General features: G+C 68.8%; 100 protein-coding genes, 1 tRNA gene and 1 pseudogene (2 of these 102 running past the window's edge). 67 read left to right on the forward strand and 35 right to left on the reverse strand.

Translation table 11 applies throughout. The features are described from left to right. From ACO073_RS15965 to ACO073_RS16015, 11 genes are all read left to right on the forward strand, one after another. On the forward strand, nt 1–1568 hold the 3' portion of the coding sequence (locus ACO073_RS15965; protein ID WP_421998598.1) for a hydantoinase/oxoprolinase family protein. 538 nt of this gene lie to the left of the window's left edge; 1568 of the gene's 2106 nt are visible here — the last part of the coding sequence; its start codon lies off the left edge, out of view; it ends in the stop codon at nt 1566–1568. Then, entirely contained in the window at nt 1555–3759 is a 2205-nt protein-coding gene (locus tag ACO073_RS15970; RefSeq protein WP_421998600.1) for a hydantoinase B/oxoprolinase family protein, read from the forward strand. The genes ACO073_RS15965 and ACO073_RS15970 overlap by 14 nt, the downstream gene beginning before the upstream one ends. 10 nt (nt 3760–3769) lie before the next feature. Next, nucleotides 3770–4624, forward strand: a complete 855-nt coding sequence (locus ACO073_RS15975) for a fumarylacetoacetate hydrolase family protein (RefSeq protein ID WP_421998602.1) — start codon at nt 3770–3772, stop codon at nt 4622–4624. Between the two features lie 4 nt (nt 4625–4628). After that, a complete protein-coding gene (locus ACO073_RS15980) occupies nt 4629–5387 on the forward strand; it encodes an SDR family NAD(P)-dependent oxidoreductase (protein WP_421998604.1) in 759 nt (252 codons plus the stop codon). Nucleotides 5388–5471: 84 nt separating this feature from the next. Beyond that, complete coding sequence (locus tag ACO073_RS15985; RefSeq protein ID WP_421998606.1) at nt 5472–6731, forward strand: ABC transporter substrate-binding protein; 1260 nt, start codon at nt 5472–5474, stop codon at nt 6729–6731. A 34-nt stretch (nt 6732–6765) separates the two neighbouring features. Continuing rightward, nucleotides 6766–7632: a branched-chain amino acid ABC transporter permease gene (locus ACO073_RS15990; RefSeq protein ID WP_421998608.1), complete on the forward strand. Its 867-nt coding sequence runs from the start codon at nt 6766–6768 to the stop codon at nt 7630–7632. 3 nt (nt 7633–7635) lie between these two features. Next, nucleotides 7636–8628: a branched-chain amino acid ABC transporter permease gene (locus ACO073_RS15995; protein ID WP_421998610.1), complete on the forward strand. Its 993-nt coding sequence runs from the start codon at nt 7636–7638 to the stop codon at nt 8626–8628. Between the two features lie 5 nt (nt 8629–8633). After that, nucleotides 8634–9068, forward strand: coding sequence for a DUF3830 family protein (locus ACO073_RS16000; protein ID WP_421998612.1), 435 nt, complete (start codon nt 8634–8636; stop codon nt 9066–9068). Between the two features lie 2 nt (nt 9069–9070). Next, nucleotides 9071–9802, forward strand: a complete 732-nt coding sequence (locus ACO073_RS16005; RefSeq protein WP_421998614.1) for an ABC transporter ATP-binding protein — start codon at nt 9071–9073, stop codon at nt 9800–9802. Beyond that, nucleotides 9795–10544: an ABC transporter ATP-binding protein gene (locus ACO073_RS16010; protein WP_421998616.1), complete on the forward strand. Its 750-nt coding sequence runs from the start codon at nt 9795–9797 to the stop codon at nt 10542–10544. Before ACO073_RS16005 ends, ACO073_RS16010 begins: the two co-directional genes overlap by 8 nt. Nucleotides 10545–10636: 92 nt before the next feature. Beyond that, nucleotides 10637–11176 carry a helix-turn-helix domain-containing protein gene (locus ACO073_RS16015; RefSeq protein ID WP_421998617.1) on the forward strand — a complete coding sequence of 180 codons (540 nt, stop codon included), beginning with the start codon at nt 10637–10639 and terminating at the stop codon, nt 11174–11176. A 24-nt stretch (nt 11177–11200) separates the two neighbouring features. On the opposite strand, the gene ACO073_RS16020 is transcribed toward ACO073_RS16015, so the two are convergent. Next, nucleotides 11201–12097 carry a LysR family transcriptional regulator gene (locus ACO073_RS16020; RefSeq protein ID WP_421998619.1) on the reverse strand — a complete coding sequence of 299 codons (897 nt, stop codon included), beginning with the start codon at nt 12095–12097 and terminating at the stop codon, nt 11201–11203. Nucleotides 12098–12254: 157 nt separating this feature from the next. On the opposite strand from ACO073_RS16020, the gene cnbZ reads away from it, so the two are divergent. Both cnbZ and ACO073_RS16030 read left to right on the forward strand, forming a co-directional pair. Then, nucleotides 12255–13016, forward strand: a complete 762-nt coding sequence (gene cnbZ / locus ACO073_RS16025) for a 2-amino-5-chloromuconate deaminase CnbZ (protein WP_421998621.1) — start codon at nt 12255–12257, stop codon at nt 13014–13016. 10 nt (nt 13017–13026) lie between these two features. After that, nucleotides 13027–14151: a RidA family protein gene (locus ACO073_RS16030; RefSeq protein ID WP_421998622.1), complete on the forward strand. Its 1125-nt coding sequence runs from the start codon at nt 13027–13029 to the stop codon at nt 14149–14151. A gap of 33 nt (nt 14152–14184) precedes the next feature. Here the strand turns inward: ACO073_RS16030 and ACO073_RS16035 are convergent, their stop codons facing one another. Then, nucleotides 14185–14787 (reverse strand): anthranilate synthase component II, encoded by a 603-nt coding sequence (locus ACO073_RS16035; protein ID WP_421998623.1) that lies wholly within the window; start codon nt 14785–14787, stop codon nt 14185–14187. A gap of 65 nt (nt 14788–14852) precedes the next feature. Here ACO073_RS16035 and ACO073_RS16040 point away from each other — a divergent pair, with 65 nt between their 5' ends. From ACO073_RS16040 to ACO073_RS16085, 10 genes are all read left to right on the forward strand, one after another. Continuing rightward, complete coding sequence (locus ACO073_RS16040; RefSeq protein ID WP_421998625.1) at nt 14853–15737, forward strand: EamA family transporter; 885 nt, start codon at nt 14853–14855, stop codon at nt 15735–15737. A gap of 117 nt (nt 15738–15854) precedes the next feature. After that, nucleotides 15855–18506, forward strand: a complete 2652-nt coding sequence (locus ACO073_RS16045) for a bifunctional acetate--CoA ligase family protein/GNAT family N-acetyltransferase (RefSeq protein ID WP_421998626.1) — start codon at nt 15855–15857, stop codon at nt 18504–18506. Between the two features lie 170 nt (nt 18507–18676). Continuing rightward, a complete protein-coding gene (locus ACO073_RS16050) occupies nt 18677–19738 on the forward strand; it encodes a divergent polysaccharide deacetylase family protein (protein ID WP_421998628.1) in 1062 nt (353 codons plus the stop codon). 52 nt (nt 19739–19790) lie between these two features. Next, nucleotides 19791–21386: a gamma-glutamyltransferase family protein gene (locus tag ACO073_RS16055; protein ID WP_422002159.1), complete on the forward strand. Its 1596-nt coding sequence runs from the start codon at nt 19791–19793 to the stop codon at nt 21384–21386. A gap of 12 nt (nt 21387–21398) precedes the next feature. Continuing rightward, nucleotides 21399–21896 (forward strand): Panacea domain-containing protein, encoded by a 498-nt coding sequence (locus ACO073_RS16060; RefSeq protein WP_421998630.1) that lies wholly within the window; start codon nt 21399–21401, stop codon nt 21894–21896. 97 nt (nt 21897–21993) lie between these two features. Next, entirely contained in the window at nt 21994–22749 is a 756-nt protein-coding gene (locus tag ACO073_RS16065) for a hypothetical protein (RefSeq protein WP_421998631.1), read from the forward strand. Nucleotides 22750–22893: 144 nt separating this feature from the next. Beyond that, nucleotides 22894–23283, forward strand: coding sequence for an endonuclease domain-containing protein (locus tag ACO073_RS16070; protein WP_421998632.1), 390 nt, complete (start codon nt 22894–22896; stop codon nt 23281–23283). Between the two features lie 90 nt (nt 23284–23373). After that, nucleotides 23374–24426 (forward strand): TRAP transporter substrate-binding protein, encoded by a 1053-nt coding sequence (locus ACO073_RS16075; RefSeq protein ID WP_421998634.1) that lies wholly within the window; start codon nt 23374–23376, stop codon nt 24424–24426. Between the two features lie 46 nt (nt 24427–24472). Next, on the forward strand, nt 24473–25084 hold the full coding sequence (locus tag ACO073_RS16080) for a TRAP transporter small permease subunit (RefSeq protein ID WP_421998635.1): 612 nt from the start codon (nt 24473–24475) through the stop codon (nt 25082–25084). Between the two features lie 3 nt (nt 25085–25087). Then, nucleotides 25088–26374 (forward strand): TRAP transporter large permease, encoded by a 1287-nt coding sequence (locus ACO073_RS16085; RefSeq protein WP_421998637.1) that lies wholly within the window; start codon nt 25088–25090, stop codon nt 26372–26374. Between the two features lie 24 nt (nt 26375–26398). Here the strand turns inward: ACO073_RS16085 and ACO073_RS16090 are convergent, their stop codons facing one another. Then, nucleotides 26399–27280 (reverse strand): aldolase/citrate lyase family protein, encoded by an 882-nt coding sequence (locus ACO073_RS16090; protein ID WP_421998638.1) that lies wholly within the window; start codon nt 27278–27280, stop codon nt 26399–26401. Between the two features lie 163 nt (nt 27281–27443). Here ACO073_RS16090 and ACO073_RS16095 point away from each other — a divergent pair, with 163 nt between their 5' ends. Continuing rightward, the gene (locus ACO073_RS16095) at nt 27444–28130 is read left to right on the forward strand and encodes a glutathione S-transferase family protein (protein WP_421998639.1); all 687 of its coding nucleotides are present in this window, start codon (nt 27444–27446) and stop codon (nt 28128–28130) included. 315 nt (nt 28131–28445) lie between these two features. On the opposite strand, the gene ACO073_RS16100 is transcribed toward ACO073_RS16095, so the two are convergent. Beyond that, on the reverse strand, nt 28446–29591 hold the full coding sequence (locus ACO073_RS16100; RefSeq protein ID WP_421998640.1) for a metallophosphoesterase: 1146 nt from the start codon (nt 29589–29591) through the stop codon (nt 28446–28448). A 126-nt stretch (nt 29592–29717) separates the two neighbouring features. Here ACO073_RS16100 and ACO073_RS16105 point away from each other — a divergent pair, with 126 nt between their 5' ends. The 7 genes from ACO073_RS16105 to ACO073_RS16135 all read left to right on the forward strand — a co-directional run bounded on the left by ACO073_RS16105 (nt 29718) and on the right by ACO073_RS16135 (nt 42007). Beyond that, nucleotides 29718–30929, forward strand: coding sequence for an acyl-CoA dehydrogenase family protein (locus ACO073_RS16105; protein WP_421998641.1), 1212 nt, complete (start codon nt 29718–29720; stop codon nt 30927–30929). A gap of 94 nt (nt 30930–31023) precedes the next feature. Further along, nucleotides 31024–32238, forward strand: coding sequence for an acyl-CoA dehydrogenase family protein (locus ACO073_RS16110; protein ID WP_421998643.1), 1215 nt, complete (start codon nt 31024–31026; stop codon nt 32236–32238). A 107-nt stretch (nt 32239–32345) separates the two neighbouring features. Beyond that, on the forward strand, nt 32346–32678 hold the full coding sequence (locus ACO073_RS16115; protein WP_421998644.1) for a hypothetical protein: 333 nt from the start codon (nt 32346–32348) through the stop codon (nt 32676–32678). 57 nt (nt 32679–32735) lie between these two features. After that, on the forward strand, nt 32736–33752 hold the full coding sequence (locus ACO073_RS16120; RefSeq protein WP_421998645.1) for an aldo/keto reductase: 1017 nt from the start codon (nt 32736–32738) through the stop codon (nt 33750–33752). A 40-nt stretch (nt 33753–33792) separates the two neighbouring features. Then, nucleotides 33793–35643 (forward strand): ABC transporter ATP-binding protein, encoded by a 1851-nt coding sequence (locus ACO073_RS16125; protein ID WP_421998646.1) that lies wholly within the window; start codon nt 33793–33795, stop codon nt 35641–35643. Nucleotides 35644–35759: 116 nt separating this feature from the next. Beyond that, the gene (locus tag ACO073_RS16130; protein WP_421998647.1) at nt 35760–37787 is read left to right on the forward strand and encodes an autotransporter assembly complex protein TamA; all 2028 of its coding nucleotides are present in this window, start codon (nt 35760–35762) and stop codon (nt 37785–37787) included. Beyond that, nucleotides 37787–42007 (forward strand): translocation/assembly module TamB domain-containing protein, encoded by a 4221-nt coding sequence (locus ACO073_RS16135; protein WP_421998648.1) that lies wholly within the window; start codon nt 37787–37789, stop codon nt 42005–42007. Before ACO073_RS16130 ends, ACO073_RS16135 begins: the two co-directional genes overlap by 1 nt. Nucleotides 42008–42041: 34 nt before the next feature. On the opposite strand, the gene ACO073_RS16140 is transcribed toward ACO073_RS16135, so the two are convergent. The 6 genes from ACO073_RS16140 to ACO073_RS16165 all read right to left on the reverse strand — a co-directional run bounded on the left by ACO073_RS16140 (nt 42042) and on the right by ACO073_RS16165 (nt 48648). Further along, on the reverse strand, nt 42042–43172 hold the full coding sequence (locus tag ACO073_RS16140; RefSeq protein ID WP_421998649.1) for a glutathionylspermidine synthase family protein: 1131 nt from the start codon (nt 43170–43172) through the stop codon (nt 42042–42044). 2 nt (nt 43173–43174) lie between these two features. After that, on the reverse strand, nt 43175–43480 hold the full coding sequence (locus tag ACO073_RS16145) for a hypothetical protein (RefSeq protein ID WP_421998651.1): 306 nt from the start codon (nt 43478–43480) through the stop codon (nt 43175–43177). Nucleotides 43481–43528: 48 nt separating this feature from the next. Beyond that, complete coding sequence (locus ACO073_RS16150; protein ID WP_421998652.1) at nt 43529–44296, reverse strand: SDR family oxidoreductase; 768 nt, start codon at nt 44294–44296, stop codon at nt 43529–43531. A 9-nt stretch (nt 44297–44305) separates the two neighbouring features. After that, a complete protein-coding gene (locus ACO073_RS16155) occupies nt 44306–45118 on the reverse strand; it encodes an enoyl-CoA hydratase/isomerase family protein (protein ID WP_421998653.1) in 813 nt (270 codons plus the stop codon). A 61-nt stretch (nt 45119–45179) separates the two neighbouring features. Continuing rightward, the gene (gene trpE / locus ACO073_RS16160) at nt 45180–46709 is read right to left on the reverse strand and encodes an anthranilate synthase component I (RefSeq protein ID WP_421998654.1); all 1530 of its coding nucleotides are present in this window, start codon (nt 46707–46709) and stop codon (nt 45180–45182) included. A 4-nt stretch (nt 46710–46713) separates the two neighbouring features. Further along, nucleotides 46714–48648, reverse strand: a complete 1935-nt coding sequence (locus tag ACO073_RS16165; RefSeq protein WP_421998656.1) for a peptidyl-prolyl cis-trans isomerase — start codon at nt 48646–48648, stop codon at nt 46714–46716. A gap of 127 nt (nt 48649–48775) precedes the next feature. On the opposite strand from ACO073_RS16165, the gene tpiA reads away from it, so the two are divergent. The 7 genes from tpiA (at nt 48776) to ACO073_RS16200 (ending at nt 55773) form a co-directional block, all read left to right on the forward strand. Further along, nucleotides 48776–49531, forward strand: coding sequence for a triose-phosphate isomerase (gene tpiA, locus ACO073_RS16170; RefSeq protein ID WP_421998657.1), 756 nt, complete (start codon nt 48776–48778; stop codon nt 49529–49531). 61 nt (nt 49532–49592) lie between these two features. Further along, nucleotides 49593–49979: a preprotein translocase subunit SecG gene (secG, locus tag ACO073_RS16175; RefSeq protein WP_421998658.1), complete on the forward strand. Its 387-nt coding sequence runs from the start codon at nt 49593–49595 to the stop codon at nt 49977–49979. Between the two features lie 98 nt (nt 49980–50077). Beyond that, nucleotides 50078–51709 (forward strand): CTP synthase, encoded by a 1632-nt coding sequence (locus ACO073_RS16180; protein ID WP_421998659.1) that lies wholly within the window; start codon nt 50078–50080, stop codon nt 51707–51709. Nucleotides 51710–51812: 103 nt separating this feature from the next. Continuing rightward, complete coding sequence (locus ACO073_RS16185) at nt 51813–52601, forward strand: hypothetical protein (protein WP_421998661.1); 789 nt, start codon at nt 51813–51815, stop codon at nt 52599–52601. Nucleotide 52602: 1 nt separating this feature from the next. Then, nucleotides 52603–53517 (forward strand): hypothetical protein, encoded by a 915-nt coding sequence (locus ACO073_RS16190; protein ID WP_421998662.1) that lies wholly within the window; start codon nt 52603–52605, stop codon nt 53515–53517. An 84-nt stretch (nt 53518–53601) separates the two neighbouring features. After that, nucleotides 53602–54882: a phosphopyruvate hydratase gene (gene eno, locus ACO073_RS16195; RefSeq protein WP_421998663.1), complete on the forward strand. Its 1281-nt coding sequence runs from the start codon at nt 53602–53604 to the stop codon at nt 54880–54882. Nucleotides 54883–54927: 45 nt separating this feature from the next. Continuing rightward, the gene (locus tag ACO073_RS16200) at nt 54928–55773 is read left to right on the forward strand and encodes an alpha/beta hydrolase family protein (protein ID WP_421998665.1); all 846 of its coding nucleotides are present in this window, start codon (nt 54928–54930) and stop codon (nt 55771–55773) included. Here ACO073_RS16200 and ACO073_RS16205 read toward each other — a convergent pair. Further along, a complete protein-coding gene (locus ACO073_RS16205; RefSeq protein ID WP_421998666.1) occupies nt 55770–56144 on the reverse strand; it encodes an antibiotic biosynthesis monooxygenase in 375 nt (124 codons plus the stop codon). The two genes, ACO073_RS16200 and ACO073_RS16205, sit on opposite strands and share 4 nt — an antisense overlap. Here ACO073_RS16205 and ACO073_RS16210 point away from each other — a divergent pair. The 9 genes from ACO073_RS16210 to ACO073_RS16250 all read left to right on the forward strand — a co-directional run bounded on the left by ACO073_RS16210 (nt 56143) and on the right by ACO073_RS16250 (nt 65086). After that, nucleotides 56143–56979 carry an AraC family transcriptional regulator gene (locus ACO073_RS16210; protein WP_421998667.1) on the forward strand — a complete coding sequence of 279 codons (837 nt, stop codon included), beginning with the start codon at nt 56143–56145 and terminating at the stop codon, nt 56977–56979. The genes ACO073_RS16205 and ACO073_RS16210 overlap by 2 nt on opposite strands. Nucleotides 56980–57037: 58 nt before the next feature. Further along, complete coding sequence (locus ACO073_RS16215; RefSeq protein WP_421998669.1) at nt 57038–57760, forward strand: alanyl-tRNA editing protein; 723 nt, start codon at nt 57038–57040, stop codon at nt 57758–57760. Between the two features lie 87 nt (nt 57761–57847). After that, nucleotides 57848–58147 (forward strand): FtsB family cell division protein, encoded by a 300-nt coding sequence (locus ACO073_RS16220; RefSeq protein ID WP_421998670.1) that lies wholly within the window; start codon nt 57848–57850, stop codon nt 58145–58147. Between the two features lie 172 nt (nt 58148–58319). After that, on the forward strand, nt 58320–59372 hold the full coding sequence (gene pdhA, locus ACO073_RS16225; RefSeq protein ID WP_421998671.1) for a pyruvate dehydrogenase (acetyl-transferring) E1 component subunit alpha: 1053 nt from the start codon (nt 58320–58322) through the stop codon (nt 59370–59372). A gap of 4 nt (nt 59373–59376) precedes the next feature. Continuing rightward, the gene (locus ACO073_RS16230) at nt 59377–60774 is read left to right on the forward strand and encodes a pyruvate dehydrogenase complex E1 component subunit beta (protein WP_421998672.1); all 1398 of its coding nucleotides are present in this window, start codon (nt 59377–59379) and stop codon (nt 60772–60774) included. Nucleotides 60775–60789: 15 nt separating this feature from the next. Then, the gene (locus ACO073_RS16235) at nt 60790–62115 is read left to right on the forward strand and encodes a pyruvate dehydrogenase complex dihydrolipoamide acetyltransferase (RefSeq protein WP_421998673.1); all 1326 of its coding nucleotides are present in this window, start codon (nt 60790–60792) and stop codon (nt 62113–62115) included. A gap of 107 nt (nt 62116–62222) precedes the next feature. Continuing rightward, entirely contained in the window at nt 62223–63635 is a 1413-nt protein-coding gene (gene lpdA, locus ACO073_RS16240; protein ID WP_421998675.1) for a dihydrolipoyl dehydrogenase, read from the forward strand. A 6-nt stretch (nt 63636–63641) separates the two neighbouring features. After that, nucleotides 63642–64598 (forward strand): lipoyl synthase, encoded by a 957-nt coding sequence (lipA, locus tag ACO073_RS16245; protein WP_421998676.1) that lies wholly within the window; start codon nt 63642–63644, stop codon nt 64596–64598. Next, complete coding sequence (locus tag ACO073_RS16250) at nt 64595–65086, forward strand: type II toxin-antitoxin system RatA family toxin (protein ID WP_421998678.1); 492 nt, start codon at nt 64595–64597, stop codon at nt 65084–65086. Before lipA ends, ACO073_RS16250 begins: the two co-directional genes overlap by 4 nt. Here ACO073_RS16250 and ACO073_RS16255 read toward each other — a convergent pair. Both ACO073_RS16255 and ACO073_RS16260 read right to left on the reverse strand, forming a co-directional pair. Next, a complete protein-coding gene (locus ACO073_RS16255) occupies nt 65046–65537 on the reverse strand; it encodes a CinA family protein (protein ID WP_421998679.1) in 492 nt (163 codons plus the stop codon). The genes ACO073_RS16250 and ACO073_RS16255 overlap by 41 nt on opposite strands. Before the next feature lie 37 nt (nt 65538–65574). Next, the gene (locus ACO073_RS16260; protein ID WP_421998680.1) at nt 65575–66777 is read right to left on the reverse strand and encodes a bifunctional 2-C-methyl-D-erythritol 4-phosphate cytidylyltransferase/2-C-methyl-D-erythritol 2,4-cyclodiphosphate synthase; all 1203 of its coding nucleotides are present in this window, start codon (nt 66775–66777) and stop codon (nt 65575–65577) included. A gap of 181 nt (nt 66778–66958) precedes the next feature. Here ACO073_RS16260 and dusB point away from each other — a divergent pair, with 181 nt between their 5' ends. The 11 genes from dusB to ACO073_RS16315 all read left to right on the forward strand — a co-directional run bounded on the left by dusB (nt 66959) and on the right by ACO073_RS16315 (nt 78605). Continuing rightward, nucleotides 66959–67891 (forward strand): tRNA dihydrouridine synthase DusB, encoded by a 933-nt coding sequence (dusB, locus tag ACO073_RS16265; RefSeq protein WP_421998681.1) that lies wholly within the window; start codon nt 66959–66961, stop codon nt 67889–67891. Between the two features lies 1 nt (nt 67892). Continuing rightward, nucleotides 67893–69005 carry a two-component system sensor histidine kinase NtrB gene (locus ACO073_RS16270; RefSeq protein ID WP_421998682.1) on the forward strand — a complete coding sequence of 371 codons (1113 nt, stop codon included), beginning with the start codon at nt 67893–67895 and terminating at the stop codon, nt 69003–69005. Beyond that, the gene (gene ntrC, locus ACO073_RS16275) at nt 69002–70477 is read left to right on the forward strand and encodes a nitrogen regulation protein NR(I) (RefSeq protein WP_421998683.1); all 1476 of its coding nucleotides are present in this window, start codon (nt 69002–69004) and stop codon (nt 70475–70477) included. Before ACO073_RS16270 ends, ntrC begins: the two co-directional genes overlap by 4 nt. Before the next feature lie 43 nt (nt 70478–70520). Next, entirely contained in the window at nt 70521–72713 is a 2193-nt protein-coding gene (locus tag ACO073_RS16280; RefSeq protein ID WP_421998684.1) for an ATP-binding protein, read from the forward strand. 36 nt (nt 72714–72749) lie between these two features. Then, nucleotides 72750–74159 (forward strand): sigma-54-dependent transcriptional regulator, encoded by a 1410-nt coding sequence (locus ACO073_RS16285; RefSeq protein WP_421998686.1) that lies wholly within the window; start codon nt 72750–72752, stop codon nt 74157–74159. Nucleotides 74160–74175: 16 nt separating this feature from the next. Further along, nucleotides 74176–75039, forward strand: a complete 864-nt coding sequence (locus ACO073_RS16290) for a D-amino-acid transaminase (protein ID WP_421998687.1) — start codon at nt 74176–74178, stop codon at nt 75037–75039. After that, nucleotides 75036–75692 (forward strand): HAD family hydrolase, encoded by a 657-nt coding sequence (locus ACO073_RS16295; protein ID WP_421998688.1) that lies wholly within the window; start codon nt 75036–75038, stop codon nt 75690–75692. Before ACO073_RS16290 ends, ACO073_RS16295 begins: the two co-directional genes overlap by 4 nt. 104 nt (nt 75693–75796) lie before the next feature. Continuing rightward, on the forward strand, nt 75797–76045 hold the full coding sequence (gene hfq / locus ACO073_RS16300; RefSeq protein ID WP_296336111.1) for an RNA chaperone Hfq: 249 nt from the start codon (nt 75797–75799) through the stop codon (nt 76043–76045). 1 nt (nt 76046) lies between these two features. Next, on the forward strand, nt 76047–77399 hold the full coding sequence (gene hflX / locus ACO073_RS16305) for a GTPase HflX (protein WP_421998690.1): 1353 nt from the start codon (nt 76047–76049) through the stop codon (nt 77397–77399). Between the two features lie 74 nt (nt 77400–77473). Next, nucleotides 77474–77761 carry a co-chaperone GroES gene (locus ACO073_RS16310; RefSeq protein ID WP_421998692.1) on the forward strand — a complete coding sequence of 96 codons (288 nt, stop codon included), beginning with the start codon at nt 77474–77476 and terminating at the stop codon, nt 77759–77761. A gap of 4 nt (nt 77762–77765) precedes the next feature. Then, nucleotides 77766–78605 (forward strand): inositol monophosphatase family protein, encoded by an 840-nt coding sequence (locus ACO073_RS16315; RefSeq protein WP_421998693.1) that lies wholly within the window; start codon nt 77766–77768, stop codon nt 78603–78605. Nucleotides 78606–78625: 20 nt separating this feature from the next. On the opposite strand, the gene mazG is transcribed toward ACO073_RS16315, so the two are convergent. The 10 genes from mazG to ACO073_RS16365 form a co-directional block, all read right to left on the reverse strand. Then, nucleotides 78626–79456, reverse strand: coding sequence for a nucleoside triphosphate pyrophosphohydrolase (gene mazG / locus ACO073_RS16320; protein WP_421998695.1), 831 nt, complete (start codon nt 79454–79456; stop codon nt 78626–78628). Between the two features lie 77 nt (nt 79457–79533). Then, the gene (locus ACO073_RS16325) at nt 79534–80214 is read right to left on the reverse strand and encodes a hypothetical protein (RefSeq protein ID WP_421998696.1); all 681 of its coding nucleotides are present in this window, start codon (nt 80212–80214) and stop codon (nt 79534–79536) included. A gap of 48 nt (nt 80215–80262) precedes the next feature. After that, the gene (locus tag ACO073_RS16330; protein WP_421998697.1) at nt 80263–81030 is read right to left on the reverse strand and encodes an MBL fold metallo-hydrolase; all 768 of its coding nucleotides are present in this window, start codon (nt 81028–81030) and stop codon (nt 80263–80265) included. Then, nucleotides 81021–81809, reverse strand: coding sequence for a TatD family hydrolase (locus ACO073_RS16335; protein WP_421998698.1), 789 nt, complete (start codon nt 81807–81809; stop codon nt 81021–81023). Before ACO073_RS16335 ends, ACO073_RS16330 begins: the two co-directional genes overlap by 10 nt. Beyond that, nucleotides 81809–83377: a methionine--tRNA ligase gene (gene metG, locus ACO073_RS16340; RefSeq protein WP_421998699.1), complete on the reverse strand. Its 1569-nt coding sequence runs from the start codon at nt 83375–83377 to the stop codon at nt 81809–81811. The genes ACO073_RS16335 and metG overlap by 1 nt, the downstream gene beginning before the upstream one ends. Before the next feature lie 51 nt (nt 83378–83428). Then, nucleotides 83429–84556, reverse strand: a complete 1128-nt coding sequence (locus tag ACO073_RS16345; protein WP_421998700.1) for a DNA polymerase III subunit delta' — start codon at nt 84554–84556, stop codon at nt 83429–83431. Nucleotides 84557–84560: 4 nt separating this feature from the next. Beyond that, nucleotides 84561–85199, reverse strand: a complete 639-nt coding sequence (gene tmk, locus ACO073_RS16350; protein ID WP_421998702.1) for a dTMP kinase — start codon at nt 85197–85199, stop codon at nt 84561–84563. After that, nucleotides 85196–86473, reverse strand: a complete 1278-nt coding sequence (locus tag ACO073_RS16355) for a D-alanyl-D-alanine carboxypeptidase family protein (protein WP_421998703.1) — start codon at nt 86471–86473, stop codon at nt 85196–85198. Before ACO073_RS16355 ends, tmk begins: the two co-directional genes overlap by 4 nt. Further along, nucleotides 86457–87467, reverse strand: a complete 1011-nt coding sequence (locus ACO073_RS16360) for a septal ring lytic transglycosylase RlpA family protein (RefSeq protein WP_421998705.1) — start codon at nt 87465–87467, stop codon at nt 86457–86459. The genes ACO073_RS16355 and ACO073_RS16360 overlap by 17 nt, the downstream gene beginning before the upstream one ends. A 99-nt stretch (nt 87468–87566) precedes the next feature. Next, complete coding sequence (locus ACO073_RS16365) at nt 87567–88454, reverse strand: lytic murein transglycosylase (protein ID WP_421998707.1); 888 nt, start codon at nt 88452–88454, stop codon at nt 87567–87569. Nucleotides 88455–88579: 125 nt separating this feature from the next. Between ACO073_RS16365 and ACO073_RS16370 the strand changes: the two genes are divergently transcribed. From ACO073_RS16370 to ACO073_RS16380, 3 genes are all read left to right on the forward strand, one after another. Beyond that, nucleotides 88580–88669, forward strand: a tRNA-Ser gene (locus ACO073_RS16370). Between the two features lie 321 nt (nt 88670–88990). Then, nucleotides 88991–89902, forward strand: coding sequence for an FkbM family methyltransferase (locus ACO073_RS16375; protein ID WP_421998709.1), 912 nt, complete (start codon nt 88991–88993; stop codon nt 89900–89902). A gap of 53 nt (nt 89903–89955) precedes the next feature. Next, nucleotides 89956–91224 (forward strand): glycosyltransferase family 4 protein, encoded by a 1269-nt coding sequence (locus ACO073_RS16380; RefSeq protein WP_421998711.1) that lies wholly within the window; start codon nt 89956–89958, stop codon nt 91222–91224. Nucleotides 91225–91255: 31 nt separating this feature from the next. Here ACO073_RS16380 and ACO073_RS16385 read toward each other — a convergent pair whose 3' ends face one another. From ACO073_RS16385 to ACO073_RS16395, 3 genes are all read right to left on the reverse strand, one after another. Further along, complete coding sequence (locus ACO073_RS16385; protein WP_421998713.1) at nt 91256–91471, reverse strand: hypothetical protein; 216 nt, start codon at nt 91469–91471, stop codon at nt 91256–91258. A gap of 140 nt (nt 91472–91611) precedes the next feature. Beyond that, the gene (locus tag ACO073_RS16390) at nt 91612–92616 is read right to left on the reverse strand and encodes an amino acid ABC transporter substrate-binding protein (protein WP_421998715.1); all 1005 of its coding nucleotides are present in this window, start codon (nt 92614–92616) and stop codon (nt 91612–91614) included. 126 nt (nt 92617–92742) lie between these two features. After that, complete coding sequence (locus ACO073_RS16395; RefSeq protein WP_421998717.1) at nt 92743–95232, reverse strand: tetratricopeptide repeat protein; 2490 nt, start codon at nt 95230–95232, stop codon at nt 92743–92745. Between the two features lie 182 nt (nt 95233–95414). Between ACO073_RS16395 and ACO073_RS16400 the strand changes: the two genes are divergently transcribed. Continuing rightward, nucleotides 95415–97052 carry a thiamine pyrophosphate-dependent enzyme gene (locus tag ACO073_RS16400; protein WP_421998719.1) on the forward strand — a complete coding sequence of 546 codons (1638 nt, stop codon included), beginning with the start codon at nt 95415–95417 and terminating at the stop codon, nt 97050–97052. Between the two features lie 23 nt (nt 97053–97075). Here ACO073_RS16400 and ACO073_RS16405 read toward each other — a convergent pair whose 3' ends face one another. Next, nucleotides 97076–98170 carry a mandelate racemase/muconate lactonizing enzyme family protein gene (locus tag ACO073_RS16405; RefSeq protein WP_421998721.1) on the reverse strand — a complete coding sequence of 365 codons (1095 nt, stop codon included), beginning with the start codon at nt 98168–98170 and terminating at the stop codon, nt 97076–97078. Further along, nucleotides 98167–98706 (reverse strand): hypothetical protein, encoded by a 540-nt coding sequence (locus ACO073_RS16410; RefSeq protein ID WP_421998723.1) that lies wholly within the window; start codon nt 98704–98706, stop codon nt 98167–98169. The genes ACO073_RS16405 and ACO073_RS16410 overlap by 4 nt, the downstream gene beginning before the upstream one ends. A 14-nt stretch (nt 98707–98720) precedes the next feature. Here ACO073_RS16410 and ACO073_RS16415 point away from each other — a divergent pair, with 14 nt between their 5' ends. Continuing rightward, nucleotides 98721–99860, forward strand: a complete 1140-nt coding sequence (locus tag ACO073_RS16415; protein WP_421998725.1) for an alanine racemase — start codon at nt 98721–98723, stop codon at nt 99858–99860. A 3-nt stretch (nt 99861–99863) separates the two neighbouring features. On the opposite strand, the gene ACO073_RS16420 is transcribed toward ACO073_RS16415, so the two are convergent. Both ACO073_RS16420 and ACO073_RS16425 read right to left on the reverse strand, forming a co-directional pair. Beyond that, nucleotides 99864–101567 carry a uracil-xanthine permease family protein gene (locus tag ACO073_RS16420; protein ID WP_421998727.1) on the reverse strand — a complete coding sequence of 568 codons (1704 nt, stop codon included), beginning with the start codon at nt 101565–101567 and terminating at the stop codon, nt 99864–99866. A gap of 44 nt (nt 101568–101611) precedes the next feature. Further along, on the reverse strand, nt 101612–102379 hold the full coding sequence (locus tag ACO073_RS16425) for an SDR family NAD(P)-dependent oxidoreductase (RefSeq protein ID WP_421998729.1): 768 nt from the start codon (nt 102377–102379) through the stop codon (nt 101612–101614). Nucleotides 102380–102509: 130 nt separating this feature from the next. Here ACO073_RS16425 and ACO073_RS16430 point away from each other — a divergent pair, with 130 nt between their 5' ends. From ACO073_RS16430 to ACO073_RS16440, 3 genes and pseudogenes are all read left to right on the forward strand, one after another. Next, a complete protein-coding gene (locus tag ACO073_RS16430; RefSeq protein WP_422002160.1) occupies nt 102510–103655 on the forward strand; it encodes a CynX/NimT family MFS transporter in 1146 nt (381 codons plus the stop codon). Continuing rightward, nucleotides 103652–104311, forward strand: a complete 660-nt coding sequence (locus ACO073_RS16435; protein ID WP_421998731.1) for a DsbA family oxidoreductase — start codon at nt 103652–103654, stop codon at nt 104309–104311. The genes ACO073_RS16430 and ACO073_RS16435 overlap by 4 nt, the downstream gene beginning before the upstream one ends. A gap of 138 nt (nt 104312–104449) precedes the next feature. After that, a pseudogene (locus tag ACO073_RS16440) lies at nt 104450–104617 on the forward strand (TetR family transcriptional regulator); the annotation flags it as partial. 364 nt (nt 104618–104981) lie between these two features. Here the strand turns inward: ACO073_RS16440 and mfd are convergent. Continuing rightward, entirely contained in the window at nt 104982–108473 is a 3492-nt protein-coding gene (gene mfd / locus ACO073_RS16445) for a transcription-repair coupling factor (protein ID WP_421998733.1), read from the reverse strand. After that, entirely contained in the window at nt 108473–108742 is a 270-nt protein-coding gene (locus tag ACO073_RS16450; RefSeq protein WP_421998735.1) for a succinate dehydrogenase assembly factor 2, read from the reverse strand. The genes mfd and ACO073_RS16450 overlap by 1 nt, the downstream gene beginning before the upstream one ends. 74 nt (nt 108743–108816) lie before the next feature. On the opposite strand from ACO073_RS16450, the gene recG reads away from it, so the two are divergent. Beyond that, nucleotides 108817–110898 carry an ATP-dependent DNA helicase RecG gene (gene recG, locus ACO073_RS16455; protein ID WP_421998737.1) on the forward strand — a complete coding sequence of 694 codons (2082 nt, stop codon included), beginning with the start codon at nt 108817–108819 and terminating at the stop codon, nt 110896–110898. An 802-nt stretch (nt 110899–111700) separates the two neighbouring features. Here recG and ACO073_RS16460 read toward each other — a convergent pair. From ACO073_RS16460 to ACO073_RS16470, 3 genes are all read right to left on the reverse strand, one after another. Further along, a complete protein-coding gene (locus ACO073_RS16460) occupies nt 111701–113728 on the reverse strand; it encodes a DUF4139 domain-containing protein (RefSeq protein ID WP_421998739.1) in 2028 nt (675 codons plus the stop codon). Between the two features lie 111 nt (nt 113729–113839). Continuing rightward, nucleotides 113840–114247 carry an iron-sulfur cluster assembly scaffold protein gene (locus ACO073_RS16465; RefSeq protein WP_421998741.1) on the reverse strand — a complete coding sequence of 136 codons (408 nt, stop codon included), beginning with the start codon at nt 114245–114247 and terminating at the stop codon, nt 113840–113842. Beyond that, nucleotides 114244–115343 carry the 3' portion of an aminotransferase class V-fold PLP-dependent enzyme gene (locus tag ACO073_RS16470; protein ID WP_421998743.1) on the reverse strand. Its footprint extends 121 nt past the window's final position, so only the last 1100 of its 1221 coding nucleotides appear in the window; its start codon lies off the right edge, out of view; its stop codon occupies nt 114244–114246. The genes ACO073_RS16465 and ACO073_RS16470 overlap by 4 nt, the downstream gene beginning before the upstream one ends.

Consider the following 115343-nt stretch of genomic DNA (forward strand, 5'->3'; position numbering starts at 1 on the left):
CGGCACACGAAAGACGCACTGCCGAGATCATCCGTCGCGAGGCGCCGCACCTTTACGTGTCGGTGTCCGCGGACATCGCGCCCGTGATGGGCGAGTACGAGCGCAGCGCCACGGCGCTGTTCAACGCCTATGTCGGCCCGGTCATCGACAGCTATCTGGCCCGGCTCGAGCGCACCCTGGCCGAGGCAGGCCTCCGGCAGAAGCTCCTGATCGTCCAGGCCAATGGCGGGCTGGCGACCGTGGCCCAGACGGTTCCGATCTACACGATCGAGTCAGGTCCGGCCGCCGGCGTCGTCGGCGCCGCCCACATGGCCGCGCGGCTCGGTCATCCGAAGGTCATCGCGACCGACGTCGGGGGTACGACCTTCAAGGTCGCGGTGATCGAAGGCGGCGCCTGGAGCTACAATACCCAGACCGTCCTCAACCAGTACCAGCTCCGCCTGCCGATGATCGACGTCGCCTCGATCGGAGCGGGCGGCGGCTCGATCGCCTGGGTGGACGGCGGTCGGCTGCGCATAGGGCCGAAAAGCGCCTCGTCCTATCCAGGACCCGCCTGCTACGGGCTCGGCGGCAGCGAGCCGACCGTGACGGACGCGGACGTGGCCCTGGGGTACATCGATCCCGACAATTTCCTCGGCGGCCGCATGAAGCTCTACCGCGATCGCGCGCTCGAAGCGATCCGGGAGAAGGTGGCGGACCCGCTGTTCGGCGGCGACGTGCTGGCGGCGGCGGCCGGCATCCGGCGCGTGGTCGACAGCCAGATGGCCGACCTGATCCGCAAGTGCACGCTGGAGCGCGGCCACGATCCGCGCGACTTCGTCATGATGGCCTATGGCGGGGCGGGCCCCGTCCATGCCGCGTCGTACGGCGCCGAGGCGGGCGCGGCCAAGGTCCTGGTCCCGTACTTCGCGACCGTCCATTCCGCCTACGGCGCGGCCTTGTCGGACATCCGCTTCAGCCTGCAATTCTCCGAGCCGATCGTGTTGCCCAACGATCCTACGAGGATCGAAGCGATCTTTGCCGGGATGGAGAGGCAAGGGGCCGAGGCCCTGGCGCGGGCCGACGTTCCCGAGGGCCGGCGGCGCTACGATCGCTGGGTCGAGGCGCGCTATCGCCGCCAGGTCCATCAGCTGCGGATCCCGGCGCCGGCGGTCGTGGATGCCGCCGCCGTCGGCCAGCTCGCAGCCGCTTTCGAGAAGGAATACGAGCGCCTGTTCGGCCCGGGATCGGGACTGACCGACGCCGGCATCGAGCTGATCAACTATGGCGTCGACGCGGTGGGCGTCGTCGACAAGGCACCGTGGAAGGAGGAGGCGCCGGGCGGCACGGCCGCACCGTCGTCGATGCGCGACGTCTGGTGCCCTCGGCGCAAGGCCATGGTTCGGACGCCGATCTACGACGGACCGTCGCTGCCGCCCGGCACGCATCTGGAGGGGCCGGCAGTGATCGAGCATCCGGGCACGACCATCGTCGTGCTGGCAGGGCAATCGGCCGACATCGACGCGTTCCGCCATACCCACATCCTCATCGGCAGCGACGTCAAGGGAGGCCGCGGTGGCCATAAGTAGCACGCGCATCGACCCGGTGACCTTCGAGGTCCTCAATCACCGCCTGCTGAGCATCACCGAGGAGATGGGCATCCAGTACATGCGGTGCTCGGGCTCCAACGTTCTGATCACCGGAAACGACGCGGCGACCGCGATCATGCAGCCGGACGGCGCGCTGGTGTCGGTCGGCCCCTACATCGTGACCCAGGGCAACGTCCTGCCGCTGATCGTCGACAGCACCAAGCGCCTGAGCGGCGACGTCGGAATCAACGACGGCGACATCTTCATCTGCAACGATCCCTACCTGGGGGCGATCCACCACCCAGATTTCGCGACGGTGGCGCCCATCTACTGGCAGGACGAGCTGATCGGCTGGATCGGCGCCTCGGGCCACCAGCTCGACACCGGCGGCATGGATCCGGGCGGCTTCTCGATCAAGGTCGTCGACGTCCACCAGGAGGGGTTGCGCATGCCTCCGGTGAAGCTGGTCGACCGCGGCACGATGCGCGAGGACGTGCTGCGCTGGATCCTGAACCAGGTGCGTGACCCGCTGGTCGGGCTGGACGTCAAGGGGCAGGTGGCGGCGCTCAACACCGGCCGCCGCCGCATCCTCGAGCTGGTCGAGAGCTGGGGCGTGGAGACGGTGAAGGCCGTGATGGCTCAGTCGATCGACCATGCGCGCGAGAAGCTCAGGAGCCGGCTGCGCGAACTGCCCGACGGCGTCTGGCGCGACGTGCAGTACATCGACCATGACGGCCACGAGACCAAGATCTACCAGATCGTCTGCACGATGACGAAGCAGGGAGAGGCGCTGACCTTCGACTTCAGCGGCACCAGCCCCAACGCCCGCGGGCTCATCAACTCGACCTATTCGGGTCTGCAGGCGGCCGTCCTCTCGGCGGTCTACATCAACCTGTGCTGGGACATTCCCTGGAATCGCGGCGTGCGGGACTGCCTGGAGTTGATCACCACGCCCGGCACCGTCAACAACTGCGCCTATCCCGCCCCTTGCGCCATGGCGACGATCTCGGCGGTGATCGTCACCATCGACGCCTCGTGGCGATGCCTGTCGCAGATGCTTATGGCCGACGAGCGCTACCGCGAGCAGTCCATGGCGGTATGGTCGGGAACCTCGATGGCGCCGATCTTCGCCGGCACCAGCCAGCACGGCTTCCCGTTTGCCGCCACCGAGATGAGCCACTTCGGCGGCGGCGGCGGGGCGCGTACCTACGACGACGGCGTCGACACGGCGGGCATCGTGTTCAACACGACGCCCAACATGCCGAACATCGAGGACCAGGAATCCGAATATCCCGTTCTCTACCTCTTCCGGCGTCACCTGAAGGATTCCGGCGGACCCGGCCAGTTCCGCGGCGGCCGCTCGGCCGAACTCGCCTACACCGTCCACAAGGCGCCGGACGGACGGCTCGACGGGCTGTTCGCCGGCACCGGCGCGGAGATGCCCAATGCGATCGGCATTGGCGGGGGTATGCCCGGCGCCGCCATCCGCATCGCCCGCGTGCTGAACACCGACATCGCGCACCGGATGAAGGCCGGAGAGCCGCTGCCCGGCGCGCTCGAGGACATCCAGGGCACCATCGAGATCCTGCCGCCCAAGCACACCAGGTCGTCCATGGACCTTGGCGACGTCTGGTATCACAGCTGGCAGGCCGGCGGCGGCTACGGCGACCCGCTGCGGCGCGAGGCGGCCAGGGTTGCGCTCGACGTCGCCCGCAAGGCCGTGTCGCCGCGGGCGGCCAACGACATCTACGGCGTCGTCTTCGACGGTCAGGGTGCGGTGGACGAAACCGCCACCCAGGTCCGGCGAGGGGCACTGCGCGCCGCCCGGCTAGAATGCGCCGTCGTGCCGGAACCGACGGATGCCAGCATCTCCTTCGCGGGCCGAGGCCGACGCACGGTCGCCGGGACGCTTGTCATCGACTTCGACCGCGAGGCCGTGACCTGTGGCGAATGCGGCCATGTCCATTGCCGGCCGCAGGACAATCTCCTCGCCCATCTCCGGGAGGTGCGCGCGCCGCTCGACGCCGCCGGGCCGGTGCGCGGCGAGGACTACGACAGCGGCCGCTTCCACCTGCGCCAGCTCTGCTGCAGTCACTGCGGCAGCCTGGTCGACGTCCAGGTCGCCCTCCAGGGGGCACCGCGACCCTATTTCCGCATCGACAACTGGCCCGTGGCGGCGGCCGCCGAATAGCAGGACCGACATGCTCGTACGCTTCTCAGACAATGCCTCCTCGCCGCTGCGCACCGGGCTGCGGCTCGGCGACCGTGTCCTCGACCTCAGCAGCCGCTTCCCGAGCATCGCGTCCTTCGTTGCCGCGCATCCCGACGGCTGGGACGCGGCCGCGATCGAAGCGAAGGGCTTGCCCGCGCACGAACTGGCCGACGTGCATCTCGGCCCGCCTGTCGACGACGGCGCGTCGGTGTATCTGGTCGGAGCCAATTACAAGAAGCACGCGGAGGAGGCCGGCCTGGACGTGCCGGCCGCGCCCGTGATCTTCATGAAGCCCACCACGTCGCTGGTGGGTCCGACGGATCCGATCTGCCTGCCGCCGATCTCCTCGGAAATGGACTACGAGGGCGAACTGGCTGTCATGATCGGACGTCCGGCCCGGCGGGTCAGCGCCGCGCAGGCCCCCGCTCACGTCGCGGGTCTCACGGTCGTCAACGACGTCACCGCGCGCGACCTGCAATGGATGATGCTCGGCAAGAACCGCATCGTCGACTGGCTGTCGAGCAAGGGCCTCGACCGGTCGACCCCGGTGGGACCGGGGATCGCCAGCCGCACGGTGGCGGCGGATCCCCACCGGCTGCACCTCACGACGGACCTCAACGGCCAGCGCATGCAGGACGGCGAGACCTCGCTGATGGTGTTCTCCATCTGGGAGCTGATCGCCTTCCTGTCGGCGCGGGTCACGCTGCGGCCGGGTGACATCCTGTCGACCGGCACCCCGGTCGGCGTCGGCGGCTTCCGCAAGATCTTCCTCAAGCCGGGGGACCGGGTGAGGGTCGAGGTGTCCCACGTCGGCGTCCTCGACAACCCCGTGGTGCAGGACTGAGGCGATGTCGGAACTCGACGGCAAGATCGTCCTCGTCACCGGCGGAACGCGCGGGATCGGCTTCGAACTGGTCCGATCGTTCGCGGCCGAAGGGTCGAGCGTCGCCTTCTCGGGCGCGACCGCCGACTCTGTCGCCCAGGCAGCGGTTCGTCTGAAGGAAGTCGGAGCGCCCTTCGACGCCTGTCGCGGCTTCGTGGCGGATTTCGCGGACGCCGATACGCCGTCCCGGTTGATCGCGGAGGTCGCCAAGGCGTTCGGCGGGATCGACGTCCTCGTCTGCAACGCCGGGGTCAGCGGCCCGTCCGACCCCTGGATCGTGCAGGCGGAGGAGTGGGATCGCATCCTCGCCGTCAACCTGCGCGCCGCCTTCTTCTGCGCCCGGGACGCCGCCGAGGAGATGGGGGCGAAGGGCGGCGGGAGCATCGTGAATATCGCCTCCGTCGCCGGGCAGATTGGCGGCGCCGCGACAGGGCCGGCCTATGTCGCCGCCAAGGCCGGCATGATCGGCCTGACCCGTTCGCTCTCCCGGCACTTCGCGAAGCTCCATGTGCGCGTGAACTGCGTCGCGCCGGCCGACATCGACACCGACATGACCGCCGGATGGCCGGACGACCTGCGGCAGCGCCTCGTCGCGATGACGCCGCTCGGCCGCTTCGGACAGGTCGACGAGGTTTCGGGCGCGGTTCTGTTCCTGGCTGGAGGCGGGGCCTCGTTCGTCACCGGCCAGACCATCAACGTCAACGGTGGGATCTACATGGGATGAGGCCCTGAGCGGCAGCGGTCCGGGCCGCCCCGCGAAGGCACGCACTTGCCGTCAGCAACCCAAGCCAAGAGGAAGGGTGTAGTCATGTCGTTCACTCGTCGTCGGTTCTCCCTGGTCGCAGGGTCCGCCCTGGCACTCGCTGCCAAGCCTTCGTTTGCCGCCGAACCGGTCAAGGTCGGCGCGCTCTACCCGCTGTCTGGACAGGTCGCCAAGTCCGGAGAGGATACGTTGAACGGCATCCGCCTGGCGGTGGACATCGTCAACAAGAAGTATCCGGCGCTGAAGATGCCGCTGGCGGCCGACGAAGGGTTGCCCAGCCTTGGGGGCGCCCCGATCGAGCTGATCGCCGCGGATCATCAGGGATCGCCGGAGACCGGCGCGGCTGAGGCTGAGCGGCTCATCGTGCAGAGCAAGGTGGTGGCGCTGGTCGGTGCCTTCCACAGTTCGGTCGCGGCCACGTCGAGCCAGGTAGCCGAACGCATGGGCGTTCCCTACATCTCGGGCGAATCCGAGGCGACGCCGCTCACCGAGCGCGGCTACAAGTGGTTCTTCCGCACGACGCCGAGTTCGAAGACGCAGGCCAAGGACTTCTTCACCTTCCTGCGCGACATCAACAAGACGCACAACAACTCGGTCAAGACGATTGCCGTCGTGCACGAGAACACGTTGTGGGGCCAGGAGTTCGCCAAGTCGGTCGATGGCTACTTCAAGGAGTACCCCGAGTTCACGAAGTCGCTGTTCATCGGCTACCAGCAGGGAACTGCCGACGTGACCAGCGAGGTCCAGAAGCTTATCGCGGCGAAGCCGGACGTCGTCTTCCATGCGTCGTACGACGCCGAGGCCATCCTGTTCGCCCGAACCTACAAGCAGTACGGGTTCAACCCACAGGGCGTCATGGCGATCGGGGCCTCTTTCGGATCCAACGCCTTTCGCGACGCGCTGGGACCCGACGCAAACTACTTCTTCGTGCGCGAGCATTGGTCGCGCGACCTAGCGGCGCGAAATCCGCTGGTCGGCGAGGTCGCCAAGATGTACCGGGAACGATTCGGCAAGGACATGGACGGCACGCCGGCGCGCGCCTTCACGGCCATGATGGTGCTGGCCGACGCGATCAATCGCGCCAAGTCGCGCGAGCCGGAGAAGATCCGCGAGGCGCTCGCCGCGACCGACATCAAGGGCGACGCTCTGATCATGCCCTGGGAAGGCGTGAAGTTCGACAAGACGGGACAGAATGTCCTCACTCGCGGCATCTTCGTCCAGACCCTCGAGGGAACGCCCAGGATGGTCTGGCCGGCGGACTTTGCCACCGCCAAGCTGGTGTGGCCGCGTCCGGCCTGGCGCTGAGCGCGGGCGGGCGGGGCGAGAGGCGGAGGCAGCCGTGTCGGAGCAACTGATCCTGCAGCTCATCGTGAGCGGGCTCGGCACGGGCTTCATCTTCGCCCTGATCGCCATCGGGCTGACGCTGATCTACGGCGTGATGGACGTCGTGAACTTCGCCCATGGCGAGTTCATCATGCTCGGCATGTACGCCACCTATCTGGCGTACGTGACCTGGGGCGTCGATCCTCTGCTCAGCCTGCCCTTCGTCGCCGCCCTGATGTTCTGCTTCGGCCTTGTCGTCTACTACCTGCTCATCCGCAGGGTGCTGACCGGCAGCATGCAGTCGCAGATCTTCGCCACGTTCGGACTGATGGTGTTTCTGCAGGCCGGCGCGCAGTTCGTCATGGGCGCCGACTACTTCGCGGTCCGCAACAGCTGGCTGTCGGGCGTCGCGCGGATCGGCGGGATCGTCCTGCCGGTGCCGCAGCTCGCAGCCGTCGTCGGCTCGTCGCTGGCAACCGGGCTTCTCTACCTTCTGGTCTTTCGCACCTCGGTGGGCCGCCAGCTTCGGGCAGCGGCACAGGATCCTCAGGCGGCCTCGACGCTCGGCATCAACGTGTCGCTGATGTATGCCCTGGCCTGGGGGATCGGCGCGGCCTGCGTGGGCGTCGCGGCGTCGCTCCTGTCGAATTTCTACTACATCTTCCCGCGCGTCGGAGCCGTGTTCGTGCTGCTGGCCTATGTCGCCGTGGCGCTGGGTGGCTTCGGGTCGATCCACGGCGCCCTCATCGCCGGCGTGGTGATCGGGCTCCTTCAGGTGCTGATCGGCTTCTTCGTCAGTTCCGAGCTGAAGTACGTGCCGGTGTACCTGCTCTATATCGCCGTCGTCCTGGTGCGGCCACGCGGGCTGTTCGGGCGGAGTTGACGGATGAACCGCTCTCTCCTCGTCGCCCTGCTGCTGGTTCTGGCAGGCCTGGCCGCGCTCCTGCTGCTGCCGCTCGCGATCGCCCACCGGCCGTTCGAGCTCCGGATGGCGACGCTCATCTTTCTGTTCGCCACCATGGGGCAGGCGTGGAACGTGCTCGGCGGCTACGGCGGTCAGATCTCGATCGGCCACGGCCTCTACTTCGGGCTGGGCGCCTATACCTCTGCCGTCCTGTCGGTGAAGTTCGGGGTCAATCCGTGGCTCGGACTGCCGCTCGCCGTTGCCGTGCCCACGGTCTGCGCCGTCGTGGTCGGGGTTCCGTGCTTCCGGCTGCGCGGCCACTATTTCGTCATAGCGACCCTCGTGGTGGCCGAATCGGTCTTCCAGCTGTTCACGGTTTGGGAGTGGGTCGGTGGCGCGACCGGCATCGAGATCCCGGTGAAGCCGGAGGGCTGGCTGAACATGCAGTTCCACCGGGACAAGACGCCCTACTATTACCTCGCCCTCGGGCTGCTCGTGCTGGTGACGGCCGGTGTGTGGTGGCTGAGCCGCTCGCGTCTCGGCTTCCTGCTGCGCGCGGTGCGGGACGACGAAGCCGCCGTGAAGAGCCTCGGCTTCTCGCCTGGAACCTACAAGTCGATCGCCATGGCGATCAGCGCGGCCATCATGGGAGCGGCCGGCCTGGTGCACGTCCAGTATGTGCTGTTCATCGACCCGTTCAGCGTGCTGGGCCTGCACATCTCTGTGCTGGTCGCCCTGTTCGCGATTCTCGGCGGCTCGGGCACGCTGTTCGGCCCGCTCCTGGGCGCGGCGGTGCTGGTCCCGCTCTCCGAATACTCGCGCATCACCTTCTCGGGCAGCGGTCGCAACGTCGATCTGCTGATCTACGGTTTCCTGATCATGGTGATTGCCGCCTATCAGCCCGACGGACTCGTCGGGTGGATCCGCCGGCTCGCCGGCTCCGCGCGCCGATCGCGCGCTCCCACACAAGGATGACAGGCATGAAGTTCGAAATCGGCTTCCAGCGCGGCGGCGCCCTCACCATGACCACCCTGGCAGAAGCGCCAAAGACGGCGGCCGCGCTCCGGTCGGAGGTCCCAGTCGCCACGTCGGTGCTGCAGGCCCGCTGGTCGGGCCGCGAATTCGCCTTGCCGGTGGCCTTCAAGGACAAGCCGCCGCGCGAGAACCAGAGCATCCGGGCCAACATCGGCGACGTCATCTACTTCCAGGAGTGGAGCGACGGCTACGACCGTACCGGCTTCGAGAACATCGGCATCTTCTACGGCCCCGAGATCGTGCGCGAATGGCGCGGCGACGCGCCGGTCAACGTGTTCGGACGGATCGACCCGGCGCAATATGACCTGCTGCGGCAGATTGGCGATCGGGTGTGGCGCCAGGGAAGCGAGAGCGTCACGGTCCGGCTGATCGAGGACTGAGGATGGCGGGGGACCTGTCCGTCCGCGCCGTGTCGCGGGCGTTCGGCGGCCTGCAGGCGGTCAGGTCCGTCTCGTTCGACGTCGCACCCGGCGAGATCCTGGGGATCATCGGCCCCAACGGTGCCGGCAAGTCGACGCTGTTCAACATGATCGCCGGCGAGGTGAAGCCCGATTCCGGCTCGGTCTCCTTCGAGGGGCAGGTCATCACCGGCCGGGCCGTCGAGGCGATCGCGCGCCGCGGCCTGGTCAAGACGTTCCAGACCTCGCGTCCGTTCGGCAGCCTGACGTTCCTCGAAAACGTCATGGTGGCGGCGCTGTCTCACGCGCCCAGCATGGCGGCGGCGCGCGCGGCGGCGCGGGAGCAGCTCGAACGGGTGGGGCTGGGGCACCGGGCGGACGTCCCCTCGGCCTGGGCGAGCACAGGCCAGCGCAAGCGTCTCGACATTGCGCGGGCGCTGGCCACGCGCCCGCGCCTGCTGCTGCTCGACGAGCCGTTCGGCGGCGTCGACCTGCCGTCCGTCGACTCGCTGATCGCGCTGCTGCAGGCCTTGCGCAGCACGGGCATCACGCTGGTCGTGATCGAGCACAATCTCGACGCCGTCCAACGCCTGGTCGACCGGCTGATCGCCCTGCATCTCGGCGAGATCGTCACCATGGGAACGCCTGCGCAGGTGACAAGCGACGAGCGCGTGATCCGGGCCTATCTCGGGGCGAGCGAGGCGACGCATGCTTGAGGTGAGGGGCCTCGACGCCGGCTACGGCAGCCACCAGGTCCTGTGGAACGTCTCCATGCAAGTCGGTGACGGCGAGGTCGTGGCGCTGCTCGGGCCGAACGGCTCCGGCAAGAGCACCCTCATGAACGCGATCTCCCGCCTGGTCGACCGCTTGGCGGGAACAATCGTATTCGACGGTGTGGCCCTGCATGCACTGCCACCCCACCGGCTGCCGCGGACCGGCCTGTCGCACGTGCTGGAGCGCCACCGGCTGTTCCCCCAGATGACCGTGCTGGAGAACCTGCAGCTCGGCGCCGGCCCCGGCGCCCCGCGCGACAAGGTGGCCCGCGGCCTCGACAAGGCCTACGCGCTGTTTCCCCGGTTGCGCGAGCGGACGCGCCAGGTCGCCGGTTCGATGTCGGGCGGCGAGCAACAGATGTGCTCCATCGCCCGCGGCCTGATGAGCGAGCCGCGCCTGCTGCTGGTCGATGAGCCCTTCATCGGCCTCTCGCCGCACATGCGCGAGGAGGTCGCCGCCGCGATCCGGCGCATCAACGGCGAAGGCGTGGCGATCCTGATCATCGAGCAGAACGTGGCGGTGTCGCTGGCCATGAGCCATCGCGCCTATATCCTGCGCGAGGGGCGGGTGGTACTGGAGGGACCTTCTTCTGCCCTTGCGGCGGGCGATGCCGTGCAGCAGGCCTTCCTGGGCCGCCTGCCGGCCTCGGGAGGCGACAGAGAAGCAGGCGATCGGGTCGGGTGAGAGAAGGACGCGTGGCAGAGCCAGTCAGCAGGAAGAAGTCGGCGGGCCGGAAGCCCCTGGAACCGGCCGAAGTCGGGGCAGGAAGCCTCGGGATGATCATCCGCAAGGCGCGGCTGGGCAAAAGCATGGTCCTCCAGGAGCTCGCGACCCGGTCGGACCTGTCGATCAGCTTCCTGAGCCAGGTCGAGCGAAACCTGCTGACGCCGTCGATCAGCGCCCTGAAGCGCATCGCCGATGTCCTCGACATCCCTGCCGGATCGCTGATGTTCGGGGCCGAGAGCCGCAAGGGCGGAATCGGGATCGGGCTCGTCCGGCGCGGCAACCGCAAGCGGGTGGTCTTTCCCGATTCGCAGATCGCCTACGAGATGCTGACGCCGGACCTGCGCCGGCGCATGTCGGTGCTCTGGCTGAAGGCGCCGCCCCATGGCGAGAGCGGGCCTGTCTTCTCGCACGATGGCGAGGACGCGGTGATCGTGCTCAAGGGCCGTCTCAAGATCGAGATCGGCGGGGTCTGGTACGAGCTTGCCAGCGGCGACAGCCTGTACTTCAGCAGCGAGCTGCCGCATCGCTGGCGCAACGAGTCGGCCAAGCCGGCCGAGGTCATCTGGATATCGACGCCGCCATCGTTCTGACCGCGGGCCGGCCCGCGGCCTGCCTCAGCGATGGACGGGCAGCGTGGCCTCGAGATGGCGCAGGAAGCCCTGCGCGGCTGCAGGCAGGGTGCGGTTCTTCAGGACACAGACATCGATCGTGGCCTGCTGCAGGTCGCGGTCGGTCATCGGTACCGCGACGACCTGGCCGGCCTCCAGCTCGCGCTTGACGCTGAGCTGGGGCAGGAACGTGATGCCGCAGCCGGAACGGGCGAACCCTCGCAGCGCCTCGATGGAGTTGGTCTCGAGGGTCGGTCGCATCGTGAGCTGCGCGGTGCGGCAGCGCGTGTCGAGAAGGGCGCGGATGCCGAAATGCCTGCGCGGGATGGCGATCGGGTAGGCCAGCGTGTCGACCAGAGCCAGCTTGCGCTGGCGGGCCAGCGGGAAATCGGCCGCCATGATCGCGAACAGCGGGTCGCGCAGCCGGAGCGTGCGGTGCACGTCGGGATCCGGACTGGAGGTAAAGGCGACACCGATGTCGACGTCGCCGTTGCGCACCGCCTCGATCACCGATTCCGTCCCGGTAATGTCGAGGCTGATGCTCACCCCGCCGAATCGCTTGCGGAAGGTCGCCACCGCGTGGGTGAGGCCATTGGCGACGACGCCTTCCACCGAGCAGACCCGGACGTGGCCGCGCCGCAACCCCTTGAGGTCGTCGATCTCGGAGTAGATCCGCTCCTGGTCGAGCAGCGCTTCACGGGCGTAGCGGGCGTAGAGCTCGCCCGCCGAGGTCGGGACGACGCCGCGGGCATGCCGCTCGAACAGGGGCACGCCGAGCTCGATCTCGAGATTGCGCATCTGCCGGCTGATCGCCGACGGCGCGACGTGAAGGCGGTCGGCCGCTTCGCGAATCGAGCCGGTGCGCACGACCTCGTTGAAGTAGCGCAGGGAAACAAGCGACATGGCTGTACCGTTTGTGTACTGATTTCTCGAACGCTATGTTTCAAATTACATTCTTGCAACAACACATGGGGCGCGGCATGTGTGCCCGGTCGACGCGGCACGGGCGGCTCGCGCCCCCGCGTTCGGCCAGATTGATGGCGGGAGAGGTCCGATCGCGATGGCCCAGGTGCTGCAGTTGGAAGACGGCGGATACGACTTCATCAAGGGCGTGTTCCAGTACTCCGGCGGTGTGGCGGCCCGGCCGGGCCTCGAGATCGAGCGCGCGCGTTTCGCGCGGCCGCTGCCGCTCGCCGAGGGATTCGCCGCGGTCGAGGCGCACCTGAAGTCCGTCGGCCGACCCGTCTCCGCCTTCTGTGCCTGCGAGCTGCGCTCGCCGGCACCTTTCACAGAGGACGGCTTCGCGGCCTTCAATCGCGTCTATGCCGGCACGCTCGATCGGTGGGGTGTCCTGCGCGAGGGCGTCAACCCCGTGGCGCGGACCAATGTCTGCCCGGAGCTGGACAAGCCTCCGGTCCCGAGCTTCTACGCGTTCTCCTACACTGTCCCAGCCGCCGCCGGCACGCCGCGCACCTTCGTCGCCTCCGGCAGTGGCGAGGCGCCGGAAGCCAAGGGGACCTACCGGGACAACGCCATCAGGCTGGGTGACACCAGCAGAGACGGGCTGCGCGAGAAGGCCCGCTGGGTGCTGGGGGAGATGGAGCGGCGCATGGCGGCATTGGGCTTTGCCTGGGCGGACGCCACAGGGGCGCATCTCTACACGGTCCACGATGTCCATCCGTTCCTGGCGGAAGAGCTGGCGGCGCGCGGCGCGATGAAGGCCGGGCTGAGCTGGCATTTTGCGCGCCCTCCCGTGGAGGTCCTCGACTACGAGATGGACGTGCGCGGGGTGCTGCGCGAGCGCGTGCTGCCAGTCGGCTGAGGCGCCTGACATGACCAAGCGCGTGATCCATACCGACCGGCTGATGCGGCCGATCGCCCATTTCTCGCACGCCGTCCGGATCGGCAACCTCATCCATGTCGGCGCGACGGCCGGGACGGATGCCCAGCGCCGCCTTGCCGGCGACGCGGCGGGCCTGGTCGATGTGGCGGCGCAGACCCGCCGGATGTTCGACAATGTCGGGGTCGTCCTCGAACTGCTCGGCGCCCGGATCGAGGACACGGTCCGCATCAAGACCTACATCACCGACCTGCGGGACGAGGGCCGCTATCGCGAAATCTACGCGGAGCGGATGGGCGGGTTCGCGCCCAACCATGTCGTGGTGGGGTCGCACGGCTTTCCCTTGCCGCAGGCGGCGATCGAACTCGACCTCGTCGCCATGGTCGACACGCCGATCGCGCGGCTTCCGTCCGGCGACGCGATCGCCGGCGAGCGCTTCTACGGCGCCGCCAGCGCGCCCTTCGACGACGACGCGGCAGCCGCCGCTGCGGCCGCCCTGTCCGACCTCAAGGCGCGGGCCGCATCGTCCGGCTTCGCGCCGACGGACATCATTTATATCCACGCCAGCCTGGCCGATGTCCGCGACACCGCGGCATTCGTACAGGCGTTCGAGGCGGCCTTTCCCGACGAGCCTCCCGCCTGCGCCGTGGTCGTGGCGCCCTTGCCGGGACGCTCGGGAATCCAGATCGAGGCGGTCGCCGCCCGCGGCGGCGGTCAGCGCCTCGCGGCCCCAGGCGGCGTGGGAACGACCGCGCTCGGCGCCCCGGCGGTGCTGGCCGGCGACGACCTCTATATCGGAGGACAGCTTGGGACCGGGGCGCAACAGGGCGTCACGGCCGGCACCGAGTCGCAGACGAGGGCGGCGTGGGATCGGGTCCGCGCACTCCTCGATGCCGCGGGCTTCGAGCGCGACACCATCCTGCGCACCAACAATGTGCTGGTCGACTGGCGCGACTATGCCGCCTTCAATGCCGGCTACGGCGCGAATGTCAGCGAGCCCTATCCGCCGAGAGCTACGGTGCTGGGCGGACTGGCGCGGCGCGATGCCCGCGTGCAGGTCGAGGCCATCGCCCACCGGCAGGGCGGTACCGCCACCATCGTGCAGGTACCAGGATAGGGCGCGGGCCCGCGGCCCGCAGGGCAAGCCGGTCTAGGCGGCCTTCTTGCCCTGCTGGGCGGGATGGTCGCCGGCGATTCTGAGGAAGTTCTCCAGGATCTTGTGGCCGTGCTCCGAGGCGATGCTCTCGGGGTGGAACTGCACGCCGTGGATCGGCAGCGTGCGGTGGCGCAGACCCATGATGATGTCGCCGGTCTCGGCCGTCACCTCGAGCTCCTTCGGGAAGCCGGCGCGATCGACGATCAGCGAGTGGTAGCGCGTCGCCTGGAACGGCGAGGGGACATCCTCGAACACGCTCTGGCCCTTGTGCCCGACGCCCGACAGCTTGCCATGCATGGGAGTCGGCGCCCGCACGACCTTGCCGCCGAACACCTGGCCGATCGCCTGGTGGCCGAGGCAGACGCCGAACAGCGGCACCTGGGCCTTGGCCGAGGCCGCGATGAGATCCATGCAGATGCCTGCCTCGTTGGGCGTGCACGGGCCGGGCGACAGCACGATGCCCGCCGGCTTGCGGGCCAGCGCCTCGTCGACGGTGATCTGGTCGTTGCGATGGACCTCGCAGCGCGCGCCGAGATCGCCCAGGAAGTGGACGAGGTTGTAGGTGAAGCTGTCGTAGTTATCGATGAGCAGGAGCATGCCGCGATCTTAGCGGGCCCCCGGGCTTTGGGGTAGTATTACGGAAATAAGTCAGAAAGCCCCTCTTGGTCGTTCAGCCCCTGATCATCGGCCTGCTGCTCCTCGCGGGCCTGATGCACGCGTCGTGGAACGCGATCCTGAAGTCGGATTCGTCGGACCGCCTCGCCACCTTCGGCGTCATCATGACCACGGGGACGGTGATGGGGCTCTGCGCCGTGCCGTTCCTGCCGCCGATCGAGCCTCAGGCCTGGACGTTCCTCGCCGCATCGGTGGCGATCCACGTCCTCTACTACGTGTTCCTCCTGAAGGCCTATTCGTACGGCGACCTCAGCCACACCTATCCGATCGCGCGCGGGCTCGGGCCGCTCCTGGTGGCGCTGGTGTCCGGCCGCTTCATCGGCGAGCACCTGCGCGGCCAGGACATCGTCGGCGTGCTCCTGCTGAGCGGCGGCCTGGTCGCCCTTGCCCTGCCGCTCAAGGCCGTGGTTCCGCGGCAAGGCGGCCGGTACGGTCTTGCCACGCTGTTTGCCGTGCTGACCGGCGTCACCATCGCGGGCTACATCATCGCCGACGGGCTGGGCGTGCGCGCCGCCGGCCCCGACTTCGCCCATCGCCTGTCGTACATCGCCTGGCTGTGCGTGGTCGAAGGGCCGTGGCTGCTCGTGGTCGCCGTCGCGCTGCGGCCGCAGCGTGTGTGGAGCCACCTGCGCCGCACCTGGTGGCGCGGCGTGATCGGCGGCGTGATCGCCAACGTCGGCTACGGCATCGCCATCTACGCGCTGGTGCTGGGGCCGATGGCCCATGTCGCGGCCCTGCGCGAGACCTCGGTTCTGTTCGGCGTCCTGATCGGGACCCTGCTGCTCGGCGAGCCGTTCGGCCGCCGCCGCCTGATCGCCGCCGTCGTGATCGTCACCGGACTGATGCTGATGAACGGACCGACGCTGGGCTGAGGCGGCACGAGGACAACGGGCAGGGGCAATCGGTCGGCTTGTCCACCTGCCGTTTCGCTGCCATGGCTGGCCCTTCGACGAAAGACCGGAGCGATGTCGACCCGCAACCTTGACAGGATGATGACACCCCGATCGGTCGCCGTGATCGGGGCCAGCGACCGGCCGGGCTCGCTCGGCGAGGCGGTGACCCGCAACATCCTGGCCGGCGGCTTCAAGGGCGACGTCCATCTCGTCAACGTGCGCGGAGGACGAATCGGCGACCGCCCGGTGCGGACGAGCATCGCCGAGCTCGACGAGGCGCCCGACCTCGCCGTCGTCATGACGCCTCCGGCCAGCGTTCCCGGCCTCGTGCACGAGATTGGTGCGCGTGGCACCAGGGTCGCCGTGATCATCACGGCAGGCCCCGGCAACGGCGACGGCGGAGAGGCCAATGCGGCCTGGCGGTCGCGCATCCTGGCGGCGGCCCAGCCGCATCTGCTGCGCGTGGTCGGCCCGAACTGCATCGGCTACGCGGTGCCGCGGCTCGGCCTCAATGCGAGCTTCGGACCCTCTAGCCTGCGTCCCGGCCGCATCGCCGCGGTCGCGCAGTCCGGCGCAGTGCTGGCGGGGCTCGCCGACTGGGGGAGCGCGCAGAACATCGGCTTTTCGCACCTGATTTCCATGGGCGACATGGCCGATGTCGATTTCGGCGACGTGCTCGACATGCTGGCCCGCGACAACGCCACCCGCGCCATCCTGATGTACGTCGAAGGCGTCACGCAGGCCCGGAAGTTCATGTCGGCGGCGCGCGGCGCGGCGCGCGTCAAGCCGGTGATCGTGCTGAAGGCCGGCCGCCATGCCGCGGCGGCCCGGGCGGCGGCCTCGCACACCGGCGCCATGGCGGGCTCGGCCGCGGTCTACGACGCGGCCTTCGCGCGCGCCGGCCTGGTGCGCGTCACGGGGCTCGGCGAGCTGTTCGACGCCGCCGAGACGCTGGGCCACGGCGTCGCTCCCCGCAACGAGCACCTGGCGATCCTCACCAACGGCGGCGGCATCGGCATCATCTCGACCGACCTGCTGCTCGACGAGGGCGGCGAGCTGGCCACCCTCCATGAGGACACGCTGGCCCGGCTCAACGGCGTGATGCCGCGCGCCTGGTCGCACGGCAACCCCGTCGATATCGTGGGCGATGCCGACGGCCCCCGCTATGCCGCCGCCCTCGACGCCCTGGCCGAGGATCGCGGCGTCGGCGCGGTGCTTGCCATGAACGTGCCGACGTCGCTCACCTCGTCGGCCGATGCGGCCCGCGCCATCGTCACGGCAGCGGGTGCCAAGCGCGTGCCGGTGATCGGCTGCTGGATCGGCGGGCCGGAGGCACAGGCCGGGCGGCAGGTGCTGCACGAGGCCGGCATCCCGGCCTACGACACGCCGCTGCGCGCGGTCCGCGGCTTCATGCACATCGTCGAGTACCGGCGCGGCCAGCGCGCGCTGCAGCGCACGCCACCGTCCGTGCCGCAGACGCGATCCGACACGGTGCTGGTCCGCGAGATTGCGGCGGCGGCCCTGGCCGAGAACCGCAGCATCCTGACCGAACCCGAGGCCAAGCGCGTGCTGGCGGCCTACGGCATTCCGGTCGTGCCGACCGAGGTCGTGCGCGACGCGGGTGAAGCCGTAGCGGCCGCGGCGCGCATCGGCTTTCCGGTGGTGGTCAAGATCCTGTCGCGCGACATCACGCACAAGAGCGACGTCGGCGGCGTCGCGCTCGACCTCGCCTCCCCGCAGGCGGTCCAGGACGCCGTGCGCGACATGGGAGCCAAGGCGCTGGCGCTCGCGGGCACGGTCCGCATCGACGGGTTCGTGGTCCAGCCCATGATCCGGCGGCAGGATGCCGTCGAGCTGATCCTGGGAGCGGCTGAGGATCCGGTGTTCGGCCCCATCCTGATGGTCGGCCAGGGCGGCGTGGCCGCCGAGGTCGTCGACGACCGGGCGCTGGCGCTGCCGCCGCTCGATCCGGTGCTGGCGGAAGATGCGCTCAGCCGCACGCGGGTCGACCGGCTGCTGCGCGGCTATCGCGGCCGTCCGCCGGCCGCGCGCGGTGCGGTGGGCGAGGTCATGATCCGGCTGAGCCAGCTCATCGCCGACGTCGACGAGGTCGCCGAGCTCGACGTCAATCCGCTGCTGGTCGACGCCAGCGGCGTGATCGCCCTCGATGCGCGCATCGTCGTGCGTCGGCCGGCCGGGCAGGAGAGGGCGGCGCGCTTCGCGATCCGCCCCTATCCGGTCGAGCTGGAGAGCAGCACGGTCGACCGCGACGGCCGCACGCTCGCCATCCGCCCGATCCGGCCCGACGACGAACCGCTGATCCACGCCTTCACGCGACGGCTCACGCAGGAGGACATGCGCCTGCGATTCTTCGGGCCACTGCGCGAGCTCACGCACGAGATGGCGGCGCGCCTCACGCAGATCGACTACGACCGCGAGATGGCCTTCCTTCTGCTCGACGGGGAGGAGCTGCTCGGGGTCGGCCGGCTGGCCGCGGACCCGGGCTTCGAGCAGGCGGAGTTCGCGCTGGCGGTCGCCTCGGCCGAGCAGGGCCACGGCTACGGCACGCTGCTGCTGGAGCATGTCCTGCAGTACGCGCGGACGCGCGGCATCCGCCGTGTCGTCGGCCACATCCTGCGCGAGAACCACAGGATGCTCGATCTCACCAAGCGGCTGGGCTTCGTCCGTGAAGGCGGCCGCGCCGGCGAACCGGACATCCGGGTCGCGAAGATCACGGCCGAGTCCTGAATTTCGTTTGTCCGCCGACCGAAACTCAGGCAAAAGAAAGGCGACGGTCCAATAGGTTAGGGCTTGTTGCTCATATGCCGTCGAGGAAGAACAGAAGCAGGAAGTCGAACAGAAGGAGTCCGAAGGGCGCTCCTCGCTGGCGTCTGTGCCTGCCGGCCTGGCTCGATGCCGTGCTGGCGCGCATCCAGGCGCGGCGCGGCTACGCCATCGTCGCCGCTCTCGTCGTCATGTTCTTCGGCAGCCTGGTGGGCGGCTACTGGGTGGCGCAGCGCATCGACACGCGCCACGGCGACACGCTGGCGCGCGAGACTCTCGAGGAGATGAAGCGCCGCGGCGCGACTGCGGCCGCGACGGCGCCGGCCGCTCCGCCGCCGGCGCGATACGCTCGCATCGAGGATCTGCCCGGCCTGCCGAAATACACCGAGGTCGAGCCCGGAGGTCCGCGGCCCACGATCGAGGAGAAGCCGCGCGTTCGTCCGCAGCCGCAGCTCGCTGCCGCCTCGGCGACGGCCGAGACCTGGCGTCGCAACGCGGTGCCGTTCCGCGATCTAGGCACACGGCCGCTGATCGCCGTGGTGATCGACGATGTCGGCATCGACCGGCCCCGGTCGCGGCGCGCCTGGGAGCTGCCGGGGCCGCTCACCATGTCCTTCCTGCCTTACGCGAAGGACCTGCGCGAGCAGGCGCGTGCGGCGCGCGCCCAGGGGCACGAGTTGATGCTCCACCTGCCGATGGAGCCGAACGGCCGCAACGATCCCGGCCCCGGGGCGCTCCTGGTGTCGATGACCGACGCGGAAATCCGCCAGCGCGCCGCGGCCGCGCTCGAAAGCTTCGAGGGCTTCGCCGGCGTCAACAACCACATGGGCAGCCGCTTCACCGCCTTCAAACCGGGCATGGAGACCGTGCTGCGCCAGATCAAGGCGCGTGGGCTGATGTTCCTCGATTCCCGTACCACGGCGCAGTCGGTGGGCGACCAGACCGCCCACGAGATGGGCGTGCCCTCGATCGTGCGTCACGTCTTCCTCGACGACGACGAGGCCCTGCCGGCCGTGCGCCGCAAGCTTGCCGAGGCCGAGGTGCTGGCGCGCCGCCAGGGCTTCGTGGTCGTGATCGGCCATCCCCACGAGGCGACGCTGCAGGCGCTGGGCGAATGGCTGCCGACGGTGAAGGACAAGGGGATGGCTCTGGCGCCGGCCACTGCCGTCTTGCGCAAGCGCAACGGGTGGGATTGATATCGTCCCCTGACAGTGGGGAGGATGCATCGTGCGTTACGCCAGGAAGGCGATGATCGTGGCACCGCAGCCGGAGCCGGCGGAGGCCGGCGCCGACGTGCTGCGCGAGGGCGGCAATGCCGTCGATGCAGGCATCGCCTGCGCGCTGGTCCAGGGCGTGGTCGACCCGCTGATGTGCGGCATCGCCGGTTTCGGCTCCTGCGGCATCTACATGCCGGGCAAGAAGTTCCACGGCTACATCGACGCCCACGCGCCGGCGCCGCTCGCGGCGCGGCCGGACATGTGGGCCAACCTGATCGAGAGCGAGGCCCGGGACGGCTACGGCTTCGTGCTGCGCGGCCGTGTCAACGACATCGGCTACCAGTCGATCTGCGCGCCGGCCAATCTGCGCATGTACCACGAGGCGCATCGCGAGCACGGGCGGCTGCCCTGGTCGCGCATCGTCGAGCCCGCGATCGCCTGGGCCGAGGGCGGCTGGACGGTGCGGCCGCACGTCCATTTCTGGTGGTCGGCCGAGGGCGATTTCGGCCGGGCGCCCAACCACGAGCGCACCGGCTTCACCGACGCGGCGCGCGACCTCTACTGCCGCGCGGACGGCACGCCCAAGCGGGTCGGCGATCGCGTCGTGAACCGCGACTACGCCCAGACGCTGCGAACCATCGCGCAGGGCGGTGCCGACGTCTTCTATACGGGCGAGATCGGACGGGCGATCGCCGAGGACATGCGCCGGAACGACGCGCTGCTGTCGAGCGACGACCTCGAAGCGTGGCGGCCGGTGCGCAATCCGCCGCTGTGGGGCGACTATCGCGGCTATGGCGTCTCGACCAACCAGCCGCCGGGCGGCGGCGTCATGCTGCTCGAGATGCTGAACATCCTGGAGAACTTCGATCTCGCCGGGATGGAGCACAACTCGGCGGAATATCTGCGCATCGTCAGCGAGGCGATGAAGCGGGCGACCATCGACAAGGATGCCCATGTCGGCGATCCGAAGTTCGTCGACGTCCCGGTCGAGCGGCTGATCTCCAAGTCCTACGCCAAGACGATGGCCGGCGAGATCATGCGCGGCGTGAAGGCCGAGGTTCCGCGCTTCAATTCGGGCGGCGTGTCGAAGGACACGACCCACATCTCGGTGCTCGATGCCGACGGCAACTGCTTCACCATGACCCATTCGCTCGGCATGCCGTCGGGCGTGGTCACGCCAGGCCTTGGCTTCATGTACAATGGCTGCATGGGCGTGTTCGACCCGCGGCCGGGCCGAGCCGGCTCGATCGCCCCGGGCAAGGCGCGCTTCAGCTCGGTCGTGCCCTCGATCATCTTCAAGGGCGACAGGCCGCACATGATCATCGGCGCGCCGGGCGCCACCCAGATCGCGATGGGGGTCCTGCACGTGGTCCTGAACGCACTCGACTTCGACATGACCATGGTCGAGGCAGTGAGCGCGCCGCGCTTCTCGGCGACGTCGGACACGATCGACATCTCCAACCGCATCCAGTTCCGCGTCGAGCGCGAGCTGCAGGCGCTGGGCTATCCGGTGGCGCGCAGCCCCTACACGTTCGGCTTCGCCGCCGTGCATGGGATCCGCATCCACGAGGACGGGCTCGATGGCGGTGCCGATCCCGGCCACGATGGTGTGGTAATTGCCGTGTAGCGGTTAGACGCGATGTTGCACGATGCCCGCGCCTTAGCGAATTTGGTCCTCGACTACGCGGACTCAAGAGGAATCTCAGTCACACCATTGAAATTGCAGAAGTTGCTCTACTTCATGCACGGGCATTCTTGGCGCCTTCGAGGCGTCGGCCTTGTTTTCAATTCCTTTGAAGCATGGGATCACGGCCCCGTCGTTAAGGTTGTCTACGATGAGTTTAAGGCACTTGGCGATGCTGAAATTGAATGCCGCGCCCAGTGGTTCAACTTCTCCGGCGGAGGTCGAGAGTTAGCACGTGTCAAGCTCGCGGCCGACGAAATGCGCTGCCTTTCCGAGACAGTTGAAATGTACGGCCGGGTTGATGCGTACACACTCTCCAGACTAAGCCACGAGCCTTGCAGCCCATGGGATCTCGTCCGAAGGACTCCTAACAAGTTTCCTAAGAGGATAATTCCAGATCACATGATAGCTCGATGTTTTGTCGAGGGTTTTCCAGGAGTTCGCCGCCAATAATGTTCTAGATATCCACAGCAAGTCGTGATTTGTTCTGATTGGGGAAGAAGGATGGGAAGGAAGTCATAAGGGGCCGCCTGCAGAGGTGGTTTGGGTCATGAAGACTTGCAATTTTTGGACTGGCTTATCGATTGCCCATGATGATGTAGATGTTACGCGGGCACGGGCGCGCACATTCCTCAGCGCCCATGGCGGCCGCTTCAACTACCTGTGGCTTTTTCAGAATCAGCGAGTGGGCATCGAAACCGATGTCAGCTTGAAGGTGATTCGCGCCGCCGCGTTTAGACAACGCAAGGCCGAGGGCCGAGAGCCGAACTGGAACCGAATTCAAGCCTTGCGGCGACTATACGAATCTCGCAAGTCGAAGTGCAGTGAGCCGTACATTCCAAACGTGCAGATCGCTGGGGGCTTTATCCAGTTTCAGCCACTTGTTGTTCGTCACGATCTCGATAGCGATTTCTACTATCTTGTAATGACGCAGGCCCGTCGGACAAGCGTCGACTTAAAGAGCGTACTTCCGATGGCGATCTATTGTGCTCGGACACTTCTATTGACGGACGCGCGCGAGCAACTACTTCCGAAGACTGATGAAGAGTTGATAAAGATAGAAGTGCCAGATCTTGGAAGCGACAACCCAAAGGACCTTCGATTTCTACGTGATGCGCACATCTATTCTGAGGACGACGTTTTGCTGATGGACTCGGCTCTTGCGCGACAGCGGCTGAGGAACTTCGAAGAGGTCTGGCCACAAGAAGTCGAGCGCCATTTGGAACAGGAGGCTGAACACCGCCGCAAGCAACGTAGGCGCAATGATCCATGGCCACCTGGTAGTTTGTTTGATCCGAATAGGTAGATGCGCCGCCGTGCATGGGATCCGCATCCACGAGGACGGGCTCGATGGCGGTGCCGATCCCGGCCACGATGGTGTGGTAATTGCCACATAATCCCTGACCCCTCCGGCTCTAGCTTCCCCCGCGTCTGGCAACGGGAGGCGGTCATGCCGGTCGGAGACGCGGGGGAAGTTGCATCGGTCACGGGGGAGAGCCCGCGCAAGCGCTGGCGTACCCTGCAGAACCGCATCGAGCGGGCGCGCGGCCTGCGCCGCGCCGGCAACAACGTCGAGCAGGCGATCTGGGAGCTCCTGTGCACCCAGCCGCTGGTTGGCGTGCGGTTCCAGCGTCAGGTCCCCATCGGACCCTACCTCGCGCCCTTTGCCTGCATGGCCCGCAAGCTCGTCATCGAGATCGACAGCATCGACGGCGATCGCCCGCGGCACCTGCTGATGGAGCAGCTCGGCTGGCGGGTCGTCCGGCTGGCCTCCGACGACGTCCTCCACGATCCGCGGCGGGCCTGGGCTGCCGTCGACGAGCTGCTGCACGGGCGCTGACCGAAACCGTCCCGGAGGCTGGCCAATACCGTCGCGGATGGGCTAACGTCGACTCAACGACAACAAAGACAGTCCATCAGGGAGGAAAACATGCGTCGTTTGATGGCGGCAGCCGTGGCTGCCGCGACCGTATTTGCGTACGCGGGCGCCAACGCCCAGGCCGTCGATCAGAAGAAATTCAACGTCGTCGGAACGTGGAACTTTCTCACCAACTGGAAGGAACTCGAGGTTCCGTTCTGGGAGAAGGAGCTGCCGGCCGCCTCGGGCGACAAGCTCTCGGGCAACATCAAGTCGATCACCGAGCTCAATCTGAAGGGCACCGAGGTCCTGCGCCTGCTGAAGAGCGGCGTCTTCGACTTCGCGGCGGCCCTTCCGATCTACGTCGACGACGGCGCGGCGATCGTGGAGGCGTCCGACATCGCGGGCGTCGCCCGTACCTTCAAGATGAGCCGCGAGATCATCGACGCCTGGATGCCCGAGATGCAGAAGGTGATGCGCGAGCGTCACGGCGCCATGATCCTCGGCACCTTCACCTGGCCCGAGCAGAACTTCTACTGCAAGGGCGACATCAAGAGCGTCGAGGACCTCAAGGGCAAGAAGGTCCGCGTGCAGGGCGCATCGCAGGCCGACCTCGTCAAGGGCTTCGGCGGCTCGGCGGTCACCATCCCGTTCGGCGAGGTGGTGCCGGCCCTGGAGAAGGGCGTCGTCGACTGCGGCATCACCGGAACCATGCCGGCCTACAAGGCCAAGTGGCACGAGGTCACCGACACGCTGTTCCGTCTCCCGGTGGGCTTCACGGCCTCGATCTGGGTCGTGAACCTGAAGGCCTGGGAGAAGCTCTCGCCGGCGACCCAGGACCTCGTGAAGAAGGAAATGGCCAAGCTCACCGAAAAGTCGTGGAAGGCCGTCGCGGCGGAGAGCGACGAGGGCGCTGCCTGCACCACCGGCACCGGCAAGTGCACGGCCGGACCGCCGGGCAAGCTCAAGCTGGTCACGCCGTCGGAGTCCGACACCAAGGCCCGCGACAAGGTCCTGAACGAGGTCGTGCTGCCGGCCTGGGCGGAGCGCTGCGGCGCCGACTGCGCCAAGAAGTGGACCGACACGATCGGTTCGAAGTACGGCCTCGCGGCCAAGGCCAAGTAGCGGCGATCGGAGGAGGCCCGTCGCGCCGCGACGGGCCGACCCGCCCATGGACAGCGTCTGGAACCTGACGACGCGCGTGTCGCGCGTCTTCGCCTGCCTGGGCGGCATCCTGCTGCTCGTGGCCGCCGTCACGGTCTCGATCGAGGTCGTCTCGCGCAAGCTCTTCACCGTCGTCTACTCGGGGTCCGACGAGATGGCGGCCTATCTGTTCGCGGTCGGCACGACCTGGTCGCTGGCCTGGGTACTGGTGACGCGCGGGCACGTTCGGATCGATGCGCTCTATCGCTACCTGCCGCTTCGCCTGCGCGGCTGGCTCGACGTCCTGGCGCTCCTCATGCTGGGCATCCTGGCCGCCGCCATGCTCGATCGCGGCTTCGACCTGACCCATGCCAACTTCATCGAGTGGAACCGCTCGAACACGCCGTTGCGCACGCCGCTGTCGCTGCCGCAGATGCCCTGGCTGTTCGGCCTCGGCCTGTTCGCCTTCTCGATCCTGGTCGCGCTGGTGCGGACCGTGCTCGCGCTGCTGCGCGGCGACTACCGGGTCGCCAGCGCCACCGCGGGCGTGACGTCGCAGGACGAGGAGATCGAGGCCGAGCTCGCGAGTCTCGGCATTGCGCGGTCCGACGGCCGCGCCGACCGCGAGCGGGGGATCTAGTCGATGCTGGTCAACGCACTCGTCCTGCTGGTCGTCATGCTCGCCATCAGCGTTCCGATCGCCGCCACCATGGGCGTGCTCGGGCTGGCGCTGAACCAGTTCTATTCGGTGATGCCGCTCTACCTCGCCATGGGCGAGATCCTGTGGAACTCGAGCGCCGAGTACATCCTGATCGCCATTCCGCTCTTCATCATGCTGGGCGAGATCCTGCTGCGCTCCGGCATCGCCGAGCGGGTCTACAACGCCATCGCCCAGTGGCTGTCGTGGCTTCCGGGCGGGTTGATGCACGCCAACATCGGCACCTGCGCGATGTTCGCGGCGACGTCGGGCTCGAGCGTGGCGACGGCCGCGACGGTGGGGGTGGTGGCCCTGCCGCAGATCAGCAAGCGCGGCTACGACGAGCGCCTGTTCCTTGGCACCCTGGCCGCCGGCGGCACGCTCGGCATCCTGATCCCGCCGTCGATCAACTTCATCCTGTACGGGCTGCTGACCAACACATCGGTTCCCCGGCTCTACCTTGCCGGCATGGTGCCGGGCGTGCTGCTGGCAGGCCTGTTCATGGCCTATGTCCTGGTCTCCTGCCTGGTCCGGCGGGAGCGGGGCGGCACGCCGATCGAGACGTCCTGGCGCCGCCGGCTCGAGACCCTGCGCGACCTCGTGGCGCCCCTGATGATCTTCCTGGTGGTCGTCGGCTCGATCTACGCCGGCTGGGCCACCCCGACGGAGGCGGCGTCGCTCGGCGTGCTGGCGGCGCTGGCGCTGGCCGGCGTCCAGGGCGCGCTCTCCCTGTCGATGATGCGGGCGGTCCTCGAGGGCACCATGCGGACCACGGCGATGATCATGCTGATCATCATCGCCGCGCAGTTCCTGAACTTCGTGCTGGCCTCGATCGGGTTCACCGACGGCATGGGGCGGCTGATCGAGGGGCTGGGGCTCGGCAAGTACGGGACGATGCTGCTGATCATCGTCTTCTATCTGGTGCTGGGCTGCTTCATGGAGACGATCTCCATGATGATCCTGACGACGCCCTTCATCTTCCCGATCGTCACCGGCCTGGGCTGGGACCCCATCTGGTGGGGGATCGTGCTGACCGTCCTGATCGAGGCGGCGCTCATCACGCCGCCGGTCGGGCTGAACCTCTACGTCGTGCAGGGACTGCGCGAACGGGGGACGATAGGGGACGTGATCCGCGGCGCCTGGCCCTTCGTCGCGGCGATGATGCTCCTGCTCTTCGCCGTCATGCTCTGGCCTGACATCGTGCTGGCCCTGCCGCGGCTGGTGATGGGCTGAGCCTCCGAAGGTCCGGTCCGCCGCTCAGACCGGCAGGACCCGCTTCTGGTGGGCGCGTCCGATCCGGGCAACCTCCGGGTCGTGACCGGCGATCACCCGGACCCCCTCGTCGAGGCGCTCCGTGATCGTGTCGGGCGTTGCGCCTTCCAGGAAGGCGATCTTGTTCCATTTGCAGGCCGCCAGGACGCGGGCGCGGGCCCGCTCCATCTCGGGCGGATAGGGGCGGCGCTGGAGCGAGGTGTAACCGAGGGACAGGCCGAGATCGCCCGGTCCCAGTTCGGCGAACCCCAATCCAGGCACTGCCAGGATTTCCTCGCAATGCTCGACGCCCGGCGGACTCTCGATCTTGACACCGAGCAGAAGCTCGCCCTCCGGATTGAGTGGCCAGGGCTCGCAGCGGGCGAAATAGGCCTGTTGATCGATGCCCCAGACGGGTGTGGCGGTCGGCTCCGAGCCGCGGCCCCGACTGCCGATGCCGATTGCCTCGACGCCCTGCTTGTGATGCGGGAAGCGGCAGGCGCGGACGAACTCGCGGACGGCGTCGGCCGATTCCGCTTGGCAGAGGAGGATGCCGTGGACTCCGCGGCCGAGAATCTGCCGGAACTGCCAGGCGTTGTAGGCGACCGACGGTCCGTCGATGCCGTTGACGGGCGCCTCGACGATGACGGTCGGGGTGCGATGGCCCGATGAGGTGGGCCCGCCATCCACCAGGCCGCGCATGTAATCGGCCAGGCCGGTCATGTCGAAGGCGCCGTGTTCCATGCCGACATTGATGTAGTCGGCCCACGTCCGGGCATCGTTCCGGCCCTGCTCGTAGGTGAGCACGTGCCCGGTATGCGGGCCGTCGTAGTAGATGGCCTGGTCGGCCTCCAGAAGCTCGATCGCGCGATTGATGCGAGTGACCATCCCGGAGTCTCCTTCTGTCCGATCAACCTTAGCCGGGAAGGGGGCTTGCTGGCGATGCCGACCATGCAGGGAGGACACATCTCGTGCCCGGCCGGCGACCCCTGACAGGAACGGCCGTCGTCGCTAGGTTGCGCCCGAACTTCGGAAACCGAGAGGCCGACCCATGCTCAAGTTCTACTACAATCTCGCGCCGAACCCGATGAAGGTGGCGCTCTGCCTGGAGGAGATGGGGCTCAAGTACGAGCTCGTGCCGGTCGACACCCGCAAGGGCGAGCAGCATCAGCCCGAGTATCTCGCCGTCAATCCCAACGCCAAGGTGCCGGCGATCGTCGACGACGGCGTCACCGTCTTCGACAGCAACGCCATCCTGCTCTACCTCGCCGAGAAGACGGGCAAGTTCCTGCCGGGCACCTCACTCGCCGCGCGCGGCGAGATGCTGTCCTGGATGATGTTCGTCGCCTCCGGCATCGGCCCCTATTCGGGCCAGTCGGTGCACTTCCGCAATTTCGCGCCCGAGCCCAAGGACTATGCCGTCAACCGCTACACGTTCGAGGCCGACCGTCACTGGAGCATCCTGGACGCGCGGCTGGGCAAGGGCCGCTACATGTGCGGCGAGACCTACACGGTCGTTGACATGGCGGTGTGGGGCTGGTCCCGGCTGATCCCGTTCGTCCTCGGGCAGGAGGCGCCGAGCCGCTTCCCCAACGTCCAGCGCCACCTCGCCGAGATCAGCGCCCGCCCGGCCGCGGTGAAGGCGCTGGCGCTCAAGGACAAGCACGCCTTCAAGGCCGACATGGACGATGCCGCGCGCGTCGCGATGTTCCCCCATCTCGCCAAGAAGGTGGCCTGAGGGCCGCGGCCCGGCCCGGCCTGGCAGTGGCGCCGCGCCTCAGCGCGCGGCGCCGCAGTAGCAGGACGCGAACGCCGGCCCCGACAGGTGTCCCATCGCGCAGGCGTAGGCGGGCAGCACCGCGCCGGCGAGCTCGCCGCGTCCCACGGTGTAGAGCTTGCGGTACGTGTCCTGTTGCCCGCGATCGCCGGCCAGGGACTTCCAGAGCGTCGCGACACTGGCCGCCGAGTAGGTCGGCAGGCGGTACGCCGACGTGAACGTGTACTCCAGCCGCCAGTCGCTCGTGGCGGCGGCCGTCCCGGGCGTGGCGAACGACTAGGTCGAGAAGTCGATCGGCGCACCGGAGCGTCGGTCGTAGGAGAAGACCTGGAAGGCCCGGTTCTGGCCGAAGATGGGGCTGAGCGCCGGCGAGAGCTTGTCGAGAGCGACAGCGGCGCCGTGCTCGCCGGTCATCACGCGATAGTCGTCGAAATGCGTATGGCCCGAGAAGCTCGCCTGAACCACGTCGCCATACGTCCGGATCAAGTCCGGAAAGGCCGTGGCATAGGGTTCGCGCAGGAAGGGCACGACTTTTTCGCCGCACGTCGCGGCCCGCTTGACGACTGTCGAGAAGGCATCGATCCCCCAGGGGATGTGATGCACCATCCAGATGCGACGCCCGGCGGCGCGCTGGCGGGCGAGCAGGTCGCGCAGCCAGTCCAGCATGGCCGTCCCGGCCGCGTCGCGTCCGCCCGACCCGCAGGCGTCCTCGTAGTGCGTCGACCAGAGCACGTCGTTCAGCACGACGATCAGGAGACCAGGCACGGTCGGATGGCCGACCGCGTAGTATCCGCCGGCCGACCAGGTCGCGTCGAAATCGGGTGCAACGCGCGCGGCGCCGGCGAGGCGGCGCACGAGGTCCTTCGTCGCGGCGAGATAGCCACCATGCGGGTCCAGCCGGTAGTCACCGCAGCCGGCATCGACATTGCCGAGCGCCACGATCGCCGGCTTTCCCGCCAGGGTGCCGGCAAGCGACTCGGCGACGAACAGGGCGGTCCTGGCCGCCATGCGGTGGGCGGCCGGCGACATTGGCGCGACGCCCAGCGACGTCGCCGCCTTCGCGTTGAACTCGTGGGCGATCAGGTCGCCGGGGGTCAGGGCGAAATCCGCGGATGCCATGGCCCGGGCAAAGGCGCCGAGGGCGGAGGCGAAGAGGGGAAAGTTGGTGTCCTCGCCGGTGCGGGACGTGGGCCCGTCCTGGCCGGGCGCAAGCGTCGACCGCCAGGCGGACGGTTCGGTCTCGGCCAGGGTCGCGGCGAGGCGAGGGTCGGCGAAGGGATTGAAATGGATGTCGCTCAGGACGGCGAAGCGTCCGCTCTCCTCGGCGCGGGCCGTCGCGGGCGTCGCGGACGGGCCGAGCCCGGCGAAGATCGCCGCCCAGAGGATCGTCGAAGCGAGGAATGAGCGCGCCCGTCGCCGCATGCTGTCCGTTTCTGCCGTTGCCTTGCGCGGCGGATACTACCCGGAGGCCAGGGACGTGCACCCCGCCTTGTGCTTTGCGCCGGTGAACCCGGCGCGGTACTTTCGCGCCCCTGAGAGGAGTCCCCGATGGACCTGACGTTCGGCAAGGAAGAACTGGCCTTCCAGCAGGAAGTACGCGACTGGCTGAAGGAGAACCTGACGCCCGAGATCAAGGGTGAGCTCAAGGTCGCCCGCAACGCCTACCTGCCGAAGGAGCGCCTGATCGACTGGCAGAAGCGCCTGGCCAGCAAGGGCTGGCTGTGCACGGGCTGGCCCAAGGAGTTCGGCGGACCGGGCTTCACGACGACGCAGAAGTACATCTTCGAGATGGAAATGGCGCGGGCCGGTGCTCCCGGGACCTCGCCGTTCGGCCCCAAGATGTGCGCTCCGGTGATCATGAAGTACGGCTCGGCCGAGCAGAAGGCGCGCCACCTGCCGCCGATGCTGAATTCCGACCTGATCTGGTGCCAGGGCTATTCCGAGCCGGGCTCGGGGTCGGATCTCGCCTCCCTGCGCACCAAGGCCGTGCGCGAAGGCGACTTCTACGTCGTGAACGGCCAGAAGACCTGGACCACGCTGGCGCAGACCGCCGACTGGATCTTCTGCCTGGTGCGGACCTCGAACGAGGGCAAGCCGCAGGAGGGCATCTCCTTCCTGCTGATCGACATGAAGACGTCCGGCATCTCGGTCGAGCCGATCATCACCGCGGACGGCAACCGCGCCGGCACCCAGGAGGTGAACTCCGTCTTCTTCACCGACGTCAAGGTGCCGGTCGAGAACCGCGTCGGCGAGGAGAACAAGGGCTGGACCTATGCCAAGTACCTGCTCGAGTTCGAGCGCGGCGGCAACCCCTACAGCCCGCGCCTGCGCGCGGCCTTCGAGCGGCTGAAGTCGCTCTCGCAGGCGATGCCCGAGGGTGAGGACTCGATCATGGCCGACGTGGCCTGGCGCGAGAAGCTTGCCCGAATGGACATCGAGATCTCCGGCCTCGAGATGTTCGAGCAGGAGTTCTACTCGCGGCTGGCCTCCGGCCAGAATCCCGGCCCGCTGTCGTCGATGATCAAGCTGCGCGGCACCGAGGTCATGCAGCAGGTGCAGGAATCCGCCGTCGAGGCGGCGGGCTACTATTCCCAGCCTTTCCCCGAGCAGCGCGCCTGGAACGCCAATGTCGAGCCGATCGGCCCGGAAGGCGTCGACGTGCTGGCCCCGCGCTACTTCAACGGCCGCAAGATGACGATCTACGGCGGCTCGTCGGAAGTGCAGCGCGGCATCATGTCGAAGGTGATGCTGGGGCTTTAGTTTTTGTCGTCCTGAGCGTAGCGAAGGACCTCATCGCGGCTTGCAACCGGCATGAGATCCTTCGCTGCGCTCAGGATGACAATGGAGCGAAAAAATGGACCTCGCCTTCAACGCCGACGAACTCGCCTTTCAGAAGGAAGTACGCGACTGGATCGCCGCCAACATGCCGCCCGAGGTGGCGGAGGAGAGCCGGCGCAGCCGGTCCAGCCACGTGTCCAAGGAGCGCCTGCTGCAGTGGCAGAAGAAGCTGGCCGGACGCGGGTGGCTCTGCCCGAATTGGCCCAAGGAATACGGCGGGCCGGGCTGGACCTCGACCCAGAAGTTCATCTTCGAGATGGAGATGGCGCGGGCGGATTCGCCCTACCTGTCGTCCTTCAGCATCAAGATGGTGGCGCCGGTCCTGATGAAGTACGGCAGCGAAGCGCAGAAGAAGCGCTTCCTGCCGAAGATCGCCGCCGCCGAGGAACTGTGGTGCCAGGGCTATTCCGAGCCGGGCTCGGGATCGGATCTCGCCAGCCTTCGGACCAAGGCGGAGCGGCAGGGCGACCACTACCTCGTCAACGGCCAGAAGATCTGGACCACCAACGCCCATTTCGCCGACTGGATCTTCTGCCTCGTGCGGACCTCGAACGAGGGCAAGCGGCAGGAGGGCATCTCCTTCCTGCTGATCGACATGAAGACGCCCGGCATCCGCATCGACCCGATCTACCTGGTCGACGGCACCCGCACGCCGATGCGCCATGAGGTGAACCAGGTCTTCTTCACCGACGTCAAGGTGCCGGTCGAGAACCTGGTCGGCGAGGAGAACAAGGGCTGGACCTACGCCAAGTACCTCCTCGAGTTCGAGCGCGGCGGCCAGGCCTTCGGACCGCGCCTGCGCAAGGCGTTCCGTCACCTGCAGACCCTGTCGAAGACGCAGGCGAGCGCGGGCGAGCCGCTGTCGGCCGATCCGCAGTGGCGCGAGAAGATGGCGGCGGTGGAGATGGAGATCGACGCCGTCGAGATGAACGAGCTGATGTTCTATTCGAGCCTCAAGACCGGCGACGCGCCGGGCAACATGGGCTCGGTCGTGAAGATGCGCGGCACCGAAGTCGGCCAGAAGGTGACGGAACTCGCGGTCGAGGCGGTCGGCTGGTACGGCGTACCCTTCACCGAACTGCGCAACTTCGACAGCAACGTCGTCCCGGTGGGCGGCGAGTATGTCGACGACGTGGCGCCGCGCTACTTCAACAACCGCAAGACCACGATCTACGGCGGCTCGTCCGAGGTCCAGCGCAACGTGCTGGCCAAGGCGATGCTCGGGCTGTAGCTGGCGGCCCATTTTGTAACCGGGAGTTGTACGACTCGGACGTTTTCTTCCTGTAGTTTCAGTCTGCCGACAATCCGTGTCGGCAGCCGAGACGTGGAGGATTCGTCATGAAGCCCTTGCTTCTTCCGGCCATCATCCTGCTCGCCGTGGCGGCCGCGCCGGCCGGCCGGGCCGAGACCTGCCGCCAGTGGGGCTCGCTGGTCACCTGCGACAACGGGGTCACCAGCCAGACCTTCGGCGACACGACCTACTACAGCAACGGCGTGGTGAGGCGGGACTTCGGCGCCCTGTCGCACTATTCCAATGGGCTGCACAGCCAGACGTTCGGCAACATCACACACTTCAGCAACGGCGTGACCGTTCACCGGCTGGGCAACATGGAGTATTTCAGCGACGGCCGGGTCTGCGAGAGCTATCTCAATATCCGGACCTGCCGTTGACGGTTGCGTCGTCCGCCGGACCGACCCGCAACGGCGCGCATTCGAGGGAGAAGCCGCGTGGAGTATCGTCGTCTCGGCCGCAGCGGCCTGAAGGTCTCGGAGATCTGCCTCGGGACCATGACCTTCGGCAACGGTGCCGACGAGGGTGAATCGGCCCGCATGGTCCACGCCGCGCTCGACGCCGGCGTGAATTTCTTCGACACCGCCAATTCCTATGTCGGCGGCGTGTCGGAGACCATGCTGGGCAAGGCGCTGAAGGGAAGGCGGGGCGATGCCGTCATTGCCTCGAAGGTGTTCAACCCGATGGGCGGCCGGCCCAATGATTCCGGCATGTCGCGGCTGCACATCAAGCAGCAGGTCGAGGACAGCCTGCGGCGCCTGCAGACCGACTACATCGATGTCTACTACATCCATCATGTCGACGTGCAGACGCCGCTCGAGGAGATGCTGCGGGCGTTCGACGATCTCGTCCGCCAGGGCAAGATCCTCTACACGGCCTGCTCCAACTACGAGGTCTGGCGCCTGATGGAGGCGCTCTGGATCTCCGACAGCAACGGCTGGGCACGCTTCGACGCCTACCAGCCGCAGTACAGCCTGGTGGTGCGTGACATCGACGAGGAGCTGGTCCCCGCCTGCGAGGCCAAGGGCGTCGGGCTCGTCGCCTGGTCGCCGCTGGCCGGCGGCTACCTCGCCGGCAAGTACAGGCCCGGCAACCTGAAGGCCGAAGGCACGAGGTCGGCCGAGGGCTGGGGTTTCAACACGCGCTTCTTTGCGGCCAACCACGCGGAGATCCTGCAGACGCTGATCGACACGGCCCAGGAGATCGACCGCACGCCGGCCCAGACTGCCCTGCGCTGGGTGATGGACCAGCCCTACATGACGAGTGCCATCGTCGGCGCCCGCAACACGCAGCAGCTCGCCGAGACGCTCGCGGCCGGCGGCTGGCGCCTGCCGCCGTCGGCTCTCAAGGCGCTGAACAAGGTCTCCGCGCAGCCCCTGCGGTATCCGCGGGCGTTCGAGGAGACGATGGTCCAGCGGCGGAACAGTGCCGTGACGCCGCCGAAGGCGCGGTAGGGCAGGGCAACGCCACCCGCACCGGCACGTTCTTCCCGCAATGTCGTCCGCGCCCCCTGCCAGTACCCTGCGGGAGCGGTTCAGCGCTCTGCGCACGCTGCGACCCTTCATTGCCATGGTATGGCGGGCCAGTCCCGGGCTCACGGCGACGTCGCTGGCCTTGCGCCTGGTTCGTGCGCTCGTGCCCGTGGCCGCGCTCTACATCGGCAAGCTGATCATCGACGACGTGGTGCGGCTGGTGCAGATGCAAGGCCGGCCGACCGGCCTCGACGGCTGGCTCGCCAGCGGCGAGTTGCAGGGCCTCGGCCTGCTGCTGCTGGCCGAGTTCGGGCTGGCGGTGCTGTCGGACGTGCTGATCCGCGTCGTCTCCCTGGTGGACGGACTCCTGTCCGAGACGGTGACCAACGCCTCCAGCGTCAGCCTGATGAAGCACGCCGCCACGCTAGACCTCGAGGATTTCGAGGATGCCGGCTTCCAGGACCAGCTCGAGCGGGCGCGTCGACAGACCAGCGGGCGGCTCACCCTGATGGCCCAGCTCCTGGCCCAGGCGCAGGCCCTGGTGACGGTGGCGAGCTTCGCAGCCGGGCTGCTGGTCTATGCGCCCGGCTTGATCCTCTTGCTGCTGGTGGCCCTCCTGCCGGTCTTCCTGGGCGAGCAGCATTTCAACGCCCGGACGTACACGCTGGATTTCGGCCGCACGCCGGAGCGGCGCGAGCTCGACTATGTGCGCCAGACCGCGGCCAGCGCGGAGACGGCCAAGGAGGTCAAGATCTTCGGCCTCAACCGCTGGCTGATCGACCACTACAGCCGACTGGCGGCCGGCTTCTATGCCGAGAACCGCCGGCTGGCCCTGCGCCGGGCAGGGTGGGGAAGCCTGTTCGCGGCGGTTGGCACGGTCGGCTACTATCTTGCTTATGCCTGGATCGTCTGGCGCACGCTCGACGGCGCCTTCTCGATCGGCGATCTCACGTTCCTCGCCGGCTCGTTCGCCCGCCTGCGCGGCCTCCTGGAGCAACTCCTGACGACTTTCTCGACGACAGCGGCGCAGGCGCTGTACCTCAACGATCTGTTTTCCTTCTTCGACATGCAGGCCGAGATCGTCTCGCCGGCCGACGCCCGGCCGTTTCCGCACCCGATCCGGCAGGGATTCGTGTTCGAGAATGTCGGCTTCTCCTATCCCGGCGCCGAGCGCTGGGCGGTGCGCCATCTCAGCTTCAACCTGCGGGTGGGCGAAGTGGTCGCCCTGGTGGGCGAGAACGGCGCCGGGAAGACGACCCTGGTCAAGCTGCTCACGCGCCTCTACGACCCCGACGAGGGCCGCATCCTTCTCGACGGGCACGATCTGCGCGAATACGACCTCGATGCCCTGCGCGGCAGCATGGGCGTGATCTTCCAGGATTTCGTCCGCTACAACTTCACGGCGCGCGACAATATCGCCGTCGGCCGCATCGACGCCCGCGAGGACCAGGCGCGCATCGAGCGCGCGGCGCGCTCGAGCCAGGCCGATGACGTGGTCGCGGGCCTTCCTGCGGGCTACGAGCAGCGGATCGGCAAGCGCTTCAAGAACGGCGTCGAGCTGTCGGGCGGCGAATGGCAGAAGATCGCCATCGCCCGCGCCTACATGCGCGAGGCCGAGGTGCTGATCCTCGACGAGCCGACCGCGGCCCTCGACGCGCGCGCGGAGTTCGAGGTCTTCCGGCGGTTCAAGGAGCTCAGCCACGGCCGGACGGCCGTGCTGATCTCGCATCGCTTCTCCAGCGTGCGCATGGCCGATCGCATCCTCGTGCTCGCCGACGGCCGTATCCAGGATATCGGCACGCACGAGGAGCTCGTCGCAAGACCGGGTCTCTACTCGGAGCTCTTCGAGCTGCAGGCCGCAGGCTATCGCTGAGTCGCAGAGGCGGGCTTGCCGTCCCGCACAATGCCCGATATCACGAATCGTCACCGCGTCCTCTCGACCTTTCCGCTCGCTCCGTGAGAAGGCCCGGGATTCGTGGCTGGCATGAGATGAGACGCGTTGTCCCGATTAGCGGACGGCGTGACCATCGCACTCGAGCGTGGAGCAGGCCGTCGCTTTCCACGATTTGGACACACGGTGCAAAAAGTGAACTCTGGCATGCATCTAAATGCCAGTTTGAACGTTGTTTGATGGGGATGGTGCAAGCGTTAAGCGGGACTTTTTTCAGCGAGATGGTACGCGGCGGCAACTGGAGCCGAATCGCGTGGACGCTGATGTTGCTTCTGGCCGTCGTTTTGCCGGGAAGGGCCGAGGCTCGCACCGGAAGCATCACGTTGTCGGTTTCCGGCGACGAAGCGATGCAGGAAGAGATCAAGACTCTCCTGGAGAAATTCGAGAAGGACCAGCCCTTGATCGGGGACGCGCTCGGCATCCTGCAGGGAGCACAGGCGGCGCTGGGCCAGGTCAACACGGCGCTCAGGTCCCGCGGCTTCTACGATGCGAAGATCGCTGCCACGGTCGGCGGACGACCGATCGACAGCGCCGGAGCTCTCGACGCAATCGACGCCCAGCCGGAAAGCTCCAACGTGTCGTTCACTTTCGACATCGCGACCGGCCCGCGCTACCGCATCGGCAGCCTGACGGTCAGTCCGACCGGCTCGCAGGCGTCCCTTCCGGGGATCGACCGCAGCGAGCTGGGGATCGGCCCCGGCGACCCAGCGGACGCGGCCGCCATCCTGGCGGCGCAGCAGAAGCTCCTCGAGGAACTGCGCAAGCAAGGCTATGCGCTGGCCAGCGTGACGCGCCAGGTGGTCGTCAATCACGCCACCCAGCAGGCAAGCGTCGCCTTCGAGGCCGAGACGGGCCCGCCGGCAAAGATGGGAAGGGTCACGTTCACCGGCACCAAGGAGGTCGACACCGACTGGCTGCAGCGCCGGGTGCCGTTCAGCGAGGGCGAAACCTACTCGCCCGACAAGATCGGCGCGCTGCGCGGCAAGCTCACCTCCCTTGGCGTCTTCAACTCGGTGTCCATCAAGCCGGCCAAGGAGCTCAACGCCCAGGGCGAGTTGCCGCTCGAAGTGGCCGTCACGGATCGGCCGCCACGCACGATCGGCTTCGGCGTCTCCTACGAAACGAAGCTCGGCTTCGCCATCAATGGCTACTGGTCGCACCGCAACCTGTTCGGCCAGGCCGAGAGCCTGAAGCTGTCGGCCGAGCTCAATCATATCGGCGAGGGGCAGGCGATCCTCGACACCGGCTTCGCCTTCCGCATCGCCTTCCGCAAGCCGGACTGGTGGCTGTCCGGCCAGGATGCAAGGTTCGATTCGGCGACCCTGCGCGAGGTGCTCGACGCCTATACGCGCAACGCCATCACGGCGCGGGCCGGGCTCGATCGGGTCTTTTCGCCGAAGTGGAAGGCGAGCGGCTCGCTGGCCGCCGAGTTCTCGAACATCACCCGCAACGGCATCACGATGGACTACCAGCTCGTGGGATTGCCGATTTCCGTGCTGTATGACGGCGCCAACGACGAGCTCAACCCGACGCGGGGCTATCGGGTGGATGTCGACGTCACGCCGTGGGTTTATTCACGCGACTTCTTCACCGTGATGCGGCTGACCGGTCGCGGCTACTTCGACCTCGGCGAGCCCGGGCGCAGCGTGCTCGCGACCCGGGCGTCGATCGGCACCGAGCCGGCGGTGAGCATCGGCGGCATTCCGCCCGACAAGCTCTTCTATGCCGGCGGCGGCGGGTCGGTGCGCGGCTTCGCCTATCAGACTGCCGGTCCGCTCGACAATTTCAACAACCCGCTGGGCGGGGCCAGCGTGTTCGAGGCGAGCGTCGAGTTCCGGCAGCGATTCGGCGAATCGTTCGGGGCCGTCGCGTTCGTCGACACCGGCAGCGCCTATCCCTGGTTCTTCCCCGACTTCTCGATGTACGCGCCACGCGTCGGCGCCGGCGTGGGCGTGCGCTACTACACCGACTTCGGTCCCGTTCGCCTGGACGTCGGCTTCCCGATCAACAAACGGCCGAGCGACGCGCCGTTCGGCGTCTATGTCAGCTTGGGGCAGGCCTTCTGATGCGGGCACTGCGCATGATCGGCTGGACGCTCGCCGCATTCGCCGGCGTGCTCCTGCTGCTGTTCGGGGCCCTGCAGACGCCGCCGGTCCAGGCGTTCGTCGCCAGGACGGCGGCCGGGCTCGCGTCGGGCCCCGACGCGAAGCTCGAGATCGCCGGGCTGCGAGGCTTTTTTCCGACCGACCTGCATGTCGACCGGATCGCCTATGCCGATTCGGCGGGCCCGTGGCTCACGATCGACGATCTCCGCCTGCGCTGGTCCTTCCTGTCGCTGCTGGGGGGCCGGCTGCGCATCGACGAGCTGTCGGCGGCCAAGATCGACGTCTCCCGGCTGCCGCAACCCGCGAAGGAAGCGGACACATCCGGAGGCGGCGGGCTGTCTAGTCTGCCGGTCGGTATCGACCTGCGTTCATTCTCGGTCGAGGACCTCCACCTCGGGGCTGCCCTGGCGCAGGTCGATTCCCACTGGAAACTTTCCGGCAGCGCTCTGCTCCCCGCCGACCTGGCCGAGGTGCGACTGGCGCTCGAAGGTGAGCGCATCGATGGACCAAAGGGACGGTTGACGGCCGACATCCTGTTCGATGCCAACAAGCGCACCGTCGACGGCGAGATCGCGCTGAACGAAGGCAGGGGCGGCGTGATGGCGGCCCTGCTGCAGCGGCCCGACATCGACGACCTGTCGGCGAAGCTCGCCGTCCGGGGCGACGCCCAGACCGGGTCGGGAGAGCTGACGGTCGCCGCCGGCGATGCCGCGCAGGCGACCGGCAAGGCGGAGTGGAAACCGGGCCAGGATGGCGTCACCGCCGTCACCGTGAACCTGGATTCCGCGGCTCCGGGATTGCCGAAGGGGCCCTACATGGATGTGGCGCGCGGCCCGGCCGCGCTGCGCGTCGAGGCCACGGTCGGCCAGTCCCTCGCCACCATCAGCAAGTTCACCTTCACGACCGCCGCGCTGGCGATCGACGCCACGGCCCGGTACGACCGGACGGCCGACAAGCTCGAGGCCGAGGCCACGGTGACTTCGGAGAAACCCGGCCCGTTGGGCCCGCTGGTGGCCGGGGCGAGCTGGCGCGACCTCCACCTGAAAGCCAAGGCCGATCTCACCGGCCTCACCAGCCGGCCCGAGGGCACGGTCGAGCTGACCGGCGGCGGCGAGGACATTTCGCTCACGGCCATCGACCAGCGCCTGCCGCCGGTAGGGGCCGCGACGCTGGTGGCGACGCTTGGCGTGAGCGACGGCCGGATTACCGTGAAGTCGCTCGACCTCGACTCGCCGGTGGCGGCGGTGAAGGGCGGCGGCTCCTACGTCGTGGCGAGCGGCGGCGGCGACGGCAAGTTCACGGTCACCGTCCCCGAGCTCGCGCCGTTTGCCGCCCTCGTAGGACAGCCGCTGGGCGGCACGGCCGTCATCGATCTCGACGCCAAGGCCGATTCCACGGGCTACGCGCTCGGCTGGCAAGGCAAGGTCACCAACATCAGCGCCGCGGGCCTGCCGGCCGATCTCGACAAGAGCGAGATCGCCCTCTCCGGCGAGGCGAAGCTGGCGCGCGACCAGGCCTGGTCGCTGGACAATGTCCGCGTGGTGAGCAAGGGGGGCACGCTCGACATCGCGGGCCGCGGACGAGGCGCGACAGGCGACCTCGAGCTGGCGCTCGACCTGCCCAAGCTGGCGGTGCTGCGTCCCGAGCTGTCGGGCAGCGCCACCATCAAGGGCGACATCAAGCTGCGCACCGAAGGCACCGACGTGGCGGTGACGGCCGATCTCGCCGACATCGAGAGCGGCCAGCTGTCGGCCCGGCAACTGTCCCTGTCGGGCAAGGCCTCCGTCGATCCCGCCGGCGGCCTGAAGGGCGAGCTCGATGCCAAGGGAGATCTCGTCGGCCAGCCGGTCACGCTGGGGGGGAACGTCGAGCGCAAGGCGGCGGGCGGCGTCGTGGTGCCGAGCTTCCAGGGACGCTGGGCGAGCGCCGTCATCGACGTCAGCAATCTCGCGATCACCGAGGCACGGACGACCGGCTATGCGCGGGTGCGGATCCCGAACCTGCAGGACCTTTCGGCCCTCGCGGGAACGCCGCTTGCCGGGTCGTTCGAAGCCGAGGTCACCGCCGACCCGCAGGCCCCGGAGGGCCGCATCGCGCTCAAGGCCACGGGTGCGGACCTGCGCGCCAGCGGTGCATCGGTCGGCACCCTCGAACTCAAGGGCACGGTGGACGACCCGCTGGGCACCGCGGCGACCGACTTGACGCTCACGGCGAGCCGCATCGCCGGCGCCGCCGACATCAATCGCCTCTCCGTGACGGCGACCGGCGACCGGCAGGAGGTCGCCGTGACCGTGCAGGCATCGGGCGCGCAGACCTCGGCCGATGCCAAGGCCACGGTCGCCGTGGCGGGACAGGACATCTCGGTCGGGCTGACGCAGTTCAACGGTCGCTACTCGGGCATCCCGATCGCCCTCGCGGCGCCGACCCAAGTCGGGATCGCTGGCTCGCGGATCACGATCCAGCCGACCAGCTTCCGGCTGGGCGGCGGCCGCCTGACCGTGCGCGGCGTGGTCGGGCCGGTGGCAAGCGATCTGCAGGTGGAGGTGGCGGGGCTGCCCCTGTCGCTGATCGACACGGTGGCGCCGGGCACCAATCTCGAGGGGGTGGCGCGCGCCAATGCCCATGTGACCGGAGCGATGGCGGCGCCGAACGTGCAGGCGACCTACGGGGTCACGGGCCTGCGCCTGCGCCGGCCCGACGCGGCCCTGCTGCCGTCGCTCTCGGTCCAGGGCTCTGCATCGATGGCCGGCCAGCGCGCGTCCATCGACGCTCGACTGTCGGCCGGCGGTGCGACCAACCTCAGCCTGAAGGGGCAGGCGACCCTGCCGCAGGGCGGGGGCGCGCCGACTGGCTCGGCCACCATCGCCGGCTCCGTCGATATCGCGCCATTCTCGCCCTTGCTGGGCAACGACATCCGGAACGTGACGGGCACGCTGCGCCCGAACCTTACCGTGACCTTCTCGGGCGACAGGATCGACGGCAACGGCACCATCACTCTCACCGGTGCGGCCATCGCGATGCCCCAGTCGGGCCTGCGAATGAGCAACGGCGAGGGCCGCCTGACACTGAACGGCGATACGCTGCGCATCGAGCGGCTGGTGTTCCAGACCGGGCGTGGCACCGTGACGGCCGGTGGCACGATCCGGCTCGATCCGCAGCAGGGACCGGTCCTGGACCTCACCGTCGGCAGTCGCAACGCGCTGCTGGTCAGCCGCCCCGACCTTGCCGCCACCGTGTCGAGCGACCTGAAGATCACCGGCTCGACCGGTGCAGGAATCGACGTCGCCGGTCCCATCACCATCGACCGGGCCGAGATCACCGTCGGCGCGCAGCAGAGCGCCGCCTATCCCACGCTGGACGTCAAGGAGATCAACAAGCCGGGTGCGAAGCAGACCGTGGCCGCCGCAGCCGCGCCGCCGCAGCCGCGCGGACGCAAGCCGCCGCCCCCGCCGTCAGCCACGCCGATCCGGCTCAACTTCACGATCCTGGCGCCGCGCGCGATCTTCGTTCGCGGCCGCGGGCTCAATGCCGAGATGAGCGGCGACCTCAAGGTCACCGGGACGCCGGCGGCGCCCGGCGTCATCGGCAGCCTCACCATGCGGCGCGGCACGTTCAGCCTCGTCGGGCGGCAACTGAGCTTCACCAAGGGCATCGTCACCCTCGATTCGATCGACACGATCGATCCGCTGCTCGACTTCGTGGCGACGACCACCGTGCAGTCGACCACCATCAACGTCGAGATCGGCGGGACCGCCCGGGCGCCGACGATCACCGTGTCGTCCGTGCCGGAGCTGCCGCCCAGCGAGGCCATGGCCCTGCTGCTGTTCGGCAAGCCGACCAGCCGCCTCAGCGCCTTCGAGCTGGCGGAAGCAGCACAGGCTCTGGCCGAGCTCACCGGGCGCTCGGGCGACGCCGGCGTGCTCAGCCGCCTGCGCTCGGGGCTCGGCCTCGACCGCCTGTCGATCGGATCGGGCACCGACAGTTCCGGCAACAGCTCGGTCAATCTCGAGGCCGGACGCTACGTGGCGCCCGGCGTCTATGTCGGCACCCAGCAGGGCGCCACCGGCAACTCGAGCCGCGGCGTGGTGCAGATCGAGGTCCTGGACCACGTGAAGATCGAGGGTGACGTGGGCGCCGACGCCAACGGCCGCGTCGGCGTCAAGATGGAGTGGGACTACTGAAGTCGCGCCCGCCGGCCCCGACCGCCAGCGCGGGCTACTCGAAATAGTGAGGCACGAAGCGGCTGTTGTTGTGGGTGATGCGCCGCTCGTCCTCGCGCATGCCGATGCCGGCCGGCACGCCCTCGATGACCCAGGAACCGACCAGCGCGTGATTGCCGTCGAAGGCGGGCAGCGCGTGATAGGCCTGCCAGACGAAGCCTTCGGCGCCGTAGCTGCCTCCGGCCGTGTCGAAGAGTCCGGGTGCCACGATCGTCACATTGTGTCCCTCGCGGCCGAACACCGGCTTCTTCACGAAGGCGCCGCCGAGATCGGGATGCTCGCGGTCGAAGGTCGGCAGCAGGTTTGGATGCCCCGGGAAGCCTTCCCACAGGAGCGGGAGCAGCATCTTGTTGCTCAGGATCATCTTCCAGGCCGGCTCCAGGAAAGCGGTCGTGTCGGTGGGCACGTGGGTGCCGAACGCCTCGCGGACCATCCATTCCCAGGGATAGAGCTTGCAGAGGACCTGGATCGGCATCTCATCGGGATCGGTGAAGCGCCGGCCGTTCCAGCCGATCTGCGAGACCGCGAGCGGCTTGCCGGCGAGACCGGCCTGCAGGGCGGTGTCGCGCAGATACTCCGACGTGGCGAACTCCTCGGGCTGCTCCTCGAAGCGGGCGAAATGCACCAGCCCTTCCGGCGGCAGCCGCTTCAGGATCCCGCGCCAGGCGTCGATCAGCTTCTCGTGGATCGAGTTGAACTGGTCGGCCCCTGGCTTCACGTCCTTCAGCCAGTACCATTGCACGACGGCGGCCTCGTAGAGCGCGGTCGGCGTGTCGGCGTTGTACTCGAGCAGCTTGGGCGGCCCCTTGCCGTCGAAGGCGAGGTCGAAGCGGCCATACACGGTCGGGTCCGAGCGCCGCCAGACGCGCTCGATATAGTCGCCCCAGGCCGGCGGGATCTGCATGCGCTGCCAAAGCCGGTTCGAGACCACATGCTCGACGGCCTTGAGGCACATGCCGTGCAGCTCCTCGGTGGCTGCCTCGAGCTGGTCGATCTCGTCGACCGAGAAGGCGTAGCAGGCCTGCTCCGTCCAGTAGGCGCGCCCGTCCATGACGTAGTAGTCGAAGCCCAGCTCCTCGAGCTTCCGCTGCCAGCCCGGACGGGGCGTCACCGCCTCGCGACGCATCGCTAGCTCGACCCGCCGGAGCCGGCGCTCCCGGTCGAGCCGAAGCCGCCGCGCTGGCTCTGCGCCGGCGCGGCCTGACCGGGCGCGGGCTTAGTCGTGGCCTGGCCCGGGGCCGTTGCTGGCGTCGGCGTCGAGACCGCGGCGCCGCGGAAGAAGGGGTTGGGCAGGAACCACAGGTAGGGCAGGGCGCCCAGGCCCGCACCGATGCCGGGGGCGCAGGAATAGAGCAGGGCGGCACCCGCAACGCCCATCAGGACGAGCTTGATGCCGCGCGACATGCGCGGGCGGCTGGGATCGGGCGACGACATGGCTGAAAGATCGGCAGGCCGGCAGGCTTTATCAAGCGCGATGCACGTCTAGCCGTGCATCGTCAGCCCGCCGGACACGCTGATCGTCTGGCCGGTGATGAAGGCCGCGTCGTCGCTGGCGAGGAAGCACACGGCGCCGGGAATGTCCTCGGGCTGCCCCACCCGCTTCATCGGAATGGCCCCGATCAGGGCGGCGCGGACCTTCTGCCCGCGTTCGTCGTCGCCGGCGACGGCGGCCAGGAGCGGCGTGTCCGTCGGACCGGGACACACGGCGTTGAGCGTGATGCCCTTGCGCGCCATCTCGCGGGCCACCGTCTTGGTGAAGGCGATGATGCCGCCCTTGCAGGCCGAGTAGACCGCCTCCTGCGAGGAACCGACCCGTCCGGCATCGGAAGCGATATTGACGACCCGGCCGTGGCCGCGGCTCGCCATCCCCTTCAGCACGACATGGGTCATGTTGAGCGGGCCGCGCAGGTTGATGGCGATGAGCTGGTCCCAGAGGTCCGGCGTCGTGTCGACGAAGTTGACGAAACGGTCCCAGCCGGCGTTGTTCACCAGGATGTCGGTCGGGCCGATCTCGGCCTCGAACCCTGCGATGTCCTTCGCCACCGCACCGTAGTCGGCGATGTCGACACCGGAGACGAAGGCCCTGCCGCCGCCCTTGCGGATGTCGGCCGCGACCGCCTCGGCCGCCGCGAGGTTCCTGTCGAAGATGCCGACGGCACAGCCGTAGCCGGCGAAGCGCCGGCAGATGGCGCCGCCGATCGCGCCGCCACCGCCGGTGACGATGACGCACTTCCTGTCGAGTCCGCGCATGGTCGGCTCCTAGAGCGGCGAGTAGGGATCGAATTTCGGCTTGCGCTTCTCGAGGTGGGAAGCCAAGCCTTCCTTCACCTCGGGCCCCATGAAGCCCAGCATCTCGAGCGCCGTCGAGGCGTCGAACGACGGTCCCATCATGCGCAGCCAGTTGTTCAGCGCGTACTTGGTGAAGCGGATCGAGGTCTGCGCGCCTTCAGCCAGCTTGGTCGCGACCTCCAGCCCCTTGGCTTCGAGCTGGTCGTCCTCGACGCACAGGGAGACGAGGCCGATGCGCTCGGCTTCCTCGCCGTCGACGGCCTCGCAGAGGAGCAGGTAGTACTTGGCCTTGGCCATGCCGCAGAGCAGCGGCCAGACGATGACCGCGTGGTCGCCGGCGGCGACGCCGAGCCGCGTGTGGCCGTCGATGATGCGGGCCTTCTTGGAGGCGATCGACACGTCGGCCAGGATGCCGGCGACCAGGCCCGCGCCGACCGCGGGGCCGCGCATGGTGCTGACGATCGGCTTGGAGCAGTTGATGACGTTGTAGACGATGTCGCGCGCCTCCTTCCAGGTCCGGAGCAGCGCGTTGAAGTCCTTCATGTTGTTCTCGATGAGGTCGAAGTCGCCGCCCGCCGAGAACACCTTGCCGCCGGCGCCCTGGATGATCACGCAGTTGACGGTGTCGTCGCCGTCGATGTCGCGCCACACGTTGACCAGCTCGGTGTGCATCAGCGAGTCGGTCGCGTTGTACTTCTCGGGCCGGTTCATCGTCACCCGCAGCACCTTGGGATGCGGGCGATCGAACAGCAGGCGCTGGTAGCGATTTTGCCAGTCGGACATCGACGTCTCCTCCGTTGCGGAGGAGCCTACCGGCTGGGCGTGCGCCGCTCCAGTGGCGCGCTCAGCGCCGCGTGTTGCCGGCGCTCCACTGGCCGGCATTGGCGAAGCGCACCGCTTCTTCCGCCGCCTTCACCAGGGCGCGCGCCTTGAGCACGCTCTCCTGGTACTCGGCCTCGAGGTCGGAATCGGCCACGACGCCGACGCCCGCCTGGACGTAGAGCGTCTCGTCCTTCACCAGCCCCGTGCGCAGCATGATGCAGGTGTCCATCGAGCCGTTGGCGGCGAAGTAGCCGGCGCAGCCGGCATAGATGCCGCGGCGCACCGGCTCGACCTCGTCGATGATCTCCATGGCGCGCACCTTGGGCGCGCCCGACAGCGTGCCGGCGGGAAAGCCCGCCTTCAGCGCGTCGATCGCGTCGAGCCCGTCTTCGAGCGTGCCCTCGACGTGGCTCGAGATGTGCTGAAGGTGGCTGTACTTCTCGATCGTGAACTGCTCGACGACGCGCACCGAGCCGATCCTGGAGACGCGGCCGACGTCGTTGCGGGCCAGGTCGACCAGCATCAGATGCTCGGCATGCTCCTTGGGATCGGCCAGCAGCTTGTCGGCGAGCTGCTTGTCCTCCTCGGGCGTGGCGCCGCGGCGGATCGTGCCCGCGAGCGGGCGGATGGTGACGATATTGTCGCGCAGCCGGACCAGGATCTCGGGGCTCGACCCCACGATCGAGAAGTCGCCATAGTCGAAGAAGATCAGGAAGGGCGAGGGGTTGATGCGGCGCAGCGCCCGGTAGAGCGACAGCGGCGGCAGCGTGAACGGCATCGAGAACCGCTGCGACGGCACGATCTGGAAGGCGTCACCGGCGAGGATGTACTCCTTGCAGGTCGCCACCATCTTCTTGAAGTCTTCCTTCGACATGTTGGCTTCGGGCTCGGGCAGCTCGTCGAGCTCGTCGGCACTGTCGCGACGGAAGGGAAGGGCGCGCTCGAAATCGGACGCGGCATCGGCCAGGCGTTCGCCGGCGGCCTCGTAGGCGGCGCGGGCGCTCGTACCGGCCACCGGCCAGGCCGGGGTCACCAGGGTCACGTTGTCCTCGAGACGGTCGAAGATGCAGATGATGGTCGGCCGCACCATGATCGCGTCGGGCAGCCCGATCGGATCGGGGTTCGTGTCGGGCAGCCGCTCCATGTCGCGGACCATGTCGTAGCCCAGGAAGCCGAACAGGCCGGACGCCATCGGCGGCAGGCCGGGCGGCAGCTCCATCTGGCACTCGCGGACGAGCTGGCGCAGCGTCTCGAGCGGACGGCCGTCGAGCGGCTCGAAGGCCTGTCCGTCGCTGCGGGCGCGGCGGTTGATCTCGGCCTGGCCCTTGCGGCAGCGCCAGATCACGTCGGGCTTGAAGCCGATGATCGAGTAGCGGCCGCGGACCGAGCCACCTTCCACCGATTCGAGCAGGAAGGAATTGGCGCGGCCGTCGGCCAGCTTGAGATAGGCCGACACCGGGGTCTCGAGATCGGCCACCAGCTTGGTCGAGACGACCTGGGGCCTGCCGGCATCGTAGGTCCTGGCGAACGCGTCGAACTCGGGGGAGATCATCGGACTATTGCTGTCCCTGCGGGCGGAAGGCGGCGGTGAAGACCGGCTCGTCGACCGACACGCCGTACTTGCTGCGCAGGGCGGCGACCAGCTCGAGGATGAGGTCGTTGGCGACCATCGTGTCGAGCTGCTTGCCGAAGCGGTCCAGCGCCTCCTTGTTCTTCTCGAGGTCGACCGGCTCGACCTGCTTCACGCGCACGATCACGCTTCCCTCGGCGGTGCGGACGGACTGCGCCTGGTCGGGCTTGAGGCGGAACAGTTCCTGCACGACGGGCTGGGTGAGGTAGTTGCCCTGGTCGTTCTCGTAGCGCGACACGGCCTTGGTCGTCCGGATGTCGACGCCGAGTTCCTTGGACAGCGCCTCGAAGCCCGTGCCGGCATTGGCCTTCTCGACGGCCTCCTTGACCTTGGCATCGGCGAGCTTGCGGCGCTCCTCCTGCTGCCAGGCCTCGATGACCTTGGCTTCTACCTCGTTCAGGGTCGGGGTGCGGGCCGGCGTGATGCGGTCCGTGCGGACCACGAAATACTCGCCGCGCGGGGTCTCGATCAGGTCGCTCTCCGAACTCTCCCGGGTCGAGAACGCCGCCTGCACCAGCTCGTGGGCGGCCGGGCCGATCACGACCTGCTTGCCCTGGGCATCCTGGCCGCGGGCGTCGACATTCTCGTAGGTGCGGACCTTGAGCCCGAGATCCTCGGCCGCGGCCTTCATCGACTGGGTCTTCGACAGCACGCGCTCGAAGTCCGTGACCTGCTTGATCAGCAGGTCCGGCGCCTGCTGCATCTTGAGATCCTTCTCGAGCTTGTCCTTGACCTCGTCGAACGGCACCACCTTGCCGGCCTGGATGTCGTTGACGCGCACCACGTGCCAGCCGAGCGGCGACTGGATGGGCGCATCGGCGACGCCCTTCGGCAGGGCGAAGACGCCGTCGGCCAGCGGGCCCGGCGGGAGGTCCTTCTGGGTGACGGGGCCGAGCTTGATCACCCCGTCGGTGGTGCCGAGCACTTCCTTGGCGGCGTCCTCCAGCGACTTGCCGCCCTTCACGGCGGCGATGATCGCCTTTGCCTTGTCCTCGCTGTCGGCCATCGCCTGGTCGACGTCGCGCTTCTCGGGCGTGCCGTACTCGGCGGACCGCGCCGCGTACTCCTGCTTCAGCATGTCGGAGGACACCGAGACCTGCGGCAGGATCTCGTCGGTCGTCAGCAGCACGTAGGAGAAGGCGCGGAACTCCGGAATCTCGAACTTCGCCTTGTTGGCGTCGAAGTAGGCGGTGAGTTGCTCCTGGCTGGGCTTGGGCACGTCGACGATCAGGGAGTCCGGGACGTAGATCGTCTCGGCCACGCGCTTCTCGCCCTCCATCTTGTAGATGTCGTCGCGCAGCGACACCGGCGCCAACCCTTGCTGGCGGATCACGCCGAACAGCTGGCTGGCGGCGATCTCGCGGCGAATGTCGGCGACGTACTGCTGCTCGGTGATGCGGGCCTGCTGCAGGCGGTTGCGGTAGAGCATCGGATCGAACGAGCCGGCGGTGTTCTGGAAGGCCGGATTGCGGGCGATCGCGGCGCGCACCGCCTCGTCGCTGACGACCAGGCCGAGCTCGTTGATGGCATGGTCGAGCACGGCGCGCTGGATCACCTCCTCGAGGGCGCGCACGTGCAGGCCGAAGCGCAGCGCCTGCTCGGGCTCGGGACGCTGGCCGGTCTGGCGCTGGATGCCCTCGAGCTGACGATTGAACTGGTCGCGTACCTCGTTGATGGAGACCGATGAGCCGCCGACCCAGCCGTAGACGGGGACACGGTAACCGCCGACATGAGCGACTTCCGTGCCGCTGCCGCCCATCCTCAGCATGTCGCCGACGCCCCACAGCGCGAAGCTGACGATCAGCATGCCAAAGAGGATGAAAAGGACGATGTAGCGGGCGTATTTGCGGAATTGATTCACGGAAACCGGCAGCGAGGTTTGTCAGGCGCGCATGCCTACCACCCGGTCCCCGGGCAGGCAACCAAGCGGCCTTTGACCGTGCGGCCGGCAGCCGCTACAGCGGCTCGGCAGCAAATAGGGAAATTCGATGGCGCGAACGAGGCGGCCGCTGATTGCGGGCAACTGGAAGATGAACGGCCTGCAGGCCGACGGCATCGCGCTGGCCAAGGCGGTGGCCGAGGGCGTGCGGCAGGCGGCCTGGGCGGATCGCGAGGTTCTCGTCTGTCCGCCGTCGACGCTCGTGCTCGCGGTCGCCGCTGCGGTGCGCGGCAGCGGCCTCTTGGTCGGCGGTCAAAACTGCCATGCCAAGGCGAGCGGCGCCCATACCGGCGACGTCTCCGCCGAGATGCTGCGCGACGCCGGCGCGAGCCACGTCATTGTCGGCCATTCCGAGCGCCGCGCCGACTGCGGCGAGACCGACGCCATCGTCCGCGCGAAGGCCGAGGCCGCGTGGCGGGCCGGGCTGACGCCGATCGTCTGCATCGGCGAGACGCTCGATGAGCGCGAGGCGGGGCGGACGCTGGCGGTGCTCGAAGGCCAGCTCACGGGCAGCGTCCCGGGCGGGGCAACGGCCGACCGGCTGGTCGTGGCCTACGAGCCCGTCTGGGCCATCGGCACCGGCAAGACGCCGACTACGCCCGAGGTTGCCGTAGCCCATGCGCATATTCGCAAGGTGCTGGGCGGCATCATGGAAGGCGCCACTTCGGTCCGCCTGCTTTACGGCGGCTCCATGAAGGGCAGCAACGCGGCGGAGCTGCTGGCCGCCGGCGACGTCGATGGCGGCCTGGTGGGCGGCGCCAGCCTCAAGGCCGACGAATTTTTGGCTATCGCCAAGGCGGCCTAAAGGGGTTAGAAGCGCCCGCTTGGCGGACCGAGCCGCCATTCCTATCGAAGCGCTGGACAAGATGGACGCGGTAAGAGGCTTTCTGCACGACTGGCGGCTGGTGCTGCTGATCATCCACGTGGGCGTCACCGCCGCGATGATCGTCGTCATCCTGCTCCAGCGCAGCGAAGGCGGCGGCCTCGGCATGGGCCGCACCGATGCGCTGTTTTCCGTCCGCGGGCAGGCCAACGTCCTGTCCCGCATGACGGCGATCTTCGCCACCGCCTTCTTCGTTCTCAGCCTCATCATGGCCTGGAGCCTGACCGACACGTCGCGCAGCGGCCGCTCCTTCATGGACCAGGTGCCGGCGACTCCCGCCGCGCCGGGGGCACCCGCCGCCGGCGGCGCGGCGCCCGCAACTCCCGCCGCTCCGGCCAGTCCGTCGACGCCCACCGCACCGACCCGCTAGGACGGGCACCGTGCGCCTCCGCCTTCTCCGCCGAAGCTTCTCCGGCGGAGCGATATCCCCATGGCCGCACGCCACAAGCCTTTGTATATTGTAGGCCCATGACGCGCTTTATCTTCATAACGGGCGGCGTGGTTTCCTCGCTAGGCAAGGGTCTTTCGTCGGCGGCGCTGGGGGCGTTGCTGCAGGCACGCGGCTACCGCGTCCGGCTGCGCAAGCTCGACCCCTACCTCAACGTCGACCCGGGGACGATGAGCCCCTACCAGCACGGCGAGGTGTTCGTGACCGACGACGGGGCCGAGACCGACCTCGACCTCGGCCACTACGAACGCTTCACCGGCGTCGATGCCCGGCAGAGCGACAACGTCACGACCGGCCGCATCTACTCGACGGTGATCGCCAAGGAGCGGCGCGGCGAATATCTCGGCGCCACCGTCCAGGTGATCCCGCACATCACCGACGCGATCCGCGAGTTCGTCGTCGCCGACACGGGCGAGGAGGATTTCGTGCTGGTCGAGATCGGCGGCACGGTCGGCGACATCGAGGGGCTGCCGTTCCTCGAGGCCATCCGCCAGCTCGGCAATGAGCTCGGCCGCGAGCGCACCATGTTCGTGCATCTCACCCTGCTGCCCTGGGTGCCGACGGCGGGCGAGCTCAAGACCAAGCCGACCCAGCATTCGGTCAAGGAACTCCTGAGCGTCGGGATCCAGCCGGACCTGCTGGTCTGCCGGTCAGGCGACAAGGAGATTCCGGCCAACGAGCGCCGCAAGATCGCGCTGTTCTGCAACGTCAAGCCGGAGAGGGTGGTCGAGGCCCGCGACGTCGACACGATCTATAACGTGCCGATCGCCTACCACGAGCAGGGCTTCGACGCCGAGGTCTGCCGCTATTTCGGCCTGGAGCCGGACGAGGAGCCCAACCTCGAGCGCTGGCGCGGCGTCGTGCGGTCGGTGCGCGAGCCCGAGGGCAAGGTCACGATCGCCGTGGTCGGCAAGTACACGGTGCTGCTCGACGCCTACAAGTCGCTGTCCGAGGCGCTGACCCACGGCGGCTTTGGCAGCAACGTGAAGGTCGGCCTGGAGTGGATGGACTCCGAGATCTTCGAGCGCGACGACGCCGTCAGCCATCTCGAGAACGTCCACGGCATCCTGGTGCCGGGCGGCTTCGGCGAGCGCGGCACCGAGGGCAAGATCCACGCCGTCAAGTTCGCCCGCGAGCGCAAGGTGCCGTTCTTCGGCATCTGCTTCGGCATGCAGATGGCGGTGATCGAGGCCGCCCGCAACCTGCTGGGCATCGAGGACGCCTCGTCGAGCGAGTTCGGCCCCTGCGAGCACGCCGTGGTCGGCCTGATGACGGAGTGGATCAAGGGCAACCAGCTCGAACGGCGCGCGGCCGACGGCGACCTGGGCGGCACCATGCGCCTCGGCGCCTATCCGGCCCATCTGCGGCCGGGCACCAAGGTCCACGAGATCTACGGCCAGGACGTGATCAGTGAGCGCCATCGCCATCGCTACGAGGTCAACGTCAACTACAAGGACCGGCTGGAGCAGGTGGGACTGCGGTTCTCGGGCATGTCGCCCGACGGCATCCTGCCGGAGATCGTCGAGATCCCCGACCATCCCTGGTTCGTCGGGGTGCAGTACCATCCCGAGCTGAAGTCCCGGCCGTTCGCGCCCCATCCGCTGTTCACCTCGTTCATCGGTGCGGCCAAGGCCCAGAGCACGCTGTTCTAGCGCGCTGTCCTGGCGTGCCGGTCGGGGAGGTGGCCGGGAGCGGGGATGCCGCGCCGGCCGGGGTCGTATTTCCGTCATGTTTATCGACTGGAATCGCGTCCGCATGAAACGCTTCCTGGCCCTTCTTCTCATCGCCGCCTCGGCCGCGCTGCCGGCCTCGGCCGTGCTCGCGCCGGACGCCGGCGCACAGTCGGCGGCGGCGCAGTCGCCCTACGGCAAGGCGCAGCGGCGCGACGCCGTCTTCCTGCGCTTCCCCGAGATGGCGCGGCGCTACTGGGAGAATCCCGAGACCAACACCGCCAGCCACAAGGTCGTGGCGATCCCGCTCCCGGCCCAGTGCGCCTTCGTCTACGCCGATTCCTATTCGAAGGGTCACATGAGCGAGAGCGAGGTCCAGCAGCTCGCCGTCTCGAGCTGCAACCGCAAGCTCTCGGAGCTCGGTCCGCTCGGCGAGAATTACAGCACCGACTGCCGCTGCCAGGCCGTGATCAGCAACGAGACCTATCTCGTTCCCCGCAACGTCATGCCGGCGGAGTCCTACGGTCCCGTCTCGATCTTCTATCGCGACTCCACCGGCAACGTCGCCCGCCTGAACGGCGTCGCGAAGTACGGTGCGCTGATCGGGCACGATCGGTCGGTCCGGTTCTCGGTCGACAATCCGCGCGGCGAGCATGTCTGCGACGGCACCTTCACCAACGCCGGACCCTCTGCGGGCCGCTTCTCGCTGTCCTGCTTCGCCGGCAAGTTCGCCGGCAACGGCGAGTACCAGAGCAAGGTCGGTGCCCCCAACGACCACATCATCGCCCGCGGGCAGACCTCGCAGGGGCTGCCCGTCGTGATGGTCATCGGCCTGCCGGCCCAGCTCGCTTCCGGCACCTACGGTGCGATCTGACGTGCGCAACCGCTTCGCCCTGGCCGCCCTCCTGTCGCTGCTGCCGGCCGTCGCCGGCGCGCAAAGCGCGGGGGAGGTGGAGCGCTGCTTCCAGAATCCCGCAGCCTGCCACCAGGGCAACGCCGCGCCATCCGCGGCGAGCGCGCCGCGGGCACCGGCCGCTGCCGCCCCCCGGCCGGCCGCGCCCGACTATGGCAGCGTGCTGCAGAGTCCGGAGGCGGAGCGCAAGCGCATCCAGCAATCGCTGCGCACCCTCGACAAGTACAGCGGCCCGATGGACGGCAATCTCGAATCCGGCGCCACGGTGAAGGCGATCCAGGACTGGCAGAAGGGTCACGGGGCCAATCCGGTCGGGAAGCTGACCCCCGCCGAGGCGCAGCAGCTCCACGCCGAGGCGGCCAAGGTGCCGATCAAGCGCATCGAACCGCCGGCGCAGACGGCGGCGGTGACGCCGACGCCCTTGTCGTCCCCCAAGCCCGACGCGAACGCCGAGGCGCTGAAGGCCCTCCAGGCGCGCCTCGCCGAGCGGCGCAAGGCGGCCGAGCCCAAGGCCGAAGCCGCCAGCCAGGCGCTCGTGCGAGACCTCAAGGCCTACATCGCCGCCGACGGCAAGGGTGCGGCCGGCGAGCAGTTCGCCGGCTTCGCCAAATGGTACGCCGACGCCAAGGCGAGCGGCCGGACGGTGGGCGATATCTTGCCGGCGGTCGACGACTACGGCGACGTCAAGGCCGGCGCGGCCGTCGCCACCGAAGTGACCATCGCGACGGCGAAGGACAAGGACAGCCAGCCGGAGTGCATGGTATTCGCCTGGGTCGAGGGCAAGCCGCGCAAGAACGCCCGGACCTTCTCCTGCGACGATGTCGCCGGCGTCGAGAAGTGGAAGACCGAGCAGTCGATGAAGAGCGCCTGGCGCTAGAGCGGCAGACCCGCCGGCCATCCCTCACTTGCTCCTCTCCGGACGGGTCGCTAGACAAGCCGCGCCATAGAGGAGCTTTCGCCGATGAGTGTCATTGCCGACGTCCGCGCCCGTGAAATCCTCGACAGCCGGGGCAATCCCACGGTCGAGGTCGAGGTCGAGCTCGACAGCGGCGCCATGGGCCGGGCGGCCGTCCCGTCGGGCGCCTCGACCGGCGCCCACGAGGCGGTCGAGTTGCGCGACGGCGACAAGAAGCGCTACGGGGGCAAGGGCGTGCTGAAGGCGGTCCAGGCCGTCAATGCCGAGATCATGGACCTGCTGGCCGGCCTCGACGCTCGCGAGCAGATCAAGATCGACCGGGCCCTGATCGACCTCGACGGCACGGCGAACAAGGGCCGCATCGGCGCCAACGCCATTCTCGGCGTGTCGCTCGCCGTGGCCAAGGCGGCGGCCATGGACGCCGGACTGCCGCTCTACCGCTATGTCGGCGGCAGCCAGGCGTCGGTGCTGCCCGTGCCGATGATGAACATCATCAACGGCGGCGTGCACGCCGACAATCCGATCGACATCCAGGAATTCATGATCATGCCGGTGAAGGCGGATCGCTTCGCCGAGGCCCTGCGCATGGGCGCCGAGGTCTTCCAGGCGCTGAAGGCCCAGCTCCACGACGCCGGCCACAACACCAACGTCGGCGACGAGGGCGGCTTCGCCCCCAACCTCGCTTCGGCCGACGAGGCGCTCGGCTTCATCATGAAGTCGATCGAGCAGGCGGGCTACAAGCCCGGCGAGGACGTCATGCTGGCGCTCGATCCGGCGTCCACGGAGTTCTTCAAGAAGGGCAAGTACGAGCTCGAGGGCGAGAAGAAGTCGCTCGATGCCGCGGGCATGGTCGACTACTACGCCGACCTCGTGAAGCGCTACCCGATCGTGTCGATCGAGGACGGCATGGCCGAGGACGACATGGCCGGCTGGAAGGCGATCACCGACAAGCTCGGCAAGAAGGTCCAGCTCGTGGGCGACGATCTCTTCGTCACCAACCCCGAGCGCCTGGCGCAGGGCATCAAGGACGGGCTGGCCAATGCGATCCTGGTCAAGGTGAACCAGATCGGCACGCTCAGCGAGACCATGGAGGCCGTGTCGATGGCCCGCCACGCATCGTACGGCGCGGTGATGTCCCATCGCTCGGGCGAGACCGAGGATTCGACCATCGCCGACCTCGCGGTCGCCACCAACTGCGGCCAGATCAAGACCGGCTCGCTGTCGCGGTCGGACCGCCTGGCCAAGTACAACCAGCTCCTGCGCATCGAGGAACAGCTCGGCACCCAGGCGCGCTACGCCGGCACCTCGATCCTGCGCGGGCGCTAACGCGCCGGCCGGTCGGGATCGCCGGCGGGAAGGTCAGTGCCGCCAATGGGCCGCGAGGAGCAGCTGGAGGGCGACCTCCAAGGCACACTGATCGTGCCGTCGTCCCGCACGGGACTGGGCGTCGTGGTCCTTCACGGATCGGGCGGTCGTCCCGACGTCGAGCGCGCGCATCTCTTCGCCCGCCACGGTGCGGTCGCCCTGGCGCCGCGCTGGTTCGGCGGCGAAGGGCAGGTGCCGGGAATCTGCGAGGTACCGCTCGAAGACTTCGTCGCTGTCGTGGACTACATGAAGGGAAGGGGCTGCGAGCGGATCGCGCTCGCCGGCACGTCCAAGGGTGCCGAAGCGGCCCTGCTTGTTGCGGCCCAGGATCCGCGGGTCGATGCCGTGATCGCCGTCAGTCCCTCATCGGTCGTATGGGCTAACACAGGACCAGGACGGGACGGCGAGGCGTGGCCGCAACGCTCGTCCTGGACGTTGGGCGGAACGGCACTGCCATTTGTTGCCTACGATCCCTATTGGCGGCCGCAGAAGCGCGACGGCCTGGTGGCCTATCGCAGCTTCCACGAGGACAGCCTCCGCCGGTTTGCCCGCGAGGCCTTAGCCGCGACCATCCCGGTCGATCGGATCGAGGGCGAGGTGCTGCTCGTCGCGGGCGGCGACGACGCGCTTTGGCCTTCGGATATGTTCGCCCGCGCCATCTCGGCCCGCCGGTCGGAGGCATCGAAGGCGACCACCCTCCTGATCGATCCCGACGCCGGACATCGCGTGCTGCTGCCCGGCGAGACCAAGGCACGCTCCAGCCTGCATGCGCACGGCGGCAACGACGAAGCCGACAGGCGACTCGGAGCGGCCGCCTGGGCCGCCATCGTGGCGGCGCTCCGCCTCGACTAAGGACGGCGTGACGGCCCACCGGGGAACACAACCTCGTAGTGGACGGCGACGTCGTCGGCGCCGGACAGCACGGCGCGGGCCTCGGGCTCGACCACAGAACGGGCAATGTCGGGGCCGGTGAAGGACTCGATCGCCGCGACCGACTCCCAGAGCGTCAGGGCGATGAATTCGGTCCGACCGTCGACGTCGCGGGACAGCAGCCAGGCGCCGCGATGGCCGTCGAGCGCCTTCAGCGAGGGCGCCACCGATTCGCTGAAATGGCGGCGGTAGCCGTCGGCCTTGGGCGTTTCGGCGCAGCCGCGCCAGAGTCGGGCAATCATCGCGTCGTCGTACTGGCCTGCCGGGGCCCGGTATTGGTAGAAATTGACCATGGCGCGGACAGATCCCCGGAACGCCACGCAGTACTGGTGGGACCGCCATCTCGCCGGTCTCAGCCTGCTGCACGCCGACTTCACGACGCACGAGTATCCACCGCACGTTCATGAGGCGCTGGTGGTGGCGGTGACCGAGCAGGGCGGCTCGGTGGTCAGGAGCCGTGGCCAGGTGGAGGAGTGCACGCCCTCGACCCTGTTCGTCTTCAATCCGGGCGAGCCGCATGCCGGGTCGATGGGCTGGAGCGAACGCTGGCGCTACCGCTCGATGTACCTCACGCAGGCGGCGCTCGACCGGCTGGCCGACGGGCTCGGCATCGAGAAAGTGCCGTACTTCACGCGCAACGTCTTCGCCGACGCCGACCTCATCGCGGCCTTCCTCGCGATGCACCAGGCGATCGAGGAGGGGCGCGACGTCTTCCGCGAACGCGAGCTCCTGGTCGGCAGCTTCGGACGGCTCTTCTCGCGGCACGGCAGCGGTGGCCGCGATCGCATCGCGCCGGCGCCCGTCGACCGCCGGGTCTTCGAGCGTGTCCGCGATCGCATGCAGGCGGAGTACGCGTCGGAGCTGCGCCTCGAGGAGCTGGCGTCGGATGCCGGGCTCACGACCTTCCAGCTGATCGGCCTGTTCAAGCGTACGGCCGGCCTGACGCCGCACGCCTACCTGACTCAGGTCCGGCTCAACATGGCGTGCCGACACCTGCGACGCGCACCGGCCCTGGCCGAGGTCGCCACCGCGGTCGGCTTCTACGACCAAAGCGCCCTCAACAAGCACTTCAAGCGCTGCTACGGCATCACGCCGCGCCAGTTCGCCCGGGCGGCGGCGGCAGCCTGAGGCGCGGCTCGGGCAATTTCCGCCAATACCGCCGGCGGGCCCGGGCCTAGGAAGCGGCATGCATCTCTTCTGCCATGACAATCCCGAGACGGTCTCGCTGGAGACCGAGGTCGCGGATGCACGCCCGGGCAAGGTCGCGCTGGCCCGGTCGCCCTTCTATCCCGGCGGCGGCGGACAGCTTGCCGACCGCGGCACGATCGCCTGGCAGGGCGGCGAGGCGAGGGTGGTCGGCTTCGAATACACCGCCGGCCGCCTCTGGCATCTGCTCGACAGCCCGGCCGAGCTCGCCGGCGCGGTCGAGGCCAGGGTCGATCCGGCCTTCCGGCTGATGATGCGCCAGCTTCACACCGACACGCATGTGCTGAACGCGCTCGTCTTCCAGGCCTTCGACGGTGCGCTGGTGACCGGCGTCCAGATGGCCGAGGACGGGACCGCGCGCATGGACTTCGATGTGCCCGGCGCCGACAGCGACCGGCTGCGCGCGCTGGAGGGGCCGATCAACGACCTGATCCGCCAGGACTTCCCCGTCCGGTTCGACTACGTGCCGATGCGCGAGGCCCAGGCGGAGCACGGCCTGATCCGCAGCCGCTCGGTGGCGCCGCCGCCGACCGACGACGGCAAGGTCCGGATCGTCGAGATCGTCGGCCTCGATCGGCAGGCCTGCGGCGGGACGCACCTCGCCGGCACGGGCGGCTCGCCCCCCGTGCGCATCCTGAAGATCGACAACAAGGGACGGCACAACAGGCGCGTCCGGATCGGGCTCGCGACGCCATCGTCCTGACGCGGACGCCGGTGGACACGCCGGGCGCCCGAAAATCCTTGACGAAGCGACACCACATGTTGCCATATGGTTTCAGGAAACTGGCATATGTTGTTGCGTCCTCGGCAGATTCTGGCGCCGATCATCTTCGCTACGGTGTTCGGCTATTTCGGCTATCACCTCGTGAACGGTGATCGCGGTCTGCTGGCCATGGCCCATCTCCAGCGGGAAGTCCTGATCGCCGAGCAGAACCTCGCCGAAGCGGAAACCTCCAAGAAGATCTGGGAACGCCGCGTCGCGGCGTTGCGCAACCAGAGCCTCGATCCCGACATGCTCGACGAGCGCGCGCGCGTGCTGCTCAACTTCGCGCGCAAGGACGACGTCATCATCTTCACGCCGACGCGCTGACGCCGTTCGCCTTGCGGCCGGCGGAAACAAACTGTCCGCCTTGCAGGGCCGTCCGAAAACAATCTCTCAATTGCTGCGTCGCACGCTCGGTAGCGGCTGATTTTTCCTGATGGATCAACCACATCGCCTCGGGCGATGCTATAAGGCGGCGCGGGCTAGAGGAGAGGAATCCATGGCAAAACCGGCGACCAAGCCGAAAGTCGAGTCGCAGCCCGACAAGCCCAGGTCATCCGGCAAGTCGCCCAAGGCGGGCGACAACAGCGTCTCGGCCGACCGGCTGAAAGCGTTCTACCGCGACATGCTCCTGATCCGTCGCTTCGAGGAGCGCGCCGGTCAGCTCTACGGAATGGGTCTCATCGGCGGCTTCTGCCATCTCTATATCGGACAGGAAGCCGTGGTGGTCGGCATGCAGTCGACGATCGGCGGCGAGGATTCGATCATCACCTCGTACCGCGACCACGGCCACATGCTGGCGGCGGGCATGGAGCCGAAGGGCGTGATGGCCGAGCTGACCGGCCGGGCCAGCGGCTACTCCAAGGGCAAAGGCGGCTCGATGCACATGTTCAGCCGCGAGAAGAAGTTCTACGGCGGCCACGGCATCGTCGGCGCCCAGGTGCCGATCGGCACCGGGCTGGCCTTCGCGCATAAATACAACGGCAACAAGAGCGTCTCGCTCACCTATTTCGGCGACGGCAGCGCCAACCAGGGCCAGGTCTACGAGGCCATGAACATGGCCGCGCTGTGGAAGCTCCCGGTCGTCTACATCATCGAGAACAATCGCTACGGCATGGGAACCTCGGTGGAGCGCGCCTCCGCCGTCACCGATCTCTATCGCCATGGCGAGGCGTTCGGCATTCCCGGCGAGCGGGTCGACGGCATGGACGTGCTGGCGGTCAAGGCGGCCGGAGAGAAGGCGGTCGAGCATGCCCGCAGCGGCGCCGGCCCGTACATCCTCGAGATGCAGACCTACCGCTATCGCGGCCACTCGATGAGCGACCCGGCCAAGTACCGGACCAAGGAAGAGGTCGACAAGTACCGGACGGAGCGCGACCCGATCGACCATGTCCGCAAGCTGCTGCTCGACGGCAAGATGGCCGACGAAGCCGCGCTGAAGGCGGTCGACGGCGAGATCCGCAAGATCGTGAACGATGCCGCCGAGTTCGCTCAGCACAGTCCGGAGCCCGACCCGTCCGAACTGTGGGCCGACGTGCTGGTCGGAGCCTGAGCCCATGTCCATTTCCGTTCTGATGCCCGCCCTCTCGCCGACGATGACGGAGGGCAAGCTCGCCAAGTGGCACGTCGAGGTGGGCGACAAGGTCGAGGCCGGGCAGGTGATCTGCGAGATCGAGACCGACAAGGCGACCATGGAAGTCGAGGCCGTCGACGAAGGAACCGTGGCGAAGCTCCTCGTCGAGGAAGGGACGGAGGGCGTCGCCGTCAACACGCCGATCTGTCTGCTGGCGGCCGAGGGCGAGAGCGTCGACGACGCCGCCAAGGCGCAGCCGTCCGCTCCGCCGCCCGAGGCGAAAGCCGAGGCCCCCAAGGCAGAGCCGAAGGCCAGGGCGGAAGCGGAGCCGCAGGCTGCCGCGGCACCGGCACCACCGGCCCGGCCGGCGCCGGCCGCCGAGCCGGAGTGGAGCGGCAAGACCGCCCACATGACGGTGCGCGAAGCGCTGCGCGACGCCATGGCGGAGGAGATGCGCAAGGACAGCAACGTCTTCCTGATGGGCGAGGAGGTGGCGCAGTACCAGGGCGCCTACAAGGTCAGCCAGGGCCTGCTCGAAGAATTCGGCGCCAGGCGGGTGATCGACACGCCGATCACCGAGCACGGCTTCGCCGGGCTGGGCGTCGGCGCGGCCTTTGGCGGCCTGAAGCCCATCGTCGAGTTCATGACCTTCAACTTCGCCATGCAGGCGATCGACCAGATCATCAACTCGGCGGCCAAGACCCATTACATGTCCGGCGGGCAGATGACTTGCCCGATCGTGTTCCGCGGGCCCAATGGGGCGGCGGCCCGCGTCGGCGCCCAGCATTCGCAGTGCTACGCGAGCTGGTATGCGCACGTGCCCGGCCTGCGGGTCCTGGCGCCGTGGAGCGCGGCCGACGCCAAGGGCCTGCTGAAGGCCGCGATCCGCGATCCCAACCCGGTGATCTTCCTCGAGAACGAGATCCTCTACGGCCAGGCCTTCGACGTGCCGGAAGATCCGGACTTCGTCCTGCCGATCGGCAAGGCCAAGGTCGAGCGGCCGGGCAAGGACGTCACCATCACCGCCTTCTCGATCATGGTCGGCAAGGCGCTGGCGGCGGCCGAGGAACTGGCCAAGCAGGGCATCGATGCCGAGGTCATCAACCTGCGCAGCCTGCGCCCGTTCGATACCGAAACCATCGTCGCTTCGGTCAAGAAGACGAACCGGCTGGTCTCGGTCGAGGAGGGGTGGCCGTTCGCCGGCATCGGCTCGGAGCTGGCGGCGCAGATGATGGACCAGGCCTTCGACTGGCTCGATGCGCCGGTCAAGCGCGTCCACGGGCTCGACGTCCCGCTGCCCTACGCGGCGAACCTCGAGAAGATGGCGTTGCCGCAGCCTGACAACATCGTCGCGGCCGCCCGCGAAGTCTGCAATCGCTGACGTGGGATCCGCGCCATGTCGATCAACATCCTGATGCCCGCCCTGTCGCCCACCATGACGGAGGGCAAGCTCGCCAAGTGGCATGTCAAGGAAGGCGATTCCGTCACCGCCGGCCAGGTCGTGTGCGAGATCGAAACCGACAAGGCCACGATGGAAGTCGAGGCCGTCGACGAAGGAAAGGTCGGCAAGATCGTCGTTCCCGAAGGCACCGAAGGCGTGAAGGTCAACGCCGTCATCGCCATCCTGCTGGAGGAAGGCGAGAAGGACGTGCCGAAGGACGCCGCTGCCGCGCCGCCACCGCCTGCTCCTGACGCGAAGCCGGCCGAAAAGGCGGCCGCACCACCGGCACCCAAGCCGGCCGCCCCCGAGGCCAAGCCGGCTGCTGCCGAGGCGAAGGCGCCGGCCCCTGCGGCCCCGGCGAAGTCTCCCGAGGGCGGACGCATCTTCGCCTCGCCTTTGGCCAGGCGCATCGCCGCGGAGAAGGGCATCGACCTCGCGGCCGTGAAGGGCAGCGGACCACACGGGCGGATCGTCAAGGCGGATGTCGATGCGGCCAAGCCGGGAGCCGCGAGGCCGCCAGCCGCAGCGCCCGCCGCGGCACCGGGCCCCAGGGCCGTGCCGCCGTCCGGGGGCCAGCCGGTGTTCGTGGCGCCGGACGACACGCGCGTGCCGCACACGTCGGTCCGCAAGGTCATCGCGCGGCGGATGCTCGAGTCCAAGCAGACCGTGCCGCACTTCTACCTGACGGTGGACCTCGAGATCGACGCGCTGCTGGCGGCGCGCCAGGCGATCAATGCCGTGGCCGAGAAGAAGGGCACCAAGGTCTCGGTCAACGACATGGTGATCAAGGCCTGCGCCAAGGCGCTGCGCGACCATCCCGAGTGCAACGCCTCGTGGACCGAGGACGAGATGGTTCAGTACGGCGCCGTCGACATCTCCGTCGCCGTAGCCACCGACCGCGGCCTCATCACGCCGATCGTGCGCAACGCCGACATGAAGGGGATGGCGCAGATCGCGTCCGAGATGAAGGACCTCGCCGCGCGCGCCAAGACCGGCAAGCTGAAGCTCGAGGAGTTCCAGGGCGGCGGCTTCACGATTTCGAACCTCGGCATGTTCGGCATCCAGAACTTCGCCGCCATCATCAACCCGCCGCAGGCGATGATCCTGGCGGTCGGAGCGGGCGAGGAGCGCGCCGTGGCCCGCAAGGGCGCAATCGTGGTGCGCACCATGATGAGCTGCACGCTCGCGGTCGACCACCGTGTCGTCGACGGCGCGATGGGCGCGCAGTTCCTGCAGACGCTGCGGTCGTACATCGAGCAGCCGGCGGCGATGCTTGTCTAGCTCGAGAACTCGAATGGCCGGTACGCGCACACTGTCATCCCGAGCGCAGCGCGGGACCTTTCCTGCAGCCTCGAAGGCCCCTCGGGGCGGCAGCTAGGGAGTTCACGATGGCCGAGACGAACTTCGACATCATCATCGTCGGCGGCGGGCCGGGCGGCTACGTCGCCGCCATCCGTGCCGCCCAGCTCGGCTTGAAGACCGCCGTGGTCGAGCGCGAGCACATGGGCGGCATCTGCCTCAATTGGGGGTGCATCCCGACCAAGGCACTGCTGCGCACCTCGGAAGTCTACGGCCTGATCAAGCACGCCGAGTCCTTCGGCCTGTCGGTCAAGGATGTCGCCTACGACGCCAAGAAGGTCGTCGAGCGTTCGCGCAAGGTCGCGAACCAGCTCAGCAACGGCGTCAAGGGCCTGATGCGCAAGAACAAGGTCACGGTGTTCGACGGCACCGCGAAGCTGGCGGGCGTCGAGGGCGGGCAGCGCAAGCTTGCCGTCGCGATGAACGACAAGAGCAACGTGACGCTCACGGCCAGGAACGTGATCCTGGCGACCGGCGCGCGCGCCCGCCAGCTTCCGGGCCTCGAGTCCGACGGCAAGCTGGTCTGGACCTACAAGGAAGCGATGGTCCCGCCGGAGTTCCCCAAGTCGCTGCTGGTGATCGGCTCGGGGGCGATCGGCATCGAGTTCGCGAGCTTCTACCGCACCATGGGAGCGGAGGTGACGGTTTGCGAGGTCGTCGACCGCATCCTGCCGGTCGAGGACGCAGAGGTCTCGGCCTTCGCCAAGCGCGCCTTCGAGAAGCAGGGGATGAAGATCCTGACCGGCGCCACGGTCGGCAACCTCAAGAAGGGCAAGGACAGCGTCACCGCCACGATCACGGTCGGCGGCAAGAGCCAGGAGATCACCGTCGACCGCGTGATCAGCGCCGTCGGCATCGTCGGCAATGTCGAGAACATCGGCCTCGAAGGCACCAAGGTGAAGGTCGAGAAGACGCACATCGTGATCGACCAGTGGGGCTTCACGGGCGAGCCCGGCGTCTATGCGATCGGCGACGTGGCCGGGCCGCCGTGGCTCGCCCACAAGGCGATGCACGAGGGCGTGCTGGTGGTCGAGAAGATTGCCGGCGTGAAGGGCGTCCATCCGATGAAGACGGAGAACATCCCCGGCTGCACCTATTGCCAGCCGCAGGTCGCCAGCATCGGCCTGACCGAGGCCGCCGCCCGGGCCGGCGGCCGCGAGGTCAAGGTCGGCAAGTTCCCCTTCATCGGCAACGGCAAGGCGATCGCGCTGGGCGAGCCCGAGGGCTTCGTGAAGACCATATTCGACGCCAAGACCGGCGAGTTGCTAGGCGCCCACATGATCGGCGCCGAGGTCACGGAGCTGATCCAGGGCTATTCCGTCGCCAAGACTCTGGAGACGACCGAGGCCGAGCTGATGGCCACCGTCTTCCCGCATCCGACCCTGTCGGAGATGATGCACGAATCGGTACTGGCGGCCTACGGACGGACGCTCCATATCTAGGCGGCCATGGACGGAGGCATCGACAAGGTCCCGCTGAGCCGGGCCGAGCGTCACCCCGAGAAGGCGCACCGGCCCGACAATCCCATCCCGCGCAAGCCGGAATGGATTCGCGTGCGCGCGCCCAACTCGCCGGAATATGCCGAGACGCGGCGCCTGATGCGCGAGCACGGGCTGGCGACGGTGTGCGAGGAGGCGGCCTGTCCCAATATCGGCGAATGCTGGAAGCAGAAGCACGCCACATTCATGATCATGGGCGGGACCTGCACGCGGGCCTGCGCCTTCTGCAACGTCGCGACCGGCAAGCCGGGGGCGCTCAATCCGCACGAGCCGGGCAACATCGCCGAAGCCGTCGGCAAGCTCGGCCTCGGCCATGTCGTCGTGACCTCGGTCGATCGTGACGATCTCGAGGATGGCGGGGCAGGGCACTTCGCGGCGGTCATCACCGCGCTCCACGGCCAGGCGCCCGGCACCACGGTCGAGGTTCTGACCCCCGACTTCATGCGCAAGGACGGCGCCGTCGAGACCGTCGTCGCCGCGCGGCCCGACGTGTTCAACCACAATCTCGAGACGGTGCCGCGGCTCTACCCGACCATCCGTCCCGGCGCGCGCTATTTCACGTCGCTGCGCCTGCTTGCCCGGGTGAAGGAGATCGATCCGGCGATGTTCACCAAGTCCGGCCTGATGGTCGGCCTCGGCGAGACGCGCGAGGAGATCCTGCAGGTGATGGACGACCTGCGGGCCGCCGACGTCGATTTCCTGACGGTCGGCCAGTACCTGCAGCCGACTCCCAAGCACGCGCCGCTCGACCGGTTCTGGACCCCGGCGGAGTTCGCCGAGCTCGCCGCCCTGGCGCGCGGCAAGGGCTTCCTGATGGTGTCGGCCTCGCCGCTGACCCGCTCGAGCTACCACGCCGGCGACGACTTCGCCCGACTGCGCGCTGCGCGCGCCGCCCGCGCGCGTTGAGCGTCACGCGGCACAGCGAGCGCCGGGTCGTGCCCTACGTACCCCGGCAGCTCTTCGACCTCGTGGCCGACGTGCCGCGCTATCCGGAGTTCCTGCCCTGGTGCCAGGCCGGGCGCGTGCGCCGCAACGAGGGCCCCGACGTCCAGATCGCCGAGCTGGCGATCGGCTTCGGCCCGTTCCGCGAGCGTTTCACTTCGCGCATCGTGCTGACCCCCGACGCACCCGACGGGCCGCGCATCGAGACCACGGGCACCGAGGGGCCGTTTCGCCGCCTGGTCAGCCGCTGGGTGTTCCATCCCCACCCCGAGGGCTGCCTCATCGAGTTCGAGCTCGAGTTCGACTTCCGCTCCCGCCTGCTGCAGCAGACGGTCCGGCTGCTGTTCGCCGAGGCGGTAAAGCGCATGGTCGGCGCCTTCGAGGCGCGGGCGCGCCAGCTCTACGGCCAGCCTACCGTTCGGCCAGCGACGCCAGCATCGTCAACGCGGTGATCACCGCGATGCGGCGGATGCCGTCGCGGTCGCCGGGAAACACGTGGCGCTCGGCCACGATGTCGAAACCCTTGCGCGCCGCGGCGAAGTGCACGAGGCCGACCGGCTTTTCGGCGCTGCCGCCACCCGGACCCGCGACGCCGGTCACCGACACGGCGAGGTCGACGCCCGCCTTCGCCAGCGCTCCGGCCGCCATGGCGCGCGCCACCGGCTCGCTCACCGCGCCGTGGCCCATCAGTGCGTCCCACGGCACGCCCAGCATCTCGCGCTTGGCCTCGTTGGCGTAGGTCACGTAGGCGCGCTCGACCACGTCCGAGGATCCCGCGATGGCGGTCAGGGTCGCGGCGACCAGTCCGCCGGTGCACGATTCGGCGGTGGTGAGCTTGAGACCGGCGCGGCGGCAGGCCTGCAGCACGCGCTCGGCGGCATCGCGCATCTCGTGGTCGAACATCGGAACTCTCCCGTCCTGTCCCTCGGCCCTTGCCGGCCTACGCTCTCGGCATCTCGACTGTCGCCACCGCCTGGGCGGCGATGCCTTCGCGGCGCCCCGTGAAGCCCAGCCCCTCGGTGGTCGTCGCCTTGACGCTGACGCGGCTGGCGGCGACGCCGGCGATGCGGGCGATGCTGTCGACCATGGCCTCGCGATGGGGCCCGATACGCGGCGCCTCGCAGATCAGCGTCAGGTCGAGGTGGACGATGCGGCCGCCGGCGCCCGTGACGAGATCGACGGCATGCCGCAGGAAGCGGTCGGAAGAGACGCCCCGCCAGCGCTCGTCGGACGGCGGGAAGTGCCGGCCGATGTCGCCCGCGCCGATCGCGCCCAGCACGGCATCCGTGAGGGCGTGGAGCGCCACGTCGGCGTCGGAATGGCCGGCCAGCGTTCGGGCATGCGGGATGGCCACGCCGCCCAGCATCACGCTCTCGCCTGGCCCGAAGCCGTGGACGTCGAAGCCGAGGCCGGTGCGCGTTTCCATCGTCGAGGGGACGGCGAGGTCGTGAGCCATGGTGATCTTGCGGTTATCCTCGCGGCCTTCGACCATGACAAGGCGCAGGCCGGCGCGCTCGCCGACGGCGGCATCGTCGGTCAGCGACGTCGCCTCGTCCGTCCCCAGGGAAGCCGCGGCGCGGTGAGCCGCCAGGATGCGGTCGAAGCGGAAGATCTGCGGGGTCTGCGCCCGCCACAGGCCGGTCCGCGGCACCGTCCCGGCGATCGTGCCGCTGCCGGGATCGACCCGCTTCAGCGTGTCCGCCAGCAGCACGCCGAGGATGGCGCCGTCGATGCCGGGCCGGCCCGCCGCCTCGAAGCAGGCCTCGATCTCCGACACCTGCACGAACGGCCGCGCGGCATCGTGGACGGCGACCAGGTCCGGCCCATCTCCGGCCAGGGCCTCGAGGCCGTTGAGCACCGATTGCTGCCGGGTCGCACCGCCCACGACGGGCGGGGGGAGGGCGAGAGGCCCGAGCGCCGCCTCATAATGCGCTCGATCGGCCGCGGAGATGACGACCTGGATTTTCACGACCCCCGGGACGGCCCGGAACACGTCGACGGTGCGTCGCAGGACGGATGTGCCCGTCAAAGCTGCATATTGCTTGGGCACGGGGCCGCCGAAGCGGCTGCCACGGCCGGCGGCGACGATCAGGACGGTTCGAGAAGGCACCGGGAGGCTAGTTACATCAGCTTTCTTCGGCATGCACGGCCCGGAGCGCGATAGCGCGCTTGCGCCGCTCACCCAGAGAGGCTATTGCTCGCCCAATTATTGTGCACTGCACAAGATGCCCATAAACTCATCACAAGAAATGGCTCACCCTCCACGCCTCAAACCGCTCGCCATCGGCTCCGTCCGGATTGACGATCCCGTCATCCTGGCCCCGATGTCCGGCGTCACAGACATGCCCTTCCGCCAGATGGTGAAGCGGGACGGGGCGGGTCTCGTCGTGTCCGAGATGATCGCCTCGGCGGCCATGGTGCGCGAGAACCGCAAGACGCTGCTGATGGCGCAGAACTCGCCGGAAGAGTTCCCGATGTCGGTGCAGCTGGCCGGCTGCGAGCCGGCGGTGATGGCCGACGCCGCGCGCCTGAACGAGGATCGCGGCGCCGCGATCATCGACATCAACTTCGGCTGCCCGGTCAAGAAGGTCGTGAACGGCCATGCCGGATCCTCGCTCATGCGCGACGAGGTCCATGCCGCCAAGATCCTCGAGGCCACCGTGCGGGCGGTCAGCCTGCCGGTGACGCTCAAGATGCGCACGGGCTGGGACTCGACCAACCGCAATGCACCGACCCTGGCGCGCATCGCCGAGGAATGCGGCATCCGCATGCTGACCGTCCATGGCCGCACGCGCTGCCAGTTCTACGAAGGTCATGCCGACTGGGCGTTCGTGGCCGAGGTCAAGGCATCGACGTCGCTGCCGGTGATCGTCAACGGCGATATCGTGAGCCTGGACGACGTCGACACGGCGCTGGCGCAATCCTGCGCCGACGGCGTAATGATCGGGCGCGGCGCCTACGGCCGCCCCTGGTTCCTCAACCAGGCGATCCGCTATCTGCGCACCGGCGAGCGCCTGCCGGATCCGTCGCTGGTCGAGCAGTACCGGATCGTCCGTACGCACTTCGACGCGATGCTGTCGCACTACGGCCGGGAAACCGGCGTGCGCATGGCCCGAAAGCATCTGGGCTGGTACTCGAAGGGTTTGCCGGCTTCGGCCGAATTCAGGGCCGCGGTCAACCGCGAGACCGACGCCGACAAGGTCCGCGCGATGCTGGCGGACTTCTTCATGCCCGCGCTCGAAAGGCAGGCCGCCTAGCATGGCTCTCCAGCCTTTGAAACGGTCGCCTTCCCTCGGCGAGCAGTTCCCCACGGCGATTCTCGATTCGCTGTCGGAGGCGATCGTCGTGGTCGATGCCGGCGGTCACATCCACTATGCCAACCTCTCGGCCGAGCAGTTCTTCGGCGTCGGCCGCACGCGCCTCGTCGGTCATCCGCTGGACGAGTTCGTGCCGGAGGACGCGCCTCTCTTCTCGCTGCTCGAGCAGGTTCTGGCGACGGGCGGCGCGGTCGCCGAGAACGGCGTGACCCTGGCCTCGCCGCGCATCGGCAACCGCTTCTGCGCGCTCCGCCTGTCGCCTGTCGTCGACGGGGAAGGGCTGGTGGCCGTGTCGCTCGCCGAGCAGACGATCGCCCGCAACATCGACCGTCAGATGTCGCACCGCAGCGCCGCCCGCTCGGTGAGTGCGCTCGCGGCGATGCTGGCCCACGAGGTCAAGAACCCGCTGTCGGGCATCCGCGGCGCCGCCCAGCTTCTCGAACAGTCGGTGGAGGATTCCGAGCGCGAGCTGACGGGGCTGATCTGCGAGGAAACGGACCGCATCGTCGCCCTGGTCGACCGCATGGAAGCCTTCGCCGACGGCCGGCCGATCGACCGCAGCCCGACCAACATCCATCAGGTGCTGAACCACGTCCTGCGCATCTCGCAGAACGGCTTCGGCAAGAGCGTCCGCTTCGTCGAGACCTACGACCCGTCGCTGCCCGACGTGCTGGGCGACCGCGACCAGCTCATCCAGGTCTTCCTCAACCTGGTCAAGAATGCCTGCGAGGCGCCGGGCGACGGCGACCGCGAGATCGAATTGTCCACAGCCTATCGACACGGGCTGCGCCTCGCGGTGCCGGGGCAGCAGGCCAAGGTGAACCTGCCGCTCGTCGTGTCGGTGCGGGACAATGGCGGCGGGATTGCCGAGGAGCTGCGCAGTCACCTGTTTGACGCGTTCGTGACCAACAAGCCCACCGGAACCGGCCTGGGTCTTGCTTTGGTCGCCAAGATCATCAACGACCACGGTGGGGCGATCGAGTTCGAGAGCGAGCCCGGCCGCACGGTTTTCAGGGTCATGCTGCCGCTGCAATTCTCCTTGTCCGCTCCATGAGCTCGACCACCATTCTCGTCGCCGACGACGACCGCGCCATCCGGACCGTGCTCCACCAGGCGCTCGGCCGGCAGGGCCACAATGTCCGCAGCACCGGCACCGCCTCGACGCTCTGGCAATGGGTCCAGGAAGGCGAGGGCCAGCTCGTCATCACCGACGTCGTGATGCCCGACGAGAACGGGCTCGACCTCGTGCCGCGCATCCGCAAGCTGCGTCCCGATCTCCGCATCATCGTGATGAGCGCGCAGTCGACGCTGCTGACCGCGGTGCGGGCGACCGAGCGCGGGGCCTTCGAGTACCTGCCCAAGCCCTTCGACCTCAACGAGCTGATCTCGGTGGTCAACCGCGCGCTGTCGGCGCCGGCGCCCACGTCGGCTCGCGCCGTCCATCCGCCGGAGGAGGGCGAGCGCCTGCCCCTGATCGGCCGCTCGCCGGCGATGCAGGAGATCTACCGGGCGCTGGCGCGCCTGATGTCGACCGACCTCACGGTGATGATCACGGGCGAGTCCGGCGCCGGCAAGGAGCTGGTCGCGCGCGCCCTGCACGACTACGGCAAGCGCCGCAAGGGACCGTTCGTGGCGCTGAACATGGCCGCGATCCCGCGCGAGCTGATCGAGAGCGAGCTGTTCGGCCACGAGCGCGGCGCCTTCACGGGCGCGGTGCAGCGCTCGGCCGGCAAGTTCGAGCAGGCCTCCGGCGGCACGCTGTTCCTCGACGAGATCGGCGACATGCCGCCCGAGGCGCAGACCCGCCTGCTGCGCGTGCTGCAGGAGGGCGAGTACATGACGGTCGGCGGCCGCACGCCGATCAAGGCGAACGTCCGCATCGTCGCCGCGACCCATCGCGAGCTGCGCCGCCTGATCCAGCAGGGGCTGTTCCGCGAGGACCTTTTCTACCGCCTCAACGTCGTGCCGATCCGCCTGCCGCCGCTGCGCGAGCGGCTCGACGACATTCCGGAGCTGGCCAACCACTATCTGCGCCAGGCGACCGCCGACGGCCTCCCGGCCAAGGTCCTGTCGCCGGAGGCGATGGCCCGCCTGAAGCAGCACCGCTGGCCCGGCAACGTGCGCGAGCTCGTCAACCTGGTCCGCCGCCTCTCGGCCCTCTACTCGGAGGAAGTGATCGGCGTCGAGATCATCGAGGCCGAGCTCGCCGACGCCATCTCGGCCGTCGAATCCGACTCATCCGCCGGAGCGGGGGCCGCCGCCGACCTGTCGCTGGGAGACGCGGTCGACAGGCACCTTCAGGCTCTTTTCGCCGCCCATGGCGACCGGCTGCCGCCGGACGGCATGTACGATCGTGTCATTTCCGAGGTCGAGCGGCCGCTCCTGTCCCTGGCCCTGGGGGCGACCCGCGGGAATCAGTTGCGCGCGGCCCGTCTCCTGGGGCTGAATCGCAATACGTTGCGCAAGAAGATAAAGGACCTCGACGTCCCCGTGGTTCGCACGCCGCAGGTCCGCCGAGGCGGGTGACAAGTTGACGGCTGCGCTGGGCGTTTCACGCTTGGGCGATGTGGTGAGCGCGGTCCTTCGCGGATTGAGCGGTCGCGCCGCCGCCGTTTCGCTCGCGCTCCTGGCCATCGCCGCCGGAGCGGCGACCTATGCCTGGCTGGCGGGCCTCGCGCCCGCCTCGTTCAACACGCGCGGCTGGATCACCGGCCTGCTGGTCGCCGACCTGCTGGTCGCGGTGGCCCTCGTGGCGCTGCTGGCGGTGCGCCTGACCCAGCTCTGGCTCGACCGCCGCCGCGGCGCCGCCGGCTCGCGCCTGCACATGCGGCTGGTGCTGATCTGCAGCGCCTTCACCATCACCCCGACGCTGATCGTCGCAATCATCCTGTCGCTGCTGGTGATCAATCTCACCGATTTCGTGGTCAAGCCCGCCAAGGCCTCTTTCGAGGCGGCGCGGGCGATCGGCGAACCGGTCCGCCGCGCGCGCGAGGAGGAGATCCTGCGCGACATCGCCGCGATCGCCTCGCCGGTGCAGGCGCTCGGCATCGACGGTCTGCACGACAGGAAGGCGGTGACGGACCTGCTCGACCGGCTGATCGACGGCCGCCCGATCATCGAGGCGACCATCCTGGATGCCGACAAGGGCGTGCTGGCCCGGGCACGCGCGCCCGGCGCGCCCGAGACCAAGGAACTGATCCCGCCGGCCCAGGCGCTGTGGCGCGCGGTGAACCAGGCCGGCCCGGTCGAGGTCGAGGCGCCGAACGGCGCCTACTTCGTGATGCAGCTGTTCGTCGGCGAGCCGCTGTTCCTGGTGACCGGCCATGCCGTCGACCTGCGGGTCGTCGACTACATCAAGAGCATCGAGTTCGCCGGCTCGTTCTATTCGCAGATCGAGCAGGCGATGCAGCGCAGCCAGCTCCTGATCTTCGCGATCTGCGGCGCCATCGCGCTCCTGATGCTGCTGGCCGCGGTCTGGCTGGCGATCCTGGTCGCCTCGCGGCTGACCGAGCCGATCGGCGGGCTGATGTCGGCGGCCGAGCGGATGCGCGGCGGCGACCTGTCGGCCCGCGTGGAGGAGGGGCCGCCCAACGACGAGCTCGGCCAGCTCGCCCGTTCCTTCAACCGCATGGCCAGCCAGATCGAGCAGCAGCGCGGCGAGCTGGTCGCCGCCAACCGCGAGCTCGACACGCGCCGCCGCCTCACCGACGCGGTGCTGGCCGGCGTGTCGGCCGGCGTGCTGAGCGTCGACACCGCCGGCACGATCATCCGCACGAACCGGTCGGCGCTGGAGCTTCTGGCGCTGCCGGAGGACGGCGTCGTGGGCCGCTCGCTGATCGGCGTCATGCCCGACCTCGGACCGCTGGTCGAGCAGGCCGCGGACCGGCCGGGCCGCGTCACCCAGGGCCAGGTCGAGATCCTGCAGCGCGGCGAGCGTCGCATCCTGCTGGTGCGCATCAGCGCCGCGTCCGATGCCGGCGCCGTCGTGACCTTCGACGACGTGACCGACCTGATGTCGGCGCAGCGCATGGCGGCCTGGGGCGACGTGGCGCGCCGCATTGCGCACGAGATCAAGAATCCGCTGACGCCGATCCAGCTCTCGGCCGAGCGGCTGAAGCGACGCTATCTCAAGCAGATCAAGGATGACCCCGAGACCTTCTCGATCTGCACCGACACCATCGTCCGCCAGGTCGGCGACATCGGCCGCATGGTCGACGAGTTCTCGTCGTTCGCGCGCATGCCGCGGCCGACCGTGAAGCCCGAGGATGCCAAGGAACTCTGCCAGCAGGCGCTCTTCCTGCAACGCAACGGCAATCCCGACATCCGCTTCGTCTCGACCCTGCCGGATTCTGCCGTTCCGCTGAACTGCGACCGCCGCCAGGTGTCCCAGGTCCTGACCAACATCCTCAAGAACGCGGCCGAGGCCATCGAGGGGCGGGAAGCCGCTCCCGGCGCGACCCTGCCGCCGGGCGAGATCTCGCTGGCGCTCCTTGACGACGGCGCGACCGTCCGCATTGTCGTCGAGGACAACGGCAAGGGGCTGCCGAAGGACGGACGCGAGCGGCTGACCGAGCCCTACATGACGACGCGCAGCAAGGGCACCGGCCTCGGCCTCGCCATCGTCAAGAAGATCATGGAAGACCACGGCGGCACGCTCGTGCTCGACGACCGGGAGGGTGGCGGTGCGCGCATCAGTCTGGTATTCCGGCGGGACGCGAAGGAGATCGCATCGGTGCGCTCGCTCGCTACGGCGGCGCAATAGTCCGCGCCGGGCACGGCGGCGGACAGTCTGAGAGTCATGGGCCACGATATTCTCATCGTCGACGACGAACGCGACATCTGCACGCTGATCGCCGGCATCCTGGAAGACGAGGGCCACACGGCCCGCCGTGCGCACAACAGCACGGAGGCCATCGAGGCCGTGCGCCAGCGTCGCCCGGCGCTGGTGATCCTCGACGTCTGGCTGCAGGGCAGCGAGCTCGACGGCCTGCAGCTGCTCGAAGTCATTCGCCGCGAGGAACCGCCGGTTCCCGTCGTGATGATCAGCGGCCACGGCACGATCGACACGGCCGTGTCGGCCATCAAGACCGGTGCCTACGACTTCGTCGAGAAGCCGTTCAAGGCCGACCGCCTGCTGCTGGTTGTCGACCGCGCGATCGAGGCCGACCGGCTGCGGCGCGAGAACGCGACGCTGCGCCGGCGCGCCGGCGGCGAGGTGACCTTCGTCGGCTCCTCGGCGGCCGCCGCCAACGTCCGCAGCCAGATCGAGAAGGTCGCGCCGACGGGCAGCCGCGTGCTGATCGCCGGCCCCTCCGGCGCCGGCAAGGAGACCGTGGCGCGGCTGATCCACCAGGGGTCGAAGCGGGCCGACGGTCCCTTCGTCGTGGTCAACTGCTCGGCCACGCCGGCCGAGCGCCTCGAGATCGAGCTGTTCGGGACCGACAGCGAGGCCACCGACGCCCTGCGCGTGTCGGGTGCCTTCGAGATGGCGCATGGCGGGACGCTGCTCCTCAAGGAGGTCGCCGACCTGCCGCTGGCGCTGCAGAGCCGGCTGGCGCGGGTCCTCCAGGAGCAGGCCTTCATGCGCGACGGCGGCAGCCGCCGGGTCGAGGTCGACGTGCGCGTGCTCGCCGCGACCGGCCGCGCCCTGCAGGACGAGATCGCGAGCGGTCGGTTCCGCGAGGAACTGTTCCATCGGCTGAACGTCGTCGCGCTGCGCGTTCCGCCGCTCAGCGAGCGGCGAGAGGATATCCCCGAGGTCGCGAGCGACCTCATGCGGCGCGTGGCCGACGCCACCGGCCTGCCGCCCCGCCAGGTGGGCGAGGACACGCTGGCGGCGCTCCAGGGACACGACTGGCCGGGCAACATCCGCCAGCTCCGCAACGTGGTCGAGCGGCTGCTGATCCTGGCGCCGTCCGGCGGCGCGCCGATCCGGGCCGACGCCCTGCCGAGCGACGTCAGCGAGGACGCTCCCTCGGTGCTGCGCTGGGAGAAGGGCGGCGAGATCATGCAGCTGCCGCTGCGCGAGGCCCGCGAAGTGTTCGAGCGCGAGTACCTGCTGGCGCAGGTGACGCGGTTCGGCGGCAACATCTCGCGCACAGCCACCTTCGTGGGAATGGAAAGGTCGGCGCTTCACCGCAAGCTGAAGTCGCTCGGCCTCCACGGCGGTGCGGTCGACGAGCGCGGCGGCAGCGAGGTCGCCGGCTGAGGATTCGGAGAGTCACATGTCGCGTTATGCTTACGTCAACGGCCGATACGTCGATCATCGCGAGGCCAGCGTCCATATCGAGGACCGCGGCTACCAGCTTGCCGACGGCGTCTACGAGGTGGTGGGCGTGCGCGACGGCCGGCTGATCGACGAGAAGCTCCATCTCGACCGGCTCGACCGCTCGCTGCGCGAGCTGCGCATCGGCTGGCCGGTGGCGCGGCCGACGCTGGAATTCATCATCCGCGAGCTGATGCGGCGCAACCGCCTGCGCGACGGTCTGGTCTACATGCAGGTGACCCGCGGCGTCGCCCGACGCGACCACGCCTTCCCGACCCAGCCGGTGAAGCCCGCCCTGGTGCTCACGACCAAGAACACCAGGCGCATCGAGGCCGACGCCGGGGCCGGGATCGCCGTGAAGAGCGCGCCCGACATCCGCTGGGAGCGCTGCGACATCAAGACGGTCGCCCTGCTGCCCAACGTGCTGGCCAAGCAGGCGGCGCGCGAGAGCGGCGCCTACGAGGCCTGGCTGATCGACGGCCAGGGCAACGTCACCGAAGGCGCCTCGACCAACGCCTGGATCGTGACCAGGGACGGCGAGCTGGTCACCCGGGCCACCGACAACGGCATCCTGGCAGGCATCACGCGCCAGACGCTGAAGTCGATGGCCAGCGACCTCCAGCTCAAGCTCGTGGAACGGCCGTTCAGCCTCGAGGAGGCCAAGCAGGCGAGGGAGGCCTTCATCACCAGCGCCACCTCCTTCGTGACGCCTGTCGTGAAGATCGACGGCGCACCGGTGGCCGACGGCAAGGTCGGTCCCACCGCCCGGCGCCTGCGCGAGGAGTATGTGCGGTTCGCCGCGGAAGGCGAGGCGGTGACGTGACACGGCCCGGGGGGCTCCGGCCGCCACGGGCCGTCCTGTTCGACTGGGACAACACGCTGGTCGATACATGGCCCACCATCGTCGAATGCTATCGCGACACATTCTCGGCACTGGGGCAGACGCCCTGGACCGCCGACGAGGTGCGCGCCCGCGCCCACGGGTCGCTGCGCGACGCCTTCCCGGGGCTGTTCGGCGGCCGCGCGGGGGAGGCCGAGCAGATCTTCTACGACACGTTCCATCGCATCCACCTCGAGCGTCTGACCCCGCTGTCGGGCGCCACGGACCTCTTGGCGCGCTGCCGGGACCTCGGGTGCTACGTCGCCGTGGTGAGTAACAAGGTTGGGGACAACCTCCGCACCGAGATCGCCCACCTGGGCTGGGAGCGGTGGATATCGCGAGCCGTGGGCGCCCGGGACTGCCTGCGCGACAAGCCGGCACCCGATCCGATCTTCAAGGCGCTCGACGGCACGGGAATTGCCCCGGACGAGACTGTGTGGATGGTCGGGGACACCCCAGCCGATCTCAAATGTGCTCACGCCGCGGGCTGTCTGCCCGTCCTCGTGGGAGATCCGGATCGACTGGCGGGCATGCTCGCGGACCATCCGCCGCGGCTAAAAGCACGTAACTGTAATGAGTTGGTGGCATTGCTTTGAACTGATCGTCCCCTATATTCGATGACAACTCGGTAGCGGGTAGAGACCCGCCCCCTTCATGGCGGTCCTCCCGACCGTCCGATGCCCAGCAAGAGGCCAAGAACATGAGCGAAAAGGCACAGAATGTTCAGGACGTCTTCCTGAACCACCTGCGCAAGAACAAGACGCCCGTCACGATCTTCCTGGTCAACGGTGTCAAGCTGCAGGGTATCGTCACCTGGTTCGACAATTTCTCGGTGCTGCTGCGCCGCGACGGGCATTCGCAGCTTGTCTACAAGCACGCGATCTCGACCATCATGCCGGTCACGCCGGTGCAGCTGTTCGACGGCGACAAGGCCGAAGCAGCGGGCTGATTTGAGCGAAGATCTTCAGCAGAACGCAGAAGACAGAGGCAAGCGAAAGCCGTGGGAGACCGAGCGGCCGCGCACCGTCGCGGCCGTGCTGTCGCCCTATGCGCCCGGGGCGCGCCGCGAGGAGCGTGACCGCGACGCCAAGCTCGAGGAAGCCGTCGGGCTGGCGCATGCCATCGATCTCGACATCCGCCTGGCCGACAGCGTGCCGCTGCGCCACGTCACGCCCGCCACCCTGCTGGGCAAGGGCGTCGTCGAGCGGGTGAAGGAAGCCGTCAAGGAGCACGGCGTCGGCCTCGTGATCGTCGACGACCGTCTGACCCCGGTCCAGCAGCGCAACCTCGAGAAGGCCTGGGAAGCCAAGGTCATCGACCGGACCGGCCTCATCCTGGAAATCTTCGGCGCCCGCGCCCGCACCCACGAAGGCCGACTGCAGGTCGAGCTCGCGGCGCTGGACTACCAGCGCGGCCGCCTGGTGCGGTCGTGGACCCATCTCGAGCGCCAGCGCGGCGGCTTCGGCTTCCTCGGCGGCCCCGGCGAATCGCAGATCGAGATCGACCGGCGGCTGATCGGAGAGCGCATGGTGCGCATCCGGCGCGACCTCGACGCCGTCCGCCGCACCCGCGCCGTCAACCGGGCCGGCCGGCGCAAGGCCCGGCTGCCGACGGTGGCGCTGGTCGGCTACACCAACGCCGGCAAGTCGACCCTTTTCAATCGCCTGAGCGGCGCCGAGGTCACGGCCAAGGACCTGCTGTTCGCCACGCTCGACCCGACCATGCGGTCGATCCGGCTGCCGAACGGCAAGGGCTGCGTGATTTCCGACACGGTCGGTTTCGTGTCCGACCTGCCGACACATCTGGTCGCGGCCTTCCGCGCCACCCTTGAGGAAGTGCTCGAGGCCGACCTCGTCGTGCATGTCCGCGACATCTCCCATCCCGATTCCGAGCAGCAGCGGGCCGATGTCGAGGCTGTCCTGCACGATCTCGGCATCGCCGACGAGGAGGGGGCCGGCCCACCCGTCATCGAGGCATTGAACAAGATCGACGCCCTGCCGGCAGAAGCGCGGCTCCGCCTGCAGACGCGCTCGCTGACCGGAGCCGAGCGGGCACGCCAGTATCCGGTATCGGCCGTGACGGGCGAGGGGATCGACGACCTGCTCGGGGCGATCGGAGACATGCTGAGCCGGGCCGGCGAGGCGCGCGAGGTGTCGGTGCCGCTGAGTGACGGCGCCACGATCGCCTGGCTCTATCGCCATGGCGAGGTCAGGAGCCGCCACGACGAGGGCGAGATGGCCCGCCTGACGGTAGCCCTGGACGCTGCCGCCTCGGCCCAGCTCGAGCGTCGGCTCATGCGCTGAGGGTTGGGGCCCCGCGTTGACACCGGCCGGCCCTGCTACCTATAAGCGGCCCGGCCCGAGACGAAGGAAAGATCATGAAATTCAAGCCCTTGTACGATCGCCTGCTGCTGAAGCCGCTGGCTGCCGAGACCAAGACGAAGTCCGGCATCATCATTCCCGACACCGCCCAGGAGAAGCCGATGCAGGGTCAGGTCGTCGCCGTCGGCAAGGGCAAGCGCCTCGAGGACGGCCGCCTGCAGCCGCTCGACGTGAAGGTCGGCGACAAGGTCCTCTACGGCAAGTGGTCCGGCACCGAGGTTAAGCTGGGTGGCGTCGACCATGTGATCCTGAAGGAAGAGGATCTCTTCGGCATCGTCGGATAGGTCGATGCTGGGCCCGGCCGATTCGGAACGGGTCGCCGAGCTGATGCGCGAGACAGCGGCAGCGGAATTGCTGCCGCGCTTCCGCACACTTTCCAAGGAAGACATCCGCGAGAAGCGTCCCGGTGACGTCGTCACGGTTGCCGACGTGGCCGCCGAGCAGCGGCTGGCGAGCGGCCTGGCGAAGATCCTGCCTGGCGTGGCGGTCGTGGGCGAGGAGGCTGTCGACAGGGATCCCGGCCTGGTCGGCCTGATCGCGCGTCCGGGTGAGGCCTGCTGGGTCGTCGACCCGCTGGACGGCACCAACAACTTCGCGGCCGGCCGGGACCGGTTCGCCATGATCGTTTGCCTGGTGCGCGACACCGAGGCCGTGGCGGGCTGGATTCTCGACGTGCCGCGCGGCCATATGGCCGCGGCGCTCAAGGGGCAGGGCGTCACCCTCGACGGACGTACCGTGCGCCGCGAGCGCCCCGATCGGCCGCCGATCGGGTTCGTCGGCTTCAAGGTGCGCAACGAGTTCGAGCGGCAGCTGCCGGACGCGAGCCGCCGCCAGCTCGGGCGCCTGTCGACCCTGAGCTGCGCCGGCGCCGAGTATCTCGAGATCCTGTCCGGCCGAGCCGACTTCAACCTGTACCGCATGACCAAGCCCTGGGATCATGCGGCGGGCGCGCTGATGGTGGCCGAGGCCGGAGGCGCGGCCGAGCGCTTCGACGGCACGGCCTATCGGCCGGACCAGCCGCTGAATGGCGGCCTGATCGCGGCCGCGCACCCCGGTACGCTGTTCGAGGTGAGGGCGCTCATGGAGGCGATCCGCCTGCCCTTGCTGGCCGGCCTGCCCAAAGGTTGACGGGGCCGGCCTCCGGACCGTCAGACGCGCGTCTTGGCCTCCTGCCAAAAGGCTTCCATCTCCTCGAGGGTGGCCTCGGCCGGGGTCCGCCCGGTCTCGGCCAGGCGGCGCTCGATATGGCGGAAGCGCCGCTCGAACTTGGCGTTGGTGGCGCGCAGCGCGGCCTCAGGGTCGATCCTGGTGTGGCGGGCGAGGTTGGCGATGGCGAACAGCACGTCGCCCAGCTCGTCGGTGAGGCGGGCTTCGTCGATCGTCTCGGCCTCCAGCTCGCGGCGCAACTCGCCCAGCTCCTCCTCGATCTTGTCGATGACCGGTCCCGTCGCCTTCCAGTCGAATCCGACCCTGGCCGCCCGCTTCTGCAGCTTCTCGGCCCGCAACAGGGCGGGCAGGGCCCTGGCGACGCCGTCCAGGGTCCCGACCGGTGCCGCCGGGGCGCCCTTCGCGGCTCGCTCCGCCGCCTTGCGGGCCTCCCAGGCCGCGGTCTGCTCATGCGCCGTGGCGACCTCGGCGTCGCCGAAGACGTGCGGATGGCGGTCGACCATCTTGTCGCCGATCGCCGCCGCGACATCGTCGAAGGTGAAGGCGCCGGCCTCGTGGGCCATCTGGGCGTGGTAGACGACCTGCAGCAGCAGGTCGCCCAGTTCTTCCTTGAGCGCCGGCAGGTCGTCGCGCTCGATGGCGTCGGCGACCTCGTAGGCTTCCTCGATCGTGTAGGGTGCGATGGTGCGGAACGTCTGCTCGATGTCCCACGGGCAGCCGTGACGGCGGTCGCGCAGCCAGGCCATGATGGCCAGGAGGCGTGACAGAGGCTCGGCCGGCAGGGCGGCTGCCGTGGGGCGTTCGGTCGACATCGGTCCCCTTCGCTTGGTCCGGATTATCGTATAATATATATTATGACAAATATGGATTAGTTAATAATTGAATGGCATTACCAGGTAATACTCATGCTTTGGTTGAGAAGCGCCAACAAGCGAAGGCCGCGCGCGGCATCGCTCGTCGGCACGCCCAGCGTGATCAGCACACCCTCCTTGGCGTTCGACGGGTTCTGCCGCACGAGGTCGAAGACCACCCGTCGCTCCTGGTCGCCCTGCACCGGCGGCACATTCTCGTAGACGATCAGGAAGGTGCCGTCCGGCAGCTTCCGGGCCTGGGCCTTGACGCTCGGACGCCGTGCCTGGATGGAGCCGCTCTTGGTCGCCGCATAGTGCTCGGCATCCTTCACCCCCTCGAAGGCGAAGTCGACGCGCCACACGATCAGCCGGTAGCGCTTGTCGCTGCTGTAGGCGACACCGCGCTCCCAGTCCTCGGTGGCCTGCCAGCCCAGCGGGATGTTGATGTCGATCCGGATCGAGCCGAACTGGATGCGGGCGAAGCCCTGGTTGGCATCGATCCCCAGGACCTTCGAGGACACCTGGTTCGGCCCGCCGGCGGCCATCGGGTCGCCGCGGTAGAAGCTGGCGCCGTTGTCGCTCACGGCGAAGTCCCGGAAGGTCATGCCGCCGGTGTCCAGCGGCTGCGCCTGGGCCACCGTCGACGCTCCGGCGACGGCCAGCGCCGCGGCAAGTGCCGCCGCCAGCACCGAAACCTGCCGGGACCGCTTTTGTTTCACGTTACGCGACAGGCGAGGAAGGACGTTCAAGTATTTGAGAATAATCGACTATTCTCCTTCGACTTCGATGACGAGCCCGTCCCGGCAGGGCTGAACGTTGCCCGGCGTGACCCGATCGACCTCAGCATAGTCCATATCGACGTGGAGATTGGTCAGGAAGGCCCGCCGGGGCCGCACCTGCGCGATCCATTCGAGCGCCTGCTCGAGATGCGCATGCGTGGGATGCGGCCGGTAGCGCATGGCATCGACGATCAGCACCTCGACGCCCGCCAGCGTCGCCAGCGCCTCGTCCGACAGGTTCACCACGTCGTTGGCGTAGCCGACCGCGCCGAACCGGAAGCCCAGCGAGGTGGCGATGCCGTGATCCTGCACGAAGGGCGTCACCGGCACGCCGGCCGCCTCGAACGGCCCGGTGATCTCGTTGTACCGGTAGATCGGATTGTAGAAGCCGTCGTCGGCCTCGAAGCAGTAGCGGAAGCGCGGCAGCAGGATGCCGTAGGTCCGCCGGTCGGCCCAGGCCTCGATCACGCCCTGCCGCAGCATGTAGGGCCGCAGGTCGTCGATGCCGTGGACCTGGTCCGCATGCTCGTGCGTCCACAGGACGGCGTCGACGCGCTCGACCTCGGCATCCAGGAGCTGGTCCCGCAGGTCGGGCGAGGTGTCGACCAGCAGGGTCTTGCCGCGGTCCTGCACCAGGATCGAGCACCGGCGCCGCCGGTTGCGCGGGTCGGCCGGATTGGCGGCCCCCCACTGGCCCCTTCCCCCGACCCTCGGTACGCCACCCGACGTGCCGCAGCCCAGGATGGTCACCCGCACCGGGCGCGCTCCGCCTTGGCGAACAGCCGGAAGAAGTTGTCGGTCGTCGCGGCCTCGAGCTCGGCCACGCTCACGCCCTTGAGCTCGGCGACCTTGGCCGCGGTATGGGCGACATAGGCCGGCTCGTTGGTCTTGCCGCGCTTCGGAACGGGCGCGAGGTAGGGCGCGTCGGTCTCGACAAGCAGCCGGTCCAGCGGGATGTCGCGTACCGTGGCGCGCAGGCTGTCGGCGGCCTTGAAGGTGACGATGCCGGAGATCGAGATGTACATGCCGAGCGCCAGCGCCCGGCGCGCGACCTCCGGCCCCGAGCTGAAGCAATGGATCAGCCCGGTGAAGGCGCCCCGCGCGAACTCCTCCTCGAGGATGTCGCCGGTCTCGGAATCGGCATCGCGGGTATGGACGATCAGCGGCAGGCCGGTCTCTCGGGCGGCGGCGATGTGGGCCCGGAAGCTCTCGGCCTGCTCGGCGCGCGGACTGTGCTCGTAGTAGAAGTCGAGCCCGGTCTCGCCGATCCCCACGACCTCGGGATGGCGCGTCGCCTCGACCAGCCGGTCGGGCGTCTGCTGCCCCTCCTCCTTGGCCTCGTGCGGATGGACACCGACCGAGCACCAGACGTTGGCGTGGCGCTCGGCGATCGCCCGCACCCTCTGGAACTGGTCGAGCCGCGTGCCGATCGTCAGCATGCCGGCGACGCCCGCCGTGCGGGCGCGTGCCAGCACGCCGCCTTCGTCGGCCGCCAGCTCGGGGAAGTCGAGATGGCAGTGGCTGTCGATCAGCATCAGCGCCCCGCTCCCCGCTTCGCGTCCTGGCCCGGTTCGACGTAGCGCGGGAACACGCCCTGCGGCGGCGGCAGTGCGGTGCCGGGCACCAGCGCCTTGTCGAAGCCCGCGAAGGCCCGGTCCGCGGCATCGACGGCGAGCTGGTCGAGGATCCGCCCCGCCGATTCCGGCATGAAGGGCTGGACCAGCAGGGTCACCCGCCGGATCGTCTCGGCCAGCACCCAGAGGACGGTATCGCGCCGCGCCGGGTCGGTCTTGGCGAGCGCCCACGGTGCCTGCGCATCGACATAGCGGTTGGCGTCGGCGATCACTTCCCAGATCGCGGTCAGCGCCCGATGGAAGGCCTGCTCGTTCAACTCGGCCCGCACCGCCGCCAGCAGGCCGCCGGCGCGGTCGAGCAGGGCCGTGTCGGCCTCGACGGTCGCCCCCTTGGCCGGCACCTGGCCGCCGCAGTTCTTGGCCACGATCGACAGGACGCGCTGGCAGAGGTTTCCGTAGGCATTGGCGAGGTCGCCGTTCAGGCGCCCGACCAGCGCGCGCCGCTGCAGGTCGCCGTCGTTCCCGAACGGCACCTCGCGGAGCAGGAAGTAGCGCACCGGGTCGAGCCCGTAGGTGTGCACCAGCTCGACCGGGTCGATCACGTTGCCCAGCGACTTCGAGATCTTCTGGCCCTCGTTGGTCCACCAGCCGTGCGCGAACACGCGCTCGGGGGGCGCCACGCCGGCCGACATCAGGAACGCCGGCCAGAAGACGCAATGAAAGCGGATGATGTCCTTGCCCACCATGTGCAGGTTCGCCGGCCAGTACTTCCACAGCGGATCGGACGTGTCGGGAAAGCCGCACTCGGTGATGTAGTTGGTGAGCGCGTCCAGCCAGACGTACATGATGTGCCTGTCGTCTCCCGGCACCGGGATGCCCCAGGAGAAGCTGGTGCGCGACACCGACAGGTCCTGCAGCCCGCCCCTGACGAAACTGATGACCTCGTTGCGGCGGCTGTCCGGCGCGATGAAGCGCGGGTTCTGCTCGTAGAAGGCCAGCAGCCGCTCGGTCCAGGCCGACAGCTTGAAGAAATAGGACGGCTCCTCGACCCATTCGACCTCGGCGCCGCTCGCCGTGGCGCGGCGCTTGCCGTCGGTGCCGAGCTCGGTCTCGCCCTCGACGAAGTAGGCCTCGTCGCGCACCGAGTACCAGCCCGCGTAGCTGCCGAGATAGATGTCGCCCGACGCCACGAGCTTCTCCCACAGCGCCTGGCAGGCCGCGTAGTGGCGCGGCTCGGTCGTGCGGATGAAGTTGTCCGGGCTGTAGTTCATGGTCTTGACGAGGTCGCGGAACGACTGGCTCACCTTGTCGGTGAAGGCCTGCGGGTCCAGGCCCGCCGCCGCCGCCGCCTTCTCGACCTTCTGCCCGTGCTCGTCGGTGCCGGTCAGGAAGTGCACGTCGCGACCGTCGAGGCGCATGAAGCGGGCCAGCACGTCGCAGGCGAGCGTCGTGTAGGCGTGCCCGATATGGGGCACGTCGTTCACGTAGTAGATCGGCGTGGTGACGTAGTAGGTGCTGCGGCCCGACATGACGACTTGAACTCCGGACTGTCGCCCTTCCCGAGCGCCAGGGCCGGCGCTTCAGCGCATCGCCGATTGGAGAGCCAGGAAGCTTCCGAGCACCGTCTGCTTGCGGTCGAGATTGACCGCATCGGCACGGGACAACAGGTGGGCGACCTTTTCCCACGCCTCAATCCAGCGATCAAGGCTGGCCGCCGCCAGCAGCCTTGCCTGCAGCCCGCGCTCGGCAGGCACGACGGCGACGCCCTCCCCGCCCACGGCGGCCTGCCGCGCCAGGCTCTTCAGCCAGCCGTCGAACAGGAAGTTGAGCGAACGCCAGGCGGCGTTCGCCTCCTCTCCACGGCGCGCGAAGCGCTCGGCGAAGCCGTGCAGGCGCGGCATGTCGAGGTCGGGCAGCGTGGCCAGCACCGCCACCATCTCGCCATAGAGTTCGAGGCTGCCGGCGCCGGACAGTTCGAGGGCGCGCCCGATGCTCCCTTCGGCGAGGCGGGCCAGCGCCGTGCGCTCGTCCGCCGAGGTTCCCGGCGCGTGACGGTCCAGCAGGTCGCCGACGACGGCGTCCGACAGGGGCTGGAGGGAGAGCCGCCGGCAGCGCGACCGGATCGTCGGCAGCAGGCGGCCCGGCGTGTGCGTGACGATCAGCAGGACGGCGTTTGGCGGCGGCTCCTCGAGAATCTTGAGCACCGCATTGGCGCTGTTGCGGTTCATCTCGTCGGCCGAGTCGACGATGGCCACGCGCCACTGCCCCATCGCCGGCGTCATGTGCATGAAGCCGCCGAGCTGGCGCACGTCGTCGACGGCGATCTCGGCGCGCAGCCGGCCCGTGTCGTTCAGCGTGCGGCGGAGATGGAAGAGGTCCGGATGCGAGCGTGCCTCGATCAGCGATCGTCCGGGAGCGTCGGCGGCGACGTCGAGACTGTCCGACGGACCGCCGAACAGGGCATCCTGCTGCTGTCCGCACAGCAGGAAACGGGCGAAGCGCCAGGCCAGCGTGGCCTTGCCGATGCCGCGCGGCCCGGCGATCAGCCAGGCGTGGTGGAGGCGCGCGCTTCGATGGGCCGCGAGCAGGGTCTGCTCGGCAGCCTCGTGGCCGAGCAGACGCTCGGCCCGCCAGGGCGGCGGCCAGTCATGCGGCCATTCAAGCTTCTCGCGCTCGCCGGCATCGGTGGCGACCTTGCCCCTTGCCATCGGCTCAGCCTCCCAGGCGCTGCGTCACGGCGGCGCCGATCGCCGCTGCGATGGAATCGACGTCGCCTGTAGCATCGATCACGACGCAGCGCCCGGGTTCGCGAGCGGCAATGTCGAGAAAGCCGCCACGGACGCGCTCGTGAAAATCCCGCTGCAGTCCCTCGTAGCGGTTCTCGCTGCCGTGCCGGGCTGCCGCCCGCGCCAGCCCGACCTCGACCGGGAGATCGAGCACCAGGGTGAGATCGGGCCGGAAGTCGCCGACCGCCAGGTCGTACAGCTGCTGCAGCAGGTGCCGATCGATCCCGTGGCCGTAGCCCTGGTAGGCCGTCGTCGAATCGGCGAAGCGGTCGCAGACGACCCAGGCGCCGCGCGCCAGGGCGGGCCAGACGGTGGCCCGCAGATGGTCCCGCCGCGCCGCGAAGTGCAGCAGGGCTTCAGTCGTTCCGTCCCAGCGCTCGGCCGGACCTTCGACCAGAAGCTTGCGGACCATCTCGGCCCCCGGCGCGCCGCCGGGCTCGCGGGTCGCCACGACCTCGCGGCCCCGCTCCCCGAGCCATCGTCGGAGGCGCTGGATCTGGGTGGACTTTCCGGCGCCTTCGCCGCCCTCCAGGGTGATGAACCGCCCCGGGGCGTCTGGCCTCACGAAAGCCAGCCGAACAGGTAGTGCTGGATCATGCCGGTGACACGGCCGAACACGCCCCGGCGCGCGACATCGGTGCCGGCCAGGAGCTGGTACTCGACGACCCGGTTGTCGGGCAGGGTCAGCGCCGCCGTGCCGAGCGGCGTGCCCTTGGCGATCGGTGCGTTGATCGGCCCGTCGAAGCGCGCCACGACCCGCGGCGTGACGGCCTGGCCGGTCGGCGCGGTGATCTGCACGGGCCGCGCCACGACCAGGGGAACCGTGTCCTGGCTGCCCAGCCACACGGGGGCCTCGGCGACCGTGTCGCCGGCCCGGAAGACCGTGGTGTTGGCGGTCTCGCGGAAGCCCCATTCGACCAGTCGCGACGTTTCCTGCGCCCGTTCGGCCATCGAGCTCAGGCCGTTAACGACCAGGATCAGGCGCCGGCCATCCCGCACTGCCGAGGTCGTCTGCCCGTAGCCGCCCTCCTCCGTGTGGCCGGTCTTGAGCCCGTCGGTGCCCGGCGTCAGCTTGAGCAGCCGGTTGCGGTTGTCCTGCTTGATGTTGTTGTAGGTCCAGCTCGTCTCGGCATAGTAGCGGTAGAGGTCGGGGAACTCCTCGATGGTCCGCCAGGCCAGCAAGGCGAGGTCGCGCGCGGTCGTCCACTGGCCCTCGGCCGGCCAGCCCGAGGAGTTCTTGAACACCGACCCGGTCATGCCGAGCTCGCGGGCCTTTGCCGTCATGCGTGCGGCGAAGCTGTCCTCGTTGCCCGACAGGCCCTCGGCCACCACGACGCAGGCGTCATTGCCCGACAGGACGATCATGCCCTTGATCAGATCCTCGACCGAGACCTCGCTGCCGAGCTCGACGAACATGCGCGAGCCGCCCATGTTGCGGGCGCGCTCGCTGACCAGGAACTTCGTGTCGAGCTTGATGCGTCCCGCCTTCAGCTCCTCGAACACGATGTAGAGCGTCATCATCTTCGCCATCGACGAGGGATGCATCGGCTTGTCGGCATCCTTGAACAGCAGCACCGTCGAGGTCTGGGGATCGACCATGAAGGCGTACTTCGCCAGTGTGCCGATGCCGATCTGAGAAGGCGGCAGAGCCTCCGGCTTGACTGGCGCGGCGGCGGCGTTGTTCTTCGGCGGCGTGGCGCGCGGCTTGGTGGGCTTCTGCTGTCCCTGACGCTTGGACGACGGATCCTGCTGGGACGAGGCGGCGATCGGCGCGCCGATCAGGCACACCGCGGCGAGCAGCGCCACGAGGTGGCGCAATCGATCATTCAGAGACAACACGAGCATCCCCATAGCCAGAACGCTTCAGCCGGTCGGCCACGATACCGGCCGCATCCGGGGTGGTATAGGGCCCCAGCCGGACGCGGTACACCTCGCGGCCGCCGGCTGAAGCCTGGGATACCTCCGACGCGCCATAGCTGCGCACCAGCTCGCGCTGGCGCTCGGCATTGTCGGCACTGGAGAAGGAACCCGTCTGCACATAAAAGCCGCCGCTGCGCAGCGACGACACGATGGGCGCGCCGGCGCCAGCGGGGGCGCTGGCGGCGGCCAGCGTCGCCACGGTCGGACGGCCGTCGGAGGAAGGAACCTGCAGCGGCGGCGCCTGGAGCGTCGGCGGCTGTTGCGTCGTCGACCATGCAGCCTGCACGACCGGTGCAGGCTGCGGGGACGAGGCAACGGGCGGCGGTGGCGGTGGAGGCGCCGCGGCCTGGACCACGGGAGCCGCCGACCGGTTGCCGGACGCGGCGCGCGCCATCGCGCTGTACTGCTCGCTCGGTCCCCCGCCCGACATCGCGACGTCGCGCACGGCCATGCTCTCGGGGCCCAGCACCTCGACCCGCACGTGGGCCGTGCCGCGGCGCACGACGTCGAGTTCCTCGGCGGCGGTGCGCGACAGGTCGATGATCCGGTTGCGCGCGAACGGGCCGCGGTCGTTGATGCGCACGACGGTCGTGCGCCCGTTGTCGAGGTTGGTCACGCGCACGATCGCCGGCATCTGCAATGTCCGGTGGGCGGCCGTGCGGTCGCTCTGGTCGTAGCGCTCGCCATTCGCCGTCGACTTGCCGTGGAAGCCCGGCCCGTACCAAGAAGCCACGCCGGTCTCGACGAGGGTGAAGGATTCCTGCGGCGTGTAGGAAACGCCGTCGATCTTGTAGGGAGAGCCGACCTTGTAGCTGCCGCGCTGGGCGGCGCTGGCGCTGCTGCTCCGGCTGCCCGACGTCGAGCCGCAGGCCGCGACGCTGGCGGCCAGCAGCAGGGCCCCGCCCAGTCGCACGAGGGCCCCCGACCTGCGAGAGATGTCTACCGATAGCACCATCTGGGCGCCATCATACATCATCTTGCGGAGGCGAGGCAGCCACGGCGCCCCGGCCGGTCATGCAGCGATCTTGTCGGACAGGAGCCCCACGGCCAGCGCAAAGAAGTCCGACTGGTTCCAGCGCAGGATCGCGCGGAAATTTTCCGTCGTCAGATAGGTCGGGCCGTTCGCCCCCGCCGGGCGAACGATGCGCTGCCCCTTGGACGCCGGCGTTCCGGCCGGCACTTCCTGGCCCCAGCTCAGCCCGGGCCGCCAGCCGACCCTGCGAAGGTAGTTGGCGATCGAGGCGAAGACGTCGGCCTTGTTGGTCCAGATGTCCTTGCGGCCGTCGCCGTCGCCGTCGGCCGCGTAGGCGATGAAGCTGGTCGGGATGAACTGGCACTGGCCCATGGCGCCCGCCCACGATCCCTTCATGGCGTCGAAGCTGATATGGCCCTGGGCCAGGATCTTCAGGGCAGCCATCAGCTGCTGGCGAAAGAACTGGGCGCGGAAATTGTTGTAGACCAGCGTCGCCAGCGCATCGATGACCTCGAAGTCGCCGAGCCGCGTGCCGTAGTTGCTCTCGATGCCCCACAAGGCGACCAGGGTCGAAGGGGGGATGCCGGCCGGCGCGGCAAAGCGCTCGACCAGCTGGCGGTTCTCGGCCAGGCGCGCGCGGCCGTTCTTCACCCGCTCGTCGGATACGACGATCTGGAGGTAGCGCTCGAACGTCATCTTGAACTCGGGCTGGTTGCGCGCGAGCTCCATGACGCGGGGAATCTCCTGGACCTTGGACAGCGCCATGTCGACGGTGCCCTGGTCCACGCCCGATTTCAGCGCCTCGGCGCGCAGGCCGCGCAGAAAGGCATCGAACCTGGGATCGCCGCTCTGGGCGTGCGTCGGGCGCACGGCCAGGGACAGGGAACCGAGAGCGGCGGCTGAGCAGAGAAGGCGGCGACGGATCATGGCGCGGACACTACTGAGGAGCCGGATGAAGAAAAATACCTAAGTCTCTAGCGAGATGCCAATTTTTTATGTCCGGAACGATCGGTGTACCGGATGGGGCGCGCAAGGGGTAAAAGCGCGGGCACGGATGGGTGGCCGAGCGGTTTAAGGCACCGGTCTTGAAAACCGGCGTGGGTTCACGCTCACCGTGGGTTCGAATCCCACCCCATCCGCCAGCCGCGCCTGTTTGCTATCGATGTACCGCAGGAAGAGTTCGCCTCCTCCGTTGAGTGGGCCTCGTTCGCGCGAACTCATGAGGCGCTCCTTCCAGTCGACATGATCCGGCCGGCCGATGATTCGACGGCGAGGATCTCGTCGGCAAACCACGGACATGCTGCGCCCGACATGAAAGAACTTGCGCTCGCCCGGGCCGCGCCCGCGCGTTACGTTCTTGCCGTGGGAGTTCTTCTTCGGAGTAGACGCAATCGACGACGACCGCCGCCTGGATTCGAACTCATCGATGCTTCCCGGCCGCTCGCGACCACACTCCTGAAGAAATGACGTCCAACAGCCTTTTCCATTTCGGCCACCGGGCAGTGATGGGCACCCTTCGGCGCCTCCCCCTCCCGGCCGCGCGCTTCGGGTTTCGCGCCTATCACAAGGCAATGCGCAGCCTCGCGCCCGACCATGTCGCGCGGACGTACTTCGGGGCGCTCATGCATTGCGATCCTCGTGACCTGATCCAGCGCATGATCCTCTACTTCGGCGTCTGGGAGCCCAACGTCTCGCGGACGATCGAGCAGAACCTGGCGGCGGGCGATGTATTCGTCGATGTCGGCGCCAACGTCGGCTACGACACGCTGCTCGCCGCCACCCGCGTCGGTCCGACCGGACGGGTCGTGGCGATCGAAGCATCGCCCCGGACCTTCGCGCTGCTGCAGTCCAATCTCGCGCTGAACACGTTCGCCGACAACGTCCGTGCGGTGCATGCGGCGGTTTCCGACACGGCCGGCACGCTCGATCTCTACGAAGTCGACGCCGGCAATATCGGCGCGGCCACCACGCTCGCCACGCGCGGCGGGAAGCGCTCGGCGACGGTCGACGCGCTTCCTCTCGAGCGGATCCTGAGCGACGACGAACGCCGCCGCCTCCGCCTGATCAAGATGGACGTCGAAGGGGCCGAACCGCCCATCCTGCGCCACATTCTGGACCGCTTGCACGACTATCCGGAGACCATGGACATCATCGTCGAGGCAAGTCCAAACGACGACGCGATCGCCTGGCAAGCGATCTTCGAGCGTCTGCGCGGCAACGGCTTCTCCGCCTGGGCGATCGAGAATGAATATGGCCTGGACTGGTACCTGAAATGGCGGCATGCCCCGCCGCTGCGACGTCTCGATGAAATGCCTTCACGTCAGCAGGATCTTCTCTTCACGCGCCGCCAGCAGTTGGACCGGGACGGGACCTGAGGCGCGCCGTAGCGCGCCCAGACCCATCGCCGACCAGACTTTCCCGAGACACCATGCCTTCCCCCGATCGCATCCCGAATCGAGATTCGCCGCAGCGCGCCGCAGAATCGCTCCTGATCCTCGACATATCGAGACTGGTCTACGCGACCTGGACCCGGACGCCGACCGGCATTCCCCGCGTCGAGCTCGCCTATGCCCGGCACTTCATCGCCAAGGAGCCCGACAGGCTGCGCTTCGTCGTGCTCGACGCCATCGGCCGCCTGCGGATCGTGAAGACGGAGGCCGCCATCGGCTTCGTCAGGGCGATCTCGGCGTACTGGAACGAGGGGGTCTCCTCGACAGGCGCCTATGCCCGGCTGATCCTGCGGGCGCTCCGGCTCTATACCGGCCTCCTGCTCCGCCCCGGCAACGACATGAACCGATTGGTGGCCGGGCTCGGTTCCCGCGTGATCTACGTCATCCCGTCCCAGCTGCAGCTCGAGCGTTCTGCCCAGGTGGAACGGCTGAAGCAGGCCGGCGACGTGAAGATCGTCTACTTCGTGCACGACATCCTGCCGGCGCTGATGCCCGACTACTTCGAGGATGGCGCGCCCGAACGAACCCGCCGCCGCCTGACGAATGCGGCGCGTCTGGTCGATGCCATCGTCGCGAACTCGCAGGCGACCGCGGACGCCTTCCGCGACAGGTTCGGTCAGTCGCTTCCCCCGAGCTTCGTCACCGTGGCGCCGCTCGGCGTCAACCGGCCGGCGCGACCTTCCGGCACCGCCAAGCCGCCGGCCCCCTACTTCGTGATGCTCGGCACGATAGAGCCGCGCAAGAACCACCTCTTGATCCTTCAATGCTGGCGCAACCTGCTCGGCCTTGCGCCGGACCGCATGCCGACGCTCGTCGTGATCGGAAGCCGCGGCTGGAAGAACCGGGAGGTCTTCGACATCCTTGACAGGCCGGCGGAACTGCAGGGCTTCGTTCGCGAGCACGGTAAGGTCGCCGACACCGACGTGACGGAGCTCCTCATGGGCGCGCGAGCCCTGCTCATGCCGTCGCTCGCGGAAGGGTTCGGCCTGCCGCTGTCGGAAGCGCTGGCGGTCGGGACACCCGTGATCTGCAGCGATATTTCGGTCTTTCGCGAGGTCGGTGCCGGCGTGCCCGACTACCTGGACCCGGCCGACGAGCCGGCCTGGCGGGCGGCGATCCTGGATTATTCCGAACCAGACTCCTTGCGGCGGCGGCGCCAGCTCCGCAGGCTGGCCGCCTGGTCACCGCCGACCTGGCGCGATCACTTCAAGCGGGTCGAGGCGACGCTCGGGGCCCTGGAGAACTAGTTTAGGCGGGTCCACTCGCCGGCGCGGCCGCTCAGATCTCGTTGGCCTTGTGGAGTGCCGGCGCACGCGCCTGGTGCGCGGGCCGCACCGCGAAGCCCGGAGGCAGGACGGTCCTGGCGTCCGGAACGGCGGGGCGCTGGGCCACGGTACCGCCCGCCATCTGATGGTAGTCGACGCTGTAGGCGAGGATCGCGGTCGCGAGAAGGCCGATCCCGAACGTCGTGGCGATCGCCAGGAATTCCCTCATGTCCGCTGTCTCTCACGTCGATCCCGGTTGTCCGCCTGCCGCGGTTCCCCGGGAGAGAAGCGGGTCATGGTGTCATCGGGAAGGCGACTTCGTGCCGATCTCCGTGAATCCCGTGCCGAAGAAGGCGGTCGGAGCCCCCGTCAGCGGAACGGCGCGGCATACTGCATGCCGCCCTGCGTCGCGAGCTCGTTCATCGAGCGCGGGATCTTGAGAGCGGAGGTGCGTCCGACGTTGCGCTCGTAGACCTCGCCGTAGTTCCCGACCTGCTTGATGATGTTGTAGGCCCATTTGTCGTCGAGGCCGAGAGCCTTGCCCAGCCCCGGGGTCACGCCCAGCAGGCGCTTCACCGCGGGGCGGTTGCTGCCCAGCATCTGGTCGACGTTGCCGGACGTGATGCCGAGCTCCTCGGCCTCGAGCATCGCGTAGAACGCCCAGCGGACGATCTCCGAGAAGGCATGATCGTCGGCGCGGACGATCAGGCTGAGGGGCTCCCGCGAAGCCGATTCCGGCAGGACCAGGAAGTCGTGCGGGTTCGAGGCATAGGCGGCCCGGGCCGCGTAGACGGCTGAACGATCGGCCGTGAAGACGTCGCATTTGCCGGCGAAGAAAGCTGCCCGCAGCTCCTCGACCTTGTCGAACAGGACCGGCCGGTAGCTCATGCGGTTCTCGCGGAAGTACTCGTCGACGTTCTCGGCCGTGGTCGTGCCCGCCTGGATGCAGACCGTGGTGCCGTCGAGCTCGCGGGCGCTCCGCTTGCCGAGCCTGCGCGGAACCATGAAGGCCTGGCCGTCGACATAGTAGATCGCCACGAAGTCGAGGTTGAGGCCGGCGCTGCGCGACAGGGTCAGGGTGCTGCCCGACACCAGGATGTCGACGCCGCCGCCCTGCAGGGTCGGGAAGCGCTTGGCGACGTCGAGCGGCAGAATCTTGACCTTCTTCGCGTCGCCGAACAGGGCCGCCGCCACGGCGCGGCAGATGTCGACCTCGAGGCCGAAATACTGCCCTTTCTCGTCGCGCCGCGCGAAGCCCTGCGTGTCTCCGCGGGTCCCGCAACTCAGCTCTCCCCTCTTCTTCAGGGCGTCGAGCGGGGCGCCGGCGTGCGCGGCGTTGCCCACGGCCATGCTCGAGAGAACGAGCGAGATCAACCAAGTTCGATAGCGCATTGCCCACACCCTTCGCGGTTCACACCGTCGCGGCGGCGCGTTCCGTTCTCCCCCGGACAGCATGCCGGGTTGCCCGGCCGGTCCGCAACCATTCTCCTGCTGCACGGCCTACCTGACCCCATAGTGGGCGAATTCCTCGGCGACGTTGGGCAGCAGCGCCTTCGCCCGGGCGATGTCGGCATCGCCGGCGACCTTGTCGCCGAGCTTGATGCGTGCCCATCCGCGTCCGTAGTAGGCGCGAGGCCGCCGAGGGTCGATGGCCAGCGCCGCATCGTACTGGGCGACGGCCTTGGCGTACTGTCCCTGCTTGAGATCGATCAGGCCACGATTGATGTAGGGAAAGGCATCCTTGGGATTGAGCGCCTGCGCGGAGTCGCAGTCGGCGCGGGCCCCCGCCATGTCGTTGGCGAGCACGGCGCGCGCGATGCAGCGGTTGTTGAGCGCGGGATAGAGCTTGCTGTCGAGGTCGAGCGCCGTCGAGTAATCCTCGATCGCCTTGCCGTAGTCGCCCTTGCTGAAGTAGGCGATGCCGCGGCTGAGATAGTAGTTGGGATCCCTCGGACGAAGCTTGATCGCCTGGTCGAGATCCTCGATCGCGCTCTCGTAGTCGCCGAGCCCGAGGTAGATGTTGGAACGGGCGGCATAGATGCGCGGGTTGACCGCGTCGGTGACCTGCGCCGCCCGATAGTCGGCCAGGGCCCGCTCGATGTTGCCGCGGAAGCCCTCGATCTGGGCTCGATAGAAAAGGGCCGTCGGATCGTCAGGGGCGAGCTTCAGCGCCTCTCGGATGTCGGCGAAGGCCTGCCCGAAGTCCTTCTTGAGGCCGAAGGCGAATCCCCGCTGGATCAGCGCGTTGACGTTGTCGGGGGAAAGCTTGAGGGCCGCGTCGAAATCCTCGATTGCGTCGTCGACCTTGCCGGTGAAGATCTCGGCCATGCCGCGGTTGATGTAGGCCAAGGGCTCCTTGGGATCGAGCCTGATCGACTGGGAGTAGTCGTCGATGGCGCGCTTGTAGTCCTCGACGCGATGGAAGGCCGTGCCGCGCTCGAAATAGACCTGCGGTTGTTCGGGCGACAGCTTGACCGCTTCGTCGAAGTCCTTCAGCGCGTCGGCGACCCTGTCGAGCTTGAGGTAGGCGGCGCCGCGGCCGAGATAGGGCCGCGACTCTTTCGGCGTGATCTGCAGCGCCCGTCCGAAGTCCTCCAGCGCGGCCTCGTAGTCCTGCTTGTCGATCAGCGCCATGCCCCGCTGGTAGAAGGCGTGCGCGACCTGGTCGGCGAGTTGGGCGAGCTTGGGATCGCGATCCTTGGTCGCGAGCTGCAGGATGTCGGCGGTCTGCAGACCGAGGTCGATGGCCTGCTTGAAGTCCTGGATCGCGCGGTCGGGATTGTTCTTCTGGCGATAGACGACGCCCCGGTTCACCAGGGCGTTGATCTCCTTGGGATTGAGCTTGAGCGCCGCGTCGAAGTCGTCGATCGCCGCGTCGAAGTTGCCCTTCTTCGTGTAGTAGACGATGCCGCGATTGACGAGCGGCGCCGGGTCCTTTGGCGTGAGCTTGTGCGCCTCGCTGTAGTCCTCGAGCGCCTTGTTGGCGTCACCCGTGCGGTGATAGGCGATGCCGCGCTGCATGTGGGTGAAGGCCTGGCCCGGGTTGAGCCGCGCTGCCTCGGTGAAGTCGGCGATCGCCTCCTTGAGCTCGTCCTTGAAGAGATAGGAGGATCCTCGGCCGACGAAGGCGCCGGCGTCCTGCGGGTTGAGCCGGATCGTCTCGCTGAAATCGGCGATCGCCTTGTCGTATTCCTGCTTGTCGTAGTAGGCCAGCCCGCGCTGGAAGTGGGCGAAGGCCGCCTCCAGGGCCAGCCGATCGTTGGCCACCTGCTTGTCGCTCGACAACTGGCTGGTCACCGCGTCGGGCAGCAGCTTCGTGCTCACCGGCTCGATCTTCGGCGGCAGAAGCTTGATGGCCGAGGTGAAGTCGGCGATCGCCTTGTCGAGCTCGCCGCGCTTTCGGTAGACGATGCCGCGGTTGGTGTAGGCGCTGATCTCGCGGGGATTGATCTTGAGCGCCGCCGTGAAGTCGGCGATGGCGCCCTGCGTATTGTCCTTGCGGGTGTACAGCACGACGCCACGGCTGATCAGCGGATAGGTCGCGTTCGGCGCGAGGCGGATGGCGTCGCTGAAGTCCAGGATCGCCCGGTCGGCCTCGCCGATGGTCTGATAGATGACGCCGCGCTGGATGTAGTAATTGGGATTGAGCGGCGCGGACAGGATGAGGTCGTTCAGGACGCGCAGGGCGCTGCGGTAGTCGGCCTTGGCCCGCGCCTCGCTGCCCTGCCCCGTCTCGGAGAGGCCGCGAGTGAGATAGGCGAGCGCCAGGTCGCCCCCGGCGAGCTTGCCTTCCTTGATGGCTTCGGTGCAGGCCGCGACCTTTCCGGCGGCGCTCGCGCCGGTCAGCCCCTTGCAGACGTCGAACGCACTATGAGCCTCGCCCGGTTTAGCGCCCGGCGCCGGCTTCGCCTGTGCCCAGGCCGGCGAGGCAAGGCCGAGAGCCCCCGCCACGACGGCCGCGCAGGCCGCGAACCGTGCGGCCCCGCACATCCAACCCCACATCGACTGCCCTCGCTTTGCGCGGCGCCGGCCCCCAATAGCCGACAGGCGCCGGCGGCAAGGTGACAAACTCTCGCGACTTTTCAAGGGCCAGGACGACGCTATCGCTGCAAGGAGGCAACGCGGCTACCGCCGATTATCATGTCGCCGGGCGTCCGTGTAGACTGGCTGGCATGCAAAGCCTCACCACCGCTCAAGCCGTCGTTTCGATGCTGGAATTGAACGGCATCGACACCCTCTTCTGCTTGCCCGGCGTGCAGAACGATCCGTTCTTCGATGCCCTGTATGACCGGACCAACGCGATCCGGCCCATCCATGCCCGCCACGAGCAGGCCTGCGCGTACATGGCCCTGGGCTATGCCATGGCGACGGGCGGGCCCTCGGCCTATGTGGTCGTGCCGGGGCCGGGCTTCCTGAACACGACCGCCGCGCTGTCGACGGCCTACGCCGTGAACGCGCCGGTCCTGGCGCTCACCGGGCAGATCCAGCAGTCGATGATCGGCCGCAACGTCGGCCTGCTGCACGAGCTGCCCGACCAGCTCGCCATCATGCGCGGCCTCACCAAGTGGGCCGACCGCATCCCCTCGCCCGCCGCCGCGCCCGGCCTCGTCAACGAAGCGTTCCGTCGGCTGCTTTCGGGCCGGCGCCGCCCGGTCGCTCTCGAATGCGCCATGGACACCTGGGCACGGAAGGCGCCGGTCGAGCTGCTCCCGGCGCCGGCGCAGGCCGACCCCTGCCCGGTCGACGAGGATGCCGTCGAACGCGCGGCCAAGCTGCTGGGGGGCGCCCGCCATCCGATGATCGTGGTCGGCGGCGGCGCCCAGGAGGCCGGCGAGTCCATCGCCCGCATCGCCGAGATGCTCGACGCCCCGGTGATGACGGGCCGCATGGGACAGGGCGTGATCGACGGCCGCCACCGCCTGTCGGTCACCATGCCGGCCGGCTATCGCTTCTGGGGAGAGGCCGACGTCGTGCTGGCCGTCGGCACGCGCCTGCAGCCCCAGCAGCAGAACTGGGGCCTCGACGACGCGCTCAAGATCATCCGCGTCGACATGGACAGCGAGGAGCTCGACCGCCATCGCCGGCCCGAGGTCGGGATCGTGGGGGACGCCGCCGCGACCATGAAGGCGCTGGCCGACCGGCTCGGCCGGCACGTCGGCAAGCATGACGGCCGCGCCGAGCACGTCGCCGGGATCAAGGCCGCCGCTGTCAAGATGGTGCGCGAGAAGCTGGCGCCCCAGGTCGCCTACCTCGAGGCCATCCGCGCGGCGCTGCCGGAGGACGGCATCCTCGTCGACGAGCTCACCCAGATGGGCTACGCGGCCCGCCTCGCCTGGCCGACCTACCGGCCGCGCACCTTCCTGTCGCCCGGCTACCAGGGAACGCTGGGCTGGGGCTACGCCACGTCGCTCGGCGTCAAGGTCGCCCGGCCCGACACGCCGGTCGTGTCGATCAGCGGCGACGGCGGCTTCCTGTTCACTGCCATGGAGATGGCGACGGCGGCGCAGCACGGCATCGGCGTCGTGGCGGTCGTGTTCAGCGACGGCGCCTACGGCAACGTGCGGCGCATCCAGCAGCAGGCGTTCAACAACCGCACCATCGCCAGCGACCTGCGCAACCCCGACTTCGTCAAGCTGGGCGAGAGCTTCGGCATCCACGCCGAGCGCGTCTCCTCGCCTGAGGCGCTCGGCGCCGCCATTGCGCGCGGGATCGCCAAGGGATCTCCGGTCCTCATCGACTGCCCGGTCGGCGAACTCCCCGATCCCTGGTCGATCGTCCAGGTGCCGCGGAACCGGCCGGCGAAGGCGTAGCGACGGTCGCCGGCGCCCCCTGCTCAGGCGCCGTAGGTCTTGAGGACGTCGGGATCGGGATCGCGTCCGAGACCCGGTCCGGTGGGCACGGCGAAGCCACCGTCCACGGGATCGATCAGGCCGCCGTACAGGCTCGCCTCGAGATCCATGTGGTAGCGCTCGACCATGCCGTCCGGCCCGCCGTGCGCGGCCAGAAGATGCAGCGTGGCGAGGAAGCCCGGCCCGAAGTACGGCGAATGCGGCATCAGCGTCACGCCGGCCGCATCGGCCAGGCTCGCCACCTTCAGGAACTCGGTGACGCCGCCCACCTTGGTGACGCTGGGCTGGGCATAGTCGACGGCACCGGCTGCGAACATGTCGCGGAACTGGAAGGAGGTGCAGTTGTTTTCGCCGGCCGCCATGGGCACGCCGGTGCCCGCGCGAAGGCGGGCGATTGCGGCGAAATCCTCGGGCGGGAAGATCGGCTCCTCGAGCCAGTGGAGATCGTAGGGGCGCAGCCTGAGCGTCATGTGCCGCGCCTGCTCCGGCGTCCACGGGCAGTTGGTGTCGACCATGATGGCCACGTCGTCGCCGGCCGCCAGCCGCGCCGCCTTGACCTCCGCCTCCTCGGTCTCGTGCAGCTTGATGTGGCGGTAGCCCTGCTGCACGGCGATCTTGGTGCGGGCGGCGACCTTCTCGGGATCGCGGTACTTCAGCAGGCTGGCGTAGGCCGGGAGCTTCTCCCGCCCGGCGCCGCCCAGCAGGCGATGCAGCGGCAGGCCTGCCGCCTTGCCGGCGATGTCCCACAGCGCGATGTCGAGCCCCGACAGGGCGAAGATCGTGATGCCATAGCGGCCGAACAGATGCAGCTTCTGCTGCAGATCGTAGCTCAGGCGCGCGATGTCCCTTGCGTCCTGGCCGATCGCCAGGGGCGCCACCATGTTGAGCACGGCCGCTCGCACCGCGTCGGTGCAGGCATAGCAGAAGGCCTCGCCCCACCCGACGAGGCCGGTGTCGGTCTCGACCCGGACCAGCAGGATGTTGTTGGTCGTCCAGGTCCGCAGGCCCTCACCCCGGTGATCGCCTCCGAACGTGTACGGGATCTTCACCGAGCGGCAGTCGATGCGTGCGATCTTCATTCGATCCTCCCCTTGCGCCTGATGTCGGCGAGCAGCCGTTCGGCATGGACCCGGTCCGCGAGGCGCTTGGAGGCGAAGCGCGGATCGCCGGCGGGCGCGGCCGCCAGCAGGTGCCGCGCCAGCCCGGGCGGCAGCGGCGGCGGCTCGGTATGGTCCTCGGGCATCTCGACCTCCGCCTGCGCGAAGTAGGTCTGCCCGTCTCCTCCCTTGAAGAAGTCGACGTCCCAGTGGAAGACGCCGTCGGGCCAGGAGTAGCGCACCTTGACCAGCGTCTCGCGGCACTGGGACCAGAGGCGCGCGAAGTCGCTTCCGTCGATCTCGGTCTCGATCTCCAGGACCTGGCCGTCGATCGGGCGCTTGTAGGTGAAGAGATGATGCAGCGCGCCACCGCTCTCGACGGACCGGATGCGCATTCCCGACACGTCGAGATGGGCCTGGCGCAGCAGGCTCCTGGTCACGTCCGGTCGCGCGGCGAGGGTCGCCTCGAGCGCGGCTTCATCTTTCAGGACAAATTTTCGTTCGTTCTCGATCGGCATGGTAGGTTCGCTGCATGGCCGCACAGACCCTCGATGACCTGCCGACGCCCGCGCTCATTCTCGACCGGGCGATCCTGCGCCGCAACCTCAAGCGCATGAGCGATCGGCTGCGCGACGCCGGAGTCGCGCTCCGTCCCCACCTCAAGACCGCGAAGTCGGTCGAGATCGGCCGCATGGCGGTCGACGGCCATGACGGGCGGATCACCGTGTCGACCTTGGCCGAGGCGCGCTACTTCGCCGACGGCGGCTTCACCGACATCCTGTACGGCGTCGGAATCGTCCCCTCGAAGCTGCCGGCGGTCGCCGACCTGCGGCGTCGCGGCGTGAACCTGCGCGTCGTCACCGACAGTGCGGCCGTCGCCCGGGCAATCGCTGATGCCGCCACGGACGGCGACACCTTTTCGGTCTTCATCGAGATCGACAGCGGTGCGGGCCGCGCCGGCCTGCCCTGGCCGGAGCTGCCCGGCCTGCTCGAGATCGCGCGCATCCTGCAGGCCGCGCCGGGCGTGGAACTCGCCGGCGTCATGACCCATGCCGGCCATTCCTACCACGAGAGCACGCCGGAGGGCGTCGCGGCCGTGGCCGAGCGCGAGCGCCAGGCGATCGTCGGCGCGGCGGAAGCGCTTCGTGCCGCCGGGCTCCCCTGCCCCATCGTGTCGGCGGGGTCGACGCCCACCGCGGTCCATTCCCGCGACTTCACGGGCATCACCGAGATGCGCCCGGGCGTCTATGTATTCAACGACCTCGACCAGGAATGCATCGGTGCCTGCGGGCCGCAGGACATCGCCCTGTCGGTCCTGGCCTCGGTCATCGGCCACTATCCGCATCGCAACCAGATGCTCGTGGACGCGGGCGCCCTGGCGCTGTCCAAGGACATCAGCGCCCAGGAATTCAGGCCGCAGGTCGGCTTCGGCACCATCGTCGACGCGCCGGTGAAGGACATGGCGGTCGTGGCCTGCTCGCAGGAGCACGGCTTCGTGGGCGCCCCCGATCCCCTCCCGTTCGGCAACCTCCCGATCGGATCGCGCGTGCGCGTGCTCCCCAACCATGCCTGCATCACCGCGGCCGCCTACGACCGCTACTATGTGGTGGACAGCGAGGTCGACGGCGGCCGGTCGGTGGTCGACGTCTACGACCGCATCAACGGCTGGTAGGCCTCAGACGGCATAGCGCAGCATCACGGTCGTCTGCCCGTCGCGTCGCGTCAGGCGCTTTCGCTCGGCGGCGAGGCTCTGCAGGAAACTCTCCAGGCCCGCCAGTTCGACGCTCTCCTCGTCCCTGACCCGAAGAGTCCGTCCCGGCTCCGATCCATCCGCCGGTGCGGGATCGGCGCTGGGCGTCACTGTCCCACCCCGGACCGTGACGTCCGCGCGGAAGTCGATCCCGTCGGTTGTCAGCCGCAGCTCGCCGCCCATGCCGTAGCGGCCATCGGGCGAAAGGCGGCCGACCAGGGCCCGGATCTCGCCTTCGGCCGCCTCGGTTGTCCTCCGTGGAAGGTCCCAGGCCGCCGCCGTGTCGCGCAGGAACGAAGCCGTCCGCGCGACGGCATCGTCGCCCGGGCTCCAGGCGATTGCGGCGCGCTGGCGCGTGCCGATGCGGAACAGCAGGACCAGGGCGGCCGCCGAAACCAGCGCGATGGTGAGCGGATTGCCGATGATGTTCCGGATGATCGGCGACATGTCCTTGAAGAAGTGCGGATGGACGCTCTTGCTCATCGCCAGCAAGGTCGGAATGCCGATGATGAACGACGCGCGCGGCCCGCCCGCCCGCGACAGCATGATCCGCATGCCGCCCGAGATCAGGGAGCAGGCCGTGTAGACCAGCAGCGCGCCGGTGACTTCCTGCGGCACCATCAGGAAGAACACGGAGAGCTTGGGCACCACGCCCATGACCAGCAGCATCGCGGCCGACGTGTAGGCGACCGCGCGGCTGGCGACGCCGGTATTGCCCTGCATGGCGACGAGGCTCGAGGAGATGGTCATGCCCTGCGCGCCGATGACCCCCGCGACCACGTTCGCCATGCCCTCGCCGATCACGCCCTTGCGCAGGTTGGCCATGTCCGGCCGTTCCCAGTCGGGATCGTTGAGACGCTGGGCCGTCGTGATGTTGCCGATCACGCGCACCGTCGCGGCGACCCCGGCGGCGACGAAGGCCGGAAGCACGCGCATGTCGAGGTCGAACACCGGCAGGGTGAACTGGGGAAGCGCGAACCAGGGCGCCCGGTAGACGACGGCCGCGTCGCCCTGGGAGACGACGCCGAGCGCGATCGCGGCCAGCATGCCGACGACCAGGCCGGTCAGGGTGCAGAGCAGCTTCAGCATGCCCTTTCCCCAGATCGTGAGCGCCACCATCACGCCCAGCGTCAGGGTCGTCACGACGAGATGAAGCCGGAAGACCGCCTGATGCTCGTGCGGGATGTCCATGACCTGGGCGATCCCGACGATTCCGACCTGCATGCCGACGACGAACACGCTGAGGCCGGTGACGACCGGGGTGATCACGATCCTGAGACGGCCGAGGACCGTTGCCAGCAGGATCTCGGTGAGCCCCCCGACGATGGTCATGCTGAAGACGAGCGGCATGCCGCCGATCCCGGCCGCCAGCACGGCAGGGGCGAGATAGGTGGAGGAGTAGACGGTCGGCGCCAGGTAGCCGCAGCCGACGGGCCCGCGCGGCAGCGCCTGGAGGACGACGCCCGCGGCCAGCGCCACGCAGGCCACGCCCATCAGGCCGACGACCTGGTCCTCGGGCAGCTTCGCCGCGCGCAGCACGACGGCGACGAACACCAGATACGTCGCCGTCTGCACCGTGTACTGCAGCCCCAGCGGCAGCAGCAGGCGCAGCGGCGGCCAGTCCGCCACGCCGTACTGCATCGCTGCAGGACGCAAGGTGGCGGCCCGTCCGCTCAAAGCGAGTTCACCGTGTGCCCGCCGTCGACGGTCAGCACGCTGCCGGTCATGAAGCTGCCGGCGTCGGAGGCCAGCAGGAGCAGTGCGCCGTCGAGATTCTCGGGCTTGCCGATGCGGCGCTGCGGGATCCGGTCGATCAGCCGCTGTCCCGCCGGCGTCTTCCAGAAGTCGCTGTTCATCTCGGTCTCGATGTAGCCGGGACAGATCGCGTTGACGCGGATGTCGTGGCGCGCCCATTCCATGCCGAGCGCGCGGGTGAGATGGATCAGGCCGGCCTTCGAGGCGTTGTACGGCGCGACCTGGCCGATCGTGCGCAGGCCCAGGATCGACGCGATGTTGACGATGTTGCCCGGCCGCCTGGCGGCCATCCACCGCTTGGCCGCGGTCTGGGCCACCAGCCAGGCGCCGCGCAGGTTGGTGCTGACCACGGCGTCCCAGTCCTCGACCGGCATGTCGAGCGCGGGCTTCACGATGGAGATTCCCGCGTTGTTCACGACGATGTCGACCGGACCGAGGGCCTTCTCGACCGCGTCGAAGGCCGCGGCGATCGACTCCGGCGACTGCACGTCGAGCTCGACCGCGGCAACGCGCGCTCCCGCCGCCTCGAGCTCCGCCTTCAGCGCCGCCAGCCGGTCGGCTCGGCGCGCGGCGATCGCCACGGCGGCGCCTTCCTCCGCCAGCGTGCGCGCGAAGTGCACGCCGAGGCCCGACGAGGCGCCGGTGACCAGCACCACCTTGCCCGTCAGGTCGAATCGCTTGGACATCCCCGCCACTCCCTAGTGTTATGCCGCCGCCGGTCAATCGACCTTATAGGCGGGCTTCGAAGTCGGGGGAAACGTCCTGCAGTCTTCACGAACACCATGGACTCTCGTCGGCCTGCTGGTCGCATCCGGCATCGTCGCGGCTTTCCATGTCGGCAAGGTGCCGCCGTCCATCCCGTCGATCCGCGGCGATCTCGGCGGCAGCCTGGGCCAGGCCGGCTGGCTGCTGTCGCTGGTGAACCTGACGGCGGCTCTCGGCGGCATGGTCATCGCGCTCACCGTCGACCGCATGGGGCATCGCCGCCTCGTCGTGCTGGGGACGTCGCTGGGCTTCGTCGCCAGCCTGTTCGGCGCCATCGCGGGCAGCATCGATGTGCTCCTGGCGTGGCGCTTCGTCGAAGGTCTGGGCTTCGTCGTCGTCACCGTTTCGGCGCCGACCCTGCTCCTGAGAATCACCCGGCCGTCCGACCGGCATCGCGCCATGACGATGTGGACGTGCTACATGCCGGCCGGCGCCGGCGCCATGATGCTGATCGCCGCCGTGGTCCTGCCCGAGGCCTCGTGGCGCGCGGTCTGGCTGGTCGCTTCGGGCGCTTCGCTGGCCATGCTGCTGGCGCTCGTGCGGCTCGCCGTCCCGCGGCGCGAGCTCGATGCCGAGCGCGTGCGGCGCCGTCCGATCCTGCACGAGATCGCCGAAGTCGCGACCGCGCCCGGTCCGCTCGCCATCGCCGTTTGCTTCGGCGCCTATGCCTGCTGCTGGTTCGCGATCGTCGGCTTCCTGCCGACCCTCCAGGTCGAGCGGCTGGGCTTCACGGCCTCGACCGCGGCCGTCGTGACCGCCGTCGTCACGGTGGTCAACGTCGCGGGCAACCTCGGCGCCGGCTGGCTCTTGCAGCGCGGCCTGCCGCGGGTCGTCGTCATCACGGGCGCCGCCATCCCCATGGCCTTCTGCGCCGTCGGCATCTTCGTCGACGGGGTTCCCGACCTGCTGCGCCTGCTGCTCGCCGGCATCTACTCCGCCGTGATCGGGGTCGTGCCGGGCGCCCTGTTCACGGCGCTGCCGGTCCACGCGCCGCGTCCCGAGCTGGTCGGCGCCTCGACCGGCCTGCTGATGCAGGGCTCCAACATCGGCGGACTGATCGGCCCTCCCCTCACCGGCGCGCTGGTCGCGGCCGGGGGATGGCCCGCCGCCGCCTGGCTGGTGGCCGTCGCACTGGGGCTGGTGGCCGTGGCCGGCGTCTTCCTGCACTGGCGCGAAAGGCGTAAGCTCGCCGCATGATTTACGTCGACATCGTCTCCGACACGATCTGCCCCTGGTGCTACATCGGCAAGCGCCGCTTCGAGCGGGCGCTGGAGCAGAGCGGGCGCACCGACGTGGCGGTCGCCTGGCGGCCGTTCCAGCTCAACCCGGACATGCCGGCCGAGGGCATGACGCGGGACGATTATGTCCGCGCCAAGTTCGGCGGCGGCGACCGGCCGCGCCAGATCTACCAGGCGATCGCCGACAGCGGCCGCGAGGCCGGAATCGAGTTCCAGTTCTCGCGCATCCGCCGCACCCCCAACACCGTCCTGTCGCACCGCCTGGTCCACTGGAGCGCCAAGTGCCAGCTCCAGGACGAGGTCGTCGCCGAGCTCTTCAGGGCCTATTTCGAGGAAGGAAGGGACATCGGCGATCTCGACACGCTGGTCGCCTGCGCGGTCCGGGCCGGGATCGAGGAGCAGCGCGCCCGCCGCTATCTGCTGGGCGACGAGGGCCGTCAGGAAGTCGTCGCCTCCGACGTCTATGCAAGGCGGCTCGGCATCAACGGCGTTCCCTGCTTCATCGTGAACCGCAAGTACGCCGTCTCGGGCGCCCAGCCTCCCTCCGCCTTCGTCGAGGTCTTCAACCTCGCCGAGCGGGACGCCGCCACCAGCGCCGCCCAATCGACCGCCTAGGACGGCGGGCCGCCAGGCCCGTCGTCCGTCATCCTGGGCGAAGCGAGGGATCTCGTGCCCGCGGCAGCCGGCGATGAGGTCCTTCGCTTCGCTCAGGACGACATGATGGTCGTCATATGATATGATAATAGACATATCATGCCCCAGAACCCCGCCCGCACCGCCCGCACCCGCGCCGAGATCCTCGATCATGCCGGCCGCCTGTTCAGGCTGCGCGGCTATGCCGGCACCAACATCGACGACGTGATGCTGGCCGCCGGGCTGACGCGCGGCGCCTTCTACGCCCACTTCCGCTCCAAGGAGGAGCTGTTCACCGAGACCCTGATCGCCGGCACCGGCCTCAGGGCCCGGCTGCGCGGCGGCAAGCCGTCCGCCGTGCTGAAGGACTATCTCGACAAGGCCGAGCTCGTCGCGAGCGCGCCGACATGCGTGCTCGCCACCCTGCCCTCCGACATCGCCCGCGCGCCGCTGGCGGCCAGGCTGGCCTACGCCAACCTGCTCCAGGCGACGATCGGCGAGATCGCCGGCGCGAGGAAGCGCAGGCTCGATGGCGATGCGACGGTGGCGGTGATCCTGGCGGTGGGCGCCGTCGCCCTCGCCCGCGCCTCGGGCGACACGCGGCTCAGCGACTGGCTGCTGCGCTGCGCCCGTCGCGCCATCCATCCGCTCCTCAAGCCGCGAGCTTCGCCAAGGCCGAAACGATCGACGTCACGCCCGAAAGCCGCTGCCGGTCGTCGTTCCAGACGCGCTGCACCATCACGCGGTGGTCGGGCCGCAGCTTCGTCAAAGGCGCGTTCTTCTGCAGCCAGGCGATGAGCCGGTCGGGCTTGGCGAACTTGTTGTCGTGCAGCGACAGCACGACCGCCTTCTCGCCGGCATCGATGCGGTCCACGCCGGCAGCCCGGCAGAGCAGCTTCAGCGCCACCGTGTTCAGCAGGAACTCGGCCTCGGGCGGCATCTTGCCGAACCGGTCGACCATCTCGGCCGCGAAGGCCTCGATCTCGGCCGGGTTGGCCAGCGCCCCGATGCGCCGGTAGAGCCCCATGCGCACCGAGAGGTCCGGCACGTACTCCTCCGGGAGCAGCACCGGGATGCCGAGATTGAGCTGGGGCGACCAGTCGGCCTGGGCGGCCTCGCGGGCGCGGCCTCGGGCGGCGTCGACCGCCTCCTCCAGGAGCTGCTGGTAGAGCTCGATGCCGACCTCGCGGATATGGCCCGACTGCTCCTCGCCCAGCAGGTTGCCGGCGCCGCGGATGTCGAGGTCGTGGCTGGCAAGCTGGAAGCCGGCGCCCAGCGTATCGAGCGTCTGCATCACCTCGAGCCGCTTGGCCGCCGTCTCGTTGAGCGCCCGCCCCGGCGGCACGGTCAGGTAGGCATAGGCCCGGGTCTTGCCGCGACCGATCCGGCCGCGAAGCTGGTAGAGCTGTGCCAGGCCGAACATGTCGGCGCGGTGGATGACCATCGTATTGGCATTGCGGATGTCGAGGCCGCTTTCGACGATGTTGGTCGCCAGCAGCACGTCGAACTTGCCGTCGACGAAGTCCTGCATCGTGTTCTCGATCGCGGTCGGCGCCATCCGGCCATGCGCCATGGCCATGCGGATCTCGGGCACCAGCTCGCGCAGCGTGGCGGCGACCTCGGCCAGGTCCTCGATGCGCGGGCAGACGTAGAAGCTCTGGCCGCCGCGATACTGCTCGCGCAGCAGGGCCTCGCGAATGGTGACCGCGTCGAACGGCGTGACGAAGGTGCGGACCGCCAGCCGGTCGACCGGCGGCGTGGCGATCAGGCTCATGTCGCGCACGCCGGTCAGCGCGAGCTGCAGGGTGCGCGGGATCGGCGTGGCGCTGAGGGTCAGCACGTGGACGTCGGCGCGCAGCTCCTTCAGGCGCTCCTTGTGGGCGACGCCGAAATGCTGCTCCTCGTCGACGATCAGCAGGCCGAGATCCTTGAATTCCACGCCCTTGCCGAGCAGCGCGTGCGTGCCGACGACGATGTCGAGCGTGCCCTCCTTCATCGCCTCCTTGGTGGCCTTGGCCTCCTTGGCGACGACCAGGCGGGAGAGCCGGCCGATGCGCACCGGAAAACCCGCGAAGCGCTCGACGAAGGTGCGGTGATGCTGCCGCGCCAGCAGCGTCGTCGGGCCGATGACCGCCACCTGCTTGCCCGACAGGGCGGCGACGAAAGCCGCGCGCAGCGCCACCTCGGTCTTGCCGAAGCCCACGTCGCCGCAGATCAGCCGGTCCATCGGCTTGCCCGACGACAGGTCGTCGATCACGTCCGAGATCGCCTGCAGCTGGTCCTCGGTCTCGGCGTAGGGAAAGCGGGCGCAGAACTCCTCGTAGGCGCCCTCGGGCGGGCTCATCGTGTCGCCGCGCTGCACGGCCCGCTCGGCGGCGATCTTGATCAGACGGTCGGCCATGTCGGCGATGCGCTGCTTGAGCCGGGCCTTGCGCGACTGCCAGGCGACGCCGCCCAGCCGGTCGAGCGTCGCCCCCTCCTCGCCGGCGCCGTAGCGGCTCAGCACGTCGATGTTCTCGACCGGGACGAACAGCTTGTCGCCGCCGTCGTAGGTCAGCCGCAGGCAGTCGTGCCGAGCGAAATGGATCTCGAGCGTGACCAACCCCTCGTAGCGCCCGACCCCGTGCTCGCGGTGGACGACGAGGTCGCCCTCGCTGAGTGCCGAGGCCTCTGCGATGAAGCGCTCCGCCGGCCGGCGCTTGCGGGCCGGACGGGACAAGCGGTCGCCGAGGATGTCCTCCTCGCCGATCACCTCCAGCCCGTCGAGGACGAAGCCGTGCTCCACCGGCCACACGGCGATGCCGAGCGCACCCGCCGGCAGGCCCTGGACGGTGGCGAAGTCCGACACCGGCACGGGGGTCGTGGCGCCGTGCTCCTGCAGGAGATGCTGCAGGCGGCTGGCCGACCCCTCGGTGTAGCCGGCGACCAGCACGCGCCGGCCGGCGGCATTGGCCTGCTTCACGTGCTCGGCCACGACGTCGAACAGGTTGACGCCCTGGGCGGTGCGCGCCCGGGCGAAGCCCTCGTGCCGCCGCCCGCCGAGGTCGATCGTCCCGGCCGTGTCGGCCGGCGCGTCGAAGCTGGTGAACTGGACCGTGCTGCGGCCTTCGAGCAGCCGCTCCCATTCCGAGGGCTTGAGGTAGAGCCGCTCGGGCGGCACCGGCTTGTAGTCGGCCGCGCCGCTCATGCCGCCCTTGGCGCCGGTCTTCAGCCGCGCGTCGTAGTAGTCGGTGATCAACTCGTGCCGCGCCGCGAAGGCCTCGCCGATCTGATGGTCGGCCGTGACGACGGCGTCGGCGCAGTAGTCGAGCAGCGTCTCGAGCCGGTCGTGGAACAGCGGCAGCCAATGCTCCATGCCGACGTGCCGGTGGCCGGCCGATACCGCCTCGTAGAGCGCGTCGTCGGTCGCATTGCCGAAGAGCTCGCGATAGCCGCCGCGGAAACGGGCGATGCTGTCCTTGGTCAGCACGACCTCGCTCACCGGCAGGAGCACGACCTCGTCGCGGGTTCCGGTCGAGCGCTGGCTCATCGGATCGAAGGAGCGGATTTCCTCCAGCACGTCGCCGAACAGGTCGAGCCGGACCGGCTCGGGCGTGCCGGGCGGAAAGAGGTCGACCAGTCCGCCGCGGATGGCGAACTCGCCGGGCTCCATGACCGTCTCCGAGCGGCCGTATCCGTTCTCGCCGAGGAACCGGCTGAGCCAGGCGGGGTCGACCGTCTGGCCTTTCTTCACGACGACGGCGGCCTCGGCATAGAGACCGCGCGGCGGCACGCGCTGGAGCGCAGCTCCCACCGAGGCGAGAATGATGCGCGCCGGTGAGCCCGGCTTCCTCGGTGCCGCCAGGCGCACCAGGGTCTCCAGGCGCTCCGCCACGATGTCGGGATGGGGCGACAGCCGATCGTAGGGCAGGCAATCCCAGGCCGGGAAGACCAGCACCTCGCGCTCCGGCGCGAAGAAGCGCAGCCCGTCCTGCAGCCGTTCAAGCCGCTGTCCGTCGCGCGCGACATGCAGAATGTCCTGCCCGCCGGTGGTCCTCGCGAGCTCGGCCAGCGCCAGCGCATCGGCGCCTTCGGGCAGGCCCGCGACCGTCCATCGTCCGGGCTTGCGCGCGATCGGCGCCAGGGTTTCCGTCAACGCCGCCACTAGAACCTCACACGGAACGCCTGGAGCAGGCGCAGCACCGGCGTGTCCTCCTCGGCCGGCGGAGCGGCCTGGCCGGTGATCCAGTCGAAGAGCTCGTTGTCGCCGCGGGCCAGCAGGCGCTCGTACTGGTCGAGCTGGGCGGCGTCGAAATCGGCGATATGGGCGCGCGCGAACTGACCCAGCAGGATGTCGTTCTCCTTGTTGCCACGGTAGACGCTGCGATAGAGCAAACGCTTTCGCCGCGTCTCGAGATCGGTCTCGCGCGTCATGTTTTCCCCAGAAAGCGGCGTAGCATATAGGGGGCGGCGATGGTGAAGTCACGCCGCCCCAGAGCTTGACTCCCATGCGTCCGCAGAGCCTCACGCCCCTCTTCGCCCAGATCACCTCGCTGCCCGGAATCGGGCCGCGGCTGGGCAAGCTCGTCGAGAAGATCGCGGGAGCGCTGGTGCTCGACCTGCTGTGGCACCTGCCCTTCGCCGTCATCGACCGCCGCAACGCGCCCGAGATCGCCGCCGCCCGCGCCGGCGACATCGCGACGCTCACCGTCACGGTCGACGAGCACCTGGTGCCGCGCAGTCCTCGCCAGCCCTATCGCGTCTGGTGCAGCGACGAGACCGGCCGCCTGTGCCTGACCTTCTTCAACGGCCGCGAGGACTATCTGCGCAAGCTCCTGCCGGTCGGCGAGGTCCGGGTGGTGAGCGGCAAGGTCGAAGTCTACCAGGGCGAGGTGCAGATGACGCACCCCGACCACGTCGTCCCTGCGGAGGAGCGCGAGCGCATCCTGCGCGTCGAGCCGGTCTATGGCCTGACCGCCGGCCTGACCCAGCGGCCGATCCAGAAGGCCGTCGCTGCCGCGGTCGAGCGGGCGCCCGAGCTGCCGGAATGGCAGGACGAGGCCTTCCGGCGGAAGAACGGCTGGGACGGCTGGCGCGCCGCCCTCGCGCACGCCCATGCGCCGGCCGAGGAAGGCGACCTCTCGCCGCTGCATCCGGCGCGTGCCCGCCTGGCTTTCGACGAACTGCTGGCCAGCCAGCTCGCCATCGCGCTGGTGCGCCACCACAACCGGACGGTGGCGGGACGGGCCACGACGGGCGACGGCCACCTGCGCGCGCGCGTGCTGAAGAGCCTGCCCTTCGCCCTCACGGCCAGCCAGCAGGCCGCCATCGCCGAGATCGAGGCCGACCTCGCCCAGCCGGAACGCATGATCCGCCTGCTGCAGGGCGATGTCGGCAGCGGCAAGACGCTGGTGGCGCTGCTCGCCATGCTGGTCGGTGTCGAGGGGCGCGCACAGGCGGCGCTGATGGCCCCCACCGAGCTGCTGGCACGCCAGCACCATGCGACGATCGCGCCGCTGGCCGCGGCGGCCGGCGTGCGCCTCGCGCTGCTCACGGGCCGCGACGGCCAGAAGCAGAAGAAGGAGACGCTGCGGGGCCTGGCCGACGGATCGATCCAGCTCGTGGTCGGCACCCATGCCCTCGTCCAGGAGGATGTCGAGTTCGCCGACCTCGCGCTCGCCGTGGTCGACGAGCAGCACCGGTTCGGCGTCCATCAGCGCATGGCATTGTCGTCGAAGGGTCATGCCGTCGACCTGCTGGTGATGACCGCGACGCCGATCCCCCGCACCCTGATGCTGGCCGCCTACGGCGACCTCGACGTCTCGAAGCTCACCGAGAAGCCGGCCGGCCGCCAGCCGATCGACACCCGCACCATCCCGCTGGAGCGGATCGGCGAGGTGGCCGACGGGGTCGGCCGGCAGATCGCGGCCGGTGCGCGCGTCTACTGGGTCTGTCCGCTGATCGAGGAATCCGAGGACGTCGATCTCGCCAATGCCGAGGAACGGTTCCGTCAGCTCGGCGCCCGCTTTCCCGGCAAGGTGGGACTGCTGCACGGCCGTCTCAAGGGCGCCGAGCGCGAAGCCACGATGGCGGCGTTCGCCGACGGACGGCTCTCGGTCCTGGTGGCGACGACGGTGATCGAGGTCGGCGTCGACGTGCCGGCCGCGACCGTGATGGTCATCGAGCATGCCGAGCGCTTCGGCCTGGCGCAGCTCCACCAGCTTCGCGGCCGCGTCGGGCGCGGCTCCGCCCGCTCGACCTGCCTGCTGCTCTACGCCCAGCCGCTCGGCGAGACCGCCAAGGCCCGGCTCGCCATCATGCGCGAGACCGAGGACGGGTTCCGGATCGCCGAGGAGGATCTGCGCCTGCGCGGCGCCGGCGAGCTGCTCGGCACCCGTCAGAGCGGCCTGCCGGACATGCGCCTCGCCGACTTTGCCGTGCACGGCGAACTGCTCGCGGCGGCGCGCGACGATGCCCGCCTGATCGTCGAGCGCGATCCCGACCTGCAGACAGGACGCGGCGCGGCCCTGCGCGTCCTGCTCTACCTGTTCCGCCGCGACGACGCCGTCAGGACCCTGCGCGCCGGTTGAGGGATGGCGTTGCGCCACGTCACCGCGCGTCTCTCTCGGGTCGTGCACCGCGTCCCCGTCCATGTCACCGGCCGCGTCCCGCGCCTCCCACCAGTTCCCGCCCGGCGGTCGGTCGACGACCGGCGGCCGAGGATTCTTGCACCAGTCCTGGCGTCGACGGTTGGATAGCCAGAAGATGCAGGCCCGGATGTCGGGCGGATGATGCACCGTCCGGGTGAGGATCCTCTCTTCTCCGCGCCACAGGACGGTACGCTGGACCGAACTGTCGTAGCCGACCGCGCGTTGGTAGAGGGCATGCGCCACACGGGAATCGGCGACTGCCCGGCCCTCCCGCACGGCAGCCGCGAACTCGGGAATGCGGGCGATCCAGTTGTCGACGGTGCGCGGCGCCACATCGAAGAAGCCGGCGAGCTCCGCGTTGGTCGCTCCGAGCAGGCAGTAGTTGGAGGCAAGCTCGCAGAATTCCGGGCGATAGCTCGTCGGGCGGCCAACAACGCTCATGGGAAAATTATAAGACGAGTTATCGTTCCGTCAAGTACTACCGTTATTTTCGAGTTATTGCGTACCACGCGAAGACCGGCAATCGGCTGGAACCGGACCAGGCTTCCGAACGCCCGTCAGCGCACGGTGGGCCTGACGCCAGTGACAATGAGGTTCCATCTGCGCTCAACGGGCGTCCGTCACGACGAAGCGATCCAATGACGGCTTGAGTTTCGCTCAAGCCGTCCCGTGGAACCCCAGAGGTCCAAACCAACGGGTGCTCAGCCGGACGATCGCGGGTCGGGATCGGAAGTCATGCGGTTCACCCCAGCTGGCTGACATAGATCCGCAGCGCCTGGCGCGCCGCCTCGACCGCCTTCTCCGCCGCGGCGCGGCGCTGCGCGATCGCCTCGAGCTCCGTCTCCTGCTTGTCCAGGGTCGCGAGGTAGCGCCGCTGAAGGTCGCTGTTGGCCGGGACACGGGCGAGATTGTCGCGCAGCCGGGCCTGCTCCTGCACGATCTGCTGACGCTCGGCATCGGCCTGCGTCACGCGCCGCTGGGCCTCCGCCACCGCGCCCTGCAGCTCGACGATGCGCGCCAGGGCGGCGCGCGTCCTGTCGTCGAACTCGCGCGCGCGGGCATAGACGCCGATCTGGTCGGCCTGTGCTTCGACCAGCCGCAGCTCCTGCTGCAGGGTCTGCTCCTGCACGACCTCGAACGTCTGCGTCGCGTCGCCGCCCGGAAGGCGGAACGGGATGCGGTAGTTGCCCTCGCTCAGCTCGACGTCCTTGCCCTCGGGCTTGACCAGCGTCCAGCCCGGCAGGCGCCGCTGCATGACCACGAGCAGCCGCGCCTCCTTGGCCGGGCCGCGGACACGGTAGGTGACGGTCTGGCGCACGATGCGCGAGAGCTGAAGGGCGCCGTTCACGATCTTGCCGCTGGCGATGCGATCGGTCTGGCCGACCTCGCGCTCGATCGTGATCTTCTCGTCGAGCGCATAGGCGAGCAGCCGGGTCTCGCCCACCGGCATGGCCGACAGGCGCGCGTCGCCGACATAGGCGACGTATCCTGCCTTGTCGCGCTCGTAGAGGGTGATCAGGCCCGGCGGCAGGCCGCTCTCGCCGTCGTTGGTGAGCCGCACGGCCGCCAGCGGATTGCGCGCCGCGGTTTCCGGTTGATAGAGCGCCAGCCGGGCGGCCGGCATCTCGCGATCGATGACCGGCAGCGACAGGGTGCGGCCGTTGGCGACGCTCACCGTCTTGGGAAAGCGGAAGACGACCTGGGTCGCCGCGTCGGTGGCCTCGAAGGCGTCGGCCGCGCCGGCGCCGGCCGGCGGCGGGGCCGACATCGCCTTGGCGTTGGCCCTTTCCTGCGCCCGCGGCGGCATGGCAGCCGGCGCCGGAGGAGGCGGTGGCGGCGCAGCCCTGAAGCGATCCTCGGCCTGAACGCCGCCGCGATCGACGCCCGGCATCAGCCGGCCGGCAACCTCGACGGGGATCTCCGGCCGCTTGACGTAGTAGGCCTCGTAGAGCGCCTGGCGGAAGGCGACGGGGCGGCCCGACACAAGCGTCAGGTCGACGTCCTTCCAGTCCTGGCCGCTCAGGTTCTCGACCGTGGCCCAGCCCTGCATCGCCGCCCGCGGCGCCGTCGCATCGGCCGGAAGGGTCAGGCGATACGAGGCCTTCCAGACCGGCACCTCGACGATGTAGGCGACCCGGACCGTGCGCCGGCCCTGGCCGCGCGCCGAGAGCTCGAGCGTCCGCGAGTCCTTGGCGCGATTGGTCTGGATGGCCATCAGCGCCTCGCCGACCTGGGCGCGCAGCGCCGGATCGGCGAACTGCAGGTTCTCGGCGTCCTCGAGGATGAACTGCTGCAGGCCGCGGTCCGTCAGCAGCGTGACGCGCGTCCGCTCGATCGCCGTCTTGCCGTCGTCGCGGGTCGCCGTCTCCTTCTGCACCGACACGATGCGGCCGGTGATGGCGCGCGATCCGCCGACCGTGACCTCGGCGCCCTTCAGTGTGGCCAACAGGTCGGCGGGCGAGCCGAGCGAGGCCTGGTCGAAGGGCAGGTCCTTGAAGGTCTGGGCCAGCGGCTCGCGGCCCGGCAGGCTGAGGCCCCCGACGCCTCCCTTGTCGTCGTAGACCACCAGGCTCTTCAGCACGTCGTCGACCTGGTCCAGCGATACGGTAAGCTTCAGGGTCGCGTCGCCGTCGACGGTGGCCTCGTACTCGAAATAGCCGAGCCCGCCCGACGACAGCATGACCCGCTTGAGCGCAAGATCCTGCGCGGCGGCGGCGAACGGCAAGGCGAGGACGCCCAGCAGGGCGACGGCTGACAGGATGTGATGCATGAGCTCTCCCGGGCGATGCGGCGCGCAAGGTGGGCCGGGACTGTGACGCGACCGCGGCGATGGAACGACCAAAGTGGGTTCGGGGATCCCGTCCCCGCCCCGCGGATCCAGCTACTTCAGCGCGTCCTTCAGCGCCTCGATCGGCAGCAGCACGCATTCGTGCCGGGACCTGTGGTTCCGGACCGGCGCGAAGGCCGCGAAGGGCTCGCCCGCCTCGCCCTCCGTTCGTCCGAGCGCGCGCTCGGCGTCCTGCTGGATCGCGGCGATGCCCGCCGCGTCGCGGCCGACGGCCACGGAGGCCAGGGCCGAGGCCGAGGCCTGGCAGAGAAGGCAGCCCCGCACCTGATGGCCGATCTCGGCGATCTTCCCCTTCTCGCCCAGGCGGACGTCGACGACCACCCGGTCGCCGCACAACGGGTTGTCGCGCCGGGCCGATTTCGTCGGCTCGGCGAGCTTGCCCGCGCCCGTCTTGGCCTTGGCGAGGGCGACGATGCGGTCCTGATAGAGCTGGTCGTTCATCGCAGGGTTCTGGCCGCGTGCTGAACGCCGGTCAGCAGCGCATCGATGTCGGCATTGTCGTTGTAGGGCGCGATCGAGACGCGGGTCGTGCCGTCGAGGTCGAAGCGGTCCATCAGAGGCTGGGCGCAATGATGTCCGGCCCGGACGGCAACCCCGAAGGAATCGAGCGTCTGGGCGACGTCGTGGGGATGGACGCCATCCAGCATGAAAGACACGACGGGATAGCGGTTCTGCAGGCTCGCCGGCCCGAAGAGCTGCGCGCCGTCGATCTTCTGCAGGCCGCCCATCAGGCGTTCGACCAGGGCCATCTCGTGGGCATGCGCACCCGTCCAGTCGAGGCCGCGCATCCACTTGCAGGCGGCGCCGAGCCCGATCGCCGGTCCGATCGGCGGCGTCCCGGCCTCGAAGCGCCGCGGCGGCGGCGCCCAGGTCGTCTCGGCCTTGGTGACCCGGCCGATCATCGAGCCGCCGCCATGAAACGGCGGCATCGCCTCCAGCAGCGCCGGCTTCGCCCACAGCGCGCCGATGCCGTTCGGCCCGTAGGCCTTGTGGCCGGCGAAGACGTAGAAATCGATGTCCAGCGCCGGAATGTCGAGCGGCCCGTGCGGCGCACGCTGGGCACCGTCCAGCATCACCTTGGCGCCGACCGTGCGGGCCAGGGTGACGACGGCGCGGACATCGACCAGCGAGCCGGTGACGTTGGAGACGTGGGCGAGCGAGACCAGCTTGGTGCGCGGGGTAAGCAGGCGCGGCAGGGCGTCGAGGTCGATGCGCCCATCGACGGTGACCGGCGCGAAGTCGAGTTCGATGCCCGCGCGCTGGCGCAGCATCTGCCACGGCACGATGTTGGAATGATGTTCCAGCTCCGAGACCAGGATGCGGTCGCCGGGCTTCAGCAGCGAGCCGTAGGAATAGGCCACGAGGTTGATCGCGGCCGTGCAGCCGCCGGTGAACACGACCTCCATCTCGGGCACGCCGAGGAAGCAAGCGACTTCGGCACGGGCGGTCTCGTAGGCCTCGGTGGCGCGCTCGGCCAGGCGGTGGACGCCACGCAGCACGTTGGCGCGTTGCGTCGTCTCGTAGGTCCGCACCGCAT

It is taken from the genome of Reyranella sp. (assembly GCF_965229815.1).
Lineage (GTDB): Bacteria > Pseudomonadota > Alphaproteobacteria > Reyranellales > Reyranellaceae > Reyranella.

Coding starts and splice junctions, on each gene's coding strand:
- ACO073_RS15975 (WP_421998602.1), top strand. CDS start 3,770: ATGCTCGTACGCTTCTCAGACAATGCCTCCTCGCCGCTGCGCACCGGG.
- ACO073_RS15980 (WP_421998604.1), top strand. CDS start 4,629: ATGTCGGAACTCGACGGCAAGATCGTCCTCGTCACCGGCGGAACGCGC.
- ACO073_RS15985 (WP_421998606.1), top strand. CDS start 5,472: ATGTCGTTCACTCGTCGTCGGTTCTCCCTGGTCGCAGGGTCCGCCCTG.
- ACO073_RS15995 (WP_421998610.1), top strand. CDS start 7,636: ATGAACCGCTCTCTCCTCGTCGCCCTGCTGCTGGTTCTGGCAGGCCTG.
- ACO073_RS16000 (WP_421998612.1), top strand. CDS start 8,634: ATGAAGTTCGAAATCGGCTTCCAGCGCGGCGGCGCCCTCACCATGACC.
- ACO073_RS16005 (WP_421998614.1), top strand. CDS start 9,071: ATGGCGGGGGACCTGTCCGTCCGCGCCGTGTCGCGGGCGTTCGGCGGC.
- ACO073_RS16010 (WP_421998616.1), top strand. CDS start 9,795: ATGCTTGAGGTGAGGGGCCTCGACGCCGGCTACGGCAGCCACCAGGTC.
- ACO073_RS16015 (WP_421998617.1), top strand. CDS start 10,637: ATGATCATCCGCAAGGCGCGGCTGGGCAAAAGCATGGTCCTCCAGGAG.
- ACO073_RS16020 (WP_421998619.1), bottom strand. CDS start 12,097: ATGTCGCTTGTTTCCCTGCGCTACTTCAACGAGGTCGTGCGCACCGGC.
- cnbZ (WP_421998621.1), top strand. CDS start 12,255: ATGGCCCAGGTGCTGCAGTTGGAAGACGGCGGATACGACTTCATCAAG.
- ACO073_RS16030 (WP_421998622.1), top strand. CDS start 13,027: ATGACCAAGCGCGTGATCCATACCGACCGGCTGATGCGGCCGATCGCC.
- ACO073_RS16035 (WP_421998623.1), bottom strand. CDS start 14,787: ATGCTCCTGCTCATCGATAACTACGACAGCTTCACCTACAACCTCGTC.
- ACO073_RS16045 (WP_421998626.1), top strand. CDS start 15,855: ATGATGACACCCCGATCGGTCGCCGTGATCGGGGCCAGCGACCGGCCG.
- ACO073_RS16055 (WP_422002159.1), top strand. CDS start 19,791: ATGATCGTGGCACCGCAGCCGGAGCCGGCGGAGGCCGGCGCCGACGTG.
- ACO073_RS16060 (WP_421998630.1), top strand. CDS start 21,399: ATGTTGCACGATGCCCGCGCCTTAGCGAATTTGGTCCTCGACTACGCG.
- ACO073_RS16065 (WP_421998631.1), top strand. CDS start 21,994: ATGAAGACTTGCAATTTTTGGACTGGCTTATCGATTGCCCATGATGAT.
- ACO073_RS16070 (WP_421998632.1), top strand. CDS start 22,894: ATGCCGGTCGGAGACGCGGGGGAAGTTGCATCGGTCACGGGGGAGAGC.
- ACO073_RS16075 (WP_421998634.1), top strand. CDS start 23,374: ATGCGTCGTTTGATGGCGGCAGCCGTGGCTGCCGCGACCGTATTTGCG.
- ACO073_RS16080 (WP_421998635.1), top strand. CDS start 24,473: ATGGACAGCGTCTGGAACCTGACGACGCGCGTGTCGCGCGTCTTCGCC.
- ACO073_RS16085 (WP_421998637.1), top strand. CDS start 25,088: ATGCTGGTCAACGCACTCGTCCTGCTGGTCGTCATGCTCGCCATCAGC.
- ACO073_RS16090 (WP_421998638.1), bottom strand. CDS start 27,280: ATGGTCACTCGCATCAATCGCGCGATCGAGCTTCTGGAGGCCGACCAG.
- ACO073_RS16095 (WP_421998639.1), top strand. CDS start 27,444: ATGCTCAAGTTCTACTACAATCTCGCGCCGAACCCGATGAAGGTGGCG.
- ACO073_RS16100 (WP_421998640.1), bottom strand. CDS start 29,591: ATGCGGCGACGGGCGCGCTCATTCCTCGCTTCGACGATCCTCTGGGCG.
- ACO073_RS16105 (WP_421998641.1), top strand. CDS start 29,718: ATGGACCTGACGTTCGGCAAGGAAGAACTGGCCTTCCAGCAGGAAGTA.
- ACO073_RS16110 (WP_421998643.1), top strand. CDS start 31,024: ATGGACCTCGCCTTCAACGCCGACGAACTCGCCTTTCAGAAGGAAGTA.
- ACO073_RS16115 (WP_421998644.1), top strand. CDS start 32,346: ATGAAGCCCTTGCTTCTTCCGGCCATCATCCTGCTCGCCGTGGCGGCC.
- ACO073_RS16125 (WP_421998646.1), top strand. CDS start 33,793: ATGTCGTCCGCGCCCCCTGCCAGTACCCTGCGGGAGCGGTTCAGCGCT.
- ACO073_RS16130 (WP_421998647.1), top strand. CDS start 35,760: ATGAGACGCGTTGTCCCGATTAGCGGACGGCGTGACCATCGCACTCGA.
- ACO073_RS16135 (WP_421998648.1), top strand. CDS start 37,787: ATGCGGGCACTGCGCATGATCGGCTGGACGCTCGCCGCATTCGCCGGC.
- ACO073_RS16140 (WP_421998649.1), bottom strand. CDS start 43,172: ATGCGTCGCGAGGCGGTGACGCCCCGTCCGGGCTGGCAGCGGAAGCTC.
- ACO073_RS16145 (WP_421998651.1), bottom strand. CDS start 43,480: ATGTCGTCGCCCGATCCCAGCCGCCCGCGCATGTCGCGCGGCATCAAG.
- ACO073_RS16150 (WP_421998652.1), bottom strand. CDS start 44,296: ATGCGCGGACTCGACAGGAAGTGCGTCATCGTCACCGGCGGTGGCGGC.
- ACO073_RS16155 (WP_421998653.1), bottom strand. CDS start 45,118: ATGTCCGACTGGCAAAATCGCTACCAGCGCCTGCTGTTCGATCGCCCG.
- trpE (WP_421998654.1), bottom strand. CDS start 46,709: ATGATCTCCCCCGAGTTCGACGCGTTCGCCAGGACCTACGATGCCGGC.
- tpiA (WP_421998657.1), top strand. CDS start 48,776: ATGGCGCGAACGAGGCGGCCGCTGATTGCGGGCAACTGGAAGATGAAC.
- secG (WP_421998658.1), top strand. CDS start 49,593: ATGGACGCGGTAAGAGGCTTTCTGCACGACTGGCGGCTGGTGCTGCTG.
- ACO073_RS16180 (WP_421998659.1), top strand. CDS start 50,078: ATGACGCGCTTTATCTTCATAACGGGCGGCGTGGTTTCCTCGCTAGGC.
- ACO073_RS16185 (WP_421998661.1), top strand. CDS start 51,813: ATGAAACGCTTCCTGGCCCTTCTTCTCATCGCCGCCTCGGCCGCGCTG.
- eno (WP_421998663.1), top strand. CDS start 53,602: ATGAGTGTCATTGCCGACGTCCGCGCCCGTGAAATCCTCGACAGCCGG.
- ACO073_RS16200 (WP_421998665.1), top strand. CDS start 54,928: ATGGGCCGCGAGGAGCAGCTGGAGGGCGACCTCCAAGGCACACTGATC.
- ACO073_RS16210 (WP_421998667.1), top strand. CDS start 56,143: ATGGCGCGGACAGATCCCCGGAACGCCACGCAGTACTGGTGGGACCGC.
- ACO073_RS16205 (WP_421998666.1), bottom strand. CDS start 56,144: ATGGTCAATTTCTACCAATACCGGGCCCCGGCAGGCCAGTACGACGAC.
- ACO073_RS16215 (WP_421998669.1), top strand. CDS start 57,038: ATGCATCTCTTCTGCCATGACAATCCCGAGACGGTCTCGCTGGAGACC.
- ACO073_RS16220 (WP_421998670.1), top strand. CDS start 57,848: ATGTTGTTGCGTCCTCGGCAGATTCTGGCGCCGATCATCTTCGCTACG.
- pdhA (WP_421998671.1), top strand. CDS start 58,320: ATGGCAAAACCGGCGACCAAGCCGAAAGTCGAGTCGCAGCCCGACAAG.
- ACO073_RS16230 (WP_421998672.1), top strand. CDS start 59,377: ATGTCCATTTCCGTTCTGATGCCCGCCCTCTCGCCGACGATGACGGAG.
- ACO073_RS16235 (WP_421998673.1), top strand. CDS start 60,790: ATGTCGATCAACATCCTGATGCCCGCCCTGTCGCCCACCATGACGGAG.
- lpdA (WP_421998675.1), top strand. CDS start 62,223: ATGGCCGAGACGAACTTCGACATCATCATCGTCGGCGGCGGGCCGGGC.
- lipA (WP_421998676.1), top strand. CDS start 63,642: ATGGACGGAGGCATCGACAAGGTCCCGCTGAGCCGGGCCGAGCGTCAC.
- ACO073_RS16255 (WP_421998679.1), bottom strand. CDS start 65,537: ATGTTCGACCACGAGATGCGCGATGCCGCCGAGCGCGTGCTGCAGGCC.
- ACO073_RS16260 (WP_421998680.1), bottom strand. CDS start 66,777: ATGCCGAAGAAAGCTGATGTAACTAGCCTCCCGGTGCCTTCTCGAACC.
- dusB (WP_421998681.1), top strand. CDS start 66,959: ATGTCCGGCGTCACAGACATGCCCTTCCGCCAGATGGTGAAGCGGGAC.
- ACO073_RS16270 (WP_421998682.1), top strand. CDS start 67,893: ATGGCTCTCCAGCCTTTGAAACGGTCGCCTTCCCTCGGCGAGCAGTTC.
- ntrC (WP_421998683.1), top strand. CDS start 69,002: ATGAGCTCGACCACCATTCTCGTCGCCGACGACGACCGCGCCATCCGG.
- ACO073_RS16285 (WP_421998686.1), top strand. CDS start 72,750: ATGGGCCACGATATTCTCATCGTCGACGACGAACGCGACATCTGCACG.
- ACO073_RS16290 (WP_421998687.1), top strand. CDS start 74,176: ATGTCGCGTTATGCTTACGTCAACGGCCGATACGTCGATCATCGCGAG.
- hfq (WP_296336111.1), top strand. CDS start 75,797: ATGAGCGAAAAGGCACAGAATGTTCAGGACGTCTTCCTGAACCACCTG.
- ACO073_RS16310 (WP_421998692.1), top strand. CDS start 77,474: ATGAAATTCAAGCCCTTGTACGATCGCCTGCTGCTGAAGCCGCTGGCT.
- ACO073_RS16315 (WP_421998693.1), top strand. CDS start 77,766: ATGCTGGGCCCGGCCGATTCGGAACGGGTCGCCGAGCTGATGCGCGAG.
- mazG (WP_421998695.1), bottom strand. CDS start 79,456: ATGTCGACCGAACGCCCCACGGCAGCCGCCCTGCCGGCCGAGCCTCTG.
- ACO073_RS16335 (WP_421998698.1), bottom strand. CDS start 81,809: ATGCTGATCGACAGCCACTGCCATCTCGACTTCCCCGAGCTGGCGGCC.
- metG (WP_421998699.1), bottom strand. CDS start 83,377: ATGTCGGGCCGCAGCACCTACTACGTCACCACGCCGATCTACTACGTG.
- ACO073_RS16345 (WP_421998700.1), bottom strand. CDS start 84,556: ATGGCAAGGGGCAAGGTCGCCACCGATGCCGGCGAGCGCGAGAAGCTT.
- ACO073_RS16365 (WP_421998707.1), bottom strand. CDS start 88,454: ATGATCCGTCGCCGCCTTCTCTGCTCAGCCGCCGCTCTCGGTTCCCTG.
- ACO073_RS16375 (WP_421998709.1), top strand. CDS start 88,991: ATGACGTCCAACAGCCTTTTCCATTTCGGCCACCGGGCAGTGATGGGC.
- ACO073_RS16380 (WP_421998711.1), top strand. CDS start 89,956: ATGCCTTCCCCCGATCGCATCCCGAATCGAGATTCGCCGCAGCGCGCC.
- ACO073_RS16385 (WP_421998713.1), bottom strand. CDS start 91,471: ATGAGGGAATTCCTGGCGATCGCCACGACGTTCGGGATCGGCCTTCTC.
- ACO073_RS16395 (WP_421998717.1), bottom strand. CDS start 95,232: ATGTGCGGGGCCGCACGGTTCGCGGCCTGCGCGGCCGTCGTGGCGGGG.
- ACO073_RS16400 (WP_421998719.1), top strand. CDS start 95,415: ATGCAAAGCCTCACCACCGCTCAAGCCGTCGTTTCGATGCTGGAATTG.
- ACO073_RS16405 (WP_421998721.1), bottom strand. CDS start 98,170: ATGAAGATCGCACGCATCGACTGCCGCTCGGTGAAGATCCCGTACACG.
- ACO073_RS16410 (WP_421998723.1), bottom strand. CDS start 98,706: ATGCCGATCGAGAACGAACGAAAATTTGTCCTGAAAGATGAAGCCGCG.
- ACO073_RS16415 (WP_421998725.1), top strand. CDS start 98,721: ATGGCCGCACAGACCCTCGATGACCTGCCGACGCCCGCGCTCATTCTC.
- ACO073_RS16425 (WP_421998729.1), bottom strand. CDS start 102,379: ATGTCCAAGCGATTCGACCTGACGGGCAAGGTGGTGCTGGTCACCGGC.
- ACO073_RS16435 (WP_421998731.1), top strand. CDS start 103,652: ATGATTTACGTCGACATCGTCTCCGACACGATCTGCCCCTGGTGCTAC.
- ACO073_RS16450 (WP_421998735.1), bottom strand. CDS start 108,742: ATGACGCGCGAGACCGATCTCGAGACGCGGCGAAAGCGTTTGCTCTAT.
- recG (WP_421998737.1), top strand. CDS start 108,817: ATGCGTCCGCAGAGCCTCACGCCCCTCTTCGCCCAGATCACCTCGCTG.
- ACO073_RS16460 (WP_421998739.1), bottom strand. CDS start 113,728: ATGCATCACATCCTGTCAGCCGTCGCCCTGCTGGGCGTCCTCGCCTTG.
- ACO073_RS16465 (WP_421998741.1), bottom strand. CDS start 114,247: ATGAACGACCAGCTCTATCAGGACCGCATCGTCGCCCTCGCCAAGGCC.